105 protein-coding genes (1 of these 105 only partly in view) are annotated in these 115,343 nt (G+C 33.5%); 51 read left to right on the forward strand and 54 right to left on the reverse strand.

The features are described from left to right. The 4 genes in view from VOI54_RS10035 to VOI54_RS10050 are tightly spaced (at most 57 nt apart) and all read left to right on the forward strand, a layout consistent with a single transcriptional unit that may run on beyond the window. A protein-coding gene (locus VOI54_RS10035; RefSeq protein WP_326282657.1) for a glycosyltransferase crosses the window boundary here: on the forward strand, window positions 1–617 show its 3' portion. Its footprint begins 460 nt before the window's first position; the window shows 617 of its 1,077 coding nt (coding positions 461–1,077); its start codon lies beyond the left edge, outside the window; it ends in the stop codon at window positions 615–617. Further along, window positions 614–1,978 carry an O-antigen ligase family protein gene (locus VOI54_RS10040; protein ID WP_326282658.1) on the forward strand — a complete coding sequence of 455 codons (1,365 nt, stop codon included), beginning with the start codon at window positions 614–616 and terminating at the stop codon, window positions 1,976–1,978. Before VOI54_RS10035 ends, VOI54_RS10040 begins: the two co-directional genes overlap by 4 nt. Before the next feature lie 37 nt (window positions 1,979–2,015). Then, window positions 2,016–3,026, forward strand: coding sequence for a glycosyltransferase family 4 protein (locus VOI54_RS10045; RefSeq protein ID WP_326282659.1), 1,011 nt, complete (start codon window positions 2,016–2,018; stop codon window positions 3,024–3,026). A 57-nt stretch (window positions 3,027–3,083) separates the two neighbouring features. Next, window positions 3,084–4,481 carry a sugar transferase gene (locus VOI54_RS10050; protein WP_326283150.1) on the forward strand — a complete coding sequence of 466 codons (1,398 nt, stop codon included), beginning with the start codon at window positions 3,084–3,086 and terminating at the stop codon, window positions 4,479–4,481. A gap of 2 nt (window positions 4,482–4,483) precedes the next feature. Here VOI54_RS10050 and VOI54_RS10055 read toward each other — a convergent pair whose 3' ends face one another. Both VOI54_RS10055 and VOI54_RS10060 read right to left on the reverse strand, forming a co-directional pair. Beyond that, a complete protein-coding gene (locus tag VOI54_RS10055; RefSeq protein WP_326282660.1) occupies window positions 4,484–5,653 on the reverse strand; it encodes a lipoprotein N-acyltransferase Lnb domain-containing protein in 1,170 nt (389 codons plus the stop codon). Next, window positions 5,653–6,723 (reverse strand): putative type IX sorting system protein PorV2, encoded by a 1,071-nt coding sequence (locus tag VOI54_RS10060; RefSeq protein WP_503619836.1) that lies wholly within the window; start codon window positions 6,721–6,723, stop codon window positions 5,653–5,655. The genes VOI54_RS10055 and VOI54_RS10060 overlap by 1 nt, the downstream gene beginning before the upstream one ends. A 126-nt stretch (window positions 6,724–6,849) precedes the next feature. Between VOI54_RS10060 and VOI54_RS10065 the strand changes: the two genes are divergently transcribed. Both VOI54_RS10065 and VOI54_RS10070 read left to right on the forward strand, forming a co-directional pair. After that, window positions 6,850–7,602, forward strand: coding sequence for a CDP-alcohol phosphatidyltransferase family protein (locus VOI54_RS10065; RefSeq protein ID WP_326282661.1), 753 nt, complete (start codon window positions 6,850–6,852; stop codon window positions 7,600–7,602). Between the two features lie 5 nt (window positions 7,603–7,607). Continuing rightward, window positions 7,608–8,489: a DUF808 domain-containing protein gene (locus tag VOI54_RS10070; RefSeq protein ID WP_326282662.1), complete on the forward strand. Its 882-nt coding sequence runs from the start codon at window positions 7,608–7,610 to the stop codon at window positions 8,487–8,489. Window positions 8,490–8,525: 36 nt separating this feature from the next. On the opposite strand, the gene VOI54_RS10075 is transcribed toward VOI54_RS10070, so the two are convergent. The 6 genes from VOI54_RS10075 to VOI54_RS10100 all read right to left on the reverse strand — a co-directional run bounded on the left by VOI54_RS10075 (window position 8,526) and on the right by VOI54_RS10100 (window position 12,741). After that, window positions 8,526–8,702, reverse strand: a complete 177-nt coding sequence (locus VOI54_RS10075) for a type II toxin-antitoxin system antitoxin (RefSeq protein WP_326282663.1) — start codon at window positions 8,700–8,702, stop codon at window positions 8,526–8,528. 36 nt (window positions 8,703–8,738) lie between these two features. Next, complete coding sequence (locus VOI54_RS10080; RefSeq protein ID WP_326282664.1) at window positions 8,739–9,599, reverse strand: SPFH domain-containing protein; 861 nt, start codon at window positions 9,597–9,599, stop codon at window positions 8,739–8,741. Window positions 9,600–9,849: 250 nt separating this feature from the next. Continuing rightward, complete coding sequence (gene lptB / locus VOI54_RS10085) at window positions 9,850–10,590, reverse strand: LPS export ABC transporter ATP-binding protein (protein ID WP_326282665.1); 741 nt, start codon at window positions 10,588–10,590, stop codon at window positions 9,850–9,852. A 69-nt stretch (window positions 10,591–10,659) separates the two neighbouring features. Further along, the gene (locus tag VOI54_RS10090) at window positions 10,660–11,007 is read right to left on the reverse strand and encodes a carboxymuconolactone decarboxylase family protein (RefSeq protein ID WP_326282666.1); all 348 of its coding nucleotides are present in this window, start codon (window positions 11,005–11,007) and stop codon (window positions 10,660–10,662) included. Then, on the reverse strand, window positions 11,000–11,824 hold the full coding sequence (gene tatC / locus VOI54_RS10095; RefSeq protein ID WP_326282667.1) for a twin-arginine translocase subunit TatC: 825 nt from the start codon (window positions 11,822–11,824) through the stop codon (window positions 11,000–11,002). Before tatC ends, VOI54_RS10090 begins: the two co-directional genes overlap by 8 nt. Further along, complete coding sequence (locus VOI54_RS10100; RefSeq protein ID WP_442809384.1) at window positions 11,824–12,741, reverse strand: KpsF/GutQ family sugar-phosphate isomerase; 918 nt, start codon at window positions 12,739–12,741, stop codon at window positions 11,824–11,826. The genes tatC and VOI54_RS10100 overlap by 1 nt, the downstream gene beginning before the upstream one ends. A 248-nt stretch (window positions 12,742–12,989) precedes the next feature. On the opposite strand from VOI54_RS10100, the gene VOI54_RS10105 reads away from it, so the two are divergent. From VOI54_RS10105 to VOI54_RS10120, 4 genes are all read left to right on the forward strand, one after another. Then, window positions 12,990–15,194: a RecQ family ATP-dependent DNA helicase gene (locus tag VOI54_RS10105; RefSeq protein WP_326282669.1), complete on the forward strand. Its 2,205-nt coding sequence runs from the start codon at window positions 12,990–12,992 to the stop codon at window positions 15,192–15,194. Between the two features lie 114 nt (window positions 15,195–15,308). Further along, entirely contained in the window at window positions 15,309–16,241 is a 933-nt protein-coding gene (locus VOI54_RS10110; RefSeq protein WP_326282670.1) for a peptidylprolyl isomerase, read from the forward strand. Window positions 16,242–16,340: 99 nt separating this feature from the next. Continuing rightward, window positions 16,341–16,886 carry a YfiT family bacillithiol transferase gene (locus VOI54_RS10115; RefSeq protein WP_326282671.1) on the forward strand — a complete coding sequence of 182 codons (546 nt, stop codon included), beginning with the start codon at window positions 16,341–16,343 and terminating at the stop codon, window positions 16,884–16,886. Next, the gene (locus VOI54_RS10120; RefSeq protein WP_326282672.1) at window positions 16,887–17,372 is read left to right on the forward strand and encodes a GNAT family N-acetyltransferase; all 486 of its coding nucleotides are present in this window, start codon (window positions 16,887–16,889) and stop codon (window positions 17,370–17,372) included. Between the two features lie 114 nt (window positions 17,373–17,486). On the opposite strand, the gene VOI54_RS10125 is transcribed toward VOI54_RS10120, so the two are convergent. Next, window positions 17,487–19,607, reverse strand: coding sequence for a hypothetical protein (locus VOI54_RS10125; protein WP_326282673.1), 2,121 nt, complete (start codon window positions 19,605–19,607; stop codon window positions 17,487–17,489). A 113-nt stretch (window positions 19,608–19,720) separates the two neighbouring features. After that, a complete protein-coding gene (locus VOI54_RS10130; RefSeq protein ID WP_326283152.1) occupies window positions 19,721–20,275 on the reverse strand; it encodes a thioredoxin family protein in 555 nt (184 codons plus the stop codon). Window positions 20,276–20,321: 46 nt separating this feature from the next. Between VOI54_RS10130 and VOI54_RS10135 the strand changes: the two genes are divergently transcribed. The 3 genes from VOI54_RS10135 to VOI54_RS10145 are packed head-to-tail and all read left to right on the forward strand — an operon-like array spanning window position 20,322 to window position 22,594. Further along, window positions 20,322–20,657, forward strand: a complete 336-nt coding sequence (locus VOI54_RS10135) for a tRNA-binding protein (RefSeq protein ID WP_326282674.1) — start codon at window positions 20,322–20,324, stop codon at window positions 20,655–20,657. A 3-nt stretch (window positions 20,658–20,660) separates the two neighbouring features. Next, the gene (locus VOI54_RS10140; RefSeq protein WP_326282675.1) at window positions 20,661–21,557 is read left to right on the forward strand and encodes a bile acid:sodium symporter family protein; all 897 of its coding nucleotides are present in this window, start codon (window positions 20,661–20,663) and stop codon (window positions 21,555–21,557) included. A gap of 53 nt (window positions 21,558–21,610) precedes the next feature. Beyond that, complete coding sequence (locus tag VOI54_RS10145) at window positions 21,611–22,594, forward strand: 1-acyl-sn-glycerol-3-phosphate acyltransferase (RefSeq protein WP_326282676.1); 984 nt, start codon at window positions 21,611–21,613, stop codon at window positions 22,592–22,594. On the opposite strand, the gene VOI54_RS10150 is transcribed toward VOI54_RS10145, so the two are convergent. From VOI54_RS10150 to VOI54_RS10160, 3 genes are all read right to left on the reverse strand, one after another. Beyond that, on the reverse strand, window positions 22,589–25,093 hold the full coding sequence (locus tag VOI54_RS10150) for a M14 metallopeptidase family protein (RefSeq protein WP_326282677.1): 2,505 nt from the start codon (window positions 25,091–25,093) through the stop codon (window positions 22,589–22,591). The two genes, VOI54_RS10145 and VOI54_RS10150, sit on opposite strands and share 6 nt — an antisense overlap. An 88-nt stretch (window positions 25,094–25,181) precedes the next feature. Beyond that, entirely contained in the window at window positions 25,182–25,574 is a 393-nt protein-coding gene (locus VOI54_RS10155; protein WP_326282678.1) for a PUR family DNA/RNA-binding protein, read from the reverse strand. 156 nt (window positions 25,575–25,730) lie between these two features. Further along, entirely contained in the window at window positions 25,731–27,488 is a 1,758-nt protein-coding gene (locus tag VOI54_RS10160) for an ABC transporter ATP-binding protein (RefSeq protein WP_326282679.1), read from the reverse strand. A gap of 203 nt (window positions 27,489–27,691) precedes the next feature. Here VOI54_RS10160 and nusB point away from each other — a divergent pair, with 203 nt between their 5' ends. The 3 genes from nusB (at window position 27,692) to yajC (ending at window position 29,500) form a co-directional block, all read left to right on the forward strand. Further along, window positions 27,692–28,639, forward strand: coding sequence for a transcription antitermination factor NusB (nusB, locus tag VOI54_RS10165; protein ID WP_326282680.1), 948 nt, complete (start codon window positions 27,692–27,694; stop codon window positions 28,637–28,639). 82 nt (window positions 28,640–28,721) lie between these two features. After that, a complete protein-coding gene (locus tag VOI54_RS10170; protein WP_326282681.1) occupies window positions 28,722–29,198 on the forward strand; it encodes a DUF1573 domain-containing protein in 477 nt (158 codons plus the stop codon). An 11-nt stretch (window positions 29,199–29,209) separates the two neighbouring features. After that, a complete protein-coding gene (gene yajC, locus VOI54_RS10175; protein ID WP_326282682.1) occupies window positions 29,210–29,500 on the forward strand; it encodes a preprotein translocase subunit YajC in 291 nt (96 codons plus the stop codon). A gap of 84 nt (window positions 29,501–29,584) precedes the next feature. Here the strand turns inward: yajC and cysK are convergent, their stop codons facing one another. The 4 genes from cysK to pepT are packed head-to-tail and all read right to left on the reverse strand — an operon-like array spanning window position 29,585 to window position 32,937. Beyond that, window positions 29,585–30,493, reverse strand: a complete 909-nt coding sequence (cysK, locus tag VOI54_RS10180) for a cysteine synthase A (RefSeq protein WP_326282683.1) — start codon at window positions 30,491–30,493, stop codon at window positions 29,585–29,587. Window positions 30,494–30,518: 25 nt separating this feature from the next. Then, window positions 30,519–31,118, reverse strand: a complete 600-nt coding sequence (locus tag VOI54_RS10185) for a YdeI/OmpD-associated family protein (protein ID WP_326282684.1) — start codon at window positions 31,116–31,118, stop codon at window positions 30,519–30,521. Window positions 31,119–31,159: 41 nt separating this feature from the next. Then, the gene (gene eco / locus VOI54_RS10190; RefSeq protein WP_326282685.1) at window positions 31,160–31,675 is read right to left on the reverse strand and encodes a serine protease inhibitor ecotin; all 516 of its coding nucleotides are present in this window, start codon (window positions 31,673–31,675) and stop codon (window positions 31,160–31,162) included. A gap of 17 nt (window positions 31,676–31,692) precedes the next feature. Beyond that, complete coding sequence (gene pepT / locus VOI54_RS10195; RefSeq protein ID WP_326282686.1) at window positions 31,693–32,937, reverse strand: peptidase T; 1,245 nt, start codon at window positions 32,935–32,937, stop codon at window positions 31,693–31,695. Between the two features lie 154 nt (window positions 32,938–33,091). Here pepT and VOI54_RS10200 point away from each other — a divergent pair, with 154 nt between their 5' ends. Further along, entirely contained in the window at window positions 33,092–34,123 is a 1,032-nt protein-coding gene (locus tag VOI54_RS10200; protein WP_326282687.1) for a quinone-dependent dihydroorotate dehydrogenase, read from the forward strand. Window positions 34,124–34,137: 14 nt separating this feature from the next. Here VOI54_RS10200 and VOI54_RS10205 read toward each other — a convergent pair whose 3' ends face one another. Both VOI54_RS10205 and VOI54_RS10210 read right to left on the reverse strand, forming a co-directional pair. Next, window positions 34,138–35,340: a zinc-dependent metalloprotease gene (locus VOI54_RS10205; RefSeq protein ID WP_326282688.1), complete on the reverse strand. Its 1,203-nt coding sequence runs from the start codon at window positions 35,338–35,340 to the stop codon at window positions 34,138–34,140. Between the two features lie 109 nt (window positions 35,341–35,449). Next, complete coding sequence (locus VOI54_RS10210) at window positions 35,450–36,400, reverse strand: T9SS type A sorting domain-containing protein (protein WP_326282689.1); 951 nt, start codon at window positions 36,398–36,400, stop codon at window positions 35,450–35,452. 144 nt (window positions 36,401–36,544) lie between these two features. On the opposite strand from VOI54_RS10210, the gene VOI54_RS10215 reads away from it, so the two are divergent. The 5 genes from VOI54_RS10215 (at window position 36,545) to guaB (ending at window position 41,567) form a co-directional block, all read left to right on the forward strand. Further along, complete coding sequence (locus VOI54_RS10215) at window positions 36,545–37,408, forward strand: hydroxymethylglutaryl-CoA lyase (protein WP_326282690.1); 864 nt, start codon at window positions 36,545–36,547, stop codon at window positions 37,406–37,408. A gap of 173 nt (window positions 37,409–37,581) precedes the next feature. Continuing rightward, window positions 37,582–38,760: a porin gene (locus VOI54_RS10220; protein WP_326282691.1), complete on the forward strand. Its 1,179-nt coding sequence runs from the start codon at window positions 37,582–37,584 to the stop codon at window positions 38,758–38,760. 223 nt (window positions 38,761–38,983) lie between these two features. Beyond that, entirely contained in the window at window positions 38,984–39,511 is a 528-nt protein-coding gene (locus tag VOI54_RS10225) for an FMN-binding protein (RefSeq protein WP_326282692.1), read from the forward strand. Further along, window positions 39,512–40,000: an Aq_1264-related membrane protein gene (locus tag VOI54_RS10230; RefSeq protein WP_326282693.1), complete on the forward strand. Its 489-nt coding sequence runs from the start codon at window positions 39,512–39,514 to the stop codon at window positions 39,998–40,000. It abuts the gene before it with no gap. Between the two features lie 94 nt (window positions 40,001–40,094). Continuing rightward, window positions 40,095–41,567, forward strand: coding sequence for an IMP dehydrogenase (gene guaB / locus VOI54_RS10235; protein WP_326282694.1), 1,473 nt, complete (start codon window positions 40,095–40,097; stop codon window positions 41,565–41,567). Window positions 41,568–41,803: 236 nt separating this feature from the next. Here guaB and VOI54_RS10240 read toward each other — a convergent pair whose 3' ends face one another. From VOI54_RS10240 to VOI54_RS10295, 12 genes are all read right to left on the reverse strand, one after another. After that, window positions 41,804–42,040, reverse strand: coding sequence for a hypothetical protein (locus tag VOI54_RS10240; protein WP_326282695.1), 237 nt, complete (start codon window positions 42,038–42,040; stop codon window positions 41,804–41,806). Between the two features lie 198 nt (window positions 42,041–42,238). Continuing rightward, window positions 42,239–42,472 carry a hypothetical protein gene (locus VOI54_RS10245; RefSeq protein WP_326282696.1) on the reverse strand — a complete coding sequence of 78 codons (234 nt, stop codon included), beginning with the start codon at window positions 42,470–42,472 and terminating at the stop codon, window positions 42,239–42,241. A gap of 585 nt (window positions 42,473–43,057) precedes the next feature. Further along, window positions 43,058–44,164 (reverse strand): FkbM family methyltransferase, encoded by a 1,107-nt coding sequence (locus VOI54_RS10250; protein WP_326282697.1) that lies wholly within the window; start codon window positions 44,162–44,164, stop codon window positions 43,058–43,060. Between the two features lie 169 nt (window positions 44,165–44,333). Beyond that, window positions 44,334–45,320 (reverse strand): DUF2961 domain-containing protein, encoded by a 987-nt coding sequence (locus tag VOI54_RS10255; protein WP_326282698.1) that lies wholly within the window; start codon window positions 45,318–45,320, stop codon window positions 44,334–44,336. 225 nt (window positions 45,321–45,545) lie between these two features. Beyond that, complete coding sequence (locus VOI54_RS10260; RefSeq protein ID WP_326282699.1) at window positions 45,546–47,777, reverse strand: TonB-dependent receptor; 2,232 nt, start codon at window positions 47,775–47,777, stop codon at window positions 45,546–45,548. A 122-nt stretch (window positions 47,778–47,899) separates the two neighbouring features. Continuing rightward, window positions 47,900–48,232 carry a hypothetical protein gene (locus tag VOI54_RS10265; RefSeq protein ID WP_326282700.1) on the reverse strand — a complete coding sequence of 111 codons (333 nt, stop codon included), beginning with the start codon at window positions 48,230–48,232 and terminating at the stop codon, window positions 47,900–47,902. After that, entirely contained in the window at window positions 48,232–48,534 is a 303-nt protein-coding gene (locus VOI54_RS10270; protein WP_326282701.1) for a DUF6787 family protein, read from the reverse strand. The genes VOI54_RS10265 and VOI54_RS10270 overlap by 1 nt, the downstream gene beginning before the upstream one ends. A gap of 36 nt (window positions 48,535–48,570) precedes the next feature. Then, entirely contained in the window at window positions 48,571–49,008 is a 438-nt protein-coding gene (locus tag VOI54_RS10275) for a DUF6146 family protein (protein WP_326282702.1), read from the reverse strand. 210 nt (window positions 49,009–49,218) lie between these two features. Next, the gene (locus VOI54_RS10280) at window positions 49,219–49,857 is read right to left on the reverse strand and encodes a DUF937 domain-containing protein (RefSeq protein ID WP_326282703.1); all 639 of its coding nucleotides are present in this window, start codon (window positions 49,855–49,857) and stop codon (window positions 49,219–49,221) included. 180 nt (window positions 49,858–50,037) lie between these two features. Continuing rightward, window positions 50,038–50,988: a D-2-hydroxyacid dehydrogenase gene (locus VOI54_RS10285; RefSeq protein WP_326282704.1), complete on the reverse strand. Its 951-nt coding sequence runs from the start codon at window positions 50,986–50,988 to the stop codon at window positions 50,038–50,040. Between the two features lie 45 nt (window positions 50,989–51,033). Next, window positions 51,034–52,098: a 3-phosphoserine/phosphohydroxythreonine transaminase gene (gene serC, locus VOI54_RS10290; RefSeq protein ID WP_326282705.1), complete on the reverse strand. Its 1,065-nt coding sequence runs from the start codon at window positions 52,096–52,098 to the stop codon at window positions 51,034–51,036. A 76-nt stretch (window positions 52,099–52,174) separates the two neighbouring features. Next, window positions 52,175–53,236, reverse strand: coding sequence for an acyl-CoA reductase (locus VOI54_RS10295; RefSeq protein ID WP_326282706.1), 1,062 nt, complete (start codon window positions 53,234–53,236; stop codon window positions 52,175–52,177). A gap of 68 nt (window positions 53,237–53,304) precedes the next feature. Here VOI54_RS10295 and VOI54_RS10300 point away from each other — a divergent pair, with 68 nt between their 5' ends. Next, a complete protein-coding gene (locus tag VOI54_RS10300) occupies window positions 53,305–53,658 on the forward strand; it encodes a 4Fe-4S dicluster domain-containing protein (protein WP_326282707.1) in 354 nt (117 codons plus the stop codon). A gap of 61 nt (window positions 53,659–53,719) precedes the next feature. Here VOI54_RS10300 and VOI54_RS10305 read toward each other — a convergent pair whose 3' ends face one another. Then, window positions 53,720–55,195, reverse strand: coding sequence for a carboxypeptidase-like regulatory domain-containing protein (locus tag VOI54_RS10305; RefSeq protein WP_326282708.1), 1,476 nt, complete (start codon window positions 55,193–55,195; stop codon window positions 53,720–53,722). 123 nt (window positions 55,196–55,318) lie between these two features. On the opposite strand from VOI54_RS10305, the gene ychF reads away from it, so the two are divergent. The 6 genes from ychF to VOI54_RS10335 all read left to right on the forward strand — a co-directional run bounded on the left by ychF (window position 55,319) and on the right by VOI54_RS10335 (window position 62,202). Beyond that, window positions 55,319–56,413 carry a redox-regulated ATPase YchF gene (gene ychF / locus VOI54_RS10310; protein ID WP_326282709.1) on the forward strand — a complete coding sequence of 365 codons (1,095 nt, stop codon included), beginning with the start codon at window positions 55,319–55,321 and terminating at the stop codon, window positions 56,411–56,413. Between the two features lie 107 nt (window positions 56,414–56,520). Continuing rightward, window positions 56,521–57,024 (forward strand): SRPBCC family protein, encoded by a 504-nt coding sequence (locus VOI54_RS10315; protein ID WP_326282710.1) that lies wholly within the window; start codon window positions 56,521–56,523, stop codon window positions 57,022–57,024. Between the two features lie 93 nt (window positions 57,025–57,117). Next, complete coding sequence (locus VOI54_RS10320; RefSeq protein ID WP_326283153.1) at window positions 57,118–57,288, forward strand: EamA family transporter; 171 nt, start codon at window positions 57,118–57,120, stop codon at window positions 57,286–57,288. A 117-nt stretch (window positions 57,289–57,405) separates the two neighbouring features. Continuing rightward, a complete protein-coding gene (locus VOI54_RS10325) occupies window positions 57,406–59,256 on the forward strand; it encodes a DNA topoisomerase IV subunit B (RefSeq protein ID WP_326282711.1) in 1,851 nt (616 codons plus the stop codon). Between the two features lie 162 nt (window positions 59,257–59,418). After that, a complete protein-coding gene (locus tag VOI54_RS10330; protein ID WP_326282712.1) occupies window positions 59,419–59,559 on the forward strand; it encodes a hypothetical protein in 141 nt (46 codons plus the stop codon). Between the two features lie 3 nt (window positions 59,560–59,562). Beyond that, window positions 59,563–62,202 carry a DNA gyrase/topoisomerase IV subunit A gene (locus VOI54_RS10335; protein WP_326282713.1) on the forward strand — a complete coding sequence of 880 codons (2,640 nt, stop codon included), beginning with the start codon at window positions 59,563–59,565 and terminating at the stop codon, window positions 62,200–62,202. Between the two features lie 88 nt (window positions 62,203–62,290). Here the strand turns inward: VOI54_RS10335 and VOI54_RS10340 are convergent, their stop codons facing one another. Then, complete coding sequence (locus VOI54_RS10340) at window positions 62,291–63,544, reverse strand: carboxypeptidase-like regulatory domain-containing protein (protein WP_326282714.1); 1,254 nt, start codon at window positions 63,542–63,544, stop codon at window positions 62,291–62,293. Between the two features lie 122 nt (window positions 63,545–63,666). Beyond that, window positions 63,667–63,867, reverse strand: coding sequence for a Vmc-like lipoprotein signal peptide domain-containing protein (locus tag VOI54_RS10345; RefSeq protein WP_326282715.1), 201 nt, complete (start codon window positions 63,865–63,867; stop codon window positions 63,667–63,669). Between the two features lie 260 nt (window positions 63,868–64,127). On the opposite strand from VOI54_RS10345, the gene bshC reads away from it, so the two are divergent. Further along, window positions 64,128–65,729, forward strand: a complete 1,602-nt coding sequence (gene bshC, locus VOI54_RS10350) for a bacillithiol biosynthesis cysteine-adding enzyme BshC (protein ID WP_326282716.1) — start codon at window positions 64,128–64,130, stop codon at window positions 65,727–65,729. Between the two features lie 77 nt (window positions 65,730–65,806). Here bshC and VOI54_RS10355 read toward each other — a convergent pair whose 3' ends face one another. Both VOI54_RS10355 and VOI54_RS10360 read right to left on the reverse strand, forming a co-directional pair. Then, window positions 65,807–67,495, reverse strand: coding sequence for a hypothetical protein (locus VOI54_RS10355; RefSeq protein ID WP_326282717.1), 1,689 nt, complete (start codon window positions 67,493–67,495; stop codon window positions 65,807–65,809). A gap of 223 nt (window positions 67,496–67,718) precedes the next feature. Continuing rightward, window positions 67,719–69,569 (reverse strand): tetratricopeptide repeat protein, encoded by a 1,851-nt coding sequence (locus tag VOI54_RS10360; protein ID WP_326282718.1) that lies wholly within the window; start codon window positions 69,567–69,569, stop codon window positions 67,719–67,721. A 142-nt stretch (window positions 69,570–69,711) separates the two neighbouring features. On the opposite strand from VOI54_RS10360, the gene VOI54_RS10365 reads away from it, so the two are divergent. The 5 genes from VOI54_RS10365 to VOI54_RS10385 all read left to right on the forward strand — a co-directional run bounded on the left by VOI54_RS10365 (window position 69,712) and on the right by VOI54_RS10385 (window position 75,598). After that, window positions 69,712–71,082 carry a pyridoxal phosphate-dependent decarboxylase family protein gene (locus tag VOI54_RS10365; protein WP_326282719.1) on the forward strand — a complete coding sequence of 457 codons (1,371 nt, stop codon included), beginning with the start codon at window positions 69,712–69,714 and terminating at the stop codon, window positions 71,080–71,082. 62 nt (window positions 71,083–71,144) lie between these two features. Continuing rightward, on the forward strand, window positions 71,145–72,680 hold the full coding sequence (gene guaA, locus VOI54_RS10370) for a glutamine-hydrolyzing GMP synthase (RefSeq protein WP_326282720.1): 1,536 nt from the start codon (window positions 71,145–71,147) through the stop codon (window positions 72,678–72,680). Window positions 72,681–72,850: 170 nt separating this feature from the next. Continuing rightward, complete coding sequence (locus VOI54_RS10375) at window positions 72,851–74,785, forward strand: LysM peptidoglycan-binding domain-containing protein (RefSeq protein ID WP_326282721.1); 1,935 nt, start codon at window positions 72,851–72,853, stop codon at window positions 74,783–74,785. 39 nt (window positions 74,786–74,824) lie between these two features. Next, window positions 74,825–75,367 carry a DUF922 domain-containing protein gene (locus tag VOI54_RS10380; protein WP_326282722.1) on the forward strand — a complete coding sequence of 181 codons (543 nt, stop codon included), beginning with the start codon at window positions 74,825–74,827 and terminating at the stop codon, window positions 75,365–75,367. A 3-nt stretch (window positions 75,368–75,370) separates the two neighbouring features. Further along, window positions 75,371–75,598: a DUF3820 family protein gene (locus VOI54_RS10385; RefSeq protein ID WP_326282723.1), complete on the forward strand. Its 228-nt coding sequence runs from the start codon at window positions 75,371–75,373 to the stop codon at window positions 75,596–75,598. Window positions 75,599–75,638: 40 nt separating this feature from the next. On the opposite strand, the gene VOI54_RS10390 is transcribed toward VOI54_RS10385, so the two are convergent. The 3 genes from VOI54_RS10390 to VOI54_RS10400 are packed head-to-tail and all read right to left on the reverse strand — an operon-like array spanning window position 75,639 to window position 76,836. After that, the gene (locus tag VOI54_RS10390; RefSeq protein WP_326282724.1) at window positions 75,639–75,893 is read right to left on the reverse strand and encodes a hypothetical protein; all 255 of its coding nucleotides are present in this window, start codon (window positions 75,891–75,893) and stop codon (window positions 75,639–75,641) included. After that, a complete protein-coding gene (locus tag VOI54_RS10395) occupies window positions 75,886–76,278 on the reverse strand; it encodes a hypothetical protein (protein ID WP_326282725.1) in 393 nt (130 codons plus the stop codon). Before VOI54_RS10395 ends, VOI54_RS10390 begins: the two co-directional genes overlap by 8 nt. Window positions 76,279–76,290: 12 nt before the next feature. Further along, the gene (locus tag VOI54_RS10400; RefSeq protein WP_326282726.1) at window positions 76,291–76,836 is read right to left on the reverse strand and encodes an RNA polymerase sigma factor; all 546 of its coding nucleotides are present in this window, start codon (window positions 76,834–76,836) and stop codon (window positions 76,291–76,293) included. 331 nt (window positions 76,837–77,167) lie between these two features. On the opposite strand from VOI54_RS10400, the gene VOI54_RS10405 reads away from it, so the two are divergent. The 6 genes from VOI54_RS10405 (at window position 77,168) to VOI54_RS10430 (ending at window position 87,975) form a co-directional block, all read left to right on the forward strand. Continuing rightward, window positions 77,168–79,117, forward strand: a complete 1,950-nt coding sequence (locus VOI54_RS10405) for a peptidylprolyl isomerase (protein ID WP_326282727.1) — start codon at window positions 77,168–77,170, stop codon at window positions 79,115–79,117. Between the two features lie 6 nt (window positions 79,118–79,123). Continuing rightward, on the forward strand, window positions 79,124–79,969 hold the full coding sequence (locus VOI54_RS10410) for a peptidyl-prolyl cis-trans isomerase (RefSeq protein WP_326282728.1): 846 nt from the start codon (window positions 79,124–79,126) through the stop codon (window positions 79,967–79,969). Continuing rightward, window positions 79,932–81,383 (forward strand): peptidylprolyl isomerase, encoded by a 1,452-nt coding sequence (locus VOI54_RS10415; protein ID WP_442809370.1) that lies wholly within the window; start codon window positions 79,932–79,934, stop codon window positions 81,381–81,383. Before VOI54_RS10410 ends, VOI54_RS10415 begins: the two co-directional genes overlap by 38 nt. A 4-nt stretch (window positions 81,384–81,387) precedes the next feature. Continuing rightward, the gene (locus tag VOI54_RS10420) at window positions 81,388–82,341 is read left to right on the forward strand and encodes an AAA family ATPase (RefSeq protein ID WP_326282730.1); all 954 of its coding nucleotides are present in this window, start codon (window positions 81,388–81,390) and stop codon (window positions 82,339–82,341) included. Between the two features lie 371 nt (window positions 82,342–82,712). Continuing rightward, a complete protein-coding gene (locus VOI54_RS10425; protein WP_326282731.1) occupies window positions 82,713–85,493 on the forward strand; it encodes a bifunctional aconitate hydratase 2/2-methylisocitrate dehydratase in 2,781 nt (926 codons plus the stop codon). 214 nt (window positions 85,494–85,707) lie between these two features. Continuing rightward, on the forward strand, window positions 85,708–87,975 hold the full coding sequence (locus VOI54_RS10430) for an aconitate hydratase (RefSeq protein ID WP_326282732.1): 2,268 nt from the start codon (window positions 85,708–85,710) through the stop codon (window positions 87,973–87,975). Between the two features lie 415 nt (window positions 87,976–88,390). Here the strand turns inward: VOI54_RS10430 and VOI54_RS10435 are convergent, their stop codons facing one another. Together VOI54_RS10435 and VOI54_RS10440 are read right to left on the reverse strand one after the other, a co-directional pair. Beyond that, a complete protein-coding gene (locus VOI54_RS10435) occupies window positions 88,391–88,759 on the reverse strand; it encodes a hypothetical protein (protein WP_326282733.1) in 369 nt (122 codons plus the stop codon). A gap of 38 nt (window positions 88,760–88,797) precedes the next feature. Next, window positions 88,798–89,232 (reverse strand): hypothetical protein, encoded by a 435-nt coding sequence (locus tag VOI54_RS10440; RefSeq protein ID WP_326282734.1) that lies wholly within the window; start codon window positions 89,230–89,232, stop codon window positions 88,798–88,800. Window positions 89,233–89,466: 234 nt separating this feature from the next. On the opposite strand from VOI54_RS10440, the gene mazG reads away from it, so the two are divergent. From mazG to VOI54_RS10455, 3 genes are all read left to right on the forward strand, one after another. Beyond that, the gene (mazG, locus tag VOI54_RS10445) at window positions 89,467–90,240 is read left to right on the forward strand and encodes a nucleoside triphosphate pyrophosphohydrolase (protein WP_326282735.1); all 774 of its coding nucleotides are present in this window, start codon (window positions 89,467–89,469) and stop codon (window positions 90,238–90,240) included. Between the two features lie 115 nt (window positions 90,241–90,355). Beyond that, a complete protein-coding gene (locus tag VOI54_RS10450) occupies window positions 90,356–91,321 on the forward strand; it encodes a C-type lectin domain-containing protein (protein WP_326282736.1) in 966 nt (321 codons plus the stop codon). Continuing rightward, window positions 91,224–93,647, forward strand: a complete 2,424-nt coding sequence (locus tag VOI54_RS10455) for a T9SS type B sorting domain-containing protein (RefSeq protein ID WP_326282737.1) — start codon at window positions 91,224–91,226, stop codon at window positions 93,645–93,647. Before VOI54_RS10450 ends, VOI54_RS10455 begins: the two co-directional genes overlap by 98 nt. An 82-nt stretch (window positions 93,648–93,729) precedes the next feature. On the opposite strand, the gene VOI54_RS10460 is transcribed toward VOI54_RS10455, so the two are convergent. From VOI54_RS10460 to VOI54_RS10510, 11 genes are all read right to left on the reverse strand, one after another. Further along, window positions 93,730–95,703 (reverse strand): DUF349 domain-containing protein, encoded by a 1,974-nt coding sequence (locus tag VOI54_RS10460; protein ID WP_326282738.1) that lies wholly within the window; start codon window positions 95,701–95,703, stop codon window positions 93,730–93,732. A 107-nt stretch (window positions 95,704–95,810) separates the two neighbouring features. After that, window positions 95,811–96,551, reverse strand: coding sequence for a shikimate dehydrogenase family protein (locus VOI54_RS10465; RefSeq protein ID WP_326282739.1), 741 nt, complete (start codon window positions 96,549–96,551; stop codon window positions 95,811–95,813). Further along, on the reverse strand, window positions 96,548–97,564 hold the full coding sequence (locus VOI54_RS10470) for a DUF368 domain-containing protein (RefSeq protein WP_326282740.1): 1,017 nt from the start codon (window positions 97,562–97,564) through the stop codon (window positions 96,548–96,550). The genes VOI54_RS10465 and VOI54_RS10470 overlap by 4 nt, the downstream gene beginning before the upstream one ends. Then, window positions 97,564–98,526 carry a DUF368 domain-containing protein gene (locus tag VOI54_RS10475; protein WP_326282741.1) on the reverse strand — a complete coding sequence of 321 codons (963 nt, stop codon included), beginning with the start codon at window positions 98,524–98,526 and terminating at the stop codon, window positions 97,564–97,566. The genes VOI54_RS10470 and VOI54_RS10475 overlap by 1 nt, the downstream gene beginning before the upstream one ends. Window positions 98,527–98,578: 52 nt before the next feature. Continuing rightward, window positions 98,579–99,967: a tetratricopeptide repeat protein gene (locus VOI54_RS10480; RefSeq protein WP_326282742.1), complete on the reverse strand. Its 1,389-nt coding sequence runs from the start codon at window positions 99,965–99,967 to the stop codon at window positions 98,579–98,581. 156 nt (window positions 99,968–100,123) lie between these two features. Next, the gene (locus VOI54_RS10485; protein WP_326282743.1) at window positions 100,124–101,308 is read right to left on the reverse strand and encodes an aspartate aminotransferase family protein; all 1,185 of its coding nucleotides are present in this window, start codon (window positions 101,306–101,308) and stop codon (window positions 100,124–100,126) included. Further along, window positions 101,305–103,122 (reverse strand): OstA-like protein, encoded by a 1,818-nt coding sequence (locus VOI54_RS10490; protein ID WP_326282744.1) that lies wholly within the window; start codon window positions 103,120–103,122, stop codon window positions 101,305–101,307. Before VOI54_RS10490 ends, VOI54_RS10485 begins: the two co-directional genes overlap by 4 nt. 109 nt (window positions 103,123–103,231) lie before the next feature. Continuing rightward, window positions 103,232–104,506 carry an adenylosuccinate synthase gene (locus VOI54_RS10495; RefSeq protein ID WP_326282745.1) on the reverse strand — a complete coding sequence of 425 codons (1,275 nt, stop codon included), beginning with the start codon at window positions 104,504–104,506 and terminating at the stop codon, window positions 103,232–103,234. An 8-nt stretch (window positions 104,507–104,514) separates the two neighbouring features. Next, window positions 104,515–104,973 carry a Fur family transcriptional regulator gene (locus VOI54_RS10500; RefSeq protein WP_326282746.1) on the reverse strand — a complete coding sequence of 153 codons (459 nt, stop codon included), beginning with the start codon at window positions 104,971–104,973 and terminating at the stop codon, window positions 104,515–104,517. Between the two features lie 26 nt (window positions 104,974–104,999). Beyond that, window positions 105,000–107,219, reverse strand: a complete 2,220-nt coding sequence (locus VOI54_RS10505; RefSeq protein ID WP_326282747.1) for a RelA/SpoT family protein — start codon at window positions 107,217–107,219, stop codon at window positions 105,000–105,002. 68 nt (window positions 107,220–107,287) lie between these two features. Further along, window positions 107,288–107,863 (reverse strand): non-canonical purine NTP diphosphatase, encoded by a 576-nt coding sequence (locus VOI54_RS10510; RefSeq protein WP_326282748.1) that lies wholly within the window; start codon window positions 107,861–107,863, stop codon window positions 107,288–107,290. Window positions 107,864–108,036: 173 nt separating this feature from the next. Here VOI54_RS10510 and hpf point away from each other — a divergent pair, with 173 nt between their 5' ends. Beyond that, on the forward strand, window positions 108,037–108,336 hold the full coding sequence (gene hpf / locus VOI54_RS10515) for a ribosome hibernation-promoting factor, HPF/YfiA family (RefSeq protein WP_326282749.1): 300 nt from the start codon (window positions 108,037–108,039) through the stop codon (window positions 108,334–108,336). On the opposite strand, the gene rlmH is transcribed toward hpf, so the two are convergent. Beyond that, the gene (gene rlmH / locus VOI54_RS10520) at window positions 108,333–108,806 is read right to left on the reverse strand and encodes a 23S rRNA (pseudouridine(1915)-N(3))-methyltransferase RlmH (protein ID WP_326282750.1); all 474 of its coding nucleotides are present in this window, start codon (window positions 108,804–108,806) and stop codon (window positions 108,333–108,335) included. The genes hpf and rlmH overlap by 4 nt on opposite strands. 127 nt (window positions 108,807–108,933) lie before the next feature. On the opposite strand from rlmH, the gene nadC reads away from it, so the two are divergent. The 3 genes from nadC (at window position 108,934) to priA (ending at window position 113,278) form a co-directional block, all read left to right on the forward strand. Further along, window positions 108,934–109,794, forward strand: coding sequence for a carboxylating nicotinate-nucleotide diphosphorylase (gene nadC, locus VOI54_RS10525; RefSeq protein WP_326282751.1), 861 nt, complete (start codon window positions 108,934–108,936; stop codon window positions 109,792–109,794). A gap of 85 nt (window positions 109,795–109,879) precedes the next feature. Beyond that, the gene (locus tag VOI54_RS10530) at window positions 109,880–110,821 is read left to right on the forward strand and encodes a YihY/virulence factor BrkB family protein (protein ID WP_326282752.1); all 942 of its coding nucleotides are present in this window, start codon (window positions 109,880–109,882) and stop codon (window positions 110,819–110,821) included. A gap of 3 nt (window positions 110,822–110,824) precedes the next feature. Continuing rightward, complete coding sequence (gene priA, locus VOI54_RS10535; RefSeq protein WP_326282753.1) at window positions 110,825–113,278, forward strand: replication restart helicase PriA; 2,454 nt, start codon at window positions 110,825–110,827, stop codon at window positions 113,276–113,278. Between the two features lie 19 nt (window positions 113,279–113,297). Here priA and VOI54_RS10540 read toward each other — a convergent pair whose 3' ends face one another. Further along, window positions 113,298–113,993, reverse strand: coding sequence for a LytR/AlgR family response regulator transcription factor (locus tag VOI54_RS10540; RefSeq protein ID WP_326282754.1), 696 nt, complete (start codon window positions 113,991–113,993; stop codon window positions 113,298–113,300). Between the two features lie 210 nt (window positions 113,994–114,203). Here VOI54_RS10540 and rpsF point away from each other — a divergent pair, with 210 nt between their 5' ends. The 3 genes from rpsF to rplI are packed head-to-tail and all read left to right on the forward strand — an operon-like array spanning window position 114,204 to window position 115,307. Then, complete coding sequence (gene rpsF, locus VOI54_RS10545; RefSeq protein ID WP_326282755.1) at window positions 114,204–114,542, forward strand: 30S ribosomal protein S6; 339 nt, start codon at window positions 114,204–114,206, stop codon at window positions 114,540–114,542. A gap of 2 nt (window positions 114,543–114,544) precedes the next feature. Beyond that, window positions 114,545–114,841 carry a 30S ribosomal protein S18 gene (rpsR, locus tag VOI54_RS10550; RefSeq protein WP_019388303.1) on the forward strand — a complete coding sequence of 99 codons (297 nt, stop codon included), beginning with the start codon at window positions 114,545–114,547 and terminating at the stop codon, window positions 114,839–114,841. 13 nt (window positions 114,842–114,854) lie between these two features. Next, window positions 114,855–115,307 carry a 50S ribosomal protein L9 gene (gene rplI, locus VOI54_RS10555; RefSeq protein ID WP_326282756.1) on the forward strand — a complete coding sequence of 151 codons (453 nt, stop codon included), beginning with the start codon at window positions 114,855–114,857 and terminating at the stop codon, window positions 115,305–115,307. Window positions 115,308–115,343: the final 36 nt, after the last annotated feature.

The following is a 115,343-nucleotide window of genomic DNA, read 5'->3' on the forward strand; positions in this document are numbered from 1 at the left end:
CTGTTACTTATTTGCCAAATTTTGCGATACAGGATGTTACAAAACCAAAAACATTGTTGAGAGGAGAAAACGGTAAGCGTATTTTACATTTGGCAAATTTAAGGTCGCAAAAAGATCACATAACACTTTTAAAAGCTTTTAATGAAATTATTAAACAACATGAAGACTGGACACTGCATTTGGTAGGTAAGGATTTTGGAGATAGTTATTCTGAATCAATCAAAGTATTTATAAATAATAATAACCTTAAACAACATGTTTTTATATATGGAAGTTGCCCTGATATCCATAATGTTTTAAACCAGTCTACTATAGGTGTTTTATCATCAAAATCGGAAGGCTTACCTTTGGCTTTGTTGGAATATGGTATGGCAAAATTACCTGTAATAGCTACTAAGGTAGGAGATTGCAATCAGGTTATTTCAAATTCAAATCAAGGGATTTTGGTTGAGCCAGAAGATCATAAGGCTTTGGCTAAGTCTATATTAAAATTAATTGATAATGATGACTTAAGAAAAAAAAATGCAGAGCATTTATATAAGAAAGTATTGTCTTCTTTTTCAGAATCTGAGAGTATTAAAGCATTAATTAACATCTATAAGCATTCAAAAAGGTGAAGCTAACATTATATTATAAACTTCTTATTTTTCATGTGATTCTGGCTATTGGGGTCTTTACATTTAGACCATTGGCCTTGGGCTACTTTTTGTTTATTATATTTTTTTTTAGTTATAAAATATTCAATAGCCCAAAGAAGCATAAGGCATATTATGTGCTATTGGCTTGTGCTTATGTTGTTGGAATTGAGGTGTTTTTAAGAATGAATGATGGTACTTTTTTTTATGAGGCCAGCAAATATTTGATTATCTTTTATATTCTATTGGGGATGTTTAGTAACAGCTTTTCCAATAAGTCTTTAATATTTATAATATATATATTACTGCTAATTCCCGGAATATTTGTTGCTGTTTCAGAAATGGGGTTTGAAACCAATATAAGAAAAGCAATAGCTTTTAATTTAAGTGGCCCTGTTTGTTTAGGAGTATCGGCCCTTTTTTGCTATAAGCGAAATATAACTTTTAACCAAATTAAGGCTATATTGTTGGCCTTTTTCTTTCCATTAGTAACTATGAGTGTGTATTTGGTGTTGTACACGCCCGATTTACAAGATGTTGTGGTGGGTACGGAATCTAATTTTGCCACATCCGGAGGGTTTGGCCCCAATCAGGTAGCCACAGTTTTAGGAATAGGGATATTTGTTATAGCGGTAAGGTTTTTTATGTCAAAAGAAGCTTTTATTCATAGGTTTTTAGATTTAATTTTTCTAAGTCTGCTGGGGTTCAGAGCTTTGGTGACTTTTAGTAGAGGAGGAGTTATTACAGCAATAATCATGATTTTGGGCTTTTTAAGTTTATACTACTTAAAAGTTAATCTAAAGGCAAGATTTAGAATTAAGTTTTCGTTACTTGTATTTTTTATAGCACTTATTTTTATTTGGTTAGTTAGCTCTGTACAAACAAGTGGTTTTTTAGAAAAACGTTATGCCAATCAGGATGCAGCAGGTAGACAAAAAGAAGACATTACAACAGGGCGTACAGATTTGATTGCTTTTGAATTTGGTGAGTTTTTAGACAATCCTTTTTTAGGGATTGGGGTAGGTAAAGTAAAAGAGGAGCGCTTAAATGAAACCGGTGTTACAGCAGCTTCTCATAATGAAATGACCCGTATTATTGCAGAGCATGGCCTATTTGGTGTTTTTGCTTTTTTGATATTATTAATTACCCCGTTGATTTATAGACTTAAGAACAGAAACAATATATTCCTTTTTTCGTTTTACTTATTTTGGTTGTTAACCATTAATCATTCAGCAATGCGGATTGCAGCTCCGGCATTTATCTATGCTTTATGTTTATTAAATATTACATATAAAACACCTGGGGCTAATAAAATAAAGAGGAGTGAAACGCATGTATCATAATGTCAAAAGAAACCTGTAAAAATATTGTCATTTGTGTATGAAAAATCTGCTTTACATAGGAAACCAGCTATTGACAAAAAATAAAACGGTTACTACTATTGATACTTTAAGTCGTGCTTTACAGATTGAGGGGTATAAGGTGATAACGGCTTCTAATAAGCGTAATATGGGGTTAAGGTTATTGGATATGCTTTATCAGGTCATAAAGTTTAGAAAACAAGTTGATTATGTATTGATAGATACTTACAGTACGTTCAACTTTTATTATGCCTATTTAGTAAGCCAGTTGTGCAGAATTTTAAAATTAAAATATATTCCCATTTTACATGGTGGAGATTTACCTAACAGATTAAAAGAATCCCCTAAATTATCAAAAGCTATATTTAAAAAGGCTTATATAAATGTAGCCCCTTCGTTGTATACAAAGTCAAATTTTGAAAATTTAGGATATCACAATATAATTTGTATCCCCAATACTATAGACTTGGAAAATTATAATTTTGAAGAAAGAGCGATTGGTAGTATTAGATTACTCTGGGTGCGTTCATTTTCAAAAATTTATAACCCCTTATTGGCAGTAAAGATTTTAAAGAGATTGAGAGCGTTGAATTTTAATGCAAGCCTGTGTATGATTGGGCCGGATAACGATGGAAGCCTAAAAGAAACCATGGTATTAGCAAACGAATTAGGAGTGGAAATAGAATTTACAGGAGGATTAACCAAAAAAGAATGGCATAAAAAAGCAAGGGCATTTAATATTTTTATAAATACAACTAATGTAGATAATATGCCTGTTACTGTTATTGAAGCTATGGCTTTGGGGTTACCTGTTATCTCAACTAATGTTGGGGGGATGCCTTTTTTAATAGAAAACAATAAAAATGGAATATTGGTAAAACCAAACTCTGTTAAAGCATTTGTAGAAGCTATCAAAAAAATAATAGATTCTCCAGATGTGTCAAATACAATGGTAAAAGAAGCCCGTAAAGATGTAGAACAATTTGATTGGAAAATTGTAAAAAGTAAATGGATTAAACTATTGGAATAAGTTACACCTAATTAAATTTACTTGTTATCTTTATGGCCTCTCAATTTAGCTACAGGGATGTTCAAAAATAATCGTAGTATTCATTTTAATATATCAGAACGTAAAGTTTTATTGCGCATTTTTGATATTGTATCAACACTCTTGTTGCTTTTTTTTGTAAGTAACACTTTTGATTTTGGCTATTTTACAATTACACAAGAAAAATGGAAGTGGGTTTTTGTTCTTATTTTGTATATATCAATCTTTGGAACGGTCTTTGAACTTTATGATTTACAAAAATCCAGTAAAATTGAAAAAGTAGCTACCAGTATTGTTTTTACGGTTTCTACAACCGTTCTTTTTTATCTTTTGACCCCATTTTTCACTCCTTTACTGCCAGATAATAGGTTGCAGATAGTATTCTTTTATTTTTCAATTCTCACTGCTCTTTTTATTTGGAGGTTGGCATACATAACATTTATTGTTTCTCCAAGGTTTTATAAAAAAGTATTAATAATTGGGGAAATTTCTAATATTGAGACTATTTTAGAAGCTTTTAAAGATTCAGATCCTAATTATAGAATTGTTGGATTTGTAAATTGTGAGGTAAATACATTAGAGTCTGTTAAGTTTAATACTATCCCTGAGTATAGTCCAAAACAGATTGAAGATGTTATAAAAAAAGAACATATTTCTGAAGTTTTGGTAGCAAGTTATAATTCTGATTCTATAACCTCAGAAATATATTATACACTTTTGAGGCTTCTTGAAAAAGGATTTCCCATAAATGAATATACCCAGGTGTATGAAGATATGACTCTTAGGGTTCCTGTTCAGTTTGTTGGAAAAGATTTTTATAGATATTTTCCTTTCAGCAGAAGCAATCAGAATAAACTCTATCTGTTTTTTCATTGGTTTTTTGATATTGTGATATCTCTTATAGGTATTGTATTAGGAACTGTTTTTTTACCGATTATTTTACTTGGAAATTTTATAGGTAACCGTGGCCCATTATTTTATTACCAGGAACGTATTGGTAAAAACGGAAAGGTATTTAAAATAATTAAGTACCGTACTATGATCAAGAATGCTGAAGAATCTGGTGCTGTTTGGGCTAAAAAAGGAGATGTTAGGGTTACCCCATTTGGGAAGTTTTTAAGGTGTTCAAGATTAGATGAGATTCCCCAGTTTATCAATATTATAAAAGGGGATATGAGTTTAATTGGCCCCAGACCAGAACGCCCTTATTTTGTTAAAGAGTTATCCAGCATGCTTCCTTTTTATGAAACCAGGCATATGATCAAGCCTGGGCTTACGGGCTGGGCCCAGGTAAAGACTAGATATGGCTCTTCAGTAGATGATAGTTTACTGAAGTTACAATATGATTTATATTATATTAAGCATAGAAGTTTTCTGCTCGATTTAAATATTTTAATAAAAACACTAAGTACCATTGTTTTTTTTAGGGGGCAATAATCTTATTGTCTATTAAAAAAAGAAACCAGGAATATATATCTTAAAAAGATGGCTATGAGTAAAGGTAGTAGCCCAATAGCAAAGACCTGTACGCCTAATATCCAATGTAAAGTTAACAGGCAAAGCAGGATAATCAACAGCTTTATATATTTAACAAACCATGGGCTTACTTTTTGCTTTATCAATTGACCAATTACAAAAATGTTAAGTGTAAAGGCCCAAAGCAAGTTGTAGTTTTGGTGAGTGGCAGTGTGATCAGTAGTAAACCAAAGTAATAAAAGTAAAATCCCTATTATCCCGGTAATTGAAAATAAGGTTAGGTCCAACCATTTACTTCGCTTATTATTTTTATAATTCTTGTAGGTTATAAAAATAATTAATAGTCCTATCGCTCCCAGAATGGCTAGTGGGCTGGTTAAAAAAGAGCCAGATTCAATTGTATGTTTTTGAGCATATAAAATACGTTTGCCTTTTACTAAGGGTTTATTGCTATATGTTGTAGCCTTTTCAAAAAAGGTATATATGTTCTCAGGTAAGAACATATGATCTTCAGCTGTGGCCTTTCTATCAATTACAGAGCCTAGAGCAATATCAATTCCTAAACTTCCCCAGGAATTTTTGTTGAGGTTATTTTGAATTAAGGTTCTAAATGTAGCTTCCTTATATGTCTCAGGAGTATTAAATGAGATTCTGTTGTTTAAGGTAAAATTTGTAACATCTTTGATTTTTGTGGCGCAATTATCAAAGAAAAAATCATATAAATACCTTCTGTTTCCAGGCTTATAATTATGAATCAAATAATCAAATAGTTTTTGTTTTTCTGATTGAGATAAGTCTAAAACCTGTTCTTTTATTGACCTGTCAAAGTATTTGTAAATTTGATAAAACTTGTTAAAATCTGTTTTACTTATTAGGTAATTTAATTTTCCCTGAGCAAACTTTAAGTAGAAATTTGGGGTATCAAAATCATATTCGCCATAACCATAAACAAGGTCAATTCCTTTTGAAGTGTCTTTTACTCTGAATGCACTATGACCAAAAGCATCATTTAAAGAAGTTCCCGGGCCAACGGTAAGCACGCTAATCTCGGCTTCATCAGTTAATTGATACTGTTGAGCTATTGATAACTCTATAACTAAAAAGAAGACTAAAAACAGAATTTTTTTTTGCATTATCTAAAGATACTAAAATCAAGTTTCAATGAAAATACGTTTGAATATAAGGCAACGCTCTGATCTCCTATATCAGTAAAAGCATAGTCAATTTGTATACCGTTATATTTAAAACCTAAACCAAAACTGGGTTGAAAACTAAGTTGCTCTGTATTGTCAATTTGTAATTCATTTTGAAAATTTCCCATTCCAGCCCGTAAATAAACCATGTCAATATAACCAAATTCAAAACCAAGCGCCGGATTTATACTGGCAAAAGAAGTAGATATGATATCATTATTTTCTTCAAACCGTACATTTAAATTTATTGAAGTTAGTAAGGTATAATCATAGTTAAAGTCCACTAATTTTGAAACGCCTAATTGTAATTTAGGAATGGTAATTTCGGTAGTTTCCGGTAATTCCTGATTCTGACCATCAACGGCATCTCTAATTGTAGCAAACTGTTCCTCATCTATGGCCCAGGCATTGAATGTAGTAGTTATATCTCTTGCCATGATGCCAAACTTCCAATCATTCTGAGTTTCAAATTGAAGCCCAAAATCTAAACCAAACCCCCAGGATGAAGCAAAATCACCAATAATGCGCCTAATTACTTTAGCGTTTATACCATAATTAAGCCCCTGAACCGGTAACCGCCTTGCATACGAAAAAGTTAATCCGTAATCAGCCGTAGAGAACAAGCTAATTCTATCATAGTTGATATTGCCTTGCTCATCAATAAGTTGCGTGGTGTTTAAAATATCATCAACAGCAAAACGTATTATGGAAAGCCCAATGGCACTACGGTCATCTAAGGGCATGGCATAGGCAGCATAATCATAATTGGCAATATTGGCAAAATAGCTGGAATGCATTAATGACAGTTGGTTATCTTCAATATTTACAAGTCCTGCCGGGTTCCAATAACCAGAGTTTACATCTGAGGTATGCGCTGTAACCGCACTACTCATTCCTAATGCTGCAGCGTCAACACCAATATTCATAAACTCGTTAGAATATTTTCTAGCGGTTTGACTGAATAAGGATATGGATATTACATAAAAAAATGTGGTTATGTAAGGTTTCAATCGCAATTTTTTTACAAAGATGCACATAATTTATAAACCTATAAACTTCAATTTAATGGAGATATTGTTTAATACTTGTATAAGACTCGAATTGTTTGTTATTTTTACAGCATCTAATTTTGTTATATGAAGCAATATATTCCTAATGGACTAACACTTTTAAACTTATTATGCGGAAGTATTGCTGTTATTTTTGCAGTAAATAACAATTTTGTAGCAGCTTCATTATTTGTATTTCTGGGTATCTTTTTTGATTTTTTTGATGGTTTTGCTGCAAGAAAATTGAATGTGCAAAGTGAGTTGGGGTTGCAATTGGATTCTCTGGCTGATATGGTGACCAGTGGATTGGTACCAGGCATTGTTATGTTTAAGCTTTTAGAATTAACTATTGATGTGCCTGAATCTATAATGTTTAAGAATGATTGGGATAATAACTTGGAATGGTATAGCTTTAAATTACAGGTATTACCTGTTTTAGGTTTATTAATTACACTGGCTTCTGCTTATAGATTGGCAAAATTTAACATTGACGAAGATCAACAAACCTATTTTAAGGGGCTGCCTACACCTGCTAATGCGTTATTGATATTATCCTTACCACTGATTTTAGAATTTCAGGATAGTGACCTTCTAAATACTATTATTCTTAATAAATGGTTTTTAATTGGATTGATCATTTTGAGTTGCTATTTGCTGAATTCTAATATTAAACTTTTCGCGCTAAAGTTTAAAGATTTTAGTTTTAAGGGAAATGCTACTCGATATAGCTTTATAATTTTGTGTGTGGTATTATTGACGGTTTTAAAATTTGCAGCCATACCAATGATTATATTAATTTATATAATTATGTCCGTATTAGATAATTTAACTTCAAAATAATATAAATGGCATCAGGTTTTTTTGCGCTTTTGGATGATATAGCAGCTTTAATGGATGATGTGGTAGTAATGAGTAAAATTTCTACCAAAAAAACAGCGGGTATATTAGGTGATGATTTGGCTGTTAATGCCGAAAAAGCAACAGGGTTTGTGTCTTCCAGAGAACTTCCTGTTTTATGGGCTATTACTAAGGGTTCGGCACTTAATAAATTAATCATTCTACCCATAGCTTTTTTGCTAAGTGCTTTTGCACCTTGGGGTGTAACACTGGCTTTGATTTTAGGAGGTGTCTATTTAGCATTTGAAGGGTTTGAAAAAGTATATCACTTTTTCTTTCCACATGCACATGAAGAACACAATGAAGACGAGTTTGCCAATACAACAGACTTATCAGAAGCTGAGCAGCTTGAAGAAGAAAAAAAGAAAATTAAATCTGCCATATTTACCGATTTTATTTTATCAGTTGAAATAGTAATTATTGCTTTGGGTACAGTAATTGGACAGCCCATTTTATTTCAAATCATGGTAGTTTCAATTGTTGCTATTATAGCTACTATTGGAGTTTATGGTATTGTGGCGCTGATTGTTAGGATGGATGATTTTGGTTTAAAACTGGTAAAACTAAGTAAGGGGAAAAGAAATGTGTCTTATATTATTGGTAACCTGTTAATTAGAACATTACCTATTGTTATAAAAAGCTTGTCCGTTATTGGAACTATTGCACTATTACTGGTAGCCGGAGGTATTTTTGTACATAATATAGGTTTTTTACATCACTTTTTAGAAATATTACCAGGCTTTCTAAGAGATTTTATAGTAGGGCTAATAGTAGGATTCATGGCATTCTTACTAGTACAGATTTTTCTAACTATTAAAAAAAAGCTTTAGTAAAAAAGTGGTATAACAGAAGCATAGCTGTAGAAATTAATCGTTTGGTTTTGGAGGTTTACTTTTATATGAGCGTTTAGCTTTTTTTAAGCTTTCGTTCAGCATCCATTCTATTTGGCCATTAGTACTGCGGAATTCATCCGCAGCCCATTTTTCAATAGCCTTCAGCATATCTTCATTAATACGCAATGCAAAAGCTTTTTTTTTAGCCATAATTGAATCTTAATTGTTTTTAAGCAAATATATTCCTTATTGATTTAATGTTCCCGTATTTAAGACCGGAGAAGCATCTTTATCTCCACAAAGTATGACCATAAGATTACTAACCATGGCGGCTTTTCGTTCTTCATCTAAATCAACAATTTCTTTTTTTCCCAATTCTTCAAGGGCCATTTCTACCATACTAACAGCACCTTCAACAATTTTATGTCTTGCAGCTACTATAGCTGTAGCCTGTTGACGTTTAAGCATAGCATTGGCAATTTCCTGTGCATAAGCCAAATAACCTATTCTAGCTTCCAGTACTTCTATTCCCGCAATAGATAAACGCTCATCTATTTCTTTTTCAAGAGTTTCACTAACCTCGTTAACGCTGGATCTTAATGTAATATCTTCAGTGTGTCCCTCATCAGCAAAATTATCGTAAGGATACATACTGGCTAGTTTGCGCACAGCAGCATCTGTTTGAACACGTACAAAATTTTCATAGTTATCAACGTCAAAAGCTGCTTTATAAGTATCCTGTACCCGCCAAACCAGAATAGTACTTATCATAATGGGGTTACCAAGTTTGTCATTTACTTTTAGACGCTCACTATCAAAGTTACTGGCTCGTAGTGAAATCTTCTTTTTAGTATAGAATGGATTAACCCAGTAAAATCCATTTTTATTAATGGTTCCAATATACTTACCAAAAAGTAAAAGTACTCTTGAGTTATTAGGTTGTACCATTATAAAACCAAAAGCAATAAATAGGGCAGTAATTATTGAAATAATGAAAAGTAGGTTTTTTGTTAAAATAACTCCAACAATGCTTCCAATGAACATAGCGAGAAAAATAAATAACATAAGATATCCATTGGCTGGTGTAATAATTTTTTCTTCTTTCATAATGTATGTGTGATTTAAAATGATATTATTTTGATATCATAAAGATATAATAAATATTTTAATATTTCAAATATTTTAAAATAAGAGGTACTACTGAATCATGAAAAAGTGATTCAACAGTTCAGATTAAATCAAGGTGATTGTGTTTATATAAAGCAATATAAAGCCGAGTGTTCTCTCGAAAAAAGAAGTTTTAAAGGGGTAATAGTTTTAAGAGAATAAGGAAAATAATGGATTGACGAGTAATGTGCTAGTCTCTGATCTTTTTTTTACGAAGCTCAAAATTTTGTCCCAGATACACTTTTCTTACCATTTCATCATTGGCCAATTCTTCAGGTTTTCCAGCTTTGAGAATACTACCTTCAAACATTAAATAAGTTCTGTCTGTTATAGCAAGTGTTTCTTGTACGTTATGATCTGTAATTAAAATACCGATATTCTTTTTGGTAAGTTGAGCCACAATACGCTGAATGTCCTCTACTGCAACAGGGTCTACACCAGCAAAAGGCTCGTCTAATAAAATAAAACTAGGGTCTGTTGCCAAGGCACGTGCAATTTCTGTTCTACGGCGTTCCCCTCCGGATAATAAATCACCTCTGTTTTTTCTTATATGCCCTAAACCAAATTCTTCAATAAGTGATTCCATTTTGTTTTGCTGCTCTTTCTTACTCAATTTAGTAAGCTGCAATACACTTAATATGTTATCTTCAATGCTAAGTTTTCTAAAAACTGAAGCTTCTTGTGCTAAATACCCAATTCCATTTTGTGCACGTTTATACATGGGGTATTTAGTGATTTCAGTATTATCTAAAAAAATGTGCCCGCCGTTAGGTTTTATCAAACCAACAATCATATAAAAGGATGTGGTCTTTCCGGCACCATTAGGTCCTAAAAGGCCTACTATTTCACCTTGATTCACTTCAAGAGAAACATCCTTAACAACTTTACGTCCACTATAGGACTTCATTAAATTTTCGGCTTTTAAAATCATATATTTATACTGAACGCTAAAAATAGTAAAATCATATACACAACAATACAGGCTTTTTAATTTTTTTATTTAATCTTGTTGCTCTAAAGCATCCCAAAATTCATATGCACGACGTAAATGAGGGATAACAATAGTTCCGCCTACCAAAGTTGCTATACTTAAAGCTTCTACAACCTCTTCTTTTTTTAATCCTAATCTATAACTGGTTTCTAAATGATATTTTACACAATCATCACAACGTAAAACAGCAGATGCCACTAAGCCTAGAAGCTCTTTTGTTTTAACATCTAGAGCGCCTTCAGAATAGGCATTAGTGTCTAAGTTAAAAATGCGCTTTATAACTTTATTATTGTCGCTTAAAATTTTATCGTTCATTTTAGAACGATAGTCATTGAATTCTTGGATTATATCAGACATTTTGCGCTTCTTTTCGTTTTTGATTTCTCACAACAATTTTAGAAATATAAATGCTTACCTGATATAATATTAAAATTGGAATAGCTACAATAATTTGACTTACTATATCTGGTGGTGTAATTATAGCAGATAAAACCAAAACTATGACCAATGCATACTTTCTATATTTTCGTAATATTTCTGGTGTTACAAGCCCAATTCTTGTAAAGAAATAAATGATGATTGGTAGCTCAAATATTAGTCCGGAAGCTAATGCAGAAGAACGTACCAGAGCCATATAGGAGCTAATGTCAATTTGATTATCAACTATAGTTGAAACACTATAATTTGCTAAAAAATTAATAGATAAAGGTGTTACAATATAATATCCAAAAAGTACTCCAATAAAGAAAAGTAGTGATGAAATTATAATAAACCCTCTGGAATGTTTTCTTTCGTTGTCATGTAAGCCCGGGCTAACAAATTTCCATAGTTGATAAATAACATAAGGAAAAGAAATAACAAATCCTCCTAAAATAGCTGTCCAGATATCTGCTGAAAATTGACCTGCCATAGTACGATTTTGAATAATCATAGGAACCTCCTCATTACAAAATGAAGTATCAACACCAAGGAAAGTGGCCCCTCTGCATAAGAAATTATAAGTTGGGAAACTCATTTCTAACGGTGCAAAAATGATTGATTCAAAAACAAATCGGCTAAAAATAAAAGCTAACGTAGCAACTATAACTACTGCCAAACAAATCCTAATTAAATGCCAGCGTAAATCTTCAAGATGATCTAAAAAAGACATCTCATTAATATCCTTTTTCACCATTATATAATTCCTTCTTTAATTAAATCATGCAAATGTACAATACCTGCATATTTTCCGTTTTCTTCTACTAACATTTGAGATATACCATGATCTTCCATGACCTCCAAGGCATCTATAGCCATAGCTTCAGATTTAATTTGTCTTGGGTTTTTACTCATAATATCCTTAGCTTTTAAGTTGGAGAAGTCGTCTGACTTACTTAACATTCTACGTAAATCACCATCAGTTATAATACCAACAATTTGATCGTTTTCAACTACTGCAGTTACGCCTAACATCTTTTCAGTAATTTCAATGATGATATCTTTAATATTAGTGTCCGGTGATACTTTTGGCTTTTCGTTTACAGAAGAAATATCCTGAACCCTCAAATACAGCTTTTTACCTAATGCTCCTCCCGGGTGATATTTTGCAAAGTCATTACTTGAAAAACCACGTAATTCTAATAAACTAACGGCAAGGGCATCACCAATTACCAATTGAGCCGTAGTACTGGTGGTAGGAGCTAAATTATTGGGGCAGGCTTCTTTTTCAACAAATGTATTTAAAATAAAATGGGCATGTTGCCCCAAAAAAGAATCAGGGTTACCTGTCATAGCTATCATTTTATTTTTGGCGCGTTTAATTAATGGAACCAACACTTTAATTTCCGGAGTATTCCCGCTTTTAGATATACAAATAACAACGTCATCTTCAAGAATCAAACCTAAATCGCCGTGAATGGCATCAGCCGCATGCATAAATATGGCTGGTGTTCCTGTAGAATTTAATGTAGCAACTATTTTACTGGCAATAATAGCACTCTTTCCTATTCCTGTAATGATTACCCTGCCTTTAGAATTGTATATAAGTTGAACGGCTTTTGCAAAATCATCGGTGATTAATGTGGACAAATTTAAAATGGCCTCACTTTCCATTTTAATAGTATGCTTTGCTATGTTAATTATAGAACTTTTATCTTTCAAAATTTAACTTTTTTGAGTTCATATTTAAAGATTTTATTATCTTTAATGAGATTCAAATTGAATTTTATTGTAATTTAGAAATTCGTTACAAAACTAACGAAAAAAAGATGAGGGTTCTTCAAATACATTATTAAATTAATTTATTCAAAATTTAGTATTTTTTTGAAGATGAAATAAGTAAATTAATTTTTTTAGAATTGATGTCGATAGCAAAAAGTGACTTACATGCTGCATTAAAAAAATATTTTGGATTTAATAAATTCAAAGGGCTTCAGGAAGATGTTGTAGGAAGTATATTATCAGGAAATCATACGTTTGTAATTATGCCAACCGGTGGAGGAAAATCACTCTGCTATCAGCTACCGGCACTTATGCAGGAAGGTACAGCCATTGTAGTCTCTCCTTTAATTGCATTGATGAAAAATCAGGTAGATGCTATTAGAGGTGTTTCAAAGGAAGACGGTGTTGCACATGTATTAAATTCTTCACTTAATAAAACAGAAGTTAGACAAGTTAAAGAAGATATAGTAAACGGTATAACAAAGTTGTTATATGTTGCACCAGAGTCATTAACAAAAGAAGAGAATGTAGAGTTTTTAAGAACGGTCAAGATTTCTTTTATGGCTATTGATGAGGCGCATTGTATAAGTGAGTGGGGACATGATTTTAGGCCGGAATATAGAAATTTACGCCATATCATTAAGCGTATAGGAGATAATATTCCTATTATCGGGTTAACGGCAACTGCAACGCCTAAAGTTCAGGAGGATATTATTAAAAACCTTGGGATCACAGGAGCAAAAACTTTCAAGGCATCATTTAACAGACCGAATTTATATTATGAGGTAAGGCCAAAAACAAAAAATGTAGATGCTGATATTATAAGGTTTATAAAGCAAAATGAAGGGAAATCAGGTATTGTTTACTGTTTAAGCAGAAAACGTGTTGAAGAGTTGGCACAAGTTCTACAAGTAAATGGTATTAATGCTGTGCCGTATCATGCCGGACTTGATGCGAAAACCAGATCAAGTCATCAGGATAAGTTTCTAATGGAAGATGTAGATGTGGTAGTGGCAACTATAGCATTTGGTATGGGTATAGATAAACCGGATGTGCGTTTTGTAATTCATCATGACATCCCCAAAAGTATTGAAAGTTATTATCAGGAAACCGGTAGAGCCGGACGTGATGGCGGCGAAGGACATTGTTTGGCATTTTATACTTACAAAGACATTGAAAAGCTAGAAAAATTTATGTCTGGTAAGCCTGTAGCGGAACAAGAAATTGGACAGGCCTTGTTACAAGAGGTTATTGCTTTTGCCGAAACGTCTATTTCAAGAAGAAAGTTCATTTTACATTATTTTGGAGAAGACTTTGATAATGAAACCGGTGAGGGGGGAGATATGGATGACAATATAAGACATCCTAAAAAGAAAACTGAGGCCAAAGATGATGTTAAATTGTTATTGGAAATTATTAATGACACCAATGAAAAATACAAGTCTAAAGATTTGGTAAATGTTATAGTTGGAAAAGAAAATGCATTAATTAATTCTCATAAAACCAATGAGCAACCCTTTTTTGGAAAAGGAAAAGGAAAAGATAATAAATATTGGATGGCCTTATTGAGGCAGGTCTTGGTAGCTGGTTATCTTAGAAAAGATATTGAAACTTATGGTGTTATAAAGCTGGTTGATACCGGTAAGGCTTTTATAGAAAAGCCTGAATCATTCATGATGACTGAAGATCATGTATTTGAGGGAGAGCAAGAAGATGGAACCATTATAACGGCTTCAAAAGCAGGAGCTGCAGTAGCAGATAATGTTTTAATGGGAATGCTTAAAGATTTACGCAAACGGAATGCAAAAAAATTAGGTGTACCCCCATTTGTGATATTTCAAGACCCCTCTTTAGAAGATATGGCCTTAAAGTACCCTATAAATTTAACAGAACTTGCTAATGTTCATGGAGTGGCAGATGGTAAGGCAAAAAAATATGGTAAAGACTTTGTTGTATTAATTGGTAAATACGTTGAAGAAAATGATATCATTCGTCCTGATGATTTGGTAGTAAGATCAACAGGAAGTAATTCTGCAAATAAATTGTATATCATTCAAAATATTGATAGAAAATTACCGCTTGATGATATTGCATCTTCAAAGGGCATGAGTATGGAAGAATTCATCAAAGAAATGGAAGTCATCGTATACTCAGGAACAAAATTGAATATTGATTATTGGATTCATGAGGTGTTAGATGAAGATCAGCAAGAAGAAATCCATGATTATTTTATGGAATCAGAGTCTGATGATATAGATGATGCCATTGAAGAATTTGATGGGGATTATGATGATGAAGAACTTCGTTTATATCGTATTAAATTTATTAGTGAAGTGGCTAATTAATTCTGCAATCATTTAAATTAAAAACGATTGTATCTTGATATTAAAAATCTTAATTCGTTAATCTAAAATCGTTAATCATTTTTCTATCTTTGCACTTTCTTAAAAATTAGAACAATGCAAGACGGTTTATACGCAAAATTTAATACAACAAAAGGAGAGATCCTTGTTGCTCTTGAATACAAAAAAACACCAGGAACAGTTGGTAACTTTGTGGCATTAGCAGAAGGGAATTTAGAAAATAAAGTAAAAGCTCAGGGAACACCTTACTATGATGGGTTAAAATTTCATAGAGTTATTCCTGATTTCATGATTCAAGGGGGGTGCCCTCAGGGTTCAGGTGCTGGTAATCCGGGCTATCAATTTGATGATGAGTTCCACCCGGACTTAAAACATGATGGACCAGGTGTATTATCTATGGCCAATGCCGGACCAGGAACAAATGGAAGTCAATTTTTCATCACTCATATAGAAACCCCTTGGTTAGATAATAAGCATACCGTTTTTGGTAAAGTAGCGCATGGACAAGAGGTTGTTGATGCTATTCAGCAGGATGATAAAATAGAAGCTTTAGAAATTGTTCGAGTTGGAGCAGAGGCAGAGGCATACAATGCTATAGAAGCATTTAGAACATTTGAAGGCTCAAGAGAAAAAAGAATTACTGAAGCTAAGAAGGCAGCAGAAGCAGAGTTAGATAAACTAGCTTCCGGATTTAATAAAACAGATAGTGGATTACGTTATCAAATACTTCAGGAAGGAGATGGTGCTAAAGCTGAAAAAGGTAAAACGGTCTCTGTACATTATAAAGGACAGTTATCTGACGGAACTGTTTTTGACTCTTCATACAAACGAAATCAACCTATAGATTTTCCTTTAGGCCTTGGACAGGTAATTCCGGGATGGGATGAAGGTATTCAATTATTGCGTATTGGAGACAAAGCACGTTTAGTAATACCAAGCCACCTGGCTTATGGAAGTGCCGGAGCAGGAGGGGTTATTCCTCCCGATGCAACCTTAATTTTTGATGTAGAATTAATGAATGTTAAGTAAAGTCATTAATGTATAAGAATTAAAAAAGCTGTCTTAAATTAGACAGCTTTTTTTATATGTCTCATTAAAATATGATAATTTCTTTGATTATATTTAACCATGACAAATCAAGAATTAGAGAAATTAAAATATCCAATTGGGCAGTTTGAGTGCCCGAATAATATTTCAAAAGAAAATATTGAAGCCTGGATATCCATTTTAGAGCATTTTCCAGATCGATTAGAAAAGTTGGTTAAAGGATTAAGTAACGAGCAATTAGACACAGTGTATAGACCAGACGGATGGACTGTTAGGCAAGTGGTTCACCATATTTCAGATAGCCATCACCATAGTTATACACGATTTAAGTGGTCGCTAACAGAAGAAAAACCACTTATCAAAGCATATTTTGAAGATCGTTGGGCAGAGCTCGCAGATTCAAAAACAGCTCCAATTCAAATGTCCTTAGATCACATTAGAGTTATTCATCATAAACTTGTATATTTTCTTAAAACATTATCTGAAGAAGACCTGAATAAAAGTTTTGTACATCCTGAAATAAACAGCGAAGTGAGACTAAACTTTAATATAGGTAATTATGCATGGCACAGTAACCATCATTATGCCCATATTGAAAATTTAATGAAACGTAAAGGTTGGTTTTAAATGATTAGACCAGTACATAGTAATGATGCACAGGCATTGCTTGATATATATAATTATTATGTGATACATACCGCAGTGACTTTTGATATAGAACCACTGTCAATACAGATATTTAAAGATAAACTAAACCATATAAATGCAGACTACCCCTTTATAGTTTATGAGGACAATAATGAAGTTTTAGGATATGCTTATGGAAGTAGGTTTAGACCTAAACCAGCTTATGGTTATGTGGTAGAGTCTACGGTTTATGTTAAGCATACAGCACATGGAAAGCAAATAGGAACTAAGCTGTATGCTGAATTATTGAACCTTCTAAAGCAAACTGATCTACACACAGTTTTGGGGGTGCTTACCATACCTAATGAAGCAAGTATAAAACTTCATGAGAGATTTGGATTTAAGCAAGTTGCCTATTTAAAAGAAGTGGGCTTAAAATTTAATAAATGGCAACATGTAGGTATTTGGCAATTACATTTGAAGTGATGAGTTGTTAAAATCTGATTTTAAGCTTATTAAACATAATATTAAAAAGGTTTATAGTCATACCGTATGACTATAAACCTTTTCCTTTTATATTATATTACTTCTCTTAATTTGTCACCTTCTAACTGATGGTCTAGAGGCTGGCCTGGATGAAGGCATAGCCGAAGGGCGGCTCATAGGCCTTGGTGCTGGCCTTGTGGACGGCATACTTGGTCTGGTAGACGGTCTTGTATTAGGAAACGTAGGCCTGGTATTGGGAACGTTTGGCCTTGTTGTAGGTGTTGTAGGCCTTGTGGTTGGTGTACTAGGTCTTGTTGTGGGAACATTAGGCCTTGTTTCAGGTGTTGTTGTAGGCACATTAGGTCGTGTTTCCGGAGTTGTAGTTGGTACGTTAGGACGCGTTTCAGGTGTTGTTGCAGGTACATTAGGTCTTGTCTCCGGCCTTGTGGTAGGTACATTAGGTCGTGTAGACGGTCTTGTTGCAGGCGTATTAGGACGAGTTACCGGTCTGTTATAATGGCTTACACCTCTTCTGTTTCTATATATAGGGTGAGATGGCCTTGGACGACGTCCGGGACGATAATATGGGGGCCTGTAAAACGGAGGTCCCCAGTGGTGGAATCCCCATCCCCAATAAGAATAGCCATACCAAAAAAATGGAGAGCCAAACCCAAAGCCAAAACTCCATCCGTACCAAGGATTATAACGAACAGAAAAACCATAAGAATAATGGTAATGGTAATAATGCCCTCTATACCAAGGATTATAATAGAAACCAGTACCATATACTATAGTTGGTCCATATACATAACATCCGTAATATCCGGGAGTATAACCAACGTACACTCTTGTTGGAGACGTTTCATAAATGTATACATATTTGGTATTGTACCTTGGGTTTTCGGCCGGTATTTTTTCAACTTCATTTGGACGTTCATCGGCTACTTGCCATGGCCCATTAGGGCTATTAGATTTAAACCATATGGCATTATCACACAAATAATACGTTTGATTATCTTTAAAAACGGCACTTTCTGTATTTACAGCATATTGAAGGTTTAAATTTTTAATATTTTGAAATTCAGGAGAACCATTATATTCAACTGTAGTAGCTTTTGTGTCTCTTTCTACCGCAGCCGTTTGTGGGATTTGTGCATCATAAATGGCATCTTTAGCTTCCTTGGTTCCAGGCACATTACTTAAAATATCTGCCTTTTTGCTGTCACTTGAAATATTTTTAAAATCATTTGGAAGTTTTTCCGCAGCTACATAGTTCCATGGCCCTTTAACGTTTTTTGTCGTAAACCAACGTCCGGATAATAACACATAATAAGTTTGTGAGCCTACATGCATAAAAATATTACTTTCTGTGTTCTCTACGTATAGTAAATTAGTATTTTGAATAGGGCTATATTTAGGCTCTCCATCAAAGACAATTAATTCTGATGGTTCAGTAACTACAACTATTTTTGGAGCTGATCCTGAATAAGCATCATCGGTAGATTCTTCATTGTTTTGTGATTCCGCCTTTTTAGCAATATTTCTAACTTTTGAAGGCGCTTTTTGAGTTTGTATCCATGGTCCTAAAGGGTTTGATGATTGATACCAAAAGTCACCGCCTTTTAGATAATATCTTTTTTCTTTTTTTACATAAATGATAAATGCACCGGTATTCTCAACTAGATCATAACCTTTCTCTATTTCTTTTAACTTTGGTTCACCATCTATAAGAATCAGTGCACTGGGTTCATTGGCAAAAAGAATTTTAGGAGGTGCATTATTAAGTGCTGATGTTGTGACACTAACCTCTTCTAAGTTATTTATCAATTCATCTATTGAAAATTCAATATTCCATTTAGGAATTTCTCCATTAACTAGATTTTGAAGCTTCACCTTTTGATCCGTTGTCATCTCATATGGAAGTCTTATTTCTTCAATTTTTACAGATGCCAAAGATGCTTGCCTGCTATTTCTATCTACATCCAATAGAGATGTTGCCCATATCATTCCAAATACCGGATCTTTATCTTTTTCTTTAACAGCAAAAGCCATATTTGATTCCAGTTTGTTATCTATGTAACTAAGGCTTTCCGGTTGATAAATGGTTATAGTATAGTCTCCGGATATAATATCCTTAGGCCAATTTTGAGCAGAGCCTTCCTGCGCTTTTAAAGAACAGGAAATTAATGCAAAGAGTAAAAAGAGTTTTGAAATGTAATTTTTGAAATGTGCCATTTTTAAAAAGTTGTTTGTGTTAAACACCATATATAAGGGTATACTAATATACTTATTATCTTCTTAGTATTAGAGATGATGTCTGTTAATTAATTTTAATCGGTAATTAAAGATTATTTCCACTTAATATTGCAGCCTATACTTGGTTTTTGAATGCTTTTATTTTCGTTCCCTTCGATTAAACAATCCAGAGCATGCCTTAAATCTTCACCCGTAACGGGAAGCCCGTTTCCGGGTCTGGAATTATCAAGCTGACCTCTATAGCGTAATTCCAAATTTTTGTCAAAGGCATAAAAGTCTGGAGTACATGCAGCATCATAAGCTTTTGCTATAGCCTGACTCTCATCGTATAAATAAGGAAAGGGATAATCCTCATTTTTAGCATGTATTTTCATCTTTTCAGGAGCGTCTTGTGGATAATTAATAACATCGTTACTCGAAATTGCTACAAAGGCTATGCCATATTTTTCATAGCTATTTGCAATTGATACTATTTCTTTATTTACATGAATAACAAAAGGACAATGATTACAAATAAACATAATTACCGTTCCTTTTTTTCCTTTTAGACTATTAAGGTTTACTACCTGATCACTTACGGTATCTGGTAATTCAAAATAAGGGGCGTTAGTGCCTAAAGGAAGCATGTTTGACGGAGTACGGGCCATAATAAAATGTTTATTCAAAGTTCGTGATAATTTGTATTTTTAAAAAATGAAAGACAGGATAACTTTTGAAAACTTCTCTAAGATTGATTTAAGGATTGGAACAATTATAGAAGTTCGTGATTTTCCGGAAGCCAGAAACCCCGCTTATAGATTGACCATTGATTTTGGAGAACTCGGGATTAAAAGATCTTCTGCGCAAATAACATTACTATATAAAAAAGAAGATTTACTAAATAGGCAAATTATAGCTGTTGTTAATTTTCCAAAAAAACAAATTGCAACATTTATGAGTGACTGTTTAGTACTTGGAGCAGTAAAAGGAAAAGAGGTGATTTTGTTAAATCCAGAGAATAAGATAAAAAATGGAACGCCTGTTAATTAGTCTATGCAAGAATTAGATAATGTTGAGATTAATTTTGATAATAACGGACTCTGGGTTTTAAACATAGCACTTGCTGTTATAATGTTTGGTGTTGCATTAGGTATAACCATTGATGATTTTAAGCAGATACAAAAACAGCCTAAATTAGTTTTAGTTGGGGTTTTATCCCAATTTGTTTTGTTGCCTTTACTCACGTTTCTTTTGATATTGTTTTTAAAACCACAGCCCAGTATAGCGTTAGGTATGTTTATGGTTGCTGCGTGCCCGGGAGGGAATATCTCCAATTTTATGACCCATTTAGCAAAAGGGAACACAGCACTTTCAATTAGCCTTACTGCACTTGCAACTTTTTTAGCTGTACTAATGACACCTTTTAATTTTCAATTGTATAGCAAACTGTATGAGCCTACATCCCAGATTTTAAAGAGCGTACAATTAGATGTTTTTGATTTAATTAATCTTGTTTTTCTAATTCTGGGGATACCATTAATATTTGGTATGCTATTAAGACATAGAAAAGAAGCTCTAGCTATAAAGCTATCAAAAAGCCTAAAGCCTCTATCAATAGTCGTATTTTTAGTAATTGTTGTGGTAGCTTTTTCAAAAAACGTTGATGTTTTTAATAATTATATTCACCATGTATTATGGATTGGGATTGGTCATAATATTTTGGCTATTGTATTGGGTTTTACTGTTGCAAGGTTTTTTGGATTGTCTTTTAAGAATCAAAAAACTATGGCTATTGAAACAGGAATCCAAAACTCAGGCCTGGGTTTGTTATTAATTTTTTCATTTTTTGATGGTTTGGGAGGTATGGCTATTTTAGCTGCATTTTGGGGGATATGGCATATTATTTCCGGCTTGTTGTTAGCATCATATTGGTCTAAGCAAAAACTATGAAGTATTTGAAATATATATGGCTCGCTTATATTAGGATGTATTTAAATCTTGGCATGTTTTTTTATTTCAAACGCATAGCAATTTATAATATTCAAAACATCCCAAAAAATAAACCTGTTTTATTATTAAGTAACCATCAGAATGCATTATTGGATGCTCTTTTAATAGCTGTTAAGGGTGAGAGATTTTCATACTTTTTAACCAGAGCCTCGGTTTTTAAACATGCCTTTGTGGCAAGTTTTTTAAAAAGTTTACAGATGCTTCCTGTTTATAGAATAAGAGATGGGAGGGAACATTTATCAAATAATAATCTAATTTTTGAAAAATGTGCAACTCTTTTACACAATAATGAAGCTGTTGTTCTTTTTCCCGAAGGCAATCATAATTTAAAACGTACTGTAAGGCCTTTAAGCAAAGGCTTTACCAGAATAGTATTAAACACTTTGGAAAAGTATCCTGATACAGATTTACAATTACTTCCTGTAGGTTTGAATTTTGATAAAGCTAAAAATTTTCCCGATCAGGTTTCAATGTATTTTGGAGCGTCAATTAATGCCAAAGCATTTATTTCAGGAAATAAAAATGAAGATGTATTAAAATTGAAAACTAAAGTACAAACCGAGCTATGTAAACTAACAACACATATTCCAGTGGATCAATATGATGAAACGCTTAATAAATTAGAACATTTAAATGCTAATTTTTTAAATCCCAAAGCCGTAAATCGTTGTATTGAAAATAATTTTGAGAGCTGCAAATTTAACCAATCTAAATCTGTTAATGCCCTTCAGAAGGTAACTGAAATACTTTTAATTTTTAGTTTCATTGTTCCTTATATAATTTGGAAATTTTTAGTTAAGCCAAAAATAAAAGAGTTAGAATTCATCTCAACGTTCAGGTTTGCCATTGCCATTACTTTGGCTCCAATTTATTTACTGATTACAACTATTATAGTTATAAATTATTTAGGGTTGCTTTCAGGTTTATTGTTTTTGGTTTTAACGCTTGCCATTACATTATGTGCGGTTAAGCTATAACTCTTCTCTAAAGAAAATGGCGTTCATCATTAATTTGTTTGTCCCGTACCAAAAAGCCCTAAAGTTCGTGTTATCAGTAAATACAGCAACTTTACCTTTACCATATTTTTTGATTTGAAAAGGCACAGTTCCACTGAGGCTATCTAAATTTGGTTTTGAAATATAACCGCTTAAAAGCGGCTTTTTGTTGTAAATAATTGGATTGTTATAACTATTCTTATCAGGCTCAATGAATATGGTTGTATTTCTGAATAGGGCAATTTTTTCATTTTTATACCCGTAATTAATAGGGTGTGACCGGTCTATTTTAGCTTCAAAAATGGCTCCGTTTATTTTTTGAGCATCTTTGAAATCCTGTTTGTTTTCAAACGATATATTGTTTGCGGACCGTTCCATCTTTTTAAAATTTAATGGAATAAACCCTTTAGAGTTTAATAGTTTGACAGTGTTTCTAAACCCAATTAGAGTACCTCCGTTTTTTGTCCAGACCTTAAGTTTGGAAACTATAGTGTCGCTAAGTGATTTCGTATTTGGAATTATAATAGTGTTATAACGGCCTAAATTAACATCAATAATATCTTTAAGGTCTAATTTAGCTGATGGTATTTTATATCTGGTATCAAGCAAGTGCCATATTTCTCCTGCATCATAAGAGGAGGTTCCCTGTCCAACAAGTAATCCTATTTTTGGGGCTTTTAACGTACTGAAATTTCTACTTCCCAGATCTATACCAGTAGTTAAACTCGTATTAACCGCATCAATTTGTAAGTGACTATCTTGAGCCAGGTCATCTAAAAAATTATATAAGGTGTCAGGTGATAGTTTTTGATTTTGAACAGGTATTAAAATAGTTCCATAATCATAGTCTTTCTCATTTATTCTGAAACGTTTTTTTGCAACCTTAGCTCTTATACCTTTATTTAATATCTGGTATAAAACTTTTGGTGTATAGTATTCATGCCATTCCATAAGATAGGCATAGTTACTTGATTCATTAACACCACCAGGCTTTAAACTGAGGGCTTTAACTTCATCCCCTAAATGCTTTATTGGTATATTATTAGCGTAATCAACATTAAATGCCAATGGAAATGTCCATGCAGATATATCATAAAACAAGCTGTCTTTGAATGAGGTTCGTTTTTCAAACATGGCATTAAGAAGACGTATGTTTTTTTGATTTTTAGGAACAACGTAGCTATAACCTTTTTTAAACGATTTTTGGTTTATGGTTATGTCTTTTTTTAATTCATGAATTTTTATATTTTGACGTTTTAAGATTTCAGCCAAATGATAGGTTTTCGCGGCGTCTTTTTGATCTCCAAAAACAATGGCTTTGTTTTTATTAATAGCACTTTCTATTCTAGAGTTTTTGAAAAAATTATATTGGTACTTTAAAATATCAGTACGCATATTTTTAGCAGCATCTAATGTTGAAAGTGCTGTTGTAAATTGGTTTCTAATAGTAAATGAGAAAGTTAAAATGCCATTATCACTTTCTTGTATATGCCCTCTTGAGCTGGCTTGTTCAAATAAAATCCCAATACCTCCATTTATATCCGGAAGGGTGGAACCTTTTCCGTAATAAAAATCATCATAGTTCTCTTCAGTAAAATATAATGACCCTATTTTGTTAAGTGCGTTAGCATGGTAGTTTCCAATTTTTTTGGTGAGCTCCTGGTTCGATTTTGGGGTTAAAGGATGTGTTCTTGAAGGCACGCCCGGTTGGAAAAAGAATGTAGAATTGGTACCCATTTCATGATGGTCTGTTAGGATATTTGGTAGCCATTTGTGAAAAGTTTCTATTCTAACTTTTGATTCTGGTAACTGAACCGGTAACCAATCACGATTCATATCAAACCAATAATGATTAGTTCTACCTCCAGGCCATATTTCATGATATTCTCTGTCATTAGGGTCCGGATTTAAATTCATATTTCTATTGGTATTAGCCCAATAGGCAAAGCGCTGCAAACCGTCAGGATTTAATGATGGATCAAATAAAATAACTGTTTTGTCTAAGAGTTCATTTATGTAATTGCCTTCAGCAGCAGCTAAATAATAAGCTACTAGCATACCTGCATTTGAACCGCTTGGTTCATTTCCATGAATGGAATAGCCCTGATAGACTATTATTGGTCTTTCTAAAAGATTTGATTCATCATTTTCTGTAGCTTTTATATGTACTTCTCTAATTTGTTCTATTTGAGTATGGTTTTTTGGAGAAGTAATGGTTAATAATAGTAAAGGTCTTCCCTCAAAAGTACCTCCTCTGTTTTCTATGGATACTCTATCGGAAGATTTTGCTAAAGCGTACATATACTGTACCAGCTTGTCATGAGTAATATGCCATTCACCAACTTGATGGCCAATAATGCTTTCCGGAGTTGGAATACTAGGATTATAGGTTATATCCTGAGGTAAATAATATGATAAATCAATTTTTTCCTGAGCGTTTAACAATGAAAAAAATAAGCATATAAAGAGGCAATACTTCATAATAAAAAGTAGTTTTTAGAAAAGCTAAAGATAAAAAAAACCGCTACAGTAAAATGTAACGGTTTTATATTAATGATAATCTTTTGAATTATATATCGTCAAAATCAATATCTGTAAAACTTTCCGGAGTTTTTAATTGATCTTCAGTAACTCTGGGAGCTGCTGCATCATTATTATATTCTTTTTTAAAATCTTTTTGGTGACGTTCACTTATTACTTCATTACCTTTTTCACTAATGATGTAATCGGTCATTTCAGCTAAAATGTCTTTAAATTCAGCAAAGTCTTCTTTGTAGATATAAATTTTATGTTTTTTATAATGAAAGGAGCCATCATCATTGGTAAACTTTTTACTTTCAGTAATAGTTAAGTAATAATCTTCAGCTTTAGTTGCTCTAACATCAAAAAAATAGGTGCGTCTACCCGCTCTTAATACCTTCGAAAAAATTTCCTCTTTCTCCATCATACCGTTATTATTCATAATTGAATTTAGTTTATTGAGTTTTCATTAACTGTATCAAAAATCTAAAAAAAACCAATACTAACCAACAAATTGTAAGATTTCTTTTTAAAATGTTGATTTTTAATGCTTTAAATTTAATTAAAAGTTAAGATTTATAGTCTGAGTATTATTTTGTTAATTGGAAATGGTTTCACTTAATTGTTTTAAGTAAAGGTGTTTGTAATAGCCATCAATATTTATTAAACTTTCATGAGTGCCCTCCTGAACAATTTTACCATCATCTAAAACAACAATTTTGTCGGCATTTTTTGCTGAAGATACCCGATGACTTACTATTATAGATGTTCTCCCTTTTGAAAATTTATTGAGATTTTTTAATATTTTTTCTTCGGTTTCAGTATCTACAGCAGATAGGCAATCATCAAATAACAAAATCTTAGGCTTTTTAATGATAGCTCTTGCTATAGAAACACGCTGTTTTTGGCCTCCCGATAAGGTTATACCCCGTTCTCCCAGAACAGTATCATAACCTTTATTGAATTTGATGATGTTTTTATGTACCTGAGCTCTTTTTGCAGCTTCAATAACATCATCATCAGTAGCTTGTTGATTACCAAATTTAATATTGGTCTTTATAGAATCAGAAAACAAGAAAGCGTCTTGAGGGACATAACCAATACTATCTCTCAAATCCATTAAGTTAAGCTGGTTAACCTCAATACCATTAATTGTTATTGAACCTTTATCAATATCATAAAGTCTGCCGACCAGGTCCAGAATAGTAGATTTTCCTGACCCTGTTTTTCCTAAAATAGCTAGAGTTTCTCCTTCCTTTATACTGAAGCTTACTCCTCTAAGTGCTTGAATATTAGTGTCGTCATAAGTAAACCATACATTGTTAAAAACAATGTTGCCTGTAATATTTGTATGATGATCTACAGAATTTTTAATTTCAGGTTCAATTTTTAAAAACTCATTAATCCGTTTTTGAGAAGCTTCAGCCTGCTGAACAATTGATGTTACCCAGCCTACAGTAGCTACAGGCCATGTTAGCATATTTACATAAATAATAAATTCTGCAATGGTGCCAATACTTTCAATTTCACCATTAATATATTGCATACCTCCAACATATATAACCAATAGGTTACTGGTTCCAATCAGTAATATCATCATTGGAAAAAACCAGGCTTGTACTTTAGTTAAATCTATTTGTTTTTCTTTGCTTTCAGCTGCAAGTGTTTTAAAGCTCACAGAGGTTTGAGGTTCTATCCCATAAGCCTTAATCACTGAAATACCACTAAAAGATTCTTGAGTAAACGTTGAAAGCTTAGAAAGGTATTCTTGTACAATGGTACTGCGTTTATGTATTTCTTTACTTAATTTATAAATGATAACGGATAATATAGGTAAAGGTATTATGGTATATAAAGTGAGTTTTGGTGATGCATTTATCATATATATAATGACAATTATAAATAAAGCAACAGTATTAATACTATACATTAAAGCCGGGCCGGCATACATACGTACTCTACCAACATCCTCTGTGATTCTATTCATCAGATCACCAGTCCTGTTTTTTTTGTAAAAATTCAATGAAAGCTTTTGATATTGTTCATAGATCTCATTTTTTAAATCGTATTCTATATAACGAGATACATTTATGATGGTCTGTCTCATGAAAAAAGTAAGTATGGCACCAACCAGAGCAGCTCCAATTATATAGAAAATAGCTTCAGCTAAATCACTTTTAAAAACATCTTTGGTAATTGACTGATCAAAATAACTCTCAACAGCTATAAATATTTTTTTTACATAACGGGGGGTGTATAATAAAAATAACCGGGCTACAATTGTAATAATTGAACCTAAAATAAGATGAGTTTTATATTTATAGAAGTATTTATTTAAATGTTGTAATTCTTTCATTTATACAAATAAAGATAGAGAACAAATATAGGGTATAAAAGATAATCGTGACAGTTGTAGCTATGAGTTAATTGTTAAATATAGCTTAAAGTATTAATGATAATTAAATGGATAATAGCTCATGTTTTTTTAAATATAGTGTTATTTTTGCGCCAGGAAAGACAATGAAAACCTTCATGATTTTTTAATTAAAGTTCTTTGTAATGATGTTAAACAGAAGACATATTCGCGTAAAAGTAATGCAAACTATGTACGCTTTTAAAGGAAGTGAAAGTGATGATCTAAGTAAGGATCAAAAGTTTTTATTATTTAGTATTGACAATATGTACAATTTGTACCTTTTATTAATGTCTTTGTTAATAGAAGTTCAAAATAGAGCTGAAAATGACTTACAAAAGAAACAAAACAAACACCTGGCTACCAAGGAAGATAAGAACCCTAACAGAAAGTTTGTAAATAATCAATTATTACAACTTTTAAAAGAAAACCCTCAACTTAAGGAGCAATTGGAGATTAATAAAATTAACAATTGGGAGTTAGATGGTGAGTATATAGATGTGATTTTCAAAGAAATTATGGCAAGTAATCTTTATAAAGATTATATGAAAACCAGAGTTTCTGATTTTAAGGAAGATAAAGATTTTATAGTTGATATTTTTAAAGAAATCATTGCTCCAAACGATAAGCTATATGATTATTTAGAAGATAAAAACTTAACTTGGTTGGATGACCTCCCCACTGTAAATACCACTATTTTAAAGCTGTTGAGGAAAGTTAAGGGTACTTCACCTGAAAGTCATTTTACCCCAAAGCTTTATAAGGATTCTGAAGATAAACAATTTGCAATTGATTTATTCAGGAAAACACTTTTAAACAGATCTGCTATTAATAAAGAAATTGGACTAAAAACTAAGAATTGGGATGCAGACCGAATTGCTAGTGTAGATTATGTATTGTTGCAAATGGCTATTTGTGAATTAAAAAAATTCCCATCTATTCCTGTGAAAGTAACTATTAATGAGTATTTGGAAATATCAAAAGAATATTCTACGCCAAAAAGCAGTATATTCATTAATGGTATACTGGATAAGTTGGTAAAGGAGTATGAATCAACCGGAGAATTAAAAAAAGTAGGTCGCGGATTGATGTAAGATATCTGCTAATAAAGAAACAAAAATTTTTAATCGATTAAATTATTACTATTTTTACGCTCCAAATCAAAAATTAATGAATATGAAAAAAATAATTTTAGGATTATCTGCATTATGCTTAATAGCATTTTTATCTTGTAAAGACAATGCAGCTAAGAAAATTGAGGAGAGTAATATTGCAGCAGCAGCAGAAAGAGATGCAAACGCCTCAAAATTTCCGATAATAGAGTTTGATAAAAAAGAACATGACTTTGGAGAAATTGAAGCAAAAACTGCTGTAGAAACAGTTTTTAAATATAAAAACACTGGGAATGCACCATTAGTAATAACTGATATTAAAAGTTCTTGTGGCTGTACAGTGCCTCAAGATTGGAGTAGAGAACCTTTAGCACCTGGGGCTTCAGGAGAATTTACGGTGAAGTTTAATGGTAGTGGAACAAATAAAGTTTCTAAAACAATTACGGTTACTGCAAATACAGAAAAAGGTTCAGAAGTTGTTAAAATTACTGCATTTGTAAAACCAGACCCTAACAAAGTTAAACCAACAGCTAAAAGCTAAATTTATATAAAATGGGAGAAGGAGGAATAGGTAGTTTAATACCATTCGTATTAATGTTTGTGGTAGTGTATTTCTTTATGATTGCACCGCAAATGAAACGTGCAAAAAAAGAAAAGAAATTTGCAGCCGAATTAAAACGAGGCGATAAGGTTATAACCAAAAGCGGATTGCATGGTAAAATTGCAGAATTGAATGATAAGGATAACAGTTGTATTATAGAAACTATGGCTGGAAAACTTAAGTTTGACAGATCTGCTATTTCTATGGAAATGAGTAATAAGCTAAATGCTCCGGCTAAATAATAAATTAATCTATTTTAGATTAAAAAAAAGCTTCTCTATATGAGAAGCTTTTTTTATGTTGTTTATTGTCAAAAAAGGGATGTACTATAGTAAGCCTTCAATGGAAAGATAACGTTCACCGGTATCATAATTCATGGTAAGTACAACGTCTTCAGGTTTGAAGTTAGGTAATTGTTTTCTAACAGCAGCTAAAGAGGCCCCTGTAGAAATACCTACCAAAATACCTTCTGTTTTGGCAATGTTTTGAACTTCAGCAAAAGCTTCTTCTTTTGTAATCCTTATGGCGCCGTCTATCGATTCTTTATTAAAGACTTCCGGAAAGAATCCCGGTCCAATGCCTTGTAATGGGTGTGGCCCAGGTTCTCCACCAGAGATTATGGCAGAATCATCAGGTTCAACGGCAAGTGCTGTTAAATTTGAAAATTTCTCTTTTAATACTTCAGCTATTCCCGTAATATGCCCTCCGGTCCCTACACCTGTAATGAGATAGTTAATGCCTTTAGGGAAGTCTTCAATAATTTCTAGTGCTGTAGTATTACGGTGAATTTCCGGATTTGCCGGATTAGTAAATTGTGAAGGCATCCACGCATTCTTATTATTTGTCACCAATTCATTAGCTTTATCAATAGTACCACCAAGCCCTAATTCCTTAGGTGTTAATACAAGGTTTGCACCATATGCAGCCATTAAAGCTCTTCTTTCAACAGACATAGACTCTGGCATAACCAAGGTGAGCTTATAATTTTTTACCGCGGCAACCATGGCTAAACCTATACCGGTATTGCCGGAAGTGGGTTCGATAATTTCCGTGTCTTTGGTTAAAAGGTTCCTTTTTTCAGCATCTTCGATCATTGATAACGCAATTCTGTCCTTAATACTACCTCCGGGATTAGATTTTTCTAGTTTCATCCAAACATTTGCATTTGGGAATAATCTACTTAAACGCACTGTTGGAGTAGAACCAATATCTTCTAAAATAGTATTGATCTTCATAAGGTTTTATTATTTGTTGGTTAGTCTAATGATTTTTGTATTTGTCATTTAAGCCGATATTTTTTAAAATCATGGGCTCTATTTTTTGTAAACGACTTTGCTTGGTTGCCTCACGTTTTGCAGAATCTATATACTCACAATATTCACGTTGTTTATAATTGGATAAGCTATCAAAACCAGACTTTAACTCAGGATTTGAATCCAAGGCCTCCTGCAATTCTTTTGGGATAATGGTCTCCTTTTTAGATCGGTCTGGTTTTAGTTCTTTTCCTAATTTTTGATTTTCAATAGCCTCTTTAATATAAGCTAAAACAGTTTGTTTATTAATGTCGTTAATAGTTTCAAAACGCATTTGACGCATAGCCTTTGTTTTCCCATCTTGAGCATTTTTAAGAAGCTTTTTAGGGTCTTTTAAAAACACGCCATTAAAAAACCAAACACCAAAATGGTTTTTAAAAGCTCCGATGCTTAATACATTTTTATTCTTTAATGTATAAACAGGAGCACTCCATTTTATCGTCTCTTCTAATTCGGTTGACAAGATAATAGAACGTAATAATTCCAGAGCTTCGGCATAGTGTGGCTGACTTTCAATATAGTCTTCTACAGAGTGTACTTTTTTCAAGATTTAAAATTTAATAGGTGTTTATTGATTGCTAATATGACTTACTCTAAAGTTGCTGTATGTTCTGTATGGTCTCTAGACCAAATTTTATACCTAACTTCGTATTCTTTAGGTGTGTAAACAACAATTGGTAGCTTGCTGTTGTATCTTATAATCTCGCTGGCAGATGTTATAAATTCTTTATGGATGGAGTCATCAGGGCACGCCATTTGTGTACTCATAATAAGCCCATTAGTATTGAAATTATAAAACGAATAGCCCCAGCCAGAAACCACTTCTTTTGTAAAATCACCAGATAAGGTACTTTTATTACAATCTACTTCTGCCATTTTCCCTACATATAATTCAACTTTATAATTAGTTTCATCTTCTTTTTGAGGAATAGAAATAATATGTCTTTTAAGTACTTCAGTGGCCTTAGGGTACATACTTAAATTATGAGAAATACTTTGCTCTTGGTTCATGGTTTCTTTTGTGTCATTTTTTTGGTCCGCAGATTTTTGTGTATTACAACTTGCTAAAAATATTACCAAAATAATTATTAGTTTATACCTCATGTATTTTTCTTTTAGATTTATACCTTTTCTCTTATAGCAGTTAATTCGGCAATTTTGCATATAACTTCAGTTGCTTTTATCATGCTTTCAACGGGAACATACTCATAGCGGCCATGAAAATTATGTCCACCAGCAAAAATATTAGGACAAGGTAAGCCCATATAGCTTAATTGAGACCCATCAGTACCACCACGAATGGCTTTAATAATAGGTTCTATACCAACTTGTTTCATGGCTTCTTCAGCAATATCAACAATATGCATTACAGGTTCAACTTTTTCTTTCATATTATAGTATTGGTCTTTAATTTCGGTAGTTATCACTTCCCGTCCATATTGAGAATTAAGTTCATTGGTAAGTTTTTCCATGACTTCTTTTCGGGCTTCAAAATGCCCTTTATCATGATCGCGTATAATATATTGTAAAACAGTTTCTTCCACATTCCCTTTTATATCATGCAAATGAAAAAAGCCCTGGTAACCTTCCGTATGTTCAGGTGTCTCCATTCTGGGAAGCGAATTAATAAATTCAGTTGCGATATACATGGAGTTTATCATTTTTCCTTTAGCATAACCGGGATGTACAATTTTACCTTTAACTTTTATTAAGGCACTGGCCGCATTAAAGTTTTCGTATTCTAATTCTCCAATTTGACTGCCATCCATGGTATATGCCCAGTCAGCCCCAAATTTTTCTACATCAAATTTATGAGCACCCCTTCCAATTTCTTCATCGGGCGTAAAACCTATTCGTATTTTGCCATGTTTTATTTCAGGGTGGTTAATTAAGCATTCCATAGCAGAAATTATTTCACAAATTCCGGCTTTATCATCAGCTCCTAAAAGTGTTGTGCCATCTGTAGTAATTAATGTCTGTCCTATGTATAAACGCAAATCTTCAAAATAGTTAGGAGAGAGCACAATGTGTTCTTCTTTATTAAGTAAAATATCTCCTCCAAGATAGTTTTCATGAACCTGGGGGCTAACATTTGCTCCTGTAAAATCCGGAGATGTATCAAAATGTGATATAAAGCCTATAGTTGGTACGTCATAATCCACATTACTGGGTAGGGTAGCCATAATATAGGCGTTGTCATCTATACTAACATCCTGTAAGCCTATATCTTTGAGTTCTTTAGCTAATTTCTTAGCTAAATCCCATTGCTTTTTTGTGCTGGGCGTTGTATTTGATGAAGGATCAGATTCAGTGTCAACAGTAACATAACTTATAAAACGATTTATAATGTGGTCTTTTGGGATCATTTAGAATTTAGTTTAACTTATTTTATGAAAAGTTTTAATGATACATAGTATCTACATGGTGCCTCTAAAATACGATTATTAATTTTTTTAAGTATGAGAATTAACTGATTTTTTATTTACATGAATTAGACTTATTTTTGCACAAATAATACAGATGTACAAACATTTTCTTCGCCCGATATTTTTTTTATTCGACCCTGAAAAAATTCATCATTTTACATTTTCATTAATAAAAAGCACTTCTAAAATTCCAGGGGTTTCGTTTTTGTTCAGAAGCTTATATAGTGTTGAAGACAAAAGGCTGGAAAGAACCGTTTTTGGACTTACATTTAAAAACCCTGTGGGATTAGCAGCGGGTTTCGATAAAAACGCGGTGCTTTATAATGAACTTGCAAATTTTGGGTTTGGTTTTATTGAAATAGGAACAGTAACCCCTAAAGGGCAGGTAGGAAATCCTAAAAAAAGATTGTTTAGGTTAAAAGACGATCAAGGTATTATAAACCGCATGGGATTTAATAACGAAGGGTTAGAAGCTGTAATAGAACAACTCAAAGGCAATAAAAAAAAGTTAATTATTGGAGGTAATATAGGAAAGAACACAGCAACAAAACCGGAAGATTATACTAATGATTATTTAGAGTGTTTTAATGCATTACATCCTTACGTTGATTATTTTGTACTAAATGTAAGTTGTCCTAATGTGGGGAGTCATGCTAAACTAAATGATAAGGATTATTTAGAAGAGTTAATAGGAACTGTCCAAAAGGCCAACAATACATTTGAGAACCAAAAGCCTATTTTATTAAAAATAGCACCGGATTTAAACGATGGCCAATTAGACGAAATTGTAGAATTGGTTAATGATACAAATTTAGATGGTGTTATAGCTAGTAATACATCTACAGATAGGAGCCACCTGAAAGCATCTGAAGATATACTTGAAAGTATTGGGAATGGTGGATTGAGTGGACAGCCAATAAAAAATAAAAGCACCAGAGTTATAAAATATCTTTCAGATAAAAGTGGTAAATCGTTTCCAATAATAGGAGTAGGAGGGATTCATTCAGCCAAAGATGCTATTGAAAAAATAGATGCAGGGGCAGATTTAGTTCAGGTTTATACCGGATTTATCTATGAGGGGCCAGGTTTAATAAAACAAATAAATAAAGCCTTATTAAAGCGCTAATATCTATATTAATTCTATTTAATAAATTTTTTGATTAGCCTTGCGCCCAAATCATTACTTAAGATTAATACGTAACTCCCAGAAGGCAAAGTACTGACATTTATTTGTCCATTTCCATTGGAGGCCATGCTTCCATTGAAAAGTGTCTGACCTTGAAAATTGACCACTTGATAACTAATTTTACCGGTTACCGAAGATGTCATGTAAATATTTCCGTCTGATACAGGGTTAGGATGAATTTTAATGCTATCAAAGCTATAGATATTAGTTTCTGCTTCAGTTATTTCTTCATCCTCTTTAGAGTAAATAAATTGCTTCTTCTCAAAATTGAAATAAGCATACATGCGTGCCAGTTGCTGTTGTGAAAAATGAGTGCGACATGCCTTCCTTGAGTACGACATAATATTTTTGGTATCCGGGCTGTAAGTATCACCATTTGCATCAACGGCTTTACCAATATATTCGCAAAAGTTGTTTATGGTATTACTGGATAGCTTGGGGTCTGCAGGAGTATCACAAATACCATCGCCGGTTGTATCACAATTACTTCTGTCTACCAGTTCGGTAGTCGTTTCGGTATTATTTGGACCATGGGTATGTAATAGAGAGAACACGTGTCCCATTTCATGAGTTAGAGAGGAGCCATTGGTAGTACAGCTGTTTTTCATTATGATAATATGACTTCCATCTTTAACATCATTTTTACTATAACCGCAAATACTGGTTCCGGACGCATTTTCAATATGGTTGGTAAAATATATATTGATTAAGCCCGGGGTGTAATTTGTTTTGGTTAAGTTGATTTCATCTCCTTTTTTGAAATTAACATAGAGATCATTATCTATATAATCAATAGTTTGCCATAAATAAAAGTTCATATAAGCACCTCCATAGGCTACATTTAAATCCTGAATAGCCTGCTCTATATCTTGTGTGTCAATGCCACCGGTGCCATCAGAGTTTCTGATAACGTTAATTTTAATAGGAATTTTATGCTTAATCTGTGAAGATTTGTGTTTTTTGGCATAGATATGTTGTATAAAATGCTCCTCAAATGTTTTTAGCTTTGGTTTGATAGTTTTATAGTACTCAATAGATTCAGAAGTCATAATAGTTTCACAGCCTAAGTTTTCCAGGTTTTGAGCAGACATAGAAAAGCTAAGTAACGAAGAAATTAAAATAAATATAAAACTAAATGTATTCTTAAAAGGTTTCATTTGGAGCAAAACATTTACTCAAATGTATATGAATACAAATCCGATGTAAAAAAAAGCCGTCAAAAGCCAATTTAAACTCGATAAATTAAATAAAAAAGATATTTGAAACTTATTGTATAACTAATTTTTGAGTTTTAGAGATACCGTTAAAATGTTTTAATTGAAATAAATAAATGCCTTTGTTTAAAGTTTTTAAATCAATATTTATACTATTTATACCAGCTTCAACCTGAATAACTTTTACCATTTCCCCCAGTATATTATAAATTTCAATACTGTTTAATTGAAGGTTTTGAATGTTGGCAATGGTAACATTGTCTTGTGCCGGATTGGGAAATAATGTTACCTTTTCCAAAGGTTCAGTATCTTCATTGCTCAAAGTGGAACTTTCATAATTAAAAGTAACTGTACCAATTCTATGGCTCATACTGCTATTAGTACCATCAAATGGAGACATATTTGATAAACTGCTAATAACACCCTGTGGATTTGTAGCAGGATTGCTTATAGAATATCCACTACCGTCCTCTGTTCCGGCGTCATAGGGAAAAACATCAATGGTATAACTAGCTTTCCAACCATTGTTAACAGCATTATTACCCGATCTTAGATTTTCACTATTTACAGCTATAAACCAATCCGGACTGGGGGCTATCATGGTTGCTAAGCTTACAAGAGGATAAGCTTCACTGATATCAATATTCTGAGAGATTGTTCCCTGTGCTGCTCCTAATCCACTGCCAATAACAAACTTGTCGGCATCAGCATTAGCTGTGACCTCGCTTTCAAAAGCACTGGTGCTTCCCGTTTCTGCAATATTCTCAATTCCTGTGGAAGCCATAGTATTCATCTCTAAAATACTGTTGACCGTTTTATGTGTTGCTATGGCCAAAGGAGACCAATGTGGAGAATCTGGCATAGCAATGGTACTTATTCCATTTACAGGGTCAGCTGCAGGTGTTTCCCAAAAACTTTCAAATACAATAGTATAGGTCGCTGTACTTTGGCTAAATACCAATGAGTTCAATAACAAAGTGAAAAGTAAAGTAAAGTTTTTCATAGCTTAAAAGTTTAGTATAATATTGAGTCGGACAACATAGTACTATGCTTACATAAATTTATTTGTTTATATCATAGCACGGTAATATTTAGAGGCATATCTTTTCAAAAAAATAGTAGTATTTTTATCTCCTTATTTGAGAGTATGCCAAATCCAATTAAAATTATTGAATGCCCGCGAGATGCTATGCAAGGTATAAAACAGTTTATTCCAACTGAGCAAAAGGTACAGTATATTCAGTCTTTATTACGTGTTGGATTTGATACCATTGATTTTGGAAGTTTTGTATCCCCAAAGGCCATTCCTCAAATGGCTGATACAGCTGAGGTTTTATCTCAACTGGATTTAAGTAAAACAACAAGTAAGCTCTTGGCAATAATAGCCAATATAAGAGGGGCTCATGATGCTAGTCAATTTGGTGAGATTGATTATTTAGGTTACCCGTTCTCAATCTCAGAAAACTTCCAAATGCGTAATACGCATAAAACTATAGCGCAATCTGTGGAAACTCTTTCAGAGATTTTAAACATTGCTGACAAGGCTAATAAGGAGGTGGTAGTATATATTTCAATGGGCTTTGGTAATCCGTATGGAGATCCCTGGAATGTAGATATAGTTGGGCAATGGACAGAAGTACTGGCAAACATGGGAGTAAAAATCTTATCATTAAGTGATACCGTTGGTACCTCAAACCCAGAAACTATAAACTATTTATTTTCAAATTTGATTCCTCGTTATCCCCATATAGAATTTGGTGCACATTTACATACGGTACCATCTACCTGGTTTGAGAAAGTTGATGCTGCTTATAAAGCTGGTTGTAACCGCTTTGATGGAGCCATTCAAGGCTTTGGAGGGTGCCCTATGGCAAAAGATGAACTTACCGGTAATATGCCCACAGAAAAACTACTATCATACTTCACGTCAAAGCAGAATAATCAATTAAATGCACTTAGTTTTGAGAGTGCCTATAATGAAGCTTCTAAAATATTCAACGCTTTTTATTGATTTTTTTAGACTGTAAATTACTGTAAATAAATTGATTGAAAATTTATGTTAAAGTTTATTTAAATTTAATCTAAATAAACTTTGCTTAAGTAATTATGAGTTTTATATTTGCAACTTCAAATTAACAATTATTTGTAATCAGTCTAAATAAAAACAACAAATCGAACTTAAAAATGAGAAAATTAACTTTACTTTTTTCAATCTTACTTGCCACATTTTCGGGGGCACAAACGGTACAGGATTCTATTACTTTTGATCCGCAAAAACAATTAAATGCAGCACAACGTATCCTTTCTGGTAATTATGGTAAAGCTGTAACTGTAGGCGCTTATGGAGAGCTAACTTATAATCAGCCTGAAGGGCAAAGCGGAGAGCTGGATGTGCAACGTTTAGTATTACTTTTTGGATATAAATTCAATGACAAAACACAGTTTGTAACTGAGGTTGAGTTTGAACATGTTAACGAAGTGTTTGTAGAACAGGCTTTTATAAATTATAATGTTGCATCAAACACAAGTTTACGAGGAGGATTAATGTTAGTACCTATGGGTATTGTTAATGAGTTCCACGAACCAACAACATTTAATGGTGTTGAAAGACCGGCAATGGATAACGTTATAATTCCAACCACATGGAGAGAAATAGGGGTAGGTGCAACAGGTAGATTCAATGAAATTTCATTAGGCTACCAAGCATATGTTTTTAATGGTTTTAAATCTTCAGAAGCAGATGGTCAAGGAGGCCTTACCGGATTATTAAAAGGATCAAATGGTTTACGTGGTGGTCGTCAAAAAGGAATAAAATCTACAGTCAGTAGCCCAACATTATCAGCAAAACTTGATTATTATGGTATTCCTGGCTTACGTTTAGGGCTTTCAGGGTATTTTGGTGATACTCAAGTAGAAGATGATGTTAAAGATATTGACGGGTCAGTTATTGGTGTTTCAATGATAGGTCTAGATGCACGTTATGCGTATCAGCGTTTCACTGCTCGTGGACAATATATTAACGCTCAACTTTCAGGAACAGAGGCATACAATAATGCAACAGGTAAAGATTTAGGTAGTGCATTAGAAGGTTGGTATTTAGAGGCAGCATATAACCTATTACCACAAGAAAAATCACAACGCTTATTTGCCTTTGCAAGATATGAACAATATGACACGCATGCCAAAACAGCTGGTGATTTAGAGCGTGATGATGCGTATAACAGAAATGATATAACAACAGGATTAAGCTATCACATTGCTCCGGGAGTTGTGTTAAAAGGAGATTATCAATTTAGAGATAATGCTGTTTCAGGAGGAGATGTAGCTAACAGACTTAATTTTGGTATAGGCGTTTGGTTCTAACCATTTAGTTTTGTGACTTCTTTAAATAAAAAGAAGTTTAAAAATAATTTGGGCGTTACCCAAAGGGTCGGGCTTTCGGCAGTCGCTCTTTTCAAGGAGCTCCAACAAATGCCTTAATCCCTAACGCAAAACATGCCAAAGGCAATTACCAAGAAATAATACTTGGTAATTGCCTATTTGGTATTTTACTTGTAAGAACAATAAAAAACAATACTTTTGTAAGATGAGATTCAGATACATTTCAATAGCAATTTTAACTTTATGCTTAATGTCTTTTGGACTGCCAAAAAACATTCAAAAAAAAGTTAATAAAGAAATTGTGAAAACGTTTAATGTAGAAGCATTCAATTTTAATAGTGTTGACATTGCTTCAGAAATCACTAAAGATTTACCTTCAAAATTTGAAGAGAATAATTTTTTTAAAATTGAGACAAGTAATCAACTCATTGGGTATGCTTATTTAGCACAGGCCCCAAGTAAAACAGCACAGTTTGATTATTTGGTTTTATTAGATAAAGATTTGGTGGTAGTAAAATCAAAGGTTTTAATTTATCGTGAAGAGTATGGTGGTGAAATTGGTAGTACAAGATGGTTAAAGCAATTTATAGGCAAAAAAGAAGGAGATCAGTTAAAGTGTGGAGATAATATTGTTGCCATTTCCGGAGCCACTATTTCAGTGAGATCTATGACTAATGCTATGAATAACCTCTTAGAATCTTTAAAAATTCTTCACAGTAAAAACATTTTATAAATGCAGTTAAACGGATTAATATTAACATTTCCAAGAGAGATTAAACTATTAATCGGTACATTTATAATAGTATTAAGTATAGGGTTTTATACGGGCTTATTGTTTGTAGGTGAAACATCTTCTGCAAATCCAAATGGCATAGAAGAACACTATTTAGGGAATGAAGCTGATGAAAATGCTGAGGTCATGCGTTTTAAAAAGAGTGATCAGGAAATGCTAACATTGGTACATAACCATATTCTTTCCATGTCTATTATTTTCTTTTTATTGGGGCTTATTGTTTCTACAACAAAACTTAATAAGAAGCTTAAGTTATTTTTGATAGTAGAACCCTTCATTTCCGTAGTACTTACTTTTGGAGGGCTTTATATGCTTTGGTCCGGAATATTATGGATGAAATATATTGTTATGTTTTCGGGCATATTAATGACATTGACATTTACAGTAGCTGTGGCAATTATTTTAAAACAGATATTTCAGCGTACATAACCTTAAATTCCCTGTTAATTTCTTAACAGAAATTAAGTACTTTAATCGGTAATTAAATTGTATATTTGCACGCAATTATAATCGTAATTGCATCATGACTGCACACCAAAATAAAATAGTAGGAGAAGGTTTAACCTACGATGACGTTTTACTAGTTCCTGCTTTTTCAGAAGTTCTTCCAAGAGAAGTCAGTATTCAAACAAAATTTACCAGAAATATAACCATCAATGTGCCCATTATATCGGCGGCCATGGATACGGTTACAGAAAGTAAAATGGCTATTGCTATGGCACAAGAAGGTGGTATAGGGGTGTTGCATAAAAATATGACTATTGAGGCTCAAGCTAATAAAGTTAGAAAAGTAAAGCGGGCAGAAAGCGGGATGATTATTGACCCTGTAACTTTGCCGCTTACGGCTAAGGTAAAGCATGCCAAACGTTATATGGCAGAGCATGGTATTGGCGGTATTCCTATTGTAGATGAAGAAGGAACTTTGAAAGGCATTGTTACCAATCGTGATTTGCGTTTTGAGCATGAAAATAAAAAACCAATTACAGAAGTTATGACCAGTGAAAACCTGGTAACCGCTTCAGTTGGAACTTCGTTGCAGGACGCCGAAGAAATCCTTCAAAAACATAAAATTGAAAAACTGTTAATTGTTGATGATAATTATAAACTATCCGGGTTAATTACGTTTAGAGATATCACAAAGTTAAGTCAAAAACCAAATGCTAATAAAGACCAATACGGACGTTTACGAGTAGCTGCAGCCATTGGTGTGACAGGAGATGCGGTTGACAGAGCAGAAGCGTTGGTAAGTGCCGGGGTAGATGCTGTAGTCATTGATACAGCACATGGGCATACCAAAGGCGTGGTTGGCGTTTTAAAAGAAATTAAGTCTAAGTTCCCGGAACTAGATGTGATTGTTGGAAATATTGCTACAGGAGCGGCAGCTAAATACTTAGTTGAAGCCGGAGCAGATGCCGTTAAAGTAGGGATTGGTCCCGGGTCAATTTGTACAACGCGTGTGGTTGCCGGAGTCGGTTTTCCTCAGTTTTCAGCAGTATTGGAAGTATCAGCAGCCATAAAAGGATCAGGAGTTCCGGTAATAGCAGATGGTGGTATTCGCTATACAGGAGATATTCCTAAAGCTATTGCAGCAGGGGCAGATACGGTTATGTTAGGTTCGCTTTTAGCAGGGACAAAAGAGTCTCCGGGAGAAACCATTATTTATGAAGGACGAAAGTTTAAATCTTACCGAGGTATGGGCTCAGTAGAAGCGATGAAACAAGGAAGTAAAGACCGGTATTTCCAGGATGTAGAAGATGATATTAAAAAACTGGTACCAGAAGGTATTGTAGGACGTGTACCATATAAAGGAGATCTGTTTGAAAGTATTCACCAGTTTATTGGAGGACTTCGTGCCGGAATGGGATACTGTGGGGCTAAAGATATTGAGACCTTAAAAGAAATTGGGCAGTTTGTAAAAATTACGGCCAGTGGGATTAATGAAAGTCATCCGCATGATGTGACCATTACTAAGGAATCCCCTAATTATTCAAGATAAAAAAGTATTTAATCAAAGAAGAAGAAATCATTAAAAAGAGGCTGTCTCAAAAGTGTCATTCTGAATGATAATGAAGAATCTCCTAAGGTAATACACTAATTTTTAAAAAAAATAAGATTCTTCGCTTCGCTCTGAATGACAAAATAAATCACTTTTTAGACAGTCTCTTTTTATTATAGTGTTTATCCTGCTTTGAAATAAGTTAATACAGGTTTTTAACTTGTTGTAAAAGTCATTTATCTATCTATTACTTTAATAAACAAGATGTCTTCAGAGTTTAATATTTCTAACTCTTTTTTAAGTTCATTTTTTTTATTGATTATTAATATTACTTTTTTTAAAAGATGCTTTTCATTAGTTATTAAGTCATTATATTTATTATTAACTTTTTTAATAATTTCTTGTTTCCTTTTTCTATAATCTTTGGTATGCTTATAAGATTTTTTGCCTTGATATATTATTTTATTATTCATACTTCTGAATTTTAGTTAAGTTCTAATATTTGGCTTAATTAAGGTTCAGCAAAGCCTAAACAAGATATAGCACTTGCTGTAACTATGGCATCAACACAAACACCAGCTAAAATACCACATGTCCATCCACAAACGCGATCCTCAAAACAACAGAAAAAGAGTTTGAAATTCGTTCTTTTGTACAGCTCCACCAACTAATTATTGTTTTGATAAAATTTTTTTTATCGAACTCTCCTGATAACTTAATGAATATGTTTCATCATTGTTTTTCCTTGCATTTAAAGAGATAAATGTTTCATTATAAACATTTTTATATTCGAATTTAACGATCTCATTGTTCAAATTGTATTTATAAATTTCAACAAATCCATAAAAATTTTCATTTTTGTTTATAAAAACTACCCTTCCAGTAATTTTATCATTTATTTTCATGAGTATCCCATACACTTTTATAGTATTTTTTCTCCTTCTGAAAAGCTTGAATAATCGAGACTTGTGATAAAATCTGGGAAGTTTTCTGATAATAAGCTAAACTCATTACTATTCTTAATTTCATTTAGTTTTGACTTTGAGTAAATTTCTAATTTTTGATCAGAGCAAGAGTGGTTTAGAATAGTTAATAATAAGAAAATAGATAACGTTATTAGTTTTTTCATAATCATTCTATGATTAATAAGTTTATATAAAACTAAATCAAAAAATGGAGATAAAACTTACCTTTTGGTAAATAACAGATTACTTTTTAAGCTTACTAAAAAAGCTTATTTAATTTGTCTTTGTAGGTTCATGACTGGATTAATGAAGTATGTGCTACAGCTATTGAGGACTTAAAAGAAACCATGTAGTTTATTAAAATAAAAGGTAGAGATATTAATGAGAGCGACTAACTATTCTCAAAAGGTGTTATGGTTTTGTATGAATTAAAAAATAATAAATACTTTATATAATATATTGAAGTATCTTGTTTTTTTTCTTTATTCTGTTAATTCAGAGTAATGATTGTTTAGAACAGATCTCTTATTTTGGTTTTGCAAAAATTACGGTTTCCTCCAAATGAATGGTATAATGGCCAAGGTAAATTTCATAATCTAAATTTAAATCCAGAATCCATTTCGGGATATTTACAAAATCGTCCATACTATGATAAATAGCAATGGCCAGTTTTGGCCTGAATTTCCTAATAGTTTTTTCAGCACCTTGTAAAGCAAGAGGTTCTGCTCCTTCAATATCCATTTTTATATAATTCACTTCTTTTATATCATGTTGAGAAACAAAATCATCAATAGAAATTGTTTTTGTCTGACCGGTTTGTTCCTCATAAGGTTCAAAATTTATAGAACTTGATGGCCCATTATCTGTGAAATAAATTTCAATATCACTTTTATTGCTAACCGGATTAGGAATTAATTCAATTCTGTCTTTTAAATGATTATTGAGGTCAATATTGGTTTGCAATATTTCGATATTATTAGGTATAAATTCAAATGTATAGACTTTGCCCTGTTTTCCAACATTATGTGCAAAGTATAATGCAGTATCGCCCCAGCAACCACCGCAATCAAGAACTGTGTCTCCTTTTTCTGCATATACAATTTTTTCTCCACTGCTCTTATAAGCATATTGCTCAAGTACAAAATCTGTTAATACCCCTTTGGGTGTATAATAGAATTCGATGTCATACCCAATTTGCTTTAAATTCATTTTATTTAGAGTATAATGCAAGAACTTAGGATTATAAGTGTCGTTGGGATCTTTTAATTTGTTTAAGGCATCAAGACGCTCCCAATAAAATGATGTATTAGTTGGAAGTTTAATTTTTTTCTGTCCCAGAATACGAAAAGCAATTAATTTTATAAGAAGGGTTTTTCCATTTTCGTCTAAACTCTTCCATAAAAATTTAAGCCCACCGGTATATTTTTTTAATAACGAGGTTGAAATAAATAAATGAGAATAACCGATCGACTTCTTGCTGCTAATTTTTACTTTTTTGATAAATTGACTCCAGGGTGTTACATGTTCAGCATGATATGTGCCAAACCTGTGTTCATCAAAATTTTCTATACCATAATTGTTTGAAACGTTTTTATTTATGGTTGACAGTAATTCTCTTTTAAAAGATTTCATTTATTATCAAGTTGATGCGACCTATTCGTTCAATTCTAAAACATGAGAGTGTTAAAATATAAAGAGGTCTAATTATTTTGCAAAGCTAAAGAATTGGTTTAATGTTTTATAAAGAAAACCATAAACTCTACATCAATCTTTCTTTCTTTCTTTCTTTCTTTCTTTAATTTTACCATTCATAAACCCATGTATAGGTTGTGTATTTACTGTTAGGGGCATCATGCAGTTTCTCATTATTTTTTTCAAACCATACTTCTCCCGCTCTGCATGTTAATCTTAATCCGTTTTTAAAATAATAAGGATCCCTGTCATGAATTCTATATGCGGCAAATTTTGCTTTCTCTTTATCAAAATATGTTAAACCCGCCAGGTCATTAGCAAAACGACCTGAAATAAAGTAAAAAGTTCCCAGGAAATAATCCTCCAGTCCGGATGATAAAAATACAGGCTCTTTAGCGCCTCCCACATAAGCTCTCATACAAGCTTCTAAAAAACTTAATTTATGCCAATCTTCTTTATAAGCCTTATCAGATTCAGCTGCCTCTCCCTGCATATACACCATATATAATAAGCCGTCTTTTTTTGTATCGCATAAATTAAATTCATCATAAGCATTTACTAATTTATCTTCAACCTTGTATAATTTCATTCTAGCATTTTCAGGTAAAGTCACACCATTTATGGTTAATGGCATATTAGTTGTTCCTCTTAAAATCCACCAAAATTGTCCTCTGTTATTGTTATTCTGAGCAGTAATTTTTATGCTTCCACCAAAAGGGATTTTAAAGGTGTTGTATACACCGCCTTTACGTCCTGTTTTACCGATGATAGATGAAGATTGAAAATTATTATCAGAATGATAGGCATTGGCAAACCCTTCTGACATTTTCATTTCTATAGATGGCTTTTTTTCACCATCTATATAGATACGTATTATAGTATTTTCTATTCCTTTAAAACCACCGCCAAACCACATATGGTGTAACAACCCTTTTCCTTTTTTTACGAAAAGCACTTCTTCTTTTCCGGAATTAAGGATTTCACTTTGCTTTCCCATTGCACTAAAAGACTCTAAGTCAGTTGCGTTTGTTTGAGAAAAACTACCTATGATACTTAGCATGGTTATCACTAATGTCATTAAAGCTTTGTTATTCATAATTTGCTTTTTATTGATAAAACAATCTAGGCCTTTTTAAACCGTTTGTTAAAACGTATTGTTTGAGATGAGTTTTCCCAATGTATGCTAACTTTAGGAATATGAAGTCGTTTTAATGACATAAATCAAACTAAACGAAGTTAGGTTGTTTTTCTGATAAAGTCAAACATGTAATTTCAAATAAAAAAGGCAGAATATTTTTTTATTCTGCCTTTAATTGGTTTTTTATAGATTATAGGTAAACCCTATATTAATGTTTCTGCCCATATTAAAAATACCTTCTGACCTTAAACGGGATAAATGATTAATGTATGTTTTGTTTGTCAGGTTATTACCAGAAACTGTAACAGACATGATTTTATTAAACACAGAAAAGCTACCTCCAAAACCGGCACTTAACAAGCTATATCCCGGGGTGGTAATTTCAAAATCACTGATATTATTTTGGTCAAATGTAGTGCGTAACTTAATAAAGGCATAGCCTTTTTCAATCCAGGGTTTTTCAAATTCAACACGAACCATATTGGTTAAGCTATTGGCAGGGATCAATGGGAGATAAGCCTCATTATTTTGCTTTCCTGTTACCGTTTCAAAGCTACTTTCAATATGTAACCAATCTAAGGGGTGGGGGTGTAAGTGAATACCAAATTCTCCTCCGTACAAATTAGCATCATCCTGTGCGTATAAATAAACAGGCCTGTTGTCAATAAAATCTCCGGTAGGTGATAGAAAAATGTAGTTGTTAATACTGTTGTAAAACCCGTTAGCAAACAATTCTAAATGGTCATTTTTAAATTCTAAAGCAACATCGGTTTGAAAATTTTGTTCGCTCGTTAAATTAGGATTTCCAATTTCATAGCGGTTTGCGCCGCTGTGAGTTCCGTCAGATGTTAATTCAGACAGGTTAGGGCCTCTAAACCCTGAAGCCAGATTTACCCGTGCGGTAAGGTGCTCTGATATGTTGACCTTAAATCCTAAAGCGCCATTAAAGTTGTCAAAGTTTCTATTCAGGCCATTGTCAACATCAATATTCCTATGGTCAAAACGGGCACCTAATTGGATATCAATATTTTCAAAATGAATATGAGAGGTGGCAAACACCCCAAAATCATTGGTTGTAGCATCCGGGATAAGCGCTTCTTCACCATAATTAGTGTTCACCTGATTCATACCCTGAACCCCAACTATAGTTTCAAATTTTCCTAACTGCGGTAAGTTATATTTTATGTCATAATTAGCTGTTTTGAGCTTCATATGCAACGCTGCTTCCAGATGTTCATCATGGTCTTCATCCTCATGTTCTTCTTCATGTTCGTCCTCGTCATGGTCATGATGGTCTTCAAATTCCTTTCTATCATTATAAATATAACCCATATTGATATCTAATTTGGAATTATTAAAAAACAAGGTAGATTTTGAACTAAACACATGGTTGGTAATATCCTGAAAGGGAAGCATAGGTGTTCTGTTTTTTGACTGTTCACCTATAGTTTCCGGAATTCCTAATTTTGAATTATTGACATTATATCGAAATTCTGTCTTAAAAGCATTTTCCTGATATCCCATTCCGGCTTTGAAATCTTTTTCTTTAAACCTGGTATTAGTAACTCTATATGCCTTTGTATTATAATCAGAATGTTCAGTAATGCTACCTCTAAAAAGGAACTTAAAATGGTCACTGGAGCTTTTAAAACCGGCATTAGAGCTAAAACCCTGGGTGTTGCTAAAGTAGTTGCCACTAAGGTCTCCTTTTGAAGTGTTTTTATCAGCAAAGCGTTCCGGGTTTAAATATAAAACGCCTCCAAGGGCATCACTACCATAGAGCAGAGAAGCCGGACCTTTAATGATTTCAACGCTCTCAATTCCGGCATCATTGACGCCTAAACCATGTTCACCTCCAAATTGCTGATTTTCTAATCTAATCCCTTGCGTATAAACCAATACTCTATTTGAACTTAATCCTCTGATCACTGGTTTTCCAATGCCTAACCCAGTTGTAACGCTTTCTACACCCGCTATATTAGTAATGCCTTCTGCAAGTGTTACTGCACCGTTAGTTTTTAAATCCGTAATGGTTTTTTGCTCCACCTTCATCACATTGTCACGTTGTAATTTATGGAACGGTGTGGAAATAATGATACTTTCCATTTCTATGGCCGTTGGATCCAGTGAAATTTTGATTATATCATCTAATGGAATGTTTATTTTCATGGATTGATTTTCATAACCAATCATAGAAAAAAGTATGGTGTAGTTACCCGAAGGTAAATTATCCAGAATAAAATGCCCGGAGTCGTCTGTTGTTGTCCCTTTTTCAAGATCAGGGAGGTATATGTTGACAAGGGATAATTTTTCGTTGGTTTCAGCATCAGTAATAATACCTTGTATGGTATTTTGAGCATTTAGGCCTGTTATGCTCAAAGCCAGTACCAGCAATATTTTAAAAAATAATTTCATGTAATTTTATTTAAGTTAATTTAAAACACCTCTATAATATATTTAATAGGGGGGCTATTGAAATGGTTATTCTCACAGAAGCGTGAAAATTTAGCTGAGTAATTATTTCAACTTATTTTAAATTAAGCTAATGAAGGAGGTCCTCTAAGTGAAAAATGCAAGCGTTGGTACTTGCTTAAAAAATGGTATTGGGAACCTATTTTTAAAGTTGAGGTTTTTAATTGAGGTAACTCAAAACATATAGGTGAATAAGTATAATATGTGTTGAGTTGAAATTTACTGTATTCACAATCCAGATCAATTTTATGAATATGAGTAATATCACCTCCCGAGCAAACCTCATGTTCATGATGTGCAAAAATATGTAGGGTTTTGAATGCTACAGGAAATAACAGAACAACAATTAAGCTAAGCACAAGGCATTTGAAAACAATATGTTTTTTGGTGTGCTTCATTAATCCACAAAACGTTTTAAACCAATTCTGCGGAGCATCTTCTTCTCAAAATTCCAGAAGAATTTATACTGACCAAATAGCCAGCCAAAACAAACCAACATAATCTGATACATCACAAATAGTACAAGAATACGAATGGACCAGTATCCAAAACCACCTAAGTTTTCAGTAGTAATATCCAGGTAGTTTAAAATGGGTTTTCCTATGTAAGATGCTGTAGAGCCGGTAATAGCAAACACAATCATAATAATAATGATTTGCCAGTTATGCTCTATTCCCCAGCGTTCCTTTAATTTTTTCACAATCTTAGTTTGATTGCAAAAATAACTAAATCAAATTTAAATCCTAGGAACAAAAGGCCCTAATCTTTGATTATAGGTTAATTGAAAATAAACAAAGTAGTTGTAAAGTAAATAGTTGACCTCATAGCCATAATCAATATTTTGATCATAATTAATTTGTAATTCGTATAGGTTAGGTTTAAAACGTAGTGGTTGTAAAACACGTTGATTCCATTCTCTAACATAGATGTTATTTCTGTTTTCTAGAAATTGCTGCGAATAATAGCCTTTAGGCCGGGCCCTGCCTGCTACCCAGAAATTAAACCCCGGTTCTATAATAATGATTTCATATTCCAAATCATCATTAGCAATTTTCACAGTATCATTTTCTTTGAGAGCTTCTAGTTGTTCATTGTTATTTGTCACCGTTTTTTTTGTGGTACTACAATTAAAAATGAATAGGACAAGCAGTGTTATGTAAATAATATTTTTCATGATAATCATTATATTTTAAAATGTTTTACAAATATATTCTACATGACAATGGGTTAAAAGCTAAAATGAGCCAGTCAGTATTTTCAATGAGTAAACAGTTATATCAATTTACAAAAAATAGCTCTTAACTTTTTGCATTTTAATGTTTTTAACAAAAAAGCGTTAAGTATGATATACTTAACGCTTTTTAATTTTATAAAATGATTGCTTTTATTTTCCACCAAAAAGCCCACCAAGCAATCCGCCAAGGCCGCCTTTTTTCTTATTCCCACCTAATACCATGCCTGCAACATCATCAACAACACTGCCATCGCCATCGGCATCAAGAATAGATTCTAAAAAGCTTTGTTCTTGCTGTGGGGCAGATCCTCCAAGAAGTCCTCCTAATAAACCTTCAATACCACTGGAGTTATTTACATTTTCCTGCCTGCTTTGTTTACCTAATACTCCCATTAAAATAGGAGCGGCTACTTTTAATATTTGAGCAATAGAACCAGCGTCTACACCAGACTTTTGACTTAATGCCATTTCAACATTTTGTTGTTTATTACCTAAAACATGCCCTAAAATCTTTCCTCCATCAGCTAATACATTTGAATCTACTCCGCCATTGAACAATCCACCTAGATCATCAAGAATACTTCCGTCGTGTTTGTTGTTTAAGGCTCCCATAAGCCCTTCAGCACCTTGAGGTGTTGCTGCATTTCGTTTCATAGCTGCCATTAATACCGGCAGCGCCATGGTTAAAACATCCTGTGTTTTATTTTGAGGTTGGTTGGTTTGACTTGAAACCCCACCAATAATAGTTTTTCCTAAGTCACTGTTTAATAGATCTAAAATTCCAGACATGATAATTATGTTTTGATTAAAAATATAAAATTCGGATGTTCAATGTACAAAAAAGTCTTAACATCTAATGTTAAGACTCCATTATATGTAAAAGGTCACAATATGCTAAAAAAAAGAAATCCTCAACACATTGTGTTGAGGATTTTATTTCTTTTATCTACCTTTTCTAAAATAGAAATTTTATCCCAGAATATTGATTATTTGATCAGCTAATTCGACACCAATTCTATCCTGAGCTTCATTAGTAGCAGCACCTGTATGCGGTGTTAAAGATAGGGCAGGGTTCATTAATAATTGTATTTCCGGTTTTGGTTCTTTTTCAAATACATCTAAAGCAGCTCTAGCTACTTTGCCACTTTCTATGGCTTTTACAAGAGCAACTTCATTAACTACACCTCCGCGGGCTGCATTAGCCAAAATAACACCATCTTTCATCATATTGAATTCTGCTTCATCAATAACATAGTCTTTTTGTGCAGGAACATGAAGTGTAATAAAATCGGCTTGTTTTAAAAGATCCTCTTTAGAGATGGTTTCAATATCAAAGTTTACAGTTTGACCATCAAAAAAGTCTAATTCCAAGTTAGCTTTATCTATAAATGGATCAAAAGCTACCACTTTCATACCAGCACCAAGTGCCACTTTAGCTGTTGCCTGACCAATACGGCCAAAACCTAAAACACCTAAAGTTTTTCCTTTAAGTTCAGTACCCTTGGCATAAGCCTTTTTTAAGCCTTTAAAGTTGCTGTCTCCTTCAAGGGGCATTTCTCTATTAGCATTGTGTAAAAAACGTGCTAAACCGTATAAATGACCAAAGACCAATTCAGCTACTGAGTGTGAAGATGCTGCAGGTGTATTAATAACACTTAGTCCTTTTTCACGAGCGTATTCAACATCAATATTATCCATACCAACACCGCCACGGCCAATAATCTTTAAACCCGGGCAGGCATCAATTAAATCTTTACGAACCGTGGTTGCACTTCGTACTAATAAAACTGCAATATCTTTCTCGTTGATATAATTTATTAATTGCTCTTGGGCTACTGTAGTTGTAATTACTTCATACCCGCCTTGTTCTAAGGCATCAATACCACTTTGTGAAATACCGTCGTTTGCTAATACTTTCATTTTTATTTGTTTTGTCATTGCAAAGAAGAATGACGATTAATTAATTTAAGCTTTACTTTCTAATTCACTCATGACTTCTACTAAGGCCTTTACACTATCCAAAGGCAAAGCGTTATACATAGATGCTCTATAACCGCCAACACTTCTATGACCATTTACAGCACTTATTCCAGCTTCTTTAAGCATGGTTTCAAAAGTGTCTTTCAGATTGTCATTCTCTAAAGTAAAAGTAGCATTCATCATTGATCGATCCGCTTTAGCTGCAAACCCTTTAAATAAAGGATTCAAATCAATTTCAGAATACATTAAACGGGCCTTCTTTTCATTTTCTTTTTCAATTGCTGAAATACCTCCAAGATCTTTTAGCCATTGTAATGTTAGCATAGAGGTATAAACGGCAAATACAGGAGGTGTATTAAACATGCTTCCCTTATCAATGTGTACTTTATAATCCATCATTGATGGGATTTTACGGGATACTTTTCCTAAAATATCTTCTTTAATAACGACTAAAGTAGTTCCTGCTGGTCCCATATTTTTTTGAGCTCCGGCATAGATTAAATCAAATTGTGTATAATCTAAAGTACGTGAAAAAATATCACTACTCATATCGCAAACCATAGGAATAGGAGAGTTAGGAAACGCTTTCATTTGTGTTCCAAAAATGGTGTTGTTTGATGTACAATGAAAATAATCATAATCCGTAGGAATGTCAAACCCTTTTGGAATATAATTATAGTTTGCATCTTTAGATGATGCTACTTCATAAATGTCATCATAAATTTTAGCTTCCTTTATGGATTTTGCTGCCCATGAACCAGAATTTAAGTAACCTGCTCTTTTCTCTAACAGGTTAAGGGCAACTGCTAAAAATTGTGTGCTTGCACCACCTTGTAAGAACAATGCTTTATAACCTTTTCCTTCTAAACCAAGTAATTCCAAAGCTAATGATCTGGCATTTTCCATAATATCAACAAAATCTTTGCTTCTGTGTGATATTTCAATTACCGATAAACCACTATTATTGTAATCAACTATTGCCTCCGAAGCTTTTAATAAGACTTCCTGTGGTAAAATACTTGGTCCTGCACTAAAGTTATGTTTTTTCATTTTTTGAAGTAAAAATTAAGTTGCAAAGTTGCTAATTAATTAGAGAAATTATACTAAAAATTCGATAATTTTTTGGTCAAATTGATAACAAAAATTCAATAGAATCTATATCATCTGCATAATCCCAAAGTTGAGGTTTTTGAGTAGCCCCAAATGCAATTTCATTTTCAACAAACCCACAAGAAACAGTACACTGAATTTGATCTTTTTTATTGTCCATTTTTTCTTTCAACTTTTCAATATCATCATAGTGTTCATAAAACAAAGTAGCAATTGGTGAAGCAAAACTTTTATCTTCCTTAATCATAAAAAAACCGTTTTCTAACATATTAAACTCACTCATTAAATAAACGGCCTTATTATAGTCATAATTATTGGCATATTTGGCCTTTTCTATAATGGGGTGCCAATGGTATATAGCTTCAAAAAACGCATCAAATTTATAGCCTTTGGGAACAAAGAGTTTTGATACATTTCTACAACCCAAGCCGTAATATCTGAAAATATCTTCTGACAGGTTTTTTAGATCTTCATGAGATTCTTCCCCTGTTAATACCGCAACGGAGTTCCTGTTGTTTCTTATAATTGACGGTTTGTCTTTAAAATAGTATTCAAAATAACGTGCTGTGTTGTTACTTCCTGTTGCAATAACAGCATCAAAGTTTTCAACTTTTTCTTCAGTAAATTGAATACTTCCTTTAAATCCTGGAGCCACATATTCTAAATATTTAGCCAAATAAGGCAATAGGTGTTTATCATTAGAAGATTGTTTAACAAGCACATTATGGCCTGAGATTAGAACAGATAAAAAATCATGAAACCCCACTAAAGGAATATTTCCAGCCATAATAACAGCTACCTTTTTAGGGGTAGTGAAATCAGCAAAGCTATAAGGTTTTAACCAGGTATTTAGGTTTTCATTAGTTAGGGCTTTGCTCCAAGACTTTAAAGCAAAACAAATATTTTCTGTAGTAAACCATCCATTGTTTTCTTTGGCTAATTTAAGCTGGTGCTTAAAGCCGTCAAAGAATAAATCGTTATGTTTAACATTATCAGATTTTTGAATAGCTTCACTAGAAAATTGCCTTAAAAAATCTCCTAATATTACAAAAGCGTCAATTCTTTCTTGTATTTGCATTCTGAATTTGGTTATGAATGGTTTTGGCTTTATTTTTGCATCTGCAAATTTAGAAAGAAAAAAACGCTATGGCAATTATTATAACAGACGAATGTATAAATTGTGGGGCTTGTGAACCTGAGTGCCCAAATACTGCAATATATGAAGGTGCAGATGATTGGCGCTATAAAGATGGTACCAGCTTAGAAGGAACCGTAGTGCTTACCAATGGGACAGAAGTTGATGCAGATGAGGCGCAAGAACCAATAAGTGATGAATTGTATTATATAGTACCTGATAAGTGTACTGAGTGTAAAGGTTTTCATGATGAACCACAATGTGCTGCAGTATGCCCTGTAGATTGTTGTGTGCCTGATGAAGATCATGTTGAGGCTGAAGAAGAACTTTTGGCTAAACAACGTTTTATGCACCCGGATGGATAGTTAATAAAACTATTATATAGATTCAAAAAATCCCAAGCTTTGGCTTGGGATTTTTTTGTAATTAATTCTCGCTACTAAATTCTTTCATTTCCTGCAGGGGTTCTAAAGTATCTTCATTCTCCCAAATGGTTTTTTCAAACTTACTCAGTTGCTTAATAGGCACAATTGAATCTTGTTTAATAGATCTAAACTCATTTAATGTTATTTTTTTATTTGATGTAAAAAGTAATTCTTCTTTATTTCTACTGTCTCCTTCAATTTTAAAGCTAAAGTTGACTTTATTTTTAGTTTTGCTGTTTTCAATAAACTTTACGTTTCTGTTTACGTAAAAATAACTCCCATTAGTCCGCTTTAAATATTTGGGATGGTATTTGGTATCATTACTTTTTTCAAACAATACGGTACCACTACTTACATTTTCAATGTACTTGACACCTAAAATAAGTTTTAGATTTATTTTGTCGCCATGTCTATTTTTATAATAATTATAGTCAAGTCTGGTTATGGCATAATCATCGTCATTAACAAAAATTTTGCCTGAGTACTTTGATTTACCCTTTCTGGGAGTAAAGTTTACAATATAGGTTAAGTTATCATTATGATATGTTATTTTTTCAAAGGTGTAGTTATACCGGTTATTGTTGAGTATTTTGTTTAAAAATGAATTGTCATAAAACTGGGCTCTGCGTAAAAATGATCTTGTTTGATTATTAAGTGAGGTGGTCCGGTATTCTTTTTTTTCTTCATCTTTAAAATCTTCGTCCTTTAAGGCTAATGAATCTTCAATTTTAAAAATTCCGGTTTTCAATTTGTAAGTTTTGGTAGTGTCTAAATACTTTAAGACAATGTGTTGTGCTTTTTCCTGGATTTCATCCATAGAAAAATCGTTTTTGTAGTCTAAAAGTTTAGTGGCTTTATCAACAACCAGTTTGCTGCTATCTTTATTAAACAAGTAAAGATCACCTTTAAAATCAGCAAATTCTTTAATGTCGCTTTCTCTGATTTTTCGCGATAGGGCCATTAAATTAGAGTTTGCAGCTTCAAGGTTTTTCTTTTTAAAATGTGAGGCTTTTTCTATCTCAAAATCTAGACTATTAAAATCTATATAATCGGTTGTTCTGCGAAAGACACTATAGTTAGTAAGATCAAAATCATAATTATCATGAAGTTTCTTATTAACTTTAGCTATAATGGAATCTGCATTTGGAGCTTTATTGCTTATAAATACTTCTCCAAGTTCATTAATGGCTTCTTCCAGCATGATAACAAAATTTCGAGCTTTAATATCACTAATTGTGAGTGTTTTATTTTGGTAACCCAAACAAGAAATAGTTATAGTATTTAGTTTGTTTTCATCAGTGTAAATTGTGAAAAAACCTTCTTCGTTTGAAATTACGCCACTGTTCATACCAGTTTTTATGGTTGCATATTGAACGGGAGTTTTGTTTGTTTTATCAATAAGTTGTGCTGTAATGCTTTGAGAATTGGCGCTGAAATAAGTCCAGCCAAAAACAATAATTAAGAATATATTTTTCATTCATGATGGTTTATATCTACCCAACGATTAAAGCTTTTAATTGTTACAAAAAATAAGCACAGAATTAACTACATTTGCACTCGCAAAAACCATAGATTTTAAATCTATATTATCTGAATAATAATGAAAGCAGGCATCGTAGGATTACCAAACGTTGGAAAATCAACATTATTTAATTGTTTGTCAAATGCAAAAGCACAAAGTGCAAACTTTCCTTTCTGTACTATTGAACCTAACATTGGTGTGGTAAATGTACCGGATCCTCGTTTAGAAAAATTAGAATCTTTAGTGGACCCGGAGCGCGTAATGCCTGCAACAGTTGAAATTGTTGATATTGCTGGATTGGTAAAAGGAGCAAGTAAAGGCGAAGGTCTAGGAAATCAGTTTCTGGCAAATATTAGAGAGACAGATGCTATTTTGCATGTGTTACGTTGTTTTGATAATGATAATATTGTACATGTGGATGGCAGTGTAAATCCAATTAGAGATAAGGAGACCATTGACATTGAATTGCAGTTAAAGGATTTGGAAACTGTTGAAAAAAAGCTGGATAAAGTTAAGCGTGCTGCTAAAACAGGAAATAAAGAGGCTCAAAAGGAAGAAGCAATTTTGCTTAAGATAAAAGATGCTATTGAATCCGGGATATCCGTTAGAGCTATAGAGTTTAGCGAAGATGATTATAATGATTTTGTTAAACCATCTCAGTTTATTACTGATAAGCCGGTCATGTATGTTTGTAATGTAGATGAAGGATCTGCGGTTTCCGGAAATGCTTATGTTGAGCAGGTGAGGGATGCTGTTAAAAATGAAAAGGCTGAGGTGTTGGTATTGGCAGTAGGTACTGAAGCTGATATAAATGAACTGGATGATTATGAAGAACGTCAAATGTTTCTACAAGACATTGGTTTAGATGAAGCCGGTTCGGCTAAACTCATTAGAGGTGCATATAAATTACTAAACCAACAAACCTATTTTACGGCAGGAGTTAAAGAAGTTAGAGCCTGGACCATTGATATAGGAGCTACTGCGCCACAAGCTGCGGGTGTTATTCATACAGATTTTGAGAAAGGGTTTATTCGTGCAGAAGTGATTGCTTATGAGGATTATATTGCATTTGGTAGTGAATCAAAAGTGAAAGAAGCTGGTAAAATGCGTGTTGAAGGTAAAAACTATATCGTTAAGGATGGTGATGTTATGCACTTTTTGTTTAATGTATAGTTCAATAGCTTTTTAATAAGAATTTTTTAGTTTTTAAAATGTAAAATTCTACATTGATGTAAGAATTTAATTATATTTGTCTTAAATACAAGGATAATAATTACACAATGCCCCAAATTGAAGTAGAAACTGAGATCTATTCAGATATACATACTTGTTTTGATTTAGCCAGAGATATTGATGTCCATAAAGAATCTTTAAAACATACTGGCGAAATACCTATTGCAGGAAGGACATCCGGGTTAATAAAACTGGGTGAATGGGTGAGCTGGGAAGCACTGCATTTTGGGATTGTACAGCACTTAACATCAAAAATCACTGAATTTGACCGACCCAACTATTTTGTAGATGAAATGATTTTTGGTGCGTTCAAATCGTATCGTAACGAACATATTTTTAAGCAGGAAAACGGTAAAACTATTATGATCAATAAGTTTGATTTTGAGTCCCCTTATGGTATAATAGGTAAACTTGTTAATTGGTTGTTTTTAAAAAAGTATATGACTAAGCTACTGAAGATTAGAAATAAAATGTTAAAATCTACTGCTGAAGACATTGAAGTTAAAAAACTGCGCTCTAAACTTAGGCTTTCTGAATTTACAAAACTGTAATCTTTTGAATTGAACATTTGACAAATTAATCCCCTAAAATGTTACTTGTTGAACACCGTAATTCCGTCTTTTTTAGTGTCTGTGTCAATTAAAATGATCAGCTCTTCAAATTTTGCTATTGTGGCAGGAATTGGACCAATTTCAACAATTACATTAGCAGCAATATTTTTAAATGAAGTATTGACCTTGTTACAACTATTTGGTACTTTGGTTGTTATATTTGGTATATTGTTGGTATCTTTAAATAGAAGCAATAAAGCTTAGTATAACGTTCTCAACAATAATCAAGTTTTATTGTTAATTACTTTGTTCGGCTACTATTTCATTTTTTATTTGGTTATGTTATATTAGCGTTCTATCTTAAAAAAGCACCTCAAATTAATGGCAGTACAATCTAATTATACCGAAGATAATATACGTTCATTAGACTGGAAAGAGCATATTCGTATGCGTCCGGGGATGTATATAGGAAAGCTTGGTGATGGATCGTCTCCAGATGATGGTATTTATATTCTTCTTAAAGAGGTTTTAGATAACTCTATTGATGAATATGTCATGGGGGCTGGAAAAACCATTGAGATTTCAATTCAGGGTACAAAAGTAACAGTACGCGATTATGGACGTGGTATTCCGTTAGGAAAAGTTGTAGATGTAGTTTCCAAAATGAATACCGGAGGAAAGTATGATTCTAAGGCTTTTAAAAAATCAGTAGGACTAAACGGTGTTGGTACTAAGGCGGTCAATGCATTATCATCTTATTTTAGGGTAGAATCTACTCGGGATAATAAAAGTGCTTCCGCAGAATTTGAGCAAGGTAATCTTACCGATCAGGAGTTTTTAGAAGAGACTTCAAGACGAAAAGGAACTAAGGTGTCTTTTATTCCTGATGACACTATTTTTAAACATTATAAGTTTAGAAGTGAGTATGTTGTTAAAATGCTCAAGAACTACGTGTATTTAAATCCGGGACTAACGGTGGTTTATAATGGTGAAAAATACTTTAGCGAGCACGGCTTAAAGGATTTATTATCAGAAAAAATTAATGAGTCAGATTTGCTATATCCCATCATTCATTTAAGAGGGAATGATATAGAAGTCGCTTTAACACACAGTAAAACACAATATAGCGAAGAGTACAATAGTTTTGTAAATGGTCAAAATACAACTCAGGGAGGGACACATTTAAACGCATTTAGAGAAGCTCTGGTACGTACCTTAAGGGAATTTTATGGTAAAAACTACGACGCATCAGATATTAGAAAATCCATTGTAAGTGCTATTGCCATAAAAGTTATGGAACCTGTTTTTGAGAGTCAGACAAAGACTAAATTAGGTTCTACAGATATGGGAGGTGATTTGCCTACCGTTAGGACGTATATTAACGATTTTCTTAAAACACACTTAGATAATTACCTGCATAAAAACCCAGAAGCTGCAGAGAAGATTCAACGAAAGATTCTTCAGGCTGAACGTGAACGTAAAGAATTATCAGGTATTAGGAAACTGGCAAAAGACAGAGCAAAAAAGGCCAGTCTTCATAATAAAAAGTTGCGTGATTGTCGTGTCCATTTTGGAGATACCAAGAATGAAAGAAATCTGGAAACTACTTTGTTCATTACCGAGGGGGATTCAGCATCAGGAAGTATTACAAAATCGCGGGATGTAAATACCCAGGCTGTATTTAGTTTAAAGGGAAAACCGTTGAATTGCTATGGGTTAAGCAAGAAAATTGTTTATGAAAATGAAGAATTTAATTTGCTGCAAGCCGCTTTAAATATTGAAGAATCTTTAGAAGATTTACGCTATAATAATGTAGTAATTGCTACAGATGCCGATGTTGATGGCATGCATATCCGGTTATTATTAATAACCTTTTTTCTTCAGTTTTTTCCTGAGGTTATAAAGGAAGGTCATCTGTATATTTTACAAACCCCGTTATTTAGGGTAAGAAATAAAAAAGAAACTATTTATTGTTACTCAGAAGAAGAACGTATTAATGCTATTGAAAAATTAAAACCAAAGCCTGAGATAACTCGATTTAAAGGTCTTGGTGAAATTTCGCCAGATGAATTTAAACACTTTATAGGTGATGATATTCGTTTAGATCCTATAATGTTAGATGATAATATGTCCATAGAAGAACTGTTGGCCTTTTACATGGGGAAGAACACACCGTCCAGGCAAGAGTTTATTATTGATAACTTAAAAGTTGAAATGGATATTGTTGAGTAAAACAAGGTTTAAAAACGTTTGAAATCACTGTAGTTTGCTATAAGGTTTAGCTAAAAGAACTAAGCAAAAAACAACTTAGATATTAAATTTGTAAGTAAGAAAAGAGATTAGTAAATTTAATAAAAAACATCCTATCTTGATAGGAATCTAAACGAAATAAAGATGTTATATAACAAAACCAAAAAAGCTCCAAAAAAGCGCTCTTATAAGCATTTACATGTCCACACAAGTAGTGAACAAGTGCATAGATTACATAGAAACGGAAGAGTAACGCTTAATGGAACACCAAAAAAATCAAAGTAGTTAATGATTGAAGAGGACGACGATTTAATTAATGAACAAAACGAGCCCCAGGAAACCATTACCCGAGTTACGGGTATGTATAAAGATTGGTTTTTAGATTATGCGTCGTATGTTATCTTAGAACGTGCTGTTCCGGCTATAGAAGACGGTTTTAAACCGGTGCAACGCCGTATCATGCATTCCATGAAAGATTTGGATGATGGGAGGTACAATAAGGTTGCAAATATAGTGGGGCATACCATGCAGTATCACCCACATGGTGATGCAAGTATAGCTGATGCCATGGTGCAAATAGGTCAAAAAGATCTGCTGATAGATACGCAGGGAAACTGGGGAAATATACTAACAGGAGACCGTGCGGCTGCATCCCGTTATATTGAAGCACGTATTTCAAAGTTTGGATTAGACGTAGTTTATAATCCAAAAATAACGGAGTGGCAGGCCAGTTATGACGGGCGTAGAAAAGAGCCAGTAAACTTACCAGTGATGTTTCCGTTGCTTTTAGCTCAAGGCGGAGAAGGTATTGCTGTGGGGCTTTCTACTAAAATATTACCTCATAATTTTATAGAACTTATTGATGCTTCCATAAAGCATTTACAAGGTAAACGGTTTATTATTTTACCGGATTTCCCAACAGCAGGTATTGCAGATTTCTCTAATTATAATGATGGGCTTAGAGGAGGAAAAGTACGGGTGCGTGCCAAAATTTCTCAGCTTGATAAAAATAAATTGGTCATTACTGAGATCCCTTACGGAACAACAACCTCTTCATTAATAGATTCCATTTTAAAGGCTAACGATAAGGGCAAAATAAAAGTTAAAAAGATTGAAGACAATACAGCCGCAGAAGTAGAAATATTGATACACTTGCCTTCAGGTTTGTCCCCTGATAAAACTATTGATGCGCTTTATGCCTTTACCAATTGTGAAACTTCAATCTCTCCCTTAGGGTGTGTCATAGAAGATAATAAACCCCTGTTTGTTGGGGTGTCAGAAATGCTTCGTCGTTCTACTGATAATACGGTTCAATTATTAAAACAGGAGCTTGAGATAAAGTTAGGCGAGCATGAAGAACAATGGCATTTTGCATCGTTAGAACGCATTTTTATTGAAAATAGAATTTATCGGGATATTGAAGAAGAGGAAACTTGGGAAGGTGTTATTTCTGCAATAGATAAAGGGCTTAAGCCCCATGTAAAACATTTAAAGCGTTCAGTTACAGAAGATGATATTGTACGTTTAACAGAGATTAGGATCAAACGTATTTCAAAATTTGATATAGATAAAGCACAACAAAAGATTGAAGCTTTAGAAGCTCAAATTGCTGAAATAAAACATCACTTAGAGCATTTAATAGATTACGCCATTGCTTACTTTACCAGGCTTAAAAAAGAGTATGGAGTAGGAAGAGAGCGTAAAACAGAAATACGAACTTTTGATGATGTTGATGCTACAAAAGTGGTAATTAGAAATACTAAGCTTTATGTAAATCGACAGGAAGGGTTTATTGGGACATCACTTAGGCGGGATGAATATGTTTGTGACTGTAGTGATATTGACGATATCATCGTTTTTACCAAAGAAGGTAAAATGATGGTAACTAAAGTAGGTTCTAAGATTTTTATAGGTAAAGATATTATTCATGTAGCGGTCTTTAAAAAGAAAGACAAGCGTACCATATACAATATGATTTACCGTGATGGAAAAGGTGGGCCTTCATACATAAAGCGCTTTGCGGTTACCAGTATAACCCGAGATAGGGAGTATGATTTGACCAATGGAAATAAAGGATCTGTTTGTTTATATTTTTCAGCAAACCCTAATGGAGAAGCCGAGGTGGTAACTATTTTATTACGTCAGGCCGGAAGCATTAAAAAGCTAAAATGGGATATTGATTTTGCAGATATTCTTATTAAAGGCCGTGTTTCAAAAGGAAATTTAGTTACTAAATATTCAATTAAACGTGTTGAGTTAAAAGAAAAAGGTGTGTCCACTTTAAAACCTAGGAAGATTTGGTTTGATGATACCGTACAACGTTTAAATGTGGATGGCAGAGGTGAGTTAATAGGCGAATTTAGAGGAGAGGACAAGCTGCTTATAATAACTCAGTCCGGAATGATTAAAACGGTCACTCCGGAAGTAACTATGCATTTTGATGATGATATGATTGTACTGGAAAAATGGGCTCCTAAAAAGCCCATTTCTGCGGTTTATTTTAATGGAGAAAAAGGATTGTACTATGTTAAGCGTTTTTTAATTGAACAGGAAGGACGAGAGGAATGTTTTATCTCAGATCATGCTAACTCACAATTAGAAATTGTTTCTACAGACTGGAGACCAATGGCAGAAATAGTATTTGCTAAAGAGCGTGGAAAGGATAGAAAGGATAATATGGAATTGAATTTAGAGGATTTTATTGCTATTAAAGGTATAGGAGCCTTAGGAAACCAACTTACTAGGGATAAGGTAAATCAAATAAATTTATTGGATCCATTACCATTTGAAGCTCCTGAAGAAGTGCATGCGGATGACCTGGAGGTGATTGACGAAAAAGAGGTGGCTCCTGATAGTAGTGAAAGTCCAGAAAATAAGCCTAATAATGACCTTGAAATAGATGATGAAGGGCAAACAATGTTGTTTTAGTATTATTAAGCGATATGATATGTGGTTTAAATTAAAAAAGCGAAACTATTTTGTTTCGCTTTTTTAATTTAAATTTATTTTAAAGACACTATGTACGTTTAAGCTGCTTTTGAATTTTTTTGATGGCAGACTGAATAGATTTGTCAGGCTCTATAACATTATATGCCCCCCAAAATCTTGGATCAGAAAACCCGGAAGCCCTTTCAGTCAAGATGGTGGTAGGCCGTAATAGCTGACTTCTTATTTCAGCAATTTTTGTGTTTTGAATTTCCCAGTCAGTTATGGCCATTTCACTGCTAAGGGTATAAACATTATTGAAAAGTTTTCTTTTCCAATTAACCTTGAAAGTAAGAGAAATATTGCTGTAGGCATAATGCCATTTTCCATCTTTAGTTCTATAATTTACTCTATATGTAGCTTCTGTTGGATATACGTCAACTTTTCGTGGCTTTTTACGAACATACATTTGGCTGGATAATGCTCTGTTAGAAACATTCAAGCTATATACAGCATTGGTTAGAGCTTTAGTTTGCGCATCAATGTATAGTTTGCCATAGTAAAGCGGGGTTTTTATGCCTTTTTTTTGTCTAAAGTTTACCACATAAATATGCTTGTCATTTATCCTGGTTGCACTATCAAAATCGAATATATAGTATTCAATATTATCTTCATTAAAAATAAATTCCGGATACTTAATCATATCAGTATATAAATTACTAAAAGGGCCTCCCTGTAATTTTAAAGCAAGCGTATCTAACTTTGTATAATCTGTGTTTTTACGCGCTTTTACTAACTCTATACGATCCCGCCTATAATTATTGTAAGGTTGTTTGTGTATTTTAACAACCGCCTCAGATAATGAAGCATTTCTCCTTCTTTTTTTTATGGTTTCTCTATAAAACGCAGTCATTAACGTATTTTCATTATTATAGATATTACGCTTTGTTTTAAGAGTTTCAAGGACCAATTCCCTAGCATTCATTGAGGTTGTAGTAATACTGACTTCTTCTAACTTGGTAATAGCTTGGGTAAGTAATATTTTTTCACCATCTTTTAAAGAGGCAATGTTTATCCCTTTCTTTTTATAGCCTAGATGAGTGATGGTTATGGCACTATTTAAAAGATCAGCAGGTATTTTTAAAAGAAACTCCCCATCACTATTAGTAACAGTACTGATATTAGAATTATCCACAACGATATCAGCAAAAACCAAGGGGTTTTTGTTGTTGCTGTCAAGTACTTTACCCGTAATCTCTTTAAATGAATCTGTACCTTGAGCATATATTAAATTGGAAGACACTATAAATAGTGAGCACGTCAGAAAAATGAGCAGCCTTTTCATGATTATAGTTTTTTAGGATGTTAAAATTTTTATTAATATACGAAAAAACGCCCTAATTACCTAACAGTCAATGTGTTTTTGAATGTTGTTTTTAACGGTTTATAATGTTTTTTGTGAAAACTTTAACAGTTACCTTCTTTTGGTTTAATAGAAGCTATTAATAGAATTAAATCTTCAGGAGTAAAACCCTGGCCATCTTCATCATCTTTACCATCAATGCCGTTGATACTGTTTTCTCCATCTTCGCCATTACAGCTTGCTAATATAGTACTGGTAGCAGTAACAACTGTTAATGATAAAAAGAGTTTGAATAAAATTTTCATAATTTTAAAAGAATATATTTTGGTTATTATTTTTCCCAAAATTATTATGAGATACTTTGAAGTTTGTTGAGCCAATAATGTTGTTTTATTAATTTAGAGTTATATAAAAGTTACCTAGGTTAAAATAAAATCAAGAAAGTAATATGATGTAGAGTGTTATGCAAACATTGTTTATATACCTTCCTATAAGAATTCTTAACTTATTTTTTAGAATTTAAAAAAGCCAATAGCTGTATATTTACATGATTTTTAATTAAAACATGCATAAAAACTACCTTCCATTTTATAAAACCGGCTATTTCTCATCATTGATTTGTGACTATTTAGAAGAGAAACCTGAATTAGGCCAGTTTTATAACCGATTCCCCAAGTTGAACAATTTTAAAGGACAGATTGAAGAAAAACATGGAGCTTACAATAAGGCATCCAGAGAGATTCTGATTTCAGTTTTAGAAAGACAATATTCTAATATTGAAACTTCAGAGCTAACTAGCCAGCATATTGAAAGCTTAAAGTCGGAAAAAACATTTACCATTACCACGGGACACCAACTCAATTTGTTTACAGGGCCTCTTTATTTTTTATATAAAATAGTTTCAACAATTAATTTAGCTACTGAATTAAAATCACAATATCCGGAATTTAATTTTGTACCGGTGTATTGGATGGCTACAGAAGACCATGATTTTGAAGAAATTAATTATTTGAACTTTAAAGGAAAAAAAATTCAATGGAGTAAAGATGTTGGCGGTGCTGTAGGAGCATTATCAACCGAAGGCTTAAAAGAAGTTTTCAATGTTTTAAAAGATGAATGGGGGCATTCAAAAAATGCCGAAAATTTAAAGCAGTTGTTTGAAGAAGCGTATTTACAACACAATAACCTTGCAGATGCTACTCGTTTTTTGGCCAATGCCTTATTTAAAGTATATGGTTTGGTTATTGTTGATGCTAATGATGCTGAATTGAAAAGGATGTTTTTGCCGTATATGAAAGAAGAACTTCTGAAGAACACATCTTATAAGGTCGTTACAGAAACTAATAATGCACTTACTAAGTTGTCCGAAGATTATAAAATACAGGTCAACCCGAGAGAAATAAACTTGTTTTATTTGAAAGCAGGGCTGCGAGAACGTATTGTTTTTGAGAATGGTGTTTATAGTGTATTAAACACTGATATATCCTGGAATGAAAGTGAACTGATGGACCATATTGAAATACACCCTGAACGTTTTTCTCCAAATGTAGTAATGCGTCCTTTATATCAGGAAGTTATTTTGCCTAATTTATGTTATATAGGAGGAGGAGGAGAGCTGGCATATTGGTTTCAGTTGAAATCCTTTTTTAAAGAAGTGAAGGTTCCATTTCCTTTATTGTTATTACGTAACTCAGTTTTAATTGAATCTGAAAGCCAGCAAAAAAAGCGCGAAAGTTTAAACCTGTCTAATGAAGATATCTTTTTAAAGCGTCATACTTTTATTAATAAAAAAGTTAGGGAAATTTCAAATATTGATATTGACTTTTCTTCACAGGCGGAACATTTAGAGCAACAATTTCAAGATTTATATAAATTGGCAGAACAAACCGACAAATCATTTATTGGAGCCGTAAAGGCACAGGAAGTTAAGCAACTTAAAGGTTTGAGGAGTTTAGAAAAACGCTTGCTCAAGGCACAAAAAAGAAAATTATCTGATCAGGTCATGCGTATGACTGATCTTCAAAACGATTTATTTCCTAGTGGTAGTTTGCAAGAGCGAAATATCAACTTTTCTGAGCTTTATCTGGAATATGGCGACTCACTTATTGCTCAGCTTATTGAAAACTTAGAGCCTTTAAATATGAACTTTTTAATTTTAAAAATTTAAAATCTGATTGGTATACTGGTTTGGTTAAAAACACGGTTGTTTTCACTTTTAAACAGCCGTGTTTTTTTAATTTCTGATTAATTACACGCATTTGGAATATCACGTGTTTCAGTACTGGTTTGTATTAACTTATCAATAACGGTATAGCCTTTAACATTAATTTCAATAAAATCTGATCCCGTTTCAGTGATTACTCCTGAAGATCCGTTAAAGTTAAACTGGGTCATAATATCAGAACCATCTAAAGAAGAACCATTCTTGTATTTAGCCCTAATTCTGTACATCTGTACATAGGGTACTTTAATATTTTCATAGACTTGATAAATATCGGCAGCACTGGTGCCTTTACCTGGTGGAACCGTAATTTGTCTTTCTGATGATAATTTGATGGTCTCACTGGTAGATGTCGTTTTTGATTCAGTTCTGGTTTCAGTTGAGCTATGTCCTACTTTAACTTCAGCCGTTGCTGACGCTGTTACAGAATTTGAAGCACCAAAGAACTCACAACCTACATTGGCTTCTACAGTAGATGATACTGTAGTTGACAGACTGGATTCTACGGTTGTAGCTACCTGAATAGATTCTGACCACTCATAGGTGTCTGTTCTTGTTTCTTCTTTGGTAAAACCTACAGATTGACTTAAAGTACCGCTGCTACAATTTTTTAGTGCAGTATTATAGGCCGCTTCGGTTTTTGACGGAGGAAGAATAGGGTTTAGAAATTTTGTGCCTATAGACTGTATATCCCATTCTATTTCAAAGTTAAGAATTCTAAAGTAAGACGGTGTGCTTGTGGCTTTAGCAAACATTCTGTCATAATTGGTATTGGCTATTAATGGAAGCCCGGTACTCATCGAAATAATAATGTACTTTCCAATATCTATTTGCTTTATTTGAAACTTATAATTATTACCCAATTTAGATGGTGGGGTGTTGCCTCCGTTTGTTTTGTAGTTGGCTTCTGATTGCACGTTTAACCTGTTTCCATTCTTGCCATCAATATATATATAGTGCTTTTTAGAGCCGTTTGGATTGTAGATATTATAAATGTTTTGGCTGGCGTCCAGGAGTTCAAATCTAAATTTTGTAAAAGGTATGGTTTGTGCTTTATCAGAAATGTAGTTGAGGTCTGAGCCTCTTCGCACTTTTACTTCGGTGCTTAGATCGGTAGTAGATGTACGCCTGGTAGCAGAAGGTGCGCCCCATACCGAGGTTATGGTTTGATTTAAAATTTGGACATAATAATCAACACTACTATCCAAAGTAATTGGCTTTAAGTCTGGTTTGCTTTGGTCATCTATTTCAATATCATTTGGACTGGACTTAAATGACGTCTTAGAACTTGAATAAGCAGCCAGTTCATTTCCGTCCTCACGTACCACTTTCACATTAAGGGCAACTCCAGATTCTAACTCACTTTTAGCATTTTCACTTAGGTTTTTGTTTTCAAAAGATAAAAAAGCAAGGTTAGTGTAGGGATCAACATCAACTTCATAATCACCGGATTTCTCCCCATCATTTATGGTAAAAACAGCTTTAGTTGGATTGTAACCTTTTCTTTTTAAGCTTCTGGTACTGATACTTATACCTAACTGACCTTTGTCTGTTTCAAACTCATCAGTATCAATATTAGATTGCGCTTTCTGTAGTTTATTGTCTGTTTGTGTATTGTTTTCTGTGTCAACACTGTCCTTACTGCAAGCTATAGATAAACTTAACAGGAACAGTAGGAGTAGTCTTTTTGGGAACTTTAATTGCGTTTTCATGATGCTTTTGTTTGTGGATTTTAACGGTTTATTTTGTGTGACCTGTTCGGTAAACGGTCTGCAGCCCTTATCCGAACAAGACCACAAAACATCTTTTACTTTAAAAGACAAAACGAATGTACAGACTGGAGTTTGTAGTAAAAAAAAATGACAGTGGACAATGGGTGGACATCAAAAAAATAAACTAAGGACAATGGGTGGACGCCTTACCTCTATGTATTTGTTAAAGACTTAAAACCATATCAAGAAGAGAGTCTTCTGTAGAGATATCTAATTTTTTTCGAAGTCTATAACGGGCCTTTTTGATCCCTTCTTGAGATATGTTTAAGATGTTGGCAATTTCTTTTGAGGATAAGTTCATTTTTAGGAGTGACATCAAGCGTAATTCATTGGGGGTTATATTTGGGAATCGAGTTTTTACATTTTTATTAAAATCTTTATGAACCTCCTGGAAGTACCTGCTAAAACTATCCCAGTTTTTATCATCTTTCAAATCAAAATTAATAGTTCTTATAAGTTCTTGATAACCATTTTGATTATCTTCAGATGTTTTAAGTGCTTTGGCTTTTTGTTTTAACCCTTCCAATACTTCATTCTTCTTAGCTAAATGCAAAGCATGAGTAGTGAGTTCCTTCTTTTTAAAAGCCAACTCATTATCAACTTTCTCTTTTTCCAGTTTATTGCGCTTTAATTTTTGTCTTATGGCATAAAACCCCATTAAAGAAAGTAATAACCCAATAAACAATAAGGTACGTTGTAAACTATTTATTTTAGCTTTTTGGTTTAGGATGTTGATTTCTTTATTTTGAAGAACAATTTGTTGTTCTTTCTTTTCGGTTTCGTAAATGGTTTTTAATTCTTCAGTAGATTTTGATTGTTCTAAATTGAATATAGAGTCGCTAATGCTTTTGTTCTTCTTAAAGAACATTAAAGATTCTTGATACTTCTTTTGGTTTTCCAGTGCAATTGATTTTTCTAAGTATGTCTTTTTTAAAATGTCAGGATCTTCAATAGTTGTTGCTAAGCCAATGCTTTGATTAAGGTATTCAAGGGCATTACTGTACTCTTTTTTTCTTGAATATGCACGGCCAATATAAAAAAGGGCATTTGCTTCATTATTAGGGGAACCAATAGTTTGCCATAATTGCAAACTTTTTTTATATAAAACAATGGCTTGGGTATAATTCTTAGTATTAAATTCAAGATTTCCCCAATTTGAATATACTCGCGCTATATTGGCATTATAATCTAATGATTTGGAAATAACTAGTGCGTTTTCTAAATTTTGCTGGGCCTGATCATAATTTTTAAGCCTGATATTAGATTCTGCAATATAGTTTAAAACCTGTGCTTTACTTTGTTCGGAATCAATTTTGTCATAAAACGCAATACTTTCATTTAAAATTTCAATAGCTTTTTTATCTTCATTAGTGGATTGATAGATGATACCAATTTGTAATAAGTCCTCTCCAGTTCTAAAAAGGTTATTTAAGTTCTTATGTATTTTAAGAGCATTAAATGTTTCCTTAAGCGCAATGTTATAATAACCACTGGTCATTGCTATTTTTCCCTTTAATAAATAAGCATTTCCAAGATGAAGAGAATCTTGATGTTCTTTAAAAACAGGAATATTAGTGTTCATAATACTCTCGGCTTCTTTTATACGGCCTTGATAATGATCTAAAATTCCAATATTGTGCCTTATTACGGCCGCCCGAAGGGTATCGTAAATTTGAAGTGATTTCTCTACAGATTTGGAAAGATAGAGTCTGGCAGAATCAATTTTTCCTAACCGATAAAAATAATTAGCCTTTTGGGCAAAAAGCTTAGATTTACCTTTATGGTCCCCTGTTTTTTCATATAGAGAATCGGCTTTTTCCAGATATTGAAACGTTTTGATTTGGTCATTGTACATGGTTATGTCTGAAAGCTCTAAATAAATTTTAGCTTTAACAGAATCAATTTTAGTCTCGTTAATGATTTGAAATAAACTATCAATCCTTTTTTCACTTTGGGAGAATGAAATACTTGGAATAAATAAAACCAGAATTATTACTCTTATATTAAATATCATGAAATCAGTTTATTGTATAAAAATACTTATTTATAAGTTGTAAATCAACCGAACTAAAGTTTGGTAAATATTTAACTATTTTAGTCTAAGTAATACGTATAGATAATTTTAACTTTGAAGCCATAAATAAAACCGTGTATACATGCATAAAATAGATATAGAATTGGTTGAAATGACTATGGATACCATGAAATATGTTATTGATAGAGTATCATCTACAAAAACCAAAATAGGAAAACCCAAAAAGGCAGAAGAGTTAAAGGCATTGGTTGGAGAGACTATTACCGAAGCAGGAATAGGAGGTGAGTATGCTTTTAAATTATGGCGAAAACATTTGGCTAAAGCTAATGTACAGGTAGATCATCCAAGGCATTTGGCATTTGTGCCTGCATCACCAACAAGAGCGGCAATCATGTTTGATTTGGTTACGGCCGCATCGAGTATTCATGGCGCTTATTGGATGGAAGGAGCTGGTGGCATTTTTTGCGAAAATGAAGCTATGCGATGGATTGTATCCCTTACCGGTATGCCAGAAGGTGCTTTTGGAGTATTTACAAGTGGAGGTACAGCGGCAAACCTTTCAGCTATAGTTACAGCCAGGGAACATTGGAGAGAAAATGATGCGTTTAAAAGAGAAAAAGGATTAATTATTACATCTATTGGAGCACATTCTTCAATAAAAGCAATGGCCAAAGTGGCCGATGTAGATATTTTATTGGTAGACTCGGAAGAGCGTTTAATGGGTGAAGATCTGCAAAACACAATTGATCAGTTAACAGAGCATCAGCGTAAATGTTTATTTGCAGTAGTAGCAACAGGAGGTACTACCAATGCTGGTATAGTAGATGATTTGTCAGGTATAGCTGCTGTCTGTGAAAAAGAGAACTTATGGTTTCATGTAGATGCGGCTTATGGTGGCGGCGCTTTGATTGCTGATTCAGTACGTCATTTATTTGATGGTATTGATAAAGCCGATAGTATAACCATAGATCCGCATAAATGGATGTTTTCACCATATGATTGTGGTGCGGTTATTTATAAAAAACCGGAATTGGCAAAACAGGCACATGCACAACAGGGATCGTATCTGGATATTTTTAAGGATGAAGGTGCCCACGGTTTTAACCCAACAGATTATCAAATACAACTTACTAGGCGCGTAAGAGGGCTACCTTTGTGGTTTTCATTAGCAACACACGGAACAGATAGATATAAAGAAGCCGTAGAGAGAGGCATTGAACTGGCTCAAATTGCCGGAAAAATGATTGAAGCTCTACCTCATGTAGAATTGGTAAGAGAACCAAGTTTATCTTGTGTGCTTTACAGAAGGATTGGATGGCAGCCTGAAGACTATACACATTGGACCTATGAGAATCACGAGAGAGGGTTTGCTTTGGTAACGCCAACTAAATGGAAAACAGGAGACAGGTATGAAACGGTTTCAAGGTTCTGTTTTATAAATCCGGATACTACTAAAAAAGATATTGAAATGATTTTAGAAACGATGGTTTAAAAATAAATTAAAAAATTAGTAGAGGTAATTCGTCAATAAAAAATCAATTCCTATTTTTGCGCATGCAACATGATAAGGTACTAATTTTAGACTTCGGATCGCAATACACTCAGCTTATTGCCCGTAGAGTTAGGGAACTCAACATTTATTCCGAAATACATCCATTCAATAAAATTCCAACAAATATAGCAGATTATAAAGCTGTAATTCTTTCCGGTAGTCCAAACTCTGTAAGAGGTGAAGATGCTTTACACCCGGATTTATCTGAAATAAGAGGCATCAAGCCTATGCTTGCAGTCTGTTATGGGGCACAGTATTTGGCTCACTTTTCAGGAGGTGAGGTAGCGCCATCTAATATCAGAGAATATGGCCGTGCTAATTTATCTTATATAAAAGAGGGTGAAACGTTTTTTGAAAAGATAAGTGAAGGTACTCAGGTATGGATGAGCCATAGTGATACTATTAAAGCACTACCAACAAATGGTGTTTTATTGGCCAGTACAAATGATGTAGAGAATGCAGCCTATAAAATAGAAGGAGAAATTACCTATGCTATTCAATTTCACCCGGAAGTATATCATTCAACGGATGGAAAACAATTATTGGAAAACTTTTTGGTTAAAATAGCCGGATTGAACCAGGATTGGACTCCGGATTCATTTGTAGAGGAAACTGTTGAAGCCATTCAGAATAAAGTAGGTAATGATAAGGTTGTTCTTGGGCTTTCAGGTGGTGTTGATTCAACTGTAGCTGCAGTTTTGCTTAATAAAGCCATTGGAAAGAATCTGTATTGCATATTTGTAAATAACGGATTATTACGTAAGAATGAGTTTCAAAGTGTTTTGAAGCAGTATGAAGGTATGGGGCTTAATGTAAAAGGTGTTGATGCCTCTGGGCGTTTCCTTGAGGCTCTTGCAGGAATTGAAGATCCGGAAAAAAAGCGCAAAGCTATAGGTAATGCTTTTATAGAGGTTTTTGATGATGAAGCTCACAAATTAAAGGACGTTAAGTGGTTGGCACAAGGCACCATTTATCCTGATGTTATTGAGAGTGTGTCAGCCACCGGAGGACCGTCTGCAACCATTAAAAGCCATCATAATGTAGGAGGTTTGCCAGATTTTATGAAGCTTAAAATAGTGGAACCACTTCGGGCAATTTTCAAAGATGAGGTAAGACGGGTTGGAGCTACTTTAGGTATTGATCCAGAGTTATTAGGGCGTCACCCCTTTCCTGGACCAGGTTTAGGTATTAGAATTTTAGGAGATATTACCGCTGAAAAAGTGCGTATTTTACAAGAGGTTGATGCTATTTTTATTAACGGACTTAAAGCGTGGGGCTTATATGATAGTGTATGGCAGGCAGGAGCTATGTTATTGCCTGTTAATAGTGTTGGTGTTATGGGAGATGAGCGTACCTATGAAAAGTGTGTTGCCTTAAGAGCTGTTGAAAGTACAGACGGAATGACCGCTGATTGGGTGAATTTACCTTATGAGTTTCTACAAAAAACATCAAATGATATAATAAATAAAGTAAAAGGCGTTAATAGAGTAGTTTATGATATTAGCTCAAAACCACCGGCAACCATAGAGTGGGAATAGCTCAAGGTATATAACGCTATATTTACTATTTTTAAAACCCTTTGTGTTTGGCATGCTATATGCTCTTATTACAAAAGAAGTGCTATTATATCGTCTTTTAGGTTAAAAGAACCGTATATGTATTATATAATTGCGTTTTAATATTTTATATCAAGCAGATAATATCAACTATGAATAGATTTTTATTAGTACTGATTTCAGTTTTAGTTTTTGGTTTTACAACTTATGCACAAAACTTTAGCACACACCAGGTAAAAAAAGGAGAAACTATTGAAGGGATTGCAAAACGCTATTACGTAACCCCTTTTGATATTTATAATTTAAATCCTGATGCTAAAAAAGAATTAAAACCCAACACCGTTTTAATCATTCCCATTTCAAAGGCAGTTAAACCAAAGGTTACTATTACTAAAGAACTTGAGGGGTTTAAGGAGCATAAAACCAAAAGAAAAGAGACTTTATACAGTTTGTCTAAAAAATATAATGTAGATGAGGATGATATAAAAAAGCACAATACATTTTTATATGCAAACCCATTAAAAAAAGGGGATAAGTTACAAATACCTGTTTTTAAGATTGTAGAGACAATTGAAGAAATAGAACAAACCAGACAATATACAGTTAAACCTAAGGAAGGAAAATGGCGTATTGCTTATAAATATGGAATAACTATAGCTGAATTACAAGCCCTAAATCCAGAGATGGGGGAAATCTTAAAAGAGGGGCAGATAATCAATGTTCCAAACCTTGAAGCTGAAAAGGAAAAGGAAATTGATGAAAAATACAGTTACTATAGAGTTTTGCCAAAAGAAGGGTTTTACCGTCTAAAACTTAAGTTAGGCTTAGAACAAGACCAAATAGAAGCTTTAAATCCAGGTTTAAAAGAATCAGGTTTAAAATCAGGAATGATATTAAAAATACCATTTTCAGATATAACTAGTGGCTTAGTAGATGGTAAAACATTGGCAGTTAATTTAGTGGATAGCATTTCAAATTTTGAAGCTAAGCATATTGTAGTGATGCTGCCTTTTAGAATGAATAGAGTAGACTTTGATTCTGTTGCAGATACTAAAAGAAGTATAGAAAAAGACCCTTATTTGAATGCATCATTAGATTTTTATTCAGGAGTACTCACGGCAATTGATTCTTTAAAGAAATTGGGGGTGTCATTAAAGATGGATGTCTATGATACGCAATATCAAGTAAGTGAGGTTTCCAAAATTATTAGGGAAAACAATTTTGAAAATGTTGATGCGGTAATAGGGCCTTTAACACCATCATGTTTTGATAAAGTGGCTTTAGAATTAGAAGGGAGAAATATACCGGTTATATCTCCTATTGGAACAAAATTAAAACTGCATAATAATGTGTTCCAATCAAGACCTTCAAGTGATCTACTGAAAACTAAAGCTATAAATTTTGTAAAGACAATTGATACACTTAACAATATTTTGATAGTCTCTGATACTAAAAATGAAAGGATAGCAAATGAGTTAAAGCGAGAGTTTAATAAGGCAAACCAGGTTTACTCCAGAAAAAATAAAGACGATGGAAAAGATGAGTTTTTTGTAACAAAACAAGATATTGAAGTTGCTTTAAAACCAGGTAAGAACATTGTTTTTCTAGAAACTCAAAATGCCGGTTTTGCCTCTAATGTAACAAGTGTATTAGCCTCTCTTATTAAGGAAGAAAACAAAGAATTAAAAGAAGAAGCTGTTGAAATTATTTTAGTCACAACCAACATAAATGCCGCGTTTCAAGGTGATCAAATCAATAATACCCATCTATCCAGACTCCAGTTTCATTTTGCATCAACGTCAAAAGAGTATAGTGAAAATGATAGTAACTCATTTGTGAAAACTTACACGAGGATGTATAATATAACGCCAAACAAAAGAGCTGTAAAAGGGTTTGATTTAACAATGGATGTTGTTTTGCGTTTGGTAGCTTTTGAGGATTTTTATACGTCTGTAAATAATGCCCCATTAACAGAATATGTAGAAAATAAATTTGCCTATAAGAAAAAGGTTTTTGGTGGTTATTATAATGATTCAGTATACCTCGTAAAATATGACGGGCTAACTATTGTTGAGCAAAAACAATAAGCTTAGTTCCAAACCGTTTTTATTACATAATTATGATTTGTGATTAGAACTATTCTGATACTTTTATATCTTATAAGCTTTCAAAAGGACCAACCGGTTTTGGCTTGGAATGAATCTTATAAATTATCCTGGACTGACTTTAAAGCAAAGCCTGATGATTCTCAAAGTGCAGTAGCTGTAACTGCTTCAGGAATTACCTTTGGTTTTTCTATTAAGCAAAATTCAAAGAACCGGGTTGTAGGTTTTACCTCTAATGTGTTTGCTCATTTTTACCCTGAACAGTCCTGGTATAAACCAGGTCAGGCAGATACTCATGTTTTAGGACATGAGCAGTTACATTTTGATATCACCGAATTATTTGTTCGTAAATTTAGATACCGAATAAGCAAATTAAAAGCATCCAATAGCGTAAGTGATGAGTTGAAAAAAATTCATAAAAGTATTTTAAAAGAGTTATCAGAGTTTCAAGACCAATATGATAATGAAACTAATTATTCCAGAAATTTTGAGACCCAAGTAAAGTGGGAAGTCTATGTGTTGCAGGAACTTCAAAAACTATCAAAATATAAATCATTAAATTAATTTATGCTACCCGATAAGCAATTCTTAATAGATCTGGCACATACTAAAATGCCTTTTGGAAAGTATAAGGACAGATACCTTATAGACTTACCTGAATATTATATAGTATGGTATCACGGCAAAGGCTTTCCAAAAGGAAAATTAGGTAATATGCTAAAACAGGTTTATGAATTAAAGATAAATGGTTTAGAGGATTTGATTAGAAATATTAAAGAAAAGTACCCTAAATAAAACTACATGCTGCATCAGTTGTATTTATTTAAGAATTATATTAATCAGATAATACATCACAATAAAACCCTTGTGTTTTTATTTGATCGATCATATTGCTTTCATTCAGACCTATTGCCGCCTCAATTTTCAGGACATTATCTATATCTTCAAGATCTATAGACCATTTAGTAATACTGGTATGGCTATCAAAAAATGACTTTAAAGCTTTTACCTTTTTCTTCGTATTAATATTGGTTTTAAATATTAATAATTTGGTAGGTATTTTATAATTGAAATATAAAGAATTAATCATTTGACTCATTGTCTTTGGTTGTACGCTCAATATATTCTTCGTAGGCTTTATTACCCTCTTCTTTCCAGAATTTATCATAATGTTTCCATTTTGAAAATTCACCCTTAGGTTCTTTTTTGCATTTTGTATTTTTGGAAGAATTATTACCTCCAAAGCCACCGCAACCTCCCAAAAGGATTTTTAATAGAATAAATAACCCTATGGCCTGCCAGTAAGTTAATGTGGTTAAACCAAATAGTTCCGGCATTATCCAGTTCCATAACCACATGATAATAAACCCAAATAGTATGGCCAGGCCTATTACCGCAATTATTCCAAAAATGATCATTCCAACAATTTCACCAGGAGATTTTCCTCTCATCTTATGTTTAAAGAAATTAGACATATTTTACTTTTTTTAATTAATGATTTCTTTTTTAGTTTTTAATTTTTTGTACAATAATGAAATTGCTCTATGTCTTCTGGACATCAATGTACCAACAGGGACATTAGTTTCTAAAGCAATTTCTTTATAAGTATACCCTTCAAAGTCAACCGCTATTATTATATCTCTGTATTCGGGTTTAAGGCTTAAAATAGCTTGCTTTAACTCATTTTGTATTTGTTCAGAATAATAATTATCAGATTTGTCATATAAAAGTTCAGCAAATTCAATTAATTTAAGTTCACTTTGACTTTCTTGATCAATGGTCTGTTTATTATTTGATCTCATGACATCAATTATTTTATTTTTAATGGCATGATAAACAAATCCGGCTACATTATTTATTGGCGAATATCTGTCTGCCCCAGAAAATAATTTTAACGCTACATCTTGTATAATATCTTCGGCATCGCGATTTATGTTAGCCTTTATTCTGGAGTTAACATATCGTTTTAGCGAATGATATTCTTTGCCAAAAAAATCATTAAGCTTTTTATTGTTTTCTGATTCCGGGTTCATCTAAAAGCCTTTTTCATTAGCTCTACAATTATAAAGACGAAGTTTTTCAAATTCATTGCATTTTTTTTCAAATACGAACTAAAAATGAGACGATTTAAAATGATAATTGTATCATGTATATTAGAATAATATTGATAATGAGTTTGATAGAGCTGAAAAAAGCAGGAAAAATAATTTTTTGCTAGTATGATTTTTTAATTGAAATAGCTTATGTATTATACCAAATTATAATAAAAGCCTGAAATAATTATGGTATTTAATCGTTTGTCAAACATCTTGTAATATAGGTTTATATTGTTATTTTTGTATCCATTCAATTATTTTTAATTCTATGAAATTAAACTGGTTTTTAACTTCGTCTTTAATATTTATTGTATCATTCTTGCAAGCTCAGTCTGTTGAGGATGAGGTGCTTTTTACAGTTGATGATGCACCTGTTTATACATCAGAATTTAAAAGGGTTTATAGTAAGAATCTTGACTTGGTTCAAGATGAATCACAAAAGGATATTGATGAATATTTAAAATTATTTACCAGTTACAAATTAAAGCTGAAAGAGGCACATGAGCTGAGGTACCATGAGAAAAAATCGTATTTGAGAGAATTAGAAAACTACAGAAAACAGCTGGCTAAAAATTATATTACAGACTCTAAGGTTACTGATGCACTTGTAAGAGAAGCTTATGAGCGTATTTCTAATGATGTAAAAGCCAATCATATTTTAATAAAGGTGCCGGAAAATGCTAGCCCCAATGATACATTGACAGCGTATAACAAGTTAATGGGACTTCGTAAAAGAGCACTGGAAGAAGGGTTTGAAAAGGTTAGAAAAGAAGTACACAACGGAAAAACGGTTTATGGTGAAGAGCTAGGATATTTCTCCGGTTTTAAAATGGTATACAAATTTGAAAACGCAGCTTACTCTACTAAAGCGGGAGATATTTCTATGCCGTTTAGAACCCGTTTTGGATATCATATTGTTAAGGTTTTAGACAAAAGAAAATCAGAAGGGTCGCGTGAAGTAGCCCATATTATGGTTAGGAAGAATGAAAAAGACTCATTAGGAGAAGAGCTTGAAACCAGAATACATGAAATTTACAAAAAGCTTAACCAAGGCGAAGCATTTGAAGCCCTGGCTAAGCAATTTTCTGATGATAAAAATTCTTCGCCAAAGGGAGGAATATTACCAAGTTTAAGTAGGGGACAGATAAGTGCAAAAGAGTTTGAGGATGTAGCATTTAGTTTAGATACGGTTGGTCAGGTTTCAAAGCCTTTTAAAACAGATTTTGGATGGCATATTGTAAAGCTATATAAAACAAAACCTATTCCGGGTTTTGAAGCGATGAAACCTGAACTCATTGGGAAAGTTAAGCGCGATTCCAGATCTAAATTGATAGATGAAGCTTTGATAGAAAAACTTAAAACAAAATATGAGGTAACTCATCCGCAGTCGGCATTGACTTATTTTGAGTCAATATTAACTGATGATTATTTTAAAAATACGTGGAAACTACCGGTAGATTTTAATGCAGACCAAACCCTACTTAGAATTGAAAACACGGTAGTACCCTATAAAGATTTTGGTAACTATTTATTAAAAACCCAAAGAAGTACAAGAAGTAATGAAGCTTTAAAATCTTTGGTTAGTAAGAAATATGAAGCTTTTTTAAGAGAACGACTAATTAAATATCAAGAGGATAATCTTGAAAATGAAAATGAAGAATTTGCCCATATTGTAGCAGAATATAGAGATGGTCTTTTATTGTTTGAACTCATGGAAAACACCATTTGGAATACAGCCAAAACAGATTCTCTTGAAATTCAGAAATATTATGAAAAACATAAAGAGAATTATGTATTGCCACAAAGAGTAGATGTTGTAGTGGCTTCTTCAGCAAAACAAAAAGTCTTAAAAAAAGTTACAAAATTATTACAAGAGGGTGTAGAGCTTAATCAAATAAAATCGCTAATAAACGGTAAAGATAATATTGATGTTATTTTTACCGTTGGTATAATGGATGCAACTCACCAATCCTTACCAAAAAACTTCAATTTCAAAAAGGGAATTTCTAATATACAAAAACATAATGGAGCTTATCAGTTAGTTCAGGTTAAAGCCGTTTTGCCTAAAACACAAAAGACATTTGAAGACGCAAAAGGAACTGTTGTAAGTGATTACCAGACCTATAAAGAGGAGAAATGGGTAGAGAAGCTGGCAGAAAAATATAAAATTGTTATTAATGACGAGGTTTTTGAAAAAGTAAAGACCCAACTTAAATAATATTGTTTGAGAAACAAAGTTGTCATATTGTTTATACTGATATATTCATGTGATTATATCAGAAAGCCTGATGAGCGTATTCCGGTAGCCAGAGTTAATGAGACCTATTTATATTATGATGATATTGATAAGCTTGTTCCGGAAAATTCATCAGTAGAGGATAGTACTTTAATAGTTCAAAATTTTATTAATCACTGGGCAAAACAACAATTGTTTGTTGATGGAGCAATGCTGAATTTAGGTGAAGACAAACAAAAAGCTTTTGATAAATTGGTTGTTCAATATAAAAATGATCTATATAGTAAAGCTTATATAGAAGCTTTGGTAAAGCGTAGTATTGACACTATTATTCCGGTAAAAGAAGCTGAAGTTTATTACCAGAATAACAAAGAGGTTTTTAAACTTAATGAAGAATTACTCAAATTCAGGTATGTACATTTGGATGAAGATATAATTGATTACAAAAAGATCAAACAAAGATTTGAACGTTTTGATAAACAAGACAAAAGAATATTAGATTCCATATCAATTCAGTTTAAATCCTATTCATTTAATGATTCAATTTGGATTAAATTAAGCCAGGTCATAGAGAAAATTCCGGTGGTTACTCCTGAAAACAAAAGTCAACTGTTAAAAAAATCTAATTTTATACAGCTCAAAGATTCATTAGGAGTATATTTGATGCAAATTAATGATGTTTTATTAAGAAATGATACAGCACCGTTAGAATATGTCAAGCCTACTATAGACCAGATAGTGATTAACAAGAGAAAACTGGAACTAATAAAACAATTGGAAAAAGATATCACAAAAGATGCTATTAAAAACAAACAATTTGAAATCTATAAATAAATTAAAACAAACATTCATTTGTTGTTTAACTCTTTTAACTGTAAACTTCATTTCTGCTCAGGAAATTATTGAAGAAAAGGTTGAAAAAGAGGTTAAAAAAGTAGATACGGTAAAAGCTAAAAATGCAAGAAAGGTTGATGGTGTTGCAGCGGTAGTTGGAGATTATATTGTTTTAGATTCTGATATAGATAAAACATATCTTCAATTAAAAGCACAGGGAGTGAATACAGACCAAATCCAGCCATGTGAGGTGTTTGGGAAATTGCTGGAGGATAAGTTATATGCACATCACGCTATTCAAGATAGTATTGTGGTTTCTGATGCAGAAATTAGGAGAAGTGTAGAATATCAAATTCAACAGTTCTTACAACAAACAAATGGCTCAATGGAAAAACTCTTGGAGTTCTATAAAAAGGAGGACGAGCAAAGTTTTAGAGATGAAATGTTTGAGATCAACAAAGCAAATCAGTTAGCTACAAGAATGCAGCAACAAATAGTGGAGGAAGTTGAAATTACACCTGAAGAGGTGAGAGCTTTTTTCAATAAAATTCCGGAAGAAGATCGACCAACTTTTGGGACTGAACTTAAAGTAGCCCAAATTATAGCAGAGCCAAAAGTGTCTGAAGAAGCGGAGCAAAAAACTATTGATCGTTTAGAAAAGTTTAAAGCAGATATTGTTGAGAATGGATCTAGTTTCAGATCTAAGGCTGTTTTGTATTCTGAGGATCAGGGATCAGCAAGCCGAGGTGGTAAGTATACGCTTAATAGAAAAAGGCCACAAATGGTTAAAGAGTTCAGGCAGGTCGCTTTTGCTCTACAAGAAGGAGAGGTTTCAGATCCGTTTAAAACAGAATTTGGCTACCATATCGTTACTTTAGAAAAAATAAGAGGACAGGAATATGATGTAGCACATATCCTGCTATCACCTAAAGTGTCTAGTGAAGCTGTAAAAGAAGCTAAAGAGCGATTGGAAAAAGTAAGACAAAAAATTGTTGACGGCGAAATTTCATTTGCTAATGCTGCAAGAGAGGTTAGCGACGAAGAGGAAACCAGAAATGATGGGGGGCAGCTAATAAACCCTACTACTCAAGATTATAATTTTGAATTAACCAGAATGGATCCGGAATTGTACTCACAAATTCAAAATTTAAAAGAAGAAGAAGTGAGCTTAGTTTTGAAAGAAGAGGACAGAACCGGAAAAGTGAAGTTTAAATTATTACGAGTTACAGATAGGGTAGATGAACATAAAGCTGATTATGCTCGTGATTATTTAAAAATTAAGCAACTGGCACTTGAGGAAAAGAAAATTAAAGCCATTGAGAAGTGGCAGGAAGAAAAAATATTAGATACATATATTAAAATTAGTGGAGCACGCAGAGACTGTGATTTTTCCGGTAATTGGTTAAAAAAATAAGCATATGTCTGACGTAGCAGCTATTGAAACCTTTGTCAAACAATTTAAGGAATTAAAATCAGAAATAGCCAAGGTAATTGTTGGGCAGGATGAGGTAGTTACCCAGATTTTAATTTCTATTTTTTCAGGAGGACACTCTTTACTGATCGGTGTGCCGGGGTTAGCAAAAACACTTATGGTTAATACGATTGCTCAATCATTGGGCTTGGATTTTAAACGCATACAGTTTACTCCGGATTTAATGCCCAGCGATATTCTAGGAAGTGAAATATTAGATGAAGATCGCCATTTTAAATTTATAAAAGGACCTGTTTTTGCTAATATTATTTTGGCAGATGAGATAAACAGAACACCCCCAAAAACCCAAGCAGCTCTGTTGGAAGCTATGCAGGAAAGGGCGGTAACCGTGGCTGGCCATCATTATAAATTAAGCTTACCTTACTTTGTTTTAGCAACACAAAACCCTATTGAGCAAGAAGGAACTTACCCATTACCGGAAGCTCAATTAGACCGTTTTATGTTTGCTATAAACCTAGATTACCCCTCATTTGAAGAAGAAGTACAGGTGGTTAAGTCTACTACTAATGATGAGTCTTATAAAATAAATGCTCTTTTTTCAGCACAACAGATTATAGATTTTCAGCATTTAATTAGACGAATTCCTGTAGCAGACAACGTTATTGAATATGCGGTTTCGTTGGTTGGTAAAACAAGACCACATTCAGATGCTGCACCAGAGCTGGTAAAAACCTATTTAGACTGGGGTGCAGGGCCAAGAGCCTCTCAAAATTTAATTTTGGCAGCAAAAACTCATGCGGCTATTCAAGGTAAATTCTCACCGGATATTGAAAATGTTCAAGCCGTATCTTATGGAATTTTAAGGCATAGAATTATTAAAAACTATAAGGCAGAAGCTGAAGGTATTTCTGAAGAACAGATTATTAAAAGCTTGTTTTAGTAAAACGAAATATAAATATTATAGCTTATTAGCTTCATATTTATTAGAACCACGTAATGTTTCTGTTAACAAGTTAATAAATCGTCATTTTTAGCTGGTAAAAATTGAAAAAAACACAATCATTTGGTTTAATAATGATACTATAATAAATAAGTATAAATACTTATTTATATCTCATTTTAGTTTTTACATCTTTGTATTAAATTCGTATTTTGCGATGCTTTTGAAATAAAGTTTAACATTACTTTTTATGGCATTGATATTAATATGATCAAAAGGAGTACATATGTATTTTAAAACATGTTACTACATTCTACAGTTTACTGTGATCACATTATTCAAGCCAATTTAACACAGAAATAATTCTTTATATGAATACCTATAGCGATTATATCATAGAGATCGAGGAAAGAAAAGCCCAGGGGCTTCACCCTAAGCCAATAGACGGAGCTGAATTAACAAGCGAGATTATCACTCAAATTAAAGATTCAGATAACCCTCACAGAACAGATTCCCTAAACTTTTTTATTTACAATACATTGCCGGGTACTACCAGTGCAGCTGGTGTTAAGGCAAAATTTTTAAAAGAGATTATTTTGGGAGAATCCGTTGTTGCCGAGATTGTACCAACTTTTGCTTTTGAGTTATTGTCTCATATGAAAGGAGGGCCTTCAATTGAGGTTTTATTAGACTTAGCTCTGGGAGACGATGTTTCAATTGCTGCAGAAGCTGCCAAAGTTTTAAAAACTCAAGTGTTTTTATATGAAGCCGACACCGAGCGTTTAGAAGCAGCTTACAAAACAGGAAGCACTATCGCTAAAGAACTTCTTGAAAGCTATGCACAAGCTGAATTCTTTACAAAATTACCAGAGATAGATGAGGAGGTTGAAGTGGTTACTTTCATTGCCGGAGTAGGTGATATCTCCACAGATTTATTGTCTCCTGGAGCCGATGCGCATTCCAGATCAGATCGTGAATTGCATGGTCAGTGTATTTTTGAGCATAACAAAGACATGCAGAATGAGCTTTTGGCATTAAAAGAACAACACCCGGATAAGCGTGTGATGCTAATTGCAGAAAAGGGAACTATGGGAGTAGGGTCTTCAAGAATGTCAGGTGTAAACAATGTGGCACTTTGGACAGGTATTGAGTCAAGTCCTTATGTACCATTTATCAATATAGCTCCTGTAATTGCAGGAACAAACGGAATATCTCCAATTTTCCTTACCACTGTGGGAGTAACAGGAGGTATTGGAATTGATCTACAAAACTGGGTAAAGCAAAAGGATGCTGAAGGAAATACTATTGTTGATGGAGATGGAGAACCGGTTTTAAAGCAAGCATATTCAGTTGAAACGGGAACCGTTTTGACTATAAATACTAAAGAAAAGAAACTTTATAGTGGAGGCCAGGAGTTAAAAGATATTTCTACTGCATTAACACCGCAAAAAATGGAGTTCATCAAGGCCGGAGGGTCTTACGCAGTTGTTTTTGGTAAAAAATTACAAACATTTGCTGCTAAAGCATTAGGAATTGAGGTGCCTCAAGTATATGCTTCATCAAAGGAGATTTCTATTGAAGAGCAAGGATTAACGGCTGTAGAGAAAATATTCAATAAAAATGCCGTAGGAACAACACCAGGCAAAACCTTACATGCAGGTTCTGATGTGCGTGTTGAAGTAAACATTGTAGGGTCTCAGGATACTACAGGATTAATGACGTCCCAAGAATTAGAAATGATGGCGGCTACGGTAATCTCTCCAATTGTTGATGGAGCTTACCAATCAGGGTGTCATACCGCATCAGTTTGGGATGATAAGTCTAAGGCTAATATTCCAAGGTTAATGCAATTTATGAATGACTTCGGATTGATTACTGCGCGTGATCCTAAAGGTGTATATCATGCCATGACCGATGTTATCCATAAAGTGTTAAACGATATTACAGTGGGTGACTGGGACATTATTATAGGGGGCGACTCACATACACGTATGTCTAAAGGCGTAGCTTTTGGAGCTGATTCGGGTACTGTTGCCTTAGCATTAGCCACAGGAGAGGCTACTATGCCAATTCCTCAGTCAGTAAAAGTAACGTTTAAAGGCGATATGAAATCTTATATGGACTTCCGTGATGTGGTTCATGCTACGCAACAGCAAATGTTAAAACAGTTTGGTGGTGAAAACGTATTTCAGGGCAGAATTATAGAAGTGCATATTGGTACTTTAACGTCAGACCAGGCCTTTACATTTACAGACTGGACGGCCGAAATGAAAGCCAAAGCGTCTATCTGTATTTCAGAAGATGACACTTTAATAGAATCTTTAGAGATTGCAAGAGACCGTATCCAAATCATGATTGAAAAAGGTATGGATAACGAAAAGCAAGTGTTACAAGGCTTAGTAGATAAGGCAAATGCTAGAATTCAAGAGGTGAAGACTGGAATAAAGCCGGCATTAAGACCAGATGCTAACGCTAAGTATTATGCTGAGGTAGTGATTGATTTAGATGAGATTGCTGAGCCAATGATTGCTGATCCAGATGTAAATAACGAAGATGTTTCTAAACGTTATACACACGATACCATTAGGCCATTATCTTACTATGGCGGAACTAAACAAGTAGATTTAGGGTTTGTAGGATCTTGTATGGTACATAAAGGCGATATGAAAATTTTAGCTCAAATGTTAAAGAATATTGAAGCACAGCATGGTAAAGTTGAGTTTAATGCACCTTTAGTAGTAGCACCGCCAACCTATAACATTGTTGATGAATTAAAAGCAGAAGGTGATTGGGAAGTATTACAAAAATACTCAGGATTTGAGTTTGACGATAACGCACCAAAAGGTTTAGCACGTACTAAATATGAAAACATGCTATATCTGGAGCGTCCAGGGTGTAACTTATGTATGGGAAATCAGGAAAAAGCGGAACCAGGTGATACCGTAATGGCTACATCTACGCGTTTATTCCAGGGAAGAGTTGTTAAAGATTCCGGTGAGAAAAAGGGAGAATCTTTATTATCATCTACACCGGTAGTGGTACTATCAACCATTTTAGGAAGAACACCTACAATGGAAGAATATGAAGCTGCTGTTGATGGTATTGTTTTGACTAAGTTTAAACCATCGCAAAAACAATTAGTAGCAATATAATTTAAAGATAAATTCAATTATAGATTAAAGTCCGGGTTTTAAAACCCGGACTTTTTTTATGAATAATATCGAGACTTCTAAAAGCATAATATTGAATAGATTTTAATAAAGCTATGATAAGATAAGTCTATTTTCTAAGGTTTTAAACGGCGTTCTAATTTCGTATATTAGTAAACCTTAAATAGAGCAATAAAAATTAAAACATATACATCTTATGACATTTGACATTGATATGATAAAAGGGGTTTATGCGAGAATGAAAAACCGCATAGATGCTGCCCGAGAAGTTGTTGGACGACCACTAACACTTTCAGAAAAAATATTGTACAATCACCTTTGGGATGGTACACCAACCAAAGCTTTTGAGAGAGGAAAAGATTACGTGGATTTTGCTCCTGATAGAATAGCTTGTCAGGATGCAACGGCGCAAATGGCTTTGTTACAATTCATGCAAGCCGGAAAGAGTAAGGTGGCGGTACCAACAACAGTACATTGTGACCATTTAATTCAGGCAAAAGAAGGTGCTGCAATAGATTTAAAACATGCTAATAATGTTAGTAGTGAGGTATTTAATTTCCTGGAGTCTGTGTCAAATAAATATGGTATTGGTTTTTGGAAACCCGGAGCAGGAATTATTCATCAGGTGGTATTAGAAAATTATGCATTTCCAGGAGGCATGATGATTGGTACAGATTCGCATACGGTGAATGCCGGAGGATTAGGAATGGTTGCTGTTGGTGTTGGAGGTGCTGACGCGGTAGATGTAATGGCTGGAATGGCCTGGGAGTTAAAGTTTCCTAAATTAATAGGAGTGAAGTTAACCGGAAAACTTTCGGGTTGGACCGCACCAAAAGATGTCATTTTAAAAGTGGCAGAGATACTTACCGTAAAAGGAGGAACCGGAGCTATAGTAGAATATTTTGGTCCTGGAGCTATATCAATGTCCTGTACAGGTAAAGGGACCATTTGTAATATGGGAGCAGAGATAGGAGCAACAACTTCTACTTTTGGGTATGATGAATCAATGGATCGTTATTTACGTGCCACTGACAGAGCAGGTATTGCAGATGCTGCTAATGAAGTGGCAGATTATTTAACGGCAGATACAGAGGTGTATGCCAACCCGGAGCAGTATTTTGATCAGGTTATTGAAATTAACCTATCAGAATTAGGCCCATTATTGAATGGACCGTTTACTCCGGACTTATCTACAGAGGTAGGTACTGCAATGAATGAAAAAGCAAAAGCCAATGATTGGCCTATAAAAGTAGAATGGGGGTTAATAGGGTCTTGTACCAACTCTTCTTATGAAGATTTGTCGCGCGCATCATCCATTGCCCAGCAAGCATTAGATAAAAGCTTGAAAACCAAAGCAGAATTTGGTATTAACCCGGGGTCTGAACAAGTACGATACACAGCGGAACGTGACGGAATTTTAGACGTATTTGAAAAATTAGATGCTAAAATATTCACAAACGCATGTGGCCCGTGTATTGGGCAGTGGGCACGTTACTCAGATCCTAAAAATGCACCAAAAAATAGTATCGTTCACTCCTTTAACAGAAATTTTGCCAAACGTGCAGATGGTAACCCTAATACCCATGCCTTTGTAGCATCTCCGGAGTTAACTGCAGCCATAGCTATAGCCGGTCGTTTAGATTTTAACCCATTAACAGATACCCTGATTAATGAAAATGGTGAAGAGGTGATGTTAGATGAACCAACAGGATGGGAGTTACCGCCAAAAGGGTTTGATGTTAAAGAAAATGGTTATTTAGAGCCACAAGAAGATGGAAGCGGCGTCAATGTGGTTGTAAAAGAGGATTCAGAGCGTTTACAATTATTAACGCCATTTGTACCTCTTGGCGACTCTATTACAGGAGCTAAATTATTAATTAAAGCCTTTGGAAAATGTACTACAGATCATATTTCTATGGCGGGGCCATGGTTACGTTATAGAGGGCATTTAGATAATATAGCCAACAATACCTTAATTGGAGCTGTTAACGCTTTCAACCAAAAGACAAATTTTGTTAAAAACCAATTAACAGGCGAGTATGATGGTGTGCCGGATGTACAACGTGCTTATAAGGCAGAAGGTATAAAAACAGTAGTGGTTGGAGATCATAACTATGGAGAAGGCTCTTCCAGAGAGCATGCAGCTATGCAACCACGTCATTTAGGGGTTGCTGCGGTTATTGTAAAATCCTTTGCACGTATTCATGAAACTAATTTGAAGAAACAAGGGATGTTAGGTTTAACCTTTGCTAATGAAGCCGATTACGATCTCATTCAAGAAGATGATACGTTTAACTTCTTAGATTTAAATGCATTTGCGCCTGGTAAGCCGTTAACGGTTGAAGTGGAGCATGCGGATGGTAGTAAAGATGCCATTATGTTAAATCATACCTATAACGATTCGCAAATTGCATGGTATAAAGAAGGTTCAGCACTTAATCTAATTAAGAAACAAAACGCATAATTGAGTTTTGAGACCTGTCAGGTTTTGAAAACCTGACAGGTCTTGGTAGATAAAAAACCAATGTAAAAACATTGGTTTTTTTGTTCTGATCTGATGTCATTGCGAGGCAAATGTCTAATTTGCCGTGGCAATCTCTTAACCGAGGAGAGATTATCACGTCGCTTTGCTCCTCATAATAACGATAATCTACTAGGTTTTTGACTCATCGCAATATTGTCATTCAGAACGCAGTGAAGAATCTTTAGGTACAATGGCGACTGGGTTTAGGGGGGTAAGTTAGGACTTATTATTAACCTGTGTAGTTTTAGTTGTATTACCATATAGGTACGGCTGAGGTCAGTGCTAATTAGGGAGACGTTTAACATATATTTATAAGGCTAGCACTTTTCATAGGACACGTTGTTGTAAGCTCGTTTTATTCGACCATAATATCAAATTCTTTGTATTTCATTCTATGAGAATCATTGTAAATTTCAATCCAATTCCCTCTATCCAATCTTTGAACAATAAGTCCAAGTCTAAACTTGTTTTTAATGAGGTTAAGTATCACTTTTTTTAAGTCAATTTGCTTTCCTATATATTTAAGTTCAGTTCCAAACCCATCCTTGATATCAAAAGCATGATAATTAAAACTAAAATCAATGTTTTCATTTAATAACTCCTCACAGATTATTAATTTAAAGTGATCTTCTAAGGTTTCTTCATACATACCTTCTCCTTGGAAATTATAAATGGTTCTAACGGGTATACTAAATCTTAAGATTTTCTCATTATTTTTATTCATAATCAAATTTTGAGTTAGTAGAAATAACTTATGAGGGTTTATGTATAAAACATAGCGTGTAAAAAGACGCTAACTTTCCGGATTAGCACAGGGCCTAATTTTTTTATATTGTTTTTAATTTTTCTCATTTTAAAAGCCAAATTAAATTTTCTACAATGTAATTCATTTAGTAGAAAATAATATTCAAAACCTATATCCGAAATAGAGACCTTTTTTGAGTAGTTTCTTTTGAAATTTTCTAATTCTTCTTTTTCATCATTTAATACAGCCAATTGGTCATAATGTCCGTTTAAAAAATTTGGAACCGCTAAATGCAGGATATAAATCCAAATTTCAATTTTTTTAGTATAAACTTCGGGTGAAAAATCGCCAGTTTTTAAATTGAGGAATGCTCTTTCAATTATGCTTTTGTTTGTATATTCCAATCCACCGAACTGAATGTCTATTCCGTTTCCTATTATTATATTATTCACCCGTTACTTTTTGCTTTTGTATAACAATTGGATATAGACTATTGGATATATACATTATAAAACTAAAACATTAAACTTTCTATTTCCATCAATATGAGTTATCCAACCTTAAACGAAGGTAGAAGAAATTTTTTACAAAATCAAGTTTGCTAAAATAACTTATTAGCTACTCTTTTAAGACTAAAATAGCTTTCTTTAGACTACCAAAATTGTATTTTAGCAAAAACACCTAAAATGAACTCAAGACAAGATCAACTAAAAGCCTTTGATAGATTGTTAACCATTATGGATGAGTTGCGAGAGCAATGCCCATGGGATAAAAAACAGACTATGGAAACCTTACGCCATTTAACTATTGAAGAAACTTATGAGCTGGGTGATGCCATTTTAGACAATAATCTGGAGGAAGTAAAAAAAGAGTTAGGTGATGTGTTATTACACATAGTATTCTATTCTAAAATAGGAAGTGAAACCAACGACTTTGATATTGCCGATGTGTGTAATGACATATGTGAAAAGCTTATTAACAGGCATCCTCATATTTATGGCGATGTTAAAGTAAACAATGAAGAGGATGTTAAACGTAATTGGGAAAATTTAAAGCTTAAAGAAGGTAAAAAGAGTGTATTAGAAGGAGTGCCCCAAAGCTTACCGGCATTGGTTAAAGCCAACAGAATTCAGGAAAAAGTAGCTGGTGTGGGTTTTGACTGGGAACAACCGGAACAGGTTTGGGAAAAACTACAAGAAGAACTATCAGAATTTCAAACAGAGGTAAAGTCAGGAAATCAGGACGCTATGGAAAGCGAATTTGGAGACGTCATGTTCTCTATGGTAAACTACGCTCGTTTTTTAAATATAAATCCTGAGAATGCCTTAGAGCGCACCAATAAAAAGTTTACGAAGCGTTTTCAGTATTTAGAAGAAAAAGCCAAATCTTTAAATAAAAGCTTAAAAGATATGACGCTTGCCGAAATGGATGTGTTTTGGGAAGAAGCAAAACATATTTAGGAATTAAACATATATTCTGTTCAATTCAACGTATTTATCCCTGTTTTAATAAGCATCTGAGTTATTTTGCTCTATATTACGCTTTGTTTCAGAATTAAAAGGCCAATCTTTAATAATGTTTAACCCTAAGAGCATATTATATTTTATCGGTTTTGCCATAGCCCTATGCCAACCTATTCAAACTCAAAATATAGCACCAACCTTGACTGCAACAGGAAATCAAGGGTATTGCCCGTTAAATCAGATTAATATTGTCACGGATTTTGATATTAGTGATGAGGATGATACGGAAATAGAGGGGCTGTTCGTTCAAATATCTACGGGGTATGTCCAGAGAGAAGATTCACTAACCTTGACCGGAAGTCACCCTACTATTGTAACGTCGTGGAGTGTTGTAGAAGGCAAACTAACCCTAAAAGGAATAGCCGGGGCTCTGGTTAGCTATACCGATCTCATTGCAGCAATAAAAGATGTTGTTTTTCAAAGTACAAGTAATCAACCGTCAGATAAGGGATTTTCTATTACTATTGGCGATGCCAATTACTTGCCACAAACAGGGCATTATTATGAGTATGTACCTGCATTGGGAATAACCTGGACAGACGCCAAAGTTGCAGCCGAAAATAAAACTTATTTTGGACTTCAAGGCTATTTAGCAACCATAACATCAGCAGAAGAAGCTCAGTTGTCAGGAGAGCAGGCAGCCGGAGCGGGTTGGATAGGAGGAAGTGATAGCGAAACAGATGACGTTTGGAAATGGGTAACCGGACCTGAAGCCGGTACTATTTTTTGGAATGGCGAGATTGGTGGCTCTACACCTAATTTTGCATTTTGGAATGCCGATGAACCCAATGACTGGGGAGGGGGTGAGAATTATGCTCATGTTACAGCCCCGGGGATTGGTGTTCCCGGATCATGGAATGATTTAACTAATACCGGGGCTTCTAGCGGGCCCTATCAGCCCAAGGGTTATATTGTGGAGTATGGCGGCATGCCGGGGGAAACGGCTCCGGATATTTCAGCGAGTACTAATATATATTACAAAAATAACAAGTACCACACCAGTAACAATTTGCGGTAGTGGAACGGGGAGTTTAAGTGCAGAGGCATCTGTTGGAGATGTGTTGTGGTTTGATACACTAACAAGTACTACACCCTTGTTTAAAGGAGATACCTATACCACACCAAATATTAGTGCTTCAACAACCTATTATGCATTGGCATCAATAAATGATTGTATAGAGGGAGTGCGTGTGGCTGTTGAGGCTACAGTAACTTCAATTCCTGTCATAAGTTCAGTTACAGATGATTTGGTTTGCGAATTAGGATCGGGGACATTATTAGCAACAGCATCTGCCGGTACAATAAATTGGTATGAATCACCTACTGGAGGTATTTCTGTAGGTACCGGAACGTCTTTTACCACTCCGGTTTTAAATAGCACCACTAACTATTATGTGGATGCTACAGTGAATGACTGTACAACAACCATTAGAACCCCAGTGGTTTTAACAGTGCAAAAAACAGATTTGCCTACAGGAAACTCTAATCAAAGTTTCTGTGATATAGATCATGCCACTGTTGCTGATTTAATGGCTAACGGAACAGATATTCAATGGTATAGCTCCAGTTCAGGAGGTACGGCTCTTAGCTTAACTGATACCTTGACTTCTTCAATTTACTATGCGTCACAAATAATTAACACTTGCGAAAGCCCTGCACGTTTGCCAGTAACTGTTTTAATTCATGAAACAGTAGTACCTCCAACTCTGGCAGATATTCCACTTATTCAATTATGTGATGATGATTTAGACGGAGATGATGCTAATGGCTTTACTACTTTTGATTTAACAACAAACCAGTCTGTCATTTTAAACGGTAAATCAGATTCAGACTTTACACTTCGTTACTTTTTTACAGACATATCAGGAACTAAAATTGAAATACTATCTCCCAAAACCTTTATTAATACTGTTAAGGATACACAAATCATTGATGTAAGAATTGAAAATAAGGCTAGTACTACCTGTTATACGGAGACCTCTTTTACCATTAGAGTAAATGCCTTACCTGTAATAAACAGTTCTATAGATTTTAAAAATTGTGACTCCGATGGTAACCCTGATGGTTTTACTAATTTTAATCTAAATGAAGCGGATGGCTTTATTACTAATAATGCCACCGGGTTGAACATATCCTATCATTTAAGTCGTTCTGAAGCCGATTCTAACACAGGAGCTATTAATGCAAGTGCGTTTAACAATAGCAATAGTATTTCAAATATGGTATATGCACGTGTTGAGACTAGTTTGGGTTGCCATAGGATATGCGACGTTAATTTACAGGTTTCGGCAACTTCTTTTTCACCGGATTTTTATGAAGAGCTTGAGTTATGTGATTATGATGGTTTAAATGATGGGTATCATGAATTTGACCTAAGCCTGGCAACTGGTACATTAATGGCTGAACTTCCTGCCGGGCAAAATTTAACCATTAGCTATTATAGAAATGCGGAAGATGCCCAATTAGAGCAGAATGAAATCATTGGAGTTTATAGAAATGAAGTACCCTATTCACAGCCTGTTTATGTACGGGTAGAGAGTGAAGATAATGGGGCGTGTTTTGGTATAGGGCCACATTTACTTTTGACCGTTAATCCGTTGCCGGAATTTGAGATTGACCAAACGGAGGTTTATTGTTTGGATAATACATCAATCTCCCTGTTTACTTTTAATCCTAAAGGTGATTATACTTATGAATGGACAGATGAAAATGGAGCGGTAGTAAGTACAGAAGCTAATGTTTCTGTAAATACTGGAGGTGTATATAATGTCATTGCTACTTCTGACTATGGATGTGAGTCTGAGTCAGTTCGTTTTGAGGTTGTGGAGTCTGCTATTGCAAACATTGGCCTTGATGATATTAAGATTGTTGAACTATCTGATAACAATAGTATTGAAATAAATAACAGCAATAATAATTTAGGGATAGGAGACTATGAATTTGCTTTAAATGATATTAATGGCCCATATAAAGGTGATCCTTATTTTGATAGAGTGGGTGCGGGTACTCATATAATCTATGTAAGGGATAAGAATAAATGTGGTATTGCTGAGTTAGAGGTTTTTATTCTTGGATTTCCTAAATATTTTACTCCAAACGGGGATACATTTAATGAAACGTGGCAAATAAAAGGTTTAGGTAATGATTATACCAATGCCTCAAAAGTTAGTATTTATGATCGCTATGGAAAGCTAATTAAGCAATTAAGCGCTAAAAATGGGTTTTGGGATGGAACTTTTAATGGGCAGGTCTTACCCAATTCTGATTATTGGTTTGTAGCCAAATTAGACCATATTACTGCAGGAGTGAAAATATTTAAAGGACATTTTAGTTTATTACGTTGATTTGTTAATGTTCAATGTAATAGAAACAAAAAAGAGGATGTTATTAACTAAGCACCCTCTTTTTATTCGTTGTTAATTTTATTTAATATAGATCCTTTATTTTTTGAAGCTTTGCTTTCAAAAGTTCTAATGAAGTCCTATGTTTTTTAATATTTTGATGAACTTCTTTCACTAAAGGATTGTCATCATCTACATTGGTGAAAAACTGTAAATTATTTTCCAGTTGATTAATTTGACTTTTAACTTCATCTATTTTTTTACGAATAAATGTACGCTCATTATCCAAGTTCCTGTTATCGTCAGAATTATTAAGAGAATCTAATTTGTTCTCATACTTAATCATTTCTGCTTCAGTTTTATCTAATTTCAACCCTTTCAACAGACTGTCAATAGTTTTTTGAAATTTCCCATCTATATAACGCTTATCATTAGGAACGCGACCTATAGATTGCCATACCTTAATTTGCTCCTTGATAACCTTAATGCCCTCTTCCTTTTCTTCAGATAATTTTAACTCTTTTAAGCTATTAAGTAAATCATTCTTTTTGTTGTAGGCGTCAATTTGCTCCTTGCTGGCAGCATTTCTTTTGGCATGAATTCTATCAAAATAGTGGTTACAGGCAGCTTTGAACTGTTTCCAGATTTTGTCACTGTCCTTTCTTGGAACATGACCAATTTTCTTCCAGTCACTTTGAATCTTTTTCATCAAAGGAGTAACTGTTTCAAAATCTTCACTATCCTTATTGTCTTCAGCTATTTTAATAAGTTCTAATTTGAGCTGAAGATTTTTATATTGCTCTTTTTTAAGGCCTTTATAAAAAGCATTCTTTCGTCTGTTAAAGCTTCTAACGGCCTCTTTAAACTTAGCCCAAGTAGCTTCATTTACTTTGATGGGTACTTTACCAGCATTAAAAAAGGCTTCTCTAAATGCTTCAACTTGCTTGATTTTCTTTTGCCAAGATCCATGAGAACCACTTTCTTGAGCACCTACAGCTTCAATATTTGCAATGATTTCAAGCTTATTCTCTAAGTTTTTTTCATAAACCTTATCTATTTCCTGATAATAGATATGGCGTTTGTCATTAATTATTTTAGTAGCGGCTTTAAAGCGTTCCCAGATGTCTTCGCGATGCTCTTTACCAACAGGGCCAAGCTCTTCTTTCCACATCTTGTGTAACTCCTGTAATTCCCTAAAAGCACGCATTACATTATCATCTTTAGCTAATTCTTCAGCACGTTCAATAATTAACAGCTTTTTTTCTAAATTATGCTTAAAATCTAAATCACGTAGGTCTCTGTTTAAATGTAGAAAATCATAAAATAGCTCTACATGATGGTGATAACTATTCCAGGCATTATTGTATTTATCTCTTGGTATAGGTCCTGTATTTCTCCAACGCTCCTGAAGCTCTTTAAAGTGTTTATATGTAGAATTGATATTTTCTTCAACATTTATTAAGCCCTTTAACTCTTCAATAATGGTTAATTTGTCTGCTAAATTTTGCTTTAAGTTTTTTTCTAAACTTTGGTAATGCTCATTTAGTTTTGCCCGATAAGACTTATAAGCTTCTTTGTACCTCCGTTGTACGGGAGATGAATAATAAAAATCAATTTCATTACCGCCATCATTGATAAAGTCTTCTTTCTTCTCGTCAATTAAGGCTTGAAATTTTAATTTGAATTCGGTATTTATAGCGTTGACATGAGATCGTATAGCTTGTACTTTTTCGTTTTTAACAAGCTTTTCTAATTCAATAGCAAGTGCTTCCAGAGACATCGTATCATAGTCCTTAACCTCTATCTTATGTCTGTCTTTATTGCCTTCATCTTCAGCATCTTCAGCATTGGATTGTTCAATTTCATTTATGACTTCATCATGCTCTTCTGGAGTATTTGAGATTTTGTCATCACTATCAATATTGTCAGATGATTCAACAACGTCATCATTTATCTTTGAAGCTTCACTAGGTGTAGGTTCAATGTTTTTATCTATTTCTGTTGAATGCTCACTAGGAATGTTTTCATCAATTCCTTCTACTTTATTAATATCAGACATTTTAAAAAATGTTAAGGTTCGCTAATTTTTCTTTAGTCATTAAAGATACTAACAAGTATAGTATTTACAAAGCACTGTTAAGGGTTTTAATTATAATGTAAGAAGTTTTACTTTAAATTCCATATGGACCAGGCTTTTTCAGCTTGTAATTTCAACATATTTAAGCCATTTATTGTGGTAGCCTGCTTTTGTTTGCCATATTTCAGGAAGGTTGTTTCTTCAGGATTATAAATCAAATCAAACAGAATATGGTCTTTACTTATACTGCGATAGGGAATATTTGGGCAATTATCAATATTTGGAAATGTGCCTAAAGGTGTACAATTAATGATAATTTGATGGTTTTCAATATCTTGATTAGTTAAAGTGTCATAAGAAAATTTAATACCGGATGATAGCTTTCTGGAAACATACTCATAATCAATATTTAATTCACGCAAACTATAAGCAATGGCCTTACTGGCTCCACCGGTTCCTAAAATTAGAGCGTTTTTATGGTTTGGTTTTAAATAAGGCTGTAAAGATTTTTTAAAGCCATAACAATCTGTATTATATCCAATTAACTTGCCTTTTTTGGTTATTTTAATTGTGTTTACTGCTCCTATAGCTTTAGCTTTTTTATTTAACTTATCTAAAAATGGAATAACTTGTTCTTTATATGGTATAGTAACGTTAAGGCCTTTTAAATTTTTAGTTTCATTGATAATAGAAGGAAATAAGTCAATGGTCTCAATATCAAAATTATCATATGATGTGTCATCAATCTGTTCATTTTCAAATTTCTTTTTGAAGTATGATCTTGAAAATGAATATGAAATATGTCTTCCTAGTAATCCTAATTTGTTCATTTAATTCTCCTTGTTTTTTGTCCATACCATTCTAAGGCTAAAACTATGGTAATACCCAGTATAATAAAAGCAATAGCATAATATGTTTCTGAATTTAATTCAGGTTTATAGCGTTGATAGTTTTCTATAATTTTTTCACCTCTGGAGTCTAGAAGAAAACTACCATTTTCTTGTATTTTATAAAGGGTTTTTTTCCATGGCCATACTACGCCTAAGGAGCCCACTATAAAGCCAATTATTGATGAAAGCGTTATGCTTTTGTAATGTTTTAGAATATAGCTGAGTAGGTGAGAAAAGGTTACTAAGCCGGTTACTGAACCTAATGTGAAAACACCTAAAACTTTGAGTGTTCTTATTCGATTTGGGTTGTCTATAAAATTAAAATCTCCGGTTAGAATCTCTGATACTGTATCATATAAAGCATTTACAGAATCTACTAATAATAATACATAATTGCCCAAAAGAATGAGTATAAATGATCCTGAAAATCCAGGAAGTGTCATGCCGGAAACACTTATAATTCCACAAAAGAAAACAAACCAAAGATTATCGTTCTCTTTTGCTGGATTTAAAAAACTAATGCTAACACCCACAATAATACCAATGACTAGTGACGTATAAGTCTTATAATTCCAATCATTAAAATCTTTGTGGATATAATATATAGAACCTACTATCATTCCAAAAAACACACTCCAAATATATAGTTCATAATGTTCTAATAGATAGTCCAGAACTTTAGAGACACTAAAATAACTTACTATCATTCCAAAGAAGAGTAGGCTTAAAAAACGGCCATTTATATATCTGAAAAAGCTTTTAAACCGTCCGTTAAAGAGTAAAGCAAAGGCTTTTCTATTTACCTTTTTTAGAGAATAGATAAATTCTTCATAGAATCCGGCAACAAATGCAACAACACCTCCTGAAACTCCGGGAACCTTATTTGCTGCACCCATACCTAATCCTTTTAAAATTAGAAATAATTTATCGCTAAATGTTCTGGTGCTTTGCATTATTGTTTTTTAGAGCCTAGTTTTTCAAGAATAAAAATAATTAAAAAACCTAAAATCATTAATACTATTGCCCATAGTAATTGATTGTCTCCTTCAAATGAAAAAGGAGAAATACTCTTTTCTAAAAAAGGAGTTTTTTCGTTATGAGAATCTATACGCCAGGTTAAGGTTTTTTTCCATGGCCATATTTTATTGAGTGAGCCTATCATAAAACCGGTAAGTATCGCAAGGGTTGTATTTTTTTTATTTTGAAACATCCAGTTAAGTATTTTAGAAAATACTTTTAAACCAATAACAGCCCCTATTGCCAGAAGTAAAAAGTTAATAAAGGCCTCCTTAAATAACTCAAAATTGCTTTTTGCAATACCCTCAAGCAGATTATTAATAGTGTTAATTGCTGTTTGATATGCGCCCAGAATAAGTAAAATAAAGGCACCGGAAACTCCGGGTAAGATCATGGCTATTATAGCTATAAATCCACAGAACAAAAGGTATACAGAGCTATCTGGCGAGGCAAAGGGCTCTGCTAAAGTTATCCAATAGGATAGTATGGTGGTTACAGCAATGGCAATAAGAGTAAGTATGTTCCAACTTTTAATTTGCTTTGCAATATATATGATACTGGATAGTACTAAGCCAAAAAAGAAGGCCCATAATAAGGTAGGTTCATTTATAAGTAGCCATTTAATCACCTTTGCAAGAGATAAAATACTGATTGCTATTCCAGAGAATAAGGCCAGAAGGAAATTTCCATTTATGGAATGCCATGCAACCTTAAACCCTGAGGTTTTCCAAATTTTAAAAACGTCAAGACTAAGGTTGTCCAGGCTTTTTATGAGCTCTTCGTATATACCGGAAATAAAAGCTATTGTTCCTCCTGAAACCCCAGGAATTACATCAGCTGCTCCCATAGCCACTCCTTTAACCGTAATAATTAAATACTCTTTTAAGCGTCTTTGCATTTTTGGTTTTTTAGCGAAAACCAAAGGTATTCATTTTAATTAAACGTTTTACTTAAAGGTTAGCTTTTAGTAAGTTTTTTACCAAAACTCTATTTGATACTTTAGGGAAAAGTTCGTCTATAATAAAGGTGTATTCCTGATTATATCTCAAACCGTTTTTTAAATGGAATGTGCCTTTATCATTTTCATTTATTAAAAAATATAATCCCGCTAAGCGATATTCTATTTCTGCGTTTTCTGGATAAAACTCTATAGCTTGCTCGAAGTTGTAAATTGCAGCTTCCGGTTCTCCAAGTTTAATTAATAGGTCCCCTCTGGATAACCAAGTGTTTAATTCATAATTACCAAGTTCTAAGGTTTTTTTGAAACCCCGTTCTGCTTCTTCATAAAAATTAAGCCTTTGGTTTATTTGAGAATATAATTTCCAATAAATAACATTCTCTGAATCAATATTAATAGCTTTATTAATGTAATAAAGTGCTTTTTGGTAGTTCTTTTTTTTGTTATAAAACTTTGTAATTGCTATCCAGCCTTTGTCCAATAGTGGGTCCTCATGTACTGTTCTGTCAAAATATTGAAGTGCTAAATCTTCATTGTCCAGCTTTTCATAACAGCTCCCGATCCGTAATAGTGCAAATGATGTGGGGTCATCTAATTTTAAAGTAATATTATAGTTTTCAATGGCATCTTCATAGCGTTTTAGCTGCTCTAGAACTTTACCACGTTCAAGATAAGCTCCTACAAAAGTGTCATCGGATATAATAGCAAAATCAAATGCCGTTAGTGCTTTCCTGTAATCCTTTAAAATAAAATATTGCTTTCCTAATTGATGCCATGCCACTTCACAATACGGGTTTTTATCTAAGAACATGTTCAAATAAGAGATAGCATCTTCATTTTGGTTTAAAAACTCAAAACAATAAATAACATTATATAAAGCAGAGTAATCCTCCAGATCTGATTCCAGGCATTTCATAAAATAGGCTTTTGCTTCTTCAAAATTATCAAGAAACAAATACTCCATACCTATTAGTGAATATAAATCTATGGCATCATCGGTAAGTTCAAGAGCATGTTTTAATACTTCAATAGCTTTTAAATGCTCATCTTTTTTTGAGTAGATATTGGCTTTTTGAATAAAGAGTTCTTCATTTGTTGGATCTAAGCCGTATAATTCATTTAGCAAATCATCAGCTTCAATTAGCTTATCTTCAAAAACATATATTTCAACTTTAAAAAGCCTTAAGTTAATAGATGTTGGATGCTGACCTAGTCCTAGTTTAATAGCTTTTTTAGCTAAAGCAATTTTACCTTGGTTAAGATAGTGGTGAATGATGTTTTCAAATTCTTCAGAATCGAAGAATAAAACATGATTGGTTTTTAGCATCGATTCAAATTTGGTAAGTGGCAAATTTTTGTTGTCATCACGACTATACTCCATAAGCACATTTATAAGGTTCTACCTGAATAAATTTAAGATTCTATTTGGTTGCTAATCGTGGAAGGAACAAATGTTTTTAACAAAGTAATCAACAAAATACAGGCTTCTTTTTGTTTGTTCTTTCTTTTTGATTGATTTTCAATACCTTATAAAGGTTTATTCTGTAAGGATTTCGTCTAAAATATTGATTATAACCTTGCACCCTTTGGTTATTTCTGTGTTAGATATGGTTAAAGGCGGTGTTATTCGTACAGCTTTGGGTTCAAAAAGCAGCCAGAAAAGTATCAATCCTAACTTTTGGGCTTTTAAAATTAAAGTATTTGTAATAGTTTCAGAAGGCGTTATTATAGCTAACATCAGCCCTTTACCTCTAATATCTTTAATCAATGGATGTACTAAGAGTTTGCGAAAAAGTTGCTCTTTTTCAAGAGCTTGCTCCATTAAATTAGTCTCCGTAATTTCTTTTAGGGTGGCAAGTGCAGATGCAGCAATTACCGGGTGGCCTCCAAAAGTGGTAATGTGTCCCAGCTTGGGGTTGTCTTGTAATAGATCCATTAATTTGCTTGATGTTGTAAAAGCCCCTATAGGCATACCGCCTCCCAAACCCTTTCCTGTTACCAGAATATCTGGAATGCAATTATAATGTTCAAAACCAAATAGTTTACCTGTTCTGCCAATTCCAGGTTGTATTTCATCTAAAATTAAAAGTGCTCCAACCGCATTGCACCTATGCCTGATTTTCTTTAAGTAACCCGCTATAGGCTCAATAAAACCAGCTCCGCCCTGGATGGTTTCTAATATTACACAAGCCGTTTTCTCTGTTATTTGATTTAAATCCGATTCCTTATTAAAAGTAATAAATCTAACATCGGGTAAAAGCGGCCTGAAAGCCTGTTTCCTGTCTTCAAATCCCATGACACTCATAGATCCCATGGTATTTCCATGATAAGCTTTATGTGCTGCTATAGTTTCTGTTCTTCCCGTGGCACGTTTTGCTAATTTTAATGCCCCTTCAATGGCCTCTGTTCCGGAGTTGGTCAGGTATGTTTTTTCTAATGGATGGGGTAGGTTACTAGCTATTAGCTTTGCAAGATCTACAGCAGGTTTTTGAATATATTCTCCGTAAACCATAACATGCATATACTTATCCAGTTGAGTTTTAACAGCATTAACTACATTGGGGTTATTATGCCCCAGCGGGCATGCCGAAACACCGGCTATAAAATCCAAATAAGCTTTATTGTCAGTGTCATAAATATATGAACCTTCAGCATGTGAAACCTCTAAAGCCAATGGATGCGGGGTGGTTTGTGCCTGATATTTAAAAAAATCTGATGTCATTTTTTGCTTTTATCAACATCAACAGGTTTTTGATGCGTCTCTTTTTTATTGGAGACCTTTAATGAATCGGTTGGTGATTTTGATGGCAGGTTGCGTGATGCTTTAGAAACAGTGTCTTTGTTGGTTTTTGCGTGGTCTTCTGCCTGTTTAACCCGATCCAGCATAGCCTGGTCTACAAAATCTTCCTGTGGAATATAATCATCCAATCCTTTTATTACCGGAAGATTTAAAGGCGGATCGTCTTTAAATAAATCTTCAACACTTCTTGGGCGCTCTTCTTCCCGCCAGTCAAATCCCTTGAGAAATCTTTCTTTTTCAGGATATTTGGATTCCGGATACAGGTTGCCGTTAATTTGATTATACCTGGTGTACTCTTCAATTTCACCATCGGCAAATAACATGGAAATGCTACCGGACTTAGCCTTGTCAATCCCAATAAGTTCCTGTAAATCGTTTCTGGCGTAAAAAATAGATTCTGCATTTTTGGTAATATCAACCTGCCTTAGTTCGTTTTTGTCATTAAATAACCCAACAAGGCGCAAACCGTAAATTTGGTTATAACCATTGTCACTAATAGTATCCTTACTTATAATAAAGGCGTTTTCAAAAACCAGGAGTGAATCTATTTTTTCTGTTTCGTTATTGGAAATCAAGTGAATGGTGTCACCGGTCATCTGGTTTTCTAGGTTCCACATGATCGGTTTTCGTTTTGTGGAAAACTTGTCACCAGACTTAAAACGAGAGATGTTAATGAGTTTGGTTAACCCTGTTTTTTGGCTTGAGAATATAGAATCTGATTTTCCGCTTAGATCAGATTTGTAAATCTTGGCATTGTAATAAGCATTAATGATTCTGTTATCTTCTTTACCTGTTACCATAATTTTATCGGCATGGATATAAACAGAGTCCTTTTCCTGAATGGTAATGGCTAAGGCACGTTTGGTAATAAATAAGGAATCTTTTTCTTTAAAAACTTCAGCATAATGCCCTTTTATGATGCTTTTGTTTATGGTATCCGTTACTTTAATATTGTTAGAAGCAGAGGCAAATTTTCGGGTATCATCAAAATACAGACTGTCCCCTTCAATTATTCTATTGTCATAATCAATCCGGGCATTTTTAAGAGCGTATCCCACTTCATTTTCGGTGTCATAAAACCCGTTTTCACAATACGTTTTACTATTTTCGGTAGTTATGGTTGAAGGGCCAAATAAATAAGCATGCCCGGTGTCTGAATAAAAGTCAAAGTAATCTGAATTGATCTTAGAGTCGTTATTGACCATAACCACATCTTTAACAAATTGATATTTTTTAATATCCATATAGTAGCGCCCTATTCTGCTGGTAATAGTACCTGAAGAGTCCTTTACAACCGTACCGCCGCTCCTGTAAAAGGCTTGTTGCTTTACCCGATCAAAATATAAAGTGTCTGATGAGATGGTAGAATTAGGGTCTTCCAAAACCACATCTCCACTGGCAAATGCTAGTTGTGTAATACCGCTGTACTCTACATACTGTGAATTCACGTTGATGGTATCTCCTTGCTTAATGTTTACATTGCCATAAGCCTCAATAAAGTTTTCCTGACTATAGTGAATAGCTTTATCACACCACATATTTGCCCCGCCATGCACTATATGTACCTGCTGGGCGTCATCACGGGTTAGGATTTTGGCTCCGGGATAGTTTTCTTCGTCAATAGTTAGTTTTCCGGCGTATTCAATTTCAATTTTCTTTTTTGATTGAGCCTGGCCTGAGAAGACAGTACCTAAACTTATAAATAGTATAAAAAGTAAAACCTGTGGTTTGTTCAAAATATAAAAAGTTTGTCGCAAAAATAACGATTAAAATGATGTTTTATGATGTTGAAACAAAAAACGCTCCAAATTAATTTGGAGCGTTTTTTTATGATTTATATTATTTTCAATTTCTAAAAATAGTCTGTTTTCTGTCTGGTCCTACAGATACAATGGTAATAGGAATTTCCAGTTCTTTTTCTAAAAATGCGATATAGTCATTAAGCGCCTGTGGCATTTGAGAAGCTTCAGACATCTCTGTTAAGTCTTCATTCCATCCGCTAAAATCAGTGTATACCGGTTCTACATTTTCCGGTTCAATATTATACGGTAAATGAGAAATAGTTTCACCATTATATTTATAAGCAGTACATACTTTTAAGGTCTTAAAGCCTGAAAGTACATCACCTTTCATCATCATTAATTGTGTAACACCATTAACTTGGCAGGCATATTTAAGCGCTACAAGGTCTAACCAACCACAACGTCTTGGACGTCCGGTAGTAGCACCAAATTCATGACCAACACGCGCCATGGTTTCTCCGTCTTTATCAAATAGTTCCGTTGGGAAAGGTCCAGATCCTACACGGGTAGTGTAAGCTTTAAAAATACCAAATACTTCGCCTATATGATTAGGGGCAACACCTAATCCGGTACAAGCTCCTGCGGCAGTGGTGTTACTTGAGGTTACAAATGGGTAAGTTCCAAAATCAATATCTAAAAGTGAGCCTTGGGCGCCTTCGGCCAAAATAGTTTGTCCTGACTTTTGTGCTTGATAAATATACTCTTCAGAATCTATGAACTTTAAAGACTTTAAAACCTCAATGGCCTTGAAAAACTCAGCTTCCAACTCTTCCAGGTTATATTGAATATCTACATCATAAAATGCAATCATGGATTCGTGCTTATCGGCCAAAGCTCTGTAACGTTCTTTCCAATCACTGAGTTCCAGATCACCTACACGAATACCGTTTCTACCGGTTTTATCCATATATGTTGGCCCAATACCTTTAAGTGTAGACCCTATTTTGGCTTTGCCTTTTGACGCTTCACTTGCGGCATCCAACAAACGGTGTGTTGGTAATATAATATGTGCTTTACGAGAAATGAGCAATGATTTTCTAAAATCAACATCCTGTTCTTCTAACTTATCAAGTTCGCCTTTAAAAATCACTGGATCTATAACGACACCGTTTCCTACCAGGTTTATAGCCTCATCATGAAATATTCCGGATGGAATAGTATGTAATACATGTTTCCTGCCGTTAAAAACCAAAGTGTGCCCTGCATTTGGCCCGCCTTGAAAACGTGCTATGATGTTGTAGTTTGATGTTAATACGTCAACAATTTTCCCTTTGCCTTCGTCGCCCCATTGTAATCCTAGTAGTAAATCTACTGCCATTGTAAAAATTAGTTATTTGTTGTTGATTTTCTATTTCCGTAAAAATAGAGTGAGTGGTTAGTTATTTCAATATCGAAAATTTCTTCGATTGTTTTTTTTATTGATTGAATTCTAGGGTCACAAAACTCAATAACTTCTCCGGTATCAGTAAGAATAACATGGTCATGCTGCCTGTCAAAATAAGACTTTTCATAATGAGCCTGATTTTGTCCAAACTGATGCTTTCTTACTAATCCGCATTCAAGAAGCAGTTCTATAGTATTGTAAAGTGTTGCTCGAGACACCCGATACTTTTTGTTTTTCATATTAAGATATAAAGACTCTATATCAAAATGTTCATTGCTATTGTAAATTTCTTGAAGAATAGCATAGCGTTCAGGAGTTTTTCGGTGTCCATTACTTTCTAAAAAGCTTGTAAAAACACTTTTAACTATCTCTTGATTTTTTGTATCTGGCTTTGTACTCATAATTGCGTGGCAAATTTACACTTTTTTTACACTCTACTAACCTTATCTATACCATTAATTTTTTTGAGTTTTTCTAAAAGCTTTTTTATAATGGTATTATTTTTTACAACTATATTAATATTTCCTGAAAATAATCCATCGTGACTTTCAAAACTAATACTTTTCATATTCACATGCATATTTTCTGAAATGATGCTTGTAACATCATTAACCAGTCCAATGTGATCTATACCCGTAACCCTGATTTTTGCCAAAAATTCCTCCTGAGAAGAATCAATCCATTTGGCAGACATAATCCTATACGCGTAGTTAGATTGCAAACTTAAAGCATTAGGGCAGTTTTTTTTGTGCACTTTAATACCTTCTGAAACTGTCAAGAAGCCAAAAACATTATCTCCTGGAATTGGATTACAGCAATTGGATAATTTATAATCCAATTTTTCTTCATCTTTTCCAAAAACCAGTAAGTCATAATTGGTAGTGACTTCATTTTTATCAAGCTGCTCTTTAGGAACATTGGCTTTTCTGCTGATTTTATTTTTAATAAAACTCATCAGAGCATTGCTTCTGGAGGACGCAAAATTTTTCAGCATGGTGTTGTCAATAGAGCCAATACCAACACGATAAAATAAGTCTAGGCTGGTTTTTAATTTGAAATAGTTTACCAATTGATTAATACTGCTCTCATTTAAATTGATTTTGAGCTGCTTTAGTTTTCTACGTAAAATTTCTTTGCCATCTTCTCCAATCCGTTTTTTATCTTCTTTTAGTGCCGATTTAATTTTACTTCTGGCTCTGGCCGTGGTTGAATAATCTAACCAGTTGGCATTAGGTTTAGAGGTTTCTGAGGTTAATATTTCTACCTGATCTCCGGTTTCTAAAACATGACTTAAGGGTACTAATTTTCCGTTTACTTTTGCGCCTCTGGTTTTCATACCAACTTCAGTATGAATACTGAAAGCAAAATCTAAAGAGGTAGCGCCTTTTGGAAGTGATTTTAAATCACCATGTGGTGTAAAAACATAGATCTCTTGCGAGTATAGGTTAAGTTTAAATTGTTCTACAAAATCAACCGCGTTAGTCTCAGGGTTTTCAAGAGCTTCCTGTAATCTGTTGATCCAGTTTTCCAAACTGTCTTCCCGCTCAGCACCTTGTTTGTATTTATAATGTGCTGCATAACCTTTCTCTGCAATTTCATTCATGCGCTCGCTACGTACTTGAACTTCTACCCACCTGCCTTTTGGGCCCATTACCGTTATATGTAACGCTTCATATCCGGTAGATTTTGGAGAGGTAATCCAATCTCTTAATCGCATGGGGTTAGGTCTAAAGTGATCAGTAACTACAGAATAAATTTTCCAAGCAATAAACTTTTCATCAACTTCATCACTTTCATAGATAATCCTGATTGCGAATTTGTCGTAAACTTCATCAAAAGAAACCCCTTGATTTAGCATTTTTCTCCTGATTGAGAAAATGGATTTAGGACGTCCCTTTACAGTGTAGTTAAAGTTTTCTTTGTCAAGCGAATTTTTTATGACATTACTAAACTCTTTTATATAAAGATCCTGTTCTTCTTTACTTTCTTTAATCTTGTTTAAAATGTCATTATATACATCGGGCTCCGTATATTTTAAACTTAGATCTTCAAGTTGAGTCTTAATATTATACAGACCTATACGATGTGCTAAAGGCGCATATATGTATAAGGTTTCAGATGCAATTTTGTCCTGCTTGTCGGGGCGCATGGCATCCATAGTTTGCATATTATGGAGCCGGTCTGCAATTTTTATAATAATAACACGTACATCATCATTAAGCGTTAGAAGCATTTTGCGGAAATTTTCTGCTTGTAAAGAGACGTCCATGTCTTTTTCTTTACTTAGAGAAGATATTTTGGTAAGCCCGTCTACAATAGTAGCTATAGTTTTTCCAAACTTTTTTTCAATATCTTTAATTTCGTAATCAGGACTGTCTTCTACAACATCATGAAGAAGTGCCGCAGCAATTGATGTGGCATCCAAACCTATTTCTTGTGCTACAATTTTAGCAACTGCTATAGGGTGAAAAATATAAGCTTCGCCAGATTTTCTGCGCTGATCTTTATGGCCATCTAAAGCGACCTCAAAAGCACTCCTGATTAATTTCTTATCTTCTTTGGACAGGGTAGTGTAACTAACCTTTAGTAGTTCTTTGTACGCTTTAGCAATGGTTGCATTTTCCTTTTCTATATCTTCTTCTGTCATAAGATTAAAAATAAGATAAAGAATATTACCAGCCAACCCTAAGATGGGTTTTTATTGTCATTTTTTGGCTAACGGGCGTTTAAGAAGTTGTATAATTGCTTCATAGCTTTTCCTCTGTGTCCGATACTGTTTTTTAAGCTTAGCTCCATTTCGGCAAATGTCTTATCAAACCCGAGAGGTTTGAATATAGGATCATATCCAAAACCTTTTTGACCTTGTTTGATCTTTGTTATTTCGCCTTTACAAATACCGGTAAATATTTTAGTCTCTCCATTTAAATGCAGAGCAATTACTGTTTTAAATTGAGCATTTCTGTTGTCAAATTGTTGTAACTCAGTCAGGACTTTGTTCATATTATCATCAGCATTTCGCTGCTTACCAGCATATCTGGCAGAATACACTCCTGGAGCTCCTGAGAGGGCTTCAATTTCTAATCCCGTGTCATCTGCAAAACAATCAAAACCATATTTGGACTTTATGTATTCTGCTTTTTGAATAGCATTACCTTCTATGGTGTTTTGAGTTTCAGGAATGTCCTCAAAACATTCTATATCTTTTAAACTTAAAAGTTTTATATGGCTAGGAATTAGGGTTTGAACTTCTTTAAGTTTATTTAAGTTGTTGGTGGCGAAAACGAGTTGCATGCAATCAAAGATTATATATTGAACAAATTTATAACTATAATGAATGAAATGAAAACAAGAATAGGACCTAATTTAACTAAAAAATTAAAAGTATTTTATGATTTTTGTTCATTTAAGTTGTTTTAAAAACTTGTATCTTTCCAATGTAATAATAATATAAAAAGAGAACGAATATGACAGTAAACATTCAGTATGTAGGCGTAGATGTAAGTGAAACACTTTCGGCTTTTACTAGGGATAAGTTAGAAAAGATTTTTAACAGATACGAGTTTTTAATAAGTGCAGCAGTTCATTTTAAAATGGATGAAAAAGATTATAATGAAGGTAAAATATGTAATATTGAACTGAGTTTACCGGGGCCTAGAATCTTTGCTACGTCTAATGAGCGTAACTTTGAAGTATCGGTTAGAGAAACAATAAGTGATTTAGAACGTCAGCTCAAAAAAAGAAAACAAGTTTATAAAACACATTAACGGTGATGGTAAGGTTCATTTTTTAAAATAGTGAATCCTCTGTAAAGTTGCTCAATAAAAAATAAGCGAATCATTTGATGGGAAAATGTCATTTTAGATAATGATACTTTCCCATTTGATTTTTTATAAACTTCTTCAGAAAAACCATAAGGCCCACCAATAGCAAATACCAGTTGTTTAATACCGGAATTCATATGTTTTTGTAAATACGAAGAAAACAAAATGGAATCAAATTGTTTGCCGTTTTCATCAAGTAATATTAAGGTGTCTGTAGTGTTGAGCCTCCCTAAAATAAGCGCCCCTTCTTTTTGTTTTTGCTGTGTTTCGCTTAAATGTTTAGTGTTCTTTATATCTGGAATTATATCTAGATTAAACTTCACATAATGTCCCAGACGTTTGGTGTAATCTTCAATTAATGTGAGAAGGTGCTTGTTGTCAGTTTTGCCAATGGCAATTAATTTAATCGTCATAAAATCAAAATTATGATTTAGTCTTTACGAATAATGTATTAAAATTATAAAAAAATAGAAAATTCGTAAATGTAAAACTTATTTTAGCAAATCAATTTATTATTTTTGCTGCAAATTAGAATAAAATATGATTACACAAGAGCAATTTGACACAGAAGTAAAAAATATAATTGCTAATGCAATACGGGAAGATGTCGGGGATGGAGACCATAGTTCATTGGCATGTATCCCTGAAAATGCAAGAGGAAAGGCAAAACTTTTAGTAAAAGATAAAGGAGTTATAGGGGGAGTCAATTTTGCAAAAAAAGTATTTGCTTACGTAGATAAAAACCTAAAACTGGATGTGCGTATAGAAGACGGTACAGAGGTAACTTATGGAGATGTTGTCATGTATATAGAGGGACCGTCACAATCTATATTAAAAGCAGAAAGAACGGTTTTAAATGCTATGCAGCGTATGAGCGCTATTGCAACTAAAACCAGAACATTTGTTAATTTAATTGAAGGTACTAAAACCAGGATTTTAGATACGCGTAAAACTACACCCGGTATTAGAGTATTAGAAAAATGGGCAGTTAAAATAGGAGGAGGTGAAAATCATAGATTTGCACTGTATGATATGATTATGTTAAAGGATAATCATATTGACTTTGCTGGTGGTATTACAAAAGCCATTGAAATGACTAAACAATATTTAAGAGAAACCGGAAAAGATCTGCAAATTATGGTTGAAGCCAGAGACCTGATCGAGGTGGAGGAGATTTTAAAAAACGAAGGGATCTATAGAATATTGCTGGATAATTTTGATTATGAAGATACACGAAAAGCTGTTAAACTGATTGGTGATCAGTGTTTGATTGAATCTTCTGGTAATATCAATGAAACTACTATACGCCATTATGCAGAATGTGGTGTTAATTATATTTCTTGCGGTGCGTTAACACATTCGGTGCATAATATGGACTTGAGTTTAAAAGCAATGAAATAAAATTTAACTATCCTTTAATAGCGTATAAATACCATAAAGACATTCTAATTTTAATAACTTTGCTCAAACACAAAGCAATTTATTAATGACCAAACCCATTGAAGACAAACTAGATAAACTTCCTGTAATCAATGTCTTTGTGCGTTTATTAAAGAAAATTAAGCTTCCGGGTTTAGAAGGGCTATCTTTTTACGACTTGCTGGAGCTTTATGTCATTGGGGTGGTTAAGGGCGCACTTACAACAAGGGCTAGTGCTATAGCATTTAGTTTTTTTACTGCAATATTTCCGTTTTTGCTGTTCGTTTTAATCATAATTCCATACATCCCTATAGAAGGGTTTAAGGTTGAATTTTTAGAATTTTTAGAATCGTTTTTACCCCCAAGTACATCAGATTTTTTCTTTGAAAATATATTTGAAAATATAGACAAATCACAACGAGGTGGGTTACTGTCATCGGTTTTTTTATTATCAATACTTTTAATGGCAAATGGTGTTAATGCTATTTTTTCAGGGTTTGAGAATTCGTATCATGAGCAATTAACGCGTAGTGTTTATAAACAATATTTTTATGCCTTAAGTATTGCGTTGATTTTAGCTTTTTTACTCATTGTTACTATAGCTGTTTTAGGGTATTTTGAAATTTATATTGTACAAGGGGTATTACAGGCTTTAGAAGATCGAGGTTATGACTTTGATTCCAATGGGGTATTATGGACAAATGTTGTAAAATATGTGTTTTTTGTAATCATGGTCTATCTTGCCACTGCAACATTGTATTATTTTGGCACTAGAGAAGGCAGACATTCTAAGTTTTTTTCTGTTGGAGCTCTTTTCACAACATTACTTATCATTTTAACATCATATTTATTTGGTGTGTATATTGAGAATTTTAGCCAGTATAATAAGTTGTATGGTTCTATAGGCGCTTTGTTAATCCTCTTGTTTTATTTATGGCTAAATGCTAATATTTTACTATTGGGTTATGAGCTTAATGCCTCTTTGAATAAACTGAGAAAAGGTCATTAGTTTATGCAGTATTTTATTGATGTTATTATTCCCATTCCACTCAAAAAGTTGTTTACTTATAGGGTTGCAACTCCAGAAGCTGATTTTTTAAAGCCCGGAATGCGGGTTGCGGTGCCTTTTGGAAAATCTAAGATCTATACGGGAATAGTTTGTCGTATTCATAATGAGTCTCCCAAGGCTTATGAAGCAAAAGATATTCAACAAATTTTAGATAATGAACCTGTAGTTAATAATACACAATTAAGTTTGTGGAAATGGATAGCTAGTTATTATATGTGTACTATGGGAGATGTGATGCGGGCAGCTTTACCTAGTGCATTTATATTAGAAAGCGAAACGGTTGTTAGTAAAAATAGTGTTAAAAATATTGATGAATCTATTTTAAAAGATGATGAGTTTTTAATTTATGAAGCTTTGCATCATCAGTCCTCATTAAAAATTCATGATGTTTCTAACATTCTAAACAAAAAGAATGTATTACCAGTAATTAAAAGCCTGATTGAAAAAGAAGCTATTTTTGTTGAAGAGGAAGTTTATGAAAAATACAAGCCAAAATTAGTACGATATGTAAAACTACATGCTAATTTTTCTTCTGAAAAGGCACTGCAAACATTGTTGAATGATTTAAGTAGAGCGCCTAAACAACGAGATGTTGTTTTGACTTTGTTTTCAATTTCAGCAAAAACAAAAAAGCCAGTAAAGGTTTCAGATTTATCTACTGAAAGTGGAGCTTCTAAATCAATTATAAAAGCTTTAATTGATAAAGGTGTTTTGGAAGCGTATCGTATTCAAACGGATAGGGTTCAATATTCAGAAAATCATACAGAATCCACTAAAAACCTAAATGAGCATCAAAAAACAGCTCTAAATGAAATAAAAAAATCTTTTGAAACATATGATGTTACGTTGTTACATGGTGTGACTTCTTCTGGTAAAACTGAAGTTTATGTAAAGCTTATAGAAGATGTAATCAATGAAGGCAAACAAGTACTGTATTTACTTCCTGAAATAGCATTGACAGCTCAATTAATAACTCGTCTTCAAAACTATTTTGGAGAAAAAGTAGCTGTGTTCCATTCCAAATATTCCGTTCATGAGCGAGTTGAGGTCTGGAATAATGTTCTGCATAATGCGGAGAAATCTCAAATAATCCTTGGGGCACGGTCCTCTATATTTTTACCGTTTCAAAGTCTGGGTTTAATCATAGTTGATGAAGAGCATGAACAATCTTTTAAACAATTTGATCCGGCACCACGATACCATGCCCGAGATACTGCTGTAGTGCTTGCAGGGATGTTTCAGGCAAAAGTTTTGTTGGGTTCAGCAACGCCAAGTTTAGAAAGTTATTTTAATGCAAAGCAGAACAAGTATGGTTTTGTTGAAATCCTGTATAGGTATAACAATGTTTTGATGCCTGATATTGAATTGATAGACATTAAGGATAAGCTAAAAAAGAAGCGTATGCATGGCCATTTTAGTGATAGGCTAGTTGAAGAAATGACTGAGACTTTAGGAGATGGCCATCAGGTTATCCTGTTTCAGAATCGCCGTGGTTTTTCACCAATTGTAGAATGTAAAACCTGTGGGCATTCGCCACAATGTCCAAATTGTGATGTGAGCTTAACCTATCATCAATATAAAAATCAATTACGGTGTCATTATTGTGGTTATGCTATGGCCATGTTAAAAGATTGTATGGCATGTGGTGGCCAGGATATAGACAATAAAGGTTTTGGCACAGAGCAGATAGAAGAAGAGGTGAAAATGTTATTTCCGGACTATAAAGTGGCTCGTATGGATTTAGACACTACACGTGGTAAATATGGTTATGAAAAGATTATTACGGCAATAGAGCAACAGGAGGTTGATATTTTGGTAGGTACTCAAATGCTTACTAAAGGATTAGATTTTAGAAATGTGAAGTTAGTAGGCATAATGAACGCCGATAGTATGCTGAATTTCCCTGATTTTAGAGCACATGAACGCAGTTTTCAATTGATGTTGCAAGTATCAGGTAGAGCCGGGCGTACAGACCAACGCGGAAAAGTGTTGATTCAAACGTTTAATCCACATCATAATATTTTACAACAGGTATCTACAAATAATTATATGGATATGTTTGATGAACAAATGAACGACCGGTATAATTATAAATACCCACCAATTTACAAGCAGGTTAAAATCACATTAAAACATAAAGATTATAACAAAACCGAAATGGCATCCATTTGGTATGCTAAATCTTTAAGGCAGGTATTTGGAAATTTTGTCCTTGGTCCTGAAGCACCCCCAATTGCAAGAATCAGAAATCAGTTTCACAAAAATATTTTAGTAAAGATTCCCAAAAAACAATCTTTGGCAAAAACAAAAGAAGCTATTATTAAAATAAACAATAGCTTCATGAGTATAAAAGATTTTCGGTCGGTTAAGGTAATTTTAAATGTCGATAACTTTTAGTTTTAGTGAATTTTAAACTCTAAATATTATTTAAAGCATCAACAAGTTGGGTCTTTTTATTTCTACTTAGGGGGATTTCATAAGCGCCAACTTCAACATTTTTACTGTTAAACCTGTCAATCTTATCCAGATTAACAATATAAGATTTGTGAATTCTTAAAAATTTGCCTTCCGGTAATTCAGCTTCAAAAGATTTCATTGTAGATAAAACGACCAGACTGTTTTCTTCGGTAACCAATTTCACATAATCACCAAGTGCTTCAATCCATTTAATATCCTTAATATATACTTTACGCTTTTTAAGATTACTTTTTACAAAAATATGCTCACCATCTTCTTCTTTAAAGTCCTGAGTCAATCTATGTTGTTCCAGAGCTTTATCTACAGAAGTATTGAAGCGTTCTTTAGTAATGGGTTTGTGTAAATAATCGGTAGCATCATAATTAAATGCTTTAAAAGCATATTCGGTTTTACCGGTTACAAAAATAATTTGAGGTTTGTTGTTTAATACGTCTAACAGTTCAAATCCATTTAGCACTGGCATTTCAATGTCTAAAAAAATTAAATCTACTTGATGCGTATTTAAACCATTTTTTGTTTCTAAAGCACTACTGTACTCTGCAATTAAGTTTAGAGACGGGTGATTCTCGACTAACTTAACTATAGAGAGACGTTGTATTGCTGAATCGTCTACTACTACACAGTTTAAAGTCATAACATTTTATATTATTTCGGTTAAGATATCGACAATAGTACGAAAAATTCGGCTAAAAACCAAAAAACATCGGTAAAGTGCTTGTTTTAACATAATTTTAACACTTCTTATCTGATGTTACTGTACTGTTAAATAAGGCGGAAGAATATTGCGTAATATATAGAAATTATTTATTTTTGCAGCCAATTTTTAACAATAAAAACGATTTTTATGAATCATTATGAAACTGTTTTCATCTTAAATCCCGTTTTATCTGAAGATCAGATAAAGGAAACAGTAAAGAAATATGAAGATTTTCTTGTTTCTAACGGCGCTAAGATGGTATCAAAAGAAGATTGGGGGCTTAAAAAATTAGCTTACCCAATACAAAACAAGAAAAGTGGATTTTACCACTTATTTGAGTACGCCGTGTCTGGTGAAGTTATTGACGCTTTAGAAGTAGAGTTTAGACGTGATGAGCGTTTTATGCGTTACCTAACTGTAAAGTTAGATAAACACGCCATTTCCTGGGCAGAGAGAAGAAGAGAAAAACTTAAACAAAAAGCTTAATTATGTCATCAATAGAACAACAGTCAAAAGGAAAGAAAGACGGTGAAATTAGATATTTAACACCGCTTAATATTGAAACTAATAAGCAAAAGAAATACTGTCGTTTCAAAAAATCTGGTATTAAATATATTGACTATAAAGACCCAGATTTCTTATTAAAATTTGTAAACGAGCAAGGTAAGATTTTACCAAGACGTTTAACAGGAACTTCATTAAAGTATCAAAGAAAAGTGTCTGTTGCAGTAAAAAGAGCACGTCACTTGGCATTGATGCCTTATGTAGCTGATTTATTAAAATAAAATACACATAACAATGGAACTTATATTAAAACAAGACGTTGAAAATTTAGGATTTAAAGACGATGTTGTAACAGTTAAGAACGGTTATGGTAGAAACTTTTTAATTCCTCAAGGTAAAGCCATATTGGCTACTATATCTGCTAAAAAGGTATTGGCAGAAAATTTAAAGCAAAGAGCTTTTAAAGAAAAGAAAATTGTTGATGATGCAAATAAGGTTGCTGAAGCCTTGAAAGCATTAGAGGTTAAAATAGCTTCAAAAGTTGGTGCAGGTGATAAATTATTTGGATCTGTAAATAACATTGATTTAGCTGAAGCTTTAGAAAAAGAAGGACAATCCATAGATAAAAAGTTCATCAATGTCATTGGTGGTAATGTTAAGCGTTTAGGCAAATACAATGCTGTGATACGTTTACATAGAGAAGTATCTGTAGATTTACCATTTGAAGTTATTGCGCAAGCAAACTAATTTTAAATTGAAATATTTAAAAACCGTTTAGAGCTT

Source organism: Alterotamlana spongicola, assembly GCF_035818475.1.
Taxonomy (GTDB): Bacteria; Bacteroidota; Bacteroidia; order Flavobacteriales; family Flavobacteriaceae; genus Cognatitamlana.

Coding starts and splice junctions, on each gene's coding strand:
- VOI54_RS10045 (WP_326282659.1), top strand. CDS start 2,016: ATGAAAAATCTGCTTTACATAGGAAACCAGCTATTGACAAAAAATAAA.
- VOI54_RS10050 (WP_326283150.1), top strand. CDS start 3,084: ATGTTCAAAAATAATCGTAGTATTCATTTTAATATATCAGAACGTAAA.
- VOI54_RS10055 (WP_326282660.1), bottom strand. CDS start 5,653: ATGCAAAAAAAAATTCTGTTTTTAGTCTTCTTTTTAGTTATAGAGTTA.
- VOI54_RS10065 (WP_326282661.1), top strand. CDS start 6,850: ATGAAGCAATATATTCCTAATGGACTAACACTTTTAAACTTATTATGC.
- VOI54_RS10070 (WP_326282662.1), top strand. CDS start 7,608: ATGGCATCAGGTTTTTTTGCGCTTTTGGATGATATAGCAGCTTTAATG.
- VOI54_RS10075 (WP_326282663.1), bottom strand. CDS start 8,702: ATGGCTAAAAAAAAAGCTTTTGCATTGCGTATTAATGAAGATATGCTG.
- VOI54_RS10080 (WP_326282664.1), bottom strand. CDS start 9,599: ATGAAAGAAGAAAAAATTATTACACCAGCCAATGGATATCTTATGTTA.
- lptB (WP_326282665.1), bottom strand. CDS start 10,590: ATGATTTTAAAAGCCGAAAATTTAATGAAGTCCTATAGTGGACGTAAA.
- VOI54_RS10090 (WP_326282666.1), bottom strand. CDS start 11,007: ATGTCTGATATAATCCAAGAATTCAATGACTATCGTTCTAAAATGAAC.
- tatC (WP_326282667.1), bottom strand. CDS start 11,824: ATGGTGAAAAAGGATATTAATGAGATGTCTTTTTTAGATCATCTTGAA.
- VOI54_RS10100 (WP_442809384.1), bottom strand. CDS start 12,741: ATGGAAAGTGAGGCCATTTTAAATTTGTCCACATTAATCACCGATGAT.
- VOI54_RS10105 (WP_326282669.1), top strand. CDS start 12,990: ATGTCGATAGCAAAAAGTGACTTACATGCTGCATTAAAAAAATATTTT.
- VOI54_RS10110 (WP_326282670.1), top strand. CDS start 15,309: ATGCAAGACGGTTTATACGCAAAATTTAATACAACAAAAGGAGAGATC.
- VOI54_RS10115 (WP_326282671.1), top strand. CDS start 16,341: ATGACAAATCAAGAATTAGAGAAATTAAAATATCCAATTGGGCAGTTT.
- VOI54_RS10120 (WP_326282672.1), top strand. CDS start 16,887: ATGATTAGACCAGTACATAGTAATGATGCACAGGCATTGCTTGATATA.
- VOI54_RS10125 (WP_326282673.1), bottom strand. CDS start 19,607: ATGGCACATTTCAAAAATTACATTTCAAAACTCTTTTTACTCTTTGCA.
- VOI54_RS10130 (WP_326283152.1), bottom strand. CDS start 20,275: ATGGCCCGTACTCCGTCAAACATGCTTCCTTTAGGCACTAACGCCCCT.
- VOI54_RS10135 (WP_326282674.1), top strand. CDS start 20,322: ATGAAAGACAGGATAACTTTTGAAAACTTCTCTAAGATTGATTTAAGG.
- VOI54_RS10140 (WP_326282675.1), top strand. CDS start 20,661: ATGCAAGAATTAGATAATGTTGAGATTAATTTTGATAATAACGGACTC.
- VOI54_RS10145 (WP_326282676.1), top strand. CDS start 21,611: ATGTTTTTTTATTTCAAACGCATAGCAATTTATAATATTCAAAACATC.
- VOI54_RS10150 (WP_326282677.1), bottom strand. CDS start 25,093: ATGAAGTATTGCCTCTTTATATGCTTATTTTTTTCATTGTTAAACGCT.
- VOI54_RS10155 (WP_326282678.1), bottom strand. CDS start 25,574: ATGAATAATAACGGTATGATGGAGAAAGAGGAAATTTTTTCGAAGGTA.
- VOI54_RS10160 (WP_326282679.1), bottom strand. CDS start 27,488: ATGAAAGAATTACAACATTTAAATAAATACTTCTATAAATATAAAACT.
- nusB (WP_326282680.1), top strand. CDS start 27,692: ATGATGTTAAACAGAAGACATATTCGCGTAAAAGTAATGCAAACTATG.
- VOI54_RS10170 (WP_326282681.1), top strand. CDS start 28,722: ATGAAAAAAATAATTTTAGGATTATCTGCATTATGCTTAATAGCATTT.
- yajC (WP_326282682.1), top strand. CDS start 29,210: ATGGGAGAAGGAGGAATAGGTAGTTTAATACCATTCGTATTAATGTTT.
- cysK (WP_326282683.1), bottom strand. CDS start 30,493: ATGAAGATCAATACTATTTTAGAAGATATTGGTTCTACTCCAACAGTG.
- eco (WP_326282685.1), bottom strand. CDS start 31,675: ATGAGGTATAAACTAATAATTATTTTGGTAATATTTTTAGCAAGTTGT.
- pepT (WP_326282686.1), bottom strand. CDS start 32,937: ATGATCCCAAAAGACCACATTATAAATCGTTTTATAAGTTATGTTACT.
- VOI54_RS10200 (WP_326282687.1), top strand. CDS start 33,092: ATGTACAAACATTTTCTTCGCCCGATATTTTTTTTATTCGACCCTGAA.
- VOI54_RS10205 (WP_326282688.1), bottom strand. CDS start 35,340: ATGAAACCTTTTAAGAATACATTTAGTTTTATATTTATTTTAATTTCT.
- VOI54_RS10210 (WP_326282689.1), bottom strand. CDS start 36,400: ATGAAAAACTTTACTTTACTTTTCACTTTGTTATTGAACTCATTGGTA.
- VOI54_RS10215 (WP_326282690.1), top strand. CDS start 36,545: ATGCCAAATCCAATTAAAATTATTGAATGCCCGCGAGATGCTATGCAA.
- VOI54_RS10220 (WP_326282691.1), top strand. CDS start 37,582: ATGAGAAAATTAACTTTACTTTTTTCAATCTTACTTGCCACATTTTCG.
- VOI54_RS10225 (WP_326282692.1), top strand. CDS start 38,984: ATGAGATTCAGATACATTTCAATAGCAATTTTAACTTTATGCTTAATG.
- VOI54_RS10230 (WP_326282693.1), top strand. CDS start 39,512: ATGCAGTTAAACGGATTAATATTAACATTTCCAAGAGAGATTAAACTA.
- guaB (WP_326282694.1), top strand. CDS start 40,095: ATGACTGCACACCAAAATAAAATAGTAGGAGAAGGTTTAACCTACGAT.
- VOI54_RS10240 (WP_326282695.1), bottom strand. CDS start 42,040: ATGAATAATAAAATAATATATCAAGGCAAAAAATCTTATAAGCATACC.
- VOI54_RS10245 (WP_326282696.1), bottom strand. CDS start 42,472: ATGAAAATAAATGATAAAATTACTGGAAGGGTAGTTTTTATAAACAAA.
- VOI54_RS10250 (WP_326282697.1), bottom strand. CDS start 44,164: ATGAAATCTTTTAAAAGAGAATTACTGTCAACCATAAATAAAAACGTT.
- VOI54_RS10255 (WP_326282698.1), bottom strand. CDS start 45,320: ATGAATAACAAAGCTTTAATGACATTAGTGATAACCATGCTAAGTATC.
- VOI54_RS10260 (WP_326282699.1), bottom strand. CDS start 47,777: ATGAAATTATTTTTTAAAATATTGCTGGTACTGGCTTTGAGCATAACA.
- VOI54_RS10265 (WP_326282700.1), bottom strand. CDS start 48,232: ATGAAGCACACCAAAAAACATATTGTTTTCAAATGCCTTGTGCTTAGC.
- VOI54_RS10275 (WP_326282702.1), bottom strand. CDS start 49,008: ATGAAAAATATTATTTACATAACACTGCTTGTCCTATTCATTTTTAAT.
- VOI54_RS10280 (WP_326282703.1), bottom strand. CDS start 49,857: ATGTCTGGAATTTTAGATCTATTAAACAGTGACTTAGGAAAAACTATT.
- VOI54_RS10285 (WP_326282704.1), bottom strand. CDS start 50,988: ATGAAAGTATTAGCAAACGACGGTATTTCACAAAGTGGTATTGATGCC.
- serC (WP_326282705.1), bottom strand. CDS start 52,098: ATGAAAAAACATAACTTTAGTGCAGGACCAAGTATTTTACCACAGGAA.
- VOI54_RS10295 (WP_326282706.1), bottom strand. CDS start 53,236: ATGCAAATACAAGAAAGAATTGACGCTTTTGTAATATTAGGAGATTTT.
- VOI54_RS10300 (WP_326282707.1), top strand. CDS start 53,305: ATGGCAATTATTATAACAGACGAATGTATAAATTGTGGGGCTTGTGAA.
- VOI54_RS10305 (WP_326282708.1), bottom strand. CDS start 55,195: ATGAAAAATATATTCTTAATTATTGTTTTTGGCTGGACTTATTTCAGC.
- ychF (WP_326282709.1), top strand. CDS start 55,319: ATGAAAGCAGGCATCGTAGGATTACCAAACGTTGGAAAATCAACATTA.
- VOI54_RS10315 (WP_326282710.1), top strand. CDS start 56,521: ATGCCCCAAATTGAAGTAGAAACTGAGATCTATTCAGATATACATACT.
- VOI54_RS10320 (WP_326283153.1), top strand. CDS start 57,118: ATGATCAGCTCTTCAAATTTTGCTATTGTGGCAGGAATTGGACCAATT.
- VOI54_RS10325 (WP_326282711.1), top strand. CDS start 57,406: ATGGCAGTACAATCTAATTATACCGAAGATAATATACGTTCATTAGAC.
- VOI54_RS10330 (WP_326282712.1), top strand. CDS start 59,419: ATGTTATATAACAAAACCAAAAAAGCTCCAAAAAAGCGCTCTTATAAG.
- VOI54_RS10335 (WP_326282713.1), top strand. CDS start 59,563: ATGATTGAAGAGGACGACGATTTAATTAATGAACAAAACGAGCCCCAG.
- VOI54_RS10340 (WP_326282714.1), bottom strand. CDS start 63,544: ATGAAAAGGCTGCTCATTTTTCTGACGTGCTCACTATTTATAGTGTCT.
- VOI54_RS10345 (WP_326282715.1), bottom strand. CDS start 63,867: ATGAAAATTTTATTCAAACTCTTTTTATCATTAACAGTTGTTACTGCT.
- bshC (WP_326282716.1), top strand. CDS start 64,128: ATGCATAAAAACTACCTTCCATTTTATAAAACCGGCTATTTCTCATCA.
- VOI54_RS10355 (WP_326282717.1), bottom strand. CDS start 67,495: ATGAAAACGCAATTAAAGTTCCCAAAAAGACTACTCCTACTGTTCCTG.
- VOI54_RS10360 (WP_326282718.1), bottom strand. CDS start 69,569: ATGATATTTAATATAAGAGTAATAATTCTGGTTTTATTTATTCCAAGT.
- VOI54_RS10365 (WP_326282719.1), top strand. CDS start 69,712: ATGCATAAAATAGATATAGAATTGGTTGAAATGACTATGGATACCATG.
- guaA (WP_326282720.1), top strand. CDS start 71,145: ATGCAACATGATAAGGTACTAATTTTAGACTTCGGATCGCAATACACT.
- VOI54_RS10375 (WP_326282721.1), top strand. CDS start 72,851: ATGAATAGATTTTTATTAGTACTGATTTCAGTTTTAGTTTTTGGTTTT.
- VOI54_RS10385 (WP_326282723.1), top strand. CDS start 75,371: ATGCTACCCGATAAGCAATTCTTAATAGATCTGGCACATACTAAAATG.
- VOI54_RS10390 (WP_326282724.1), bottom strand. CDS start 75,893: ATGATTAATTCTTTATATTTCAATTATAAAATACCTACCAAATTATTA.
- VOI54_RS10395 (WP_326282725.1), bottom strand. CDS start 76,278: ATGTCTAATTTCTTTAAACATAAGATGAGAGGAAAATCTCCTGGTGAA.
- VOI54_RS10400 (WP_326282726.1), bottom strand. CDS start 76,836: ATGAACCCGGAATCAGAAAACAATAAAAAGCTTAATGATTTTTTTGGC.
- VOI54_RS10405 (WP_326282727.1), top strand. CDS start 77,168: ATGAAATTAAACTGGTTTTTAACTTCGTCTTTAATATTTATTGTATCA.
- VOI54_RS10415 (WP_442809370.1), top strand. CDS start 79,932: ATGCTATTAAAAACAAACAATTTGAAATCTATAAATAAATTAAAACAA.
- VOI54_RS10420 (WP_326282730.1), top strand. CDS start 81,388: ATGTCTGACGTAGCAGCTATTGAAACCTTTGTCAAACAATTTAAGGAA.
- VOI54_RS10425 (WP_326282731.1), top strand. CDS start 82,713: ATGAATACCTATAGCGATTATATCATAGAGATCGAGGAAAGAAAAGCC.
- VOI54_RS10430 (WP_326282732.1), top strand. CDS start 85,708: ATGACATTTGACATTGATATGATAAAAGGGGTTTATGCGAGAATGAAA.
- VOI54_RS10435 (WP_326282733.1), bottom strand. CDS start 88,759: ATGAATAAAAATAATGAGAAAATCTTAAGATTTAGTATACCCGTTAGA.
- mazG (WP_326282735.1), top strand. CDS start 89,467: ATGAACTCAAGACAAGATCAACTAAAAGCCTTTGATAGATTGTTAACC.
- VOI54_RS10450 (WP_326282736.1), top strand. CDS start 90,356: ATGTTTAACCCTAAGAGCATATTATATTTTATCGGTTTTGCCATAGCC.
- VOI54_RS10455 (WP_326282737.1), top strand. CDS start 91,224: ATGGCGGCATGCCGGGGGAAACGGCTCCGGATATTTCAGCGAGTACTA.
- VOI54_RS10460 (WP_326282738.1), bottom strand. CDS start 95,703: ATGTCTGATATTAATAAAGTAGAAGGAATTGATGAAAACATTCCTAGT.
- VOI54_RS10465 (WP_326282739.1), bottom strand. CDS start 96,551: ATGAACAAATTAGGATTACTAGGAAGACATATTTCATATTCATTTTCA.
- VOI54_RS10470 (WP_326282740.1), bottom strand. CDS start 97,564: ATGCAAAGCACCAGAACATTTAGCGATAAATTATTTCTAATTTTAAAA.
- VOI54_RS10475 (WP_326282741.1), bottom strand. CDS start 98,526: ATGCAAAGACGCTTAAAAGAGTATTTAATTATTACGGTTAAAGGAGTG.
- VOI54_RS10480 (WP_326282742.1), bottom strand. CDS start 99,967: ATGGAGTATAGTCGTGATGACAACAAAAATTTGCCACTTACCAAATTT.
- VOI54_RS10485 (WP_326282743.1), bottom strand. CDS start 101,308: ATGACATCAGATTTTTTTAAATATCAGGCACAAACCACCCCGCATCCA.
- VOI54_RS10495 (WP_326282745.1), bottom strand. CDS start 104,506: ATGGCAGTAGATTTACTACTAGGATTACAATGGGGCGACGAAGGCAAA.
- VOI54_RS10500 (WP_326282746.1), bottom strand. CDS start 104,973: ATGAGTACAAAGCCAGATACAAAAAATCAAGAGATAGTTAAAAGTGTT.
- VOI54_RS10505 (WP_326282747.1), bottom strand. CDS start 107,219: ATGACAGAAGAAGATATAGAAAAGGAAAATGCAACCATTGCTAAAGCG.
- VOI54_RS10510 (WP_326282748.1), bottom strand. CDS start 107,863: ATGCAACTCGTTTTCGCCACCAACAACTTAAATAAACTTAAAGAAGTT.
- hpf (WP_326282749.1), top strand. CDS start 108,037: ATGACAGTAAACATTCAGTATGTAGGCGTAGATGTAAGTGAAACACTT.
- rlmH (WP_326282750.1), bottom strand. CDS start 108,806: ATGACGATTAAATTAATTGCCATTGGCAAAACTGACAACAAGCACCTT.
- nadC (WP_326282751.1), top strand. CDS start 108,934: ATGATTACACAAGAGCAATTTGACACAGAAGTAAAAAATATAATTGCT.
- VOI54_RS10530 (WP_326282752.1), top strand. CDS start 109,880: ATGACCAAACCCATTGAAGACAAACTAGATAAACTTCCTGTAATCAAT.
- priA (WP_326282753.1), top strand. CDS start 110,825: ATGCAGTATTTTATTGATGTTATTATTCCCATTCCACTCAAAAAGTTG.
- VOI54_RS10540 (WP_326282754.1), bottom strand. CDS start 113,993: ATGACTTTAAACTGTGTAGTAGTAGACGATTCAGCAATACAACGTCTC.
- rpsF (WP_326282755.1), top strand. CDS start 114,204: ATGAATCATTATGAAACTGTTTTCATCTTAAATCCCGTTTTATCTGAA.
- rpsR (WP_019388303.1), top strand. CDS start 114,545: ATGTCATCAATAGAACAACAGTCAAAAGGAAAGAAAGACGGTGAAATT.
- rplI (WP_326282756.1), top strand. CDS start 114,855: ATGGAACTTATATTAAAACAAGACGTTGAAAATTTAGGATTTAAAGAC.